The organism is Paracoccus mutanolyticus (assembly GCF_003285265.1).
GTDB lineage: Bacteria > Pseudomonadota > Alphaproteobacteria > Rhodobacterales > Rhodobacteraceae > Paracoccus > Paracoccus yeei.
Genome location: NZ_CP030239.1, coordinates 2,974,069 through 3,083,880 on the forward strand (window position 1 = coordinate 2,974,069; position 109,812 = coordinate 3,083,880).

A 109,812-nucleotide genomic window follows, 5' to 3' on the forward strand; every position below is an offset into this window, starting at 1 on the left:
GCGGCATAGACGGCGCGCTGCTGCTGAACCCGGTTCATGCCGCGAAAGCTTTCGTCGATGACCTCGGCGGCATAGTGGTTGCCGTCGCCGGCGAGGTCCGTGATCGTGATCTGGGCCTTGGGAAAAGCTGCGCGGATCAGCGCTTCGATGTCCTGGGCTTCCATCGCCATGAAGGGGTCCTTTCTGGGTTTCACCCACATGTAAGGAAACCCCCCGCGCCACGCAAGATCGCGGCAGAGGCCCATGTGCCGGGCCGGGGTCATCGCCGGCCCGCCAGCGGCGGCGGCGCCTGCATCCAGGCCCGGACGCCCGCGGCCACCGCGTCGTGGCAGGCCCGGCCAAGCGCCTCGCCCAGGGCCGTATGCAGTCCGGCATGGGGCAGGGGCGTCCCATCCAGGCGCACGGCCAGGGCGATGCAGTCGGTGCCGGTCCCGGTGGCCTGCCCGGTGGAAAGCACGGGTCCCAGCGCGATCATCGCCGCCGTGCGGGCCTGGGCCGCGATGGTCATGGCCTCGACCAGCGCGGGCAGGTCCAGCGCGGCACCGATCCTGACCGCCATGTTGATCGTCCCCCAGCCCGCCGGGTCCGGCTCGCGCCGCCGCCCCACGCGTTCGGCGTTCGACAGGCCGACGGTCGCCAGCGCCTCGACCTCGATGCCGCCGATCCGCGCCACGGCGTGATGATGCCGCCTGACATCGCGCGAGGTCAGCATCGCGACCGACCCCGACTCGTCCCGCGACGCCAGTTCGGCGGCAAGCCAGGGCGCCACGTCCAGGTCCGGCGTCAGGTCCGCGTCGCGCACCTCGCGCCACAGGATGCGCTGCGCCGAAACCAGACCGGGACGGTGGACGGCCCAGCTCAGCACCCGGTGCGGCGCGCCCAGGTCGACGCCAAGCCAAGGCCTGTCGCAGGCGATCCGCATCACGGCGCGATCATCCGCTGGCGGGCAGAGGCAAGGGCGCGCAGCGCCTCTGCCACGGCGGGGGTGCCGCACAGCCAGGCCCGGTCGGGAATCTCCAGCCTCCGTGCGCCCAGGTCGCGCAGGGCAGGGTGGACCAGCACCTCCTCGGACCGTGAGGCGCCGGGATAGCGCGGACCCAGCACCAAGAGGTCGGGCCGGCCCGCCACCAGCTGTTCAAGCGCAAGGGTGCCGCCGCTCTGCATGCCCAGCTCTCCGGCCAGGTTGCGAAAGCCCGCGGCGTCCAGGATGCGGCCCGCCAGGCTGTCCGGGCCCGTGGTATAGCCGTTCGCCTGATAGATGGCCGCCAGGGGCCTGGGCCCGCGCGGATGCAGGAAAGGCGCGATGTCCCGGTCGAAGGCGCGGACGCGCGCCTGGGCCTCGGGGGCGCGGCCCAGCAGCGTGCCCGTGCGGTAGAGCGCGTCCCGGATCCCTCCAGGTCCTCGGCCGGGTCGAACAGGGCGACGGAGACGCCCAGCCGTGCAGCAGCCGCACGGTTGCGGCGTCGCCCAGGCTGCTGGCCAGCACCAGGTCGGGCCGCAGGGCCAGCACCTCCTCGGCCCGGCCCCGGTTGGACGGGATCGCCGCCGCCCGGCTTGCCATGGCCGAGAGCGCCGGGTCGCGCGCGAGTTCCGAAACCGACACGAGCTGTCCCGGCGCAGCCACGGCCAGCGCCAGTTGGTCGGTGCAGAGGTTGATCGACACCACCCGCCGGGGCGCCGCCCCCGCGGGCATCGCCAGCGCGACCAGCATGGTGAACAGAACCCAAAGCCGCAAATCCGTCCCTCCTGCGGCCACGGCTTAGCGCGGCCCCGCCCCTTGCGCCACCGCGATCCGCAGCGGCGCAGCTCGGGCGGGCAGAGCGTGTTCCTCTCGGCTCGGGTTGTCGGGAACAGCTGAACAGGCATTCGGCCTTGTTTCACGCCCCGCGCGCGCCATCTGGGAAAGAAAGCTTCGGCGCAATGTGCATTCCGAGGTCGAAACCCGGCGCAACGAACCGTAAAAGGGCCCGTGAACCGGCACGCCTGCGCGCCCGATGCATTGAAATACAGACGATGAACAACGAACAATCCTACAGACTGTCCGTCGCGCCGATGATGGACTGGACCGACCGGAACTGCCGCGACCTGCACCGGTTGGCGGAGCTTTGCCTATAGTCTTTCAGAAATGTTCCTATCGGAACAAACTTTCATAATGAGGCAACCGCGGTTCAGCGGACCCAGCACGGAGATTTCCGCATGACTGACGAAATCAACAGCCGCCGCGCCTTTCTGGCTGCTTTCCATGCGGACCAACGGCAGGGCGATTTCTCCGCTTGCGCCCTTGCGCAGGAACATCGGCAGGGCGAGGGCGCAACGAAGTCGGTACACTTGGTCGGCGCCGATCATGGCTCGGCCAGCGTACTGCGGCCATCAAGACGCATTGTCTTGATGCCGTCCTCACCGATCAGCGCTCGCATCAAGGCCCCGAGCGTCGGGCCCAACGAGGCAGAATGTTCGAGGTAATCCCCACACGCTCCGGTGGTGCCGTATCGCCTCTTACGAAGCCTTCCCCAAGACTGAATGGCGCAGCGAGCAGCCCACCCCGGCAGCAACAGGCACTCCGCGGGCGCGACACCCAGAGCCGTCAAACATCGATCGCAGGATACCGATACGATCATCATCCAGCCGTTGAAGCGCTCGGCATTTCCGTTCGCCAGCACCTGAGCCCCGATATCGACGGTCAGGTCCTGCGCAGCCGGAGCGGCGGGGGGCGTTCCGGTAAAAGCGCCGCTTACGAACGGTTCACCGTTGACGGATAGCGCGGCTTGCGCATTCGCAAAGTCAATGACCGCTGCGATGAGATAGGGCGTATCGAGATTGGTGTTGGAACAACACCTTAGCCCTCGCCAGGTCCGACAAAAGATTTGATCGGGTCTTGATCTCATTCCCCATTCAATCCCCCTCCCTCTGTCTGTGCGGCGCGGCGGGCTGCGTCGGAAACAGCCCCCCTGCGAACCGCCCTCTTCGAGATAGGGATGAATTGATATCGCCACCCGGTCGGATGGCGGTCAAAGTAATCCGTCCTATTTGCCGCCGATAGTATCCGGTAGCCCTCCGGCATTCTCTTTCCTGTTGCCCATCCCGCTTTCGCGTATTCTCTGATCGGCTCCGTCTCTTTTGCCGACTGGAGCCCGTATGCGCGGAGGCCGAATCCTTTGGGGGCAGATCGCCGTAGTCTTCACCATCGTAGTCTTCACCATCGTTCTGGTGATCTGCAAGAAATACAACATAGTCGGACAGAGCTCATCGGATAGCAGGGCCATGATGTCCTCGGCCTTGTGATGCTTCCATTCATAGAAGGCCGCACAGGCGCCATCGACGTCGAAGCTGGGATAGTCGGTTTCCGCGATCAGTTCCTTGACGTAATCGCCTTGGTACTTGATCGCATATTTCACGTCGGGCGAGGACACCGGGAATTTCAGCCTCGATCTTTTAGCGCCTTCTGATCATGGCAATGACAACGACCTTCATTCCTCAATTCCACATAGTCAGATTTGAGCATATCCCGCTCTGCGTCGCCAGCATCGATAGGCCTCGTCGCGTTCTGTGACAAGCTCGTGCCATTCGCCGCGACTCTTGTCGAAATAGTCGGCATGATCCTTTGATCTGGTTGGCCTGACAGCGGCTGCTTGCACGCCTCTACTAGCGGGCGTTGCGCTCTTCGTCCAGGGCGGCATCCCGCTCGGGTTCGGCTTTGATGGCCGCGATCTTTCGGCACGCTTCCGCGAGTGTTCCGCAATGTTGGGCCTGGGCCTGGGCGGCGCGCTCCAGGTCGGCGCGGGCTGCGGCGAGGTCGGCATACCGGACCCAATCCCCTGATCGTCAGGCTCCATATAACCACCACCCCTTCGGACAGGTGCTTGTCGACCAAACTAAACGTTCGTCCAGCACCGGAACACCTTCGAAGGTGGCGCGGGGGCGGATACCATTCTCGGCGGGATCGTGGATCTCGGCCTATTGGGCGGTACGTTGACCTTGGCAGGTGAAAACACTGCCACTTACCGACAGTCCGATCAGGCGGTGCGTGGATCTGAATGACGATGACCGCCGGTTGCTGACTGGCGGGCGGGGGTGCGGCGTTGAGGGGGGCGGCGGTGGGAGTCAGGGTTGCTCATTCGCGCCCCAGCCCGGCTGCTGTCCCGCGTGAGTTGCTGGCCGCCTTCTCCATTCTCCGCGATCGGCCGCGCCCAAGATACCTGCGCGGCGGGCGGGGCTCAGGCTGACAAAGCCGGATAGAACCGTCTTAACCGCTTCGAGCACCATTGACCGTGATTGCATCGGATCGAACACTGCATCATTGGCGAAGCGGCCCATGCATGAAAGCCTTGGCCGCCGCCCCACCAGCGCCGTGTTCTCGTGGGCGCGGCGGGCGGGGGCGGGAGGGCGTGACCCGGTCCGGAGGATTTCGACGCCCGATCGCGCCGCAAGCGACCGACGCTGCAGGTCCAAAAGACGAATCACCGGCAGCTTGAACCGCGGTCACATCGAGCTACCACAGAAGATGACACATCGCCACTCCAGTCACAACCCCACCTGCCCCTCGGCCGCTGCCGCGATCTGTGAGAGTATAGCTGATGTGACCTTCCCCATTAAAGTCATGGTCATAACAACCGATGCGCTGTCTGATGTTGGCTTGCGTCAAATCCAGCGCGTGGCCGTGTTCGGCGTCGATGCTGCGCGTCTCGCCCGAGGCGACCATGGTGCGGCGCGGTCCAGCCGCTCGATAGGTGCCAGAGATCAGCGCACCGGCGTTTGTTCAGAAAGCGGTGTCGGCCGTTCGCGTTCCACCTCAGGTGACCACGGCCAGAACAGATCACGCGGGCTCTCCACGACCATGCATGAACAGGCGTTCGCGGCCGGCGTCCTGCAACATTTCACCCGCGGGCTTCCGCGCCTGCTGGTGACGGCGGTGATCGAGTTCTGGCGTTCCTCGCCGGTGCTCATCACGCTGTTTGTGATGTATTATTCGCTTCCCAGCTTTGGCATCAACCTGTCGGGGATCACGGTCGCCGCCAGGTGGCGCTGTGGTGCGGCGGGCAATATCGCGCAGGTCGGGCAGCATGGCGATGGCCCGCGCGGCTGCGTCTCGTTCGGATGCGGCCGAAGACGTCGAATGGGCGACACGCGGGGCGGTCGCCCGCCGACCGCAATGTGGCCACGCTCCCAACCTTCTGCCGGGTGCGCACAGTGGCGCACGCGATCAAGCGATGGTCTGCGCGGGCCTCCCATGGGCCTTTAGTAATTCTGACCCGCAGTTCTTCCAGCACATCCCACGCAGTCTCCGGCATCTGCTGCACGATGCCGCTGGGGTCGTCTGCCACGGGGTGCGGGTCGGTGGGGTCGGGCGTGGTCGGCCTCCGGGGGGCGGGGGGTGGGGGGGGTGCCAGTTCTTTCCGACGTTCATTCGATACAGTGCAGACCGATAATTTACTCCGGCCTTCTCACATGCCTCGGAAAGGGTGATGAATTCCCCATGAAACGCCACAAGCCTACCATTACGTCTGTTAGAGGGCGATGGAGCTCGGCCGCCAACGGCAATTTTCTCGGACAGTAGCGGTCATTCACGAGCAGAGACAGAAGTAAGCAATAGTTTACCCCCCATACTAGCAGAACAGCTGTCAAAGCGTTGCATCCCAAGACTGACAAACCGTGAGGCAGACCAGCCATACTGGGTCGAATCAATGTTGTTTGTCAGATGGGTTCTGCATCAGACCATGCAGTCCAAGAAGCGGTCGATTGAGCGTCTCGCTGGCGTATGCTTGGAGGAAATCGACTTGCATTCTTGGTGCGGTGAGTGAGCGGTCAGGACATAAACCCCCTGCCAGAACCATTGCGCCCAAAACGGTCGTTTTTGGTAGATGTATTAAGATACCTTCTTGGAAGGCCCTAGGCAGGCCACCCTCCTTCGCCCGGATTTTGCCGGAGGGGCTCTAGCAAACGCTAGAGTCAGAAGTGCAGACCTAATACTTTCCATCCACGTCGCTTTGACTCGTTGAAGGGGCTGAATCGTCATGTCAGATTCTCCCGCCAGCAACAGACAGACCACGGCACCACCGCCCTCGGGTGAGCAGCATCGAGACAATGGCCGCCGACGCAATCGTCAGTGGTGCGTTAGTAGCAGGTCAGACATCGCTGAAGCCTCCCGTGCTGGAGCATGGCGTCTGCACCCTCAGATGCGCACGCGCCGCTCCGGTTGCTTCCATCATCTTCTGGCAGCAGATCGCAGGACCACGCATCGTGGCCAAGGGCGGCAAACGCCCTGCGCATCACGCCGCTCGTCTCGCATCCGATGAGGACATGCAGAACCGCTCCGCCGTCGTGGGGTTTCTGCGAGGGGGTCATAGACCACCACCAGTCTGGACTTGATCCAGTTCCGAGCGCGCCACCTCATTCAGGGCGGACAGCTTTGCCCCCGGGAATACGCACAACCACGCTGTCGCGCCGTCAAGACGGGAACGCACAATGAATTCTACCTGCCTCGGCATCCCAAAGATAGCTGCGTCCCTCATTTTTGTGTCGCTGTTTACTCGACAGGCAACAGATGCCCAGTGAGCTCTTTTGCCTCACCGCCTCCATAACAGTGCTGCAGATAGCAGCGGGCATTCACCGGCGTTCCAGCACGTACCAGCATTTTCCTGCAGGCGCTCATTTCGCGCCTACAGCCATCGCTGGACGCCCACCACCCGACACGCCCGCGTGGCGTCGTCGGTGTCGGAGCCGTCCCACATGACGATGCCGTCGAGGTAGTGGTGGCAGGTGTGGAGGGAGCCGTCGGGCATCTGCACCGTGCGGTGGCGCGGCTGAGAGGGCGGGGTGGTGACGGGATGATGGGGGTTTTCTGGGGTTGTCCTTTTGGGGTATGGTTTAGATCTGGTTGCGCCGAACACGGGCCGATTTCTTGGTTGTCGTGTTTCTGCTGCCGGGCTTCCGGCCTGTCGTCGTCAACCACCGGCCCGATGCGTCACGTTCGCAGGCCCAATCGTTTGATTTAGCGTCATTAACAGGCTGCTGAAATAGTCGTGTCTCGACGCCGTGTGCAGAGGACATGATGCTCAAGTCCTGGGTGTCGGATGGGGTGATCTCCATCGCGTTGGCAGCACCGCCACGAGCCTCAACCCGGCCGTTGCGATATGCGGCCAGGTGTGGGCATCATGCTGGCCACCTCGTCATGCCAATGGCGCCGTGCCCGGTCGCCATAGGTCATGCCGTCGCCGCCAGCGCCGTGGTCTTGACCAGCTCGAACGAGCGCTCCATCAGCGGCGGGATCATGCGGCGGCATTCAATGCCCGGCTGCCAGCGTCCAGGATCCCACGTCCTGATAGCCGATCTTGGTGCCTTCGGACCAGTAGGCGCCGTGCGGGCTGGGGGCCATGCGCCATTTCGGCGTGCCGTCCGCGTTCTGATCCAGCGTTCGGGTGCCTTCCTTGACCGTGCAGGCGACGGTGGCGGGCCATGGGGTTCTGGGCCAAAGCCGTGCGATTGTGCGCGATGCTGCAGAGCTGCGCAGCCTCGCCTTGGCTACCAATTGCTGTTTCCGACCCTGACCGACACGCTTTCGGCGCTATGGCGCTCGATCGGGGACGGGACGCTGCTGGCACGGATCGCGGCCTCTCTCAAGGTGCTGCTGATCGGCTATGGCGTGGGTGTGGGGGCGGGCGTCACGATCATCGCGATCCTCCCGGCTGCAGTTGCTTTCCGAACACTCTTTGGCCGCAACGACCTCGGGATCGTCAGCAATGGCACGGTGATCTCGGAAATGCTGGCCCACTGGCCTGCATCCGCCGGCGTTTTGCACGCCACGAGAAGGCTTTCACAGCATAAGCCGTCGGCGCGTTGGACTGGACCTCGACAGATCGGAATTCCTGAGCGACCTCGGCGACGTATTAGTCGTCGTCGAATTCCCCAGGAGCACGTCAGCGTTGAAGCCAGGATGCGACGGCCTTGGTCAGCGCATCGGCCACACCTCTGGGGGCATCGCTGTCGGGCTGTTTTCCGATGATTTCAGAACAGCCTAGACGCAGGACAAACGTATTGGCGCGGTCACGGTACCAGACTGTCACGGGGATGATGATGAAGTCGGCATGTACGATCGGCGCGCCACAGTCATAGCCCCAGCCGGTCCCGACAGGCCGACAAGATCGGATCGCCCGCTGACCTGATAGGGTGCGCGAAGCTCCAAAACCGCCGCGCATGCTTGCCTTCTTGTGTGGCTGGGGTCGGTTTTCTCGACGCTGCGCAACAGTTCCATGTAGTAGACTGCGGCCACCCTGCGGTTCGTCGGTCCAGTGGCAGGCCAGAACGCCTGCGGCCATCTGCTGCAACTTCCACGCCGCTCGCCCGCCACATGCGGTCAGACGCCCGACAGGCAGCGCGCGGGCTTCGGCATAAAGCTGATCGGCAAGTACTCTGCGCGTTCATCTCGCGGTCCTCTTGCGGGTCGGTTCCCCGTGTCCGATTGCTGCAGCTTTCCGGTCGAGCTGTTGTCCTTGGGGTCTGATAAACCGCGGCACCGATCATTCCGCCGCACGATTGATGGCCGGGGGCCAACCGCGGTGCCTTGCCATGGACGAGGTCGGGTACTTTCACGAATATCTCGACCCTGGGATCCGGCTGCAGGGCGCCGCCGATGATCGGGCAGGTGTTCCAGACGTTGCCGCCGAAATCTTCGTTGGCGATGTTCCACCGCCCTTCCCGAGACATGGCCGGAACGGGACGAGCATTTCGGCGCGCGGCCAATGCATTCGGTCGACATTGCCTAGCTCGAGCCGAAGGGTGCTCAACCCCGTTCCGGTTGTCTTTGCATGTCGGCGACGTAGGGCACACCCTTGTCGTCGGCCCTACGGGCGCGGGAAAGAGCGTGTTGCTTGCCCTCATGGTTGCAGTTCGGCGCTATGCGGCCAGGACCAAACAGGCAGGGAAGGTATGATGGCGCGATTCGCCCGCCGGCGCCGCGCGGGCAGGCTGGCGCATTTTGCGGCGCATCGGCGTAATTCCTGATGCACAACAATCTTGATCTTCAGGAAACTTTGCGGCGACGGCAGTCTCAAAGTTTTCGGTAAAAGCGTGGGATGGATTTTAGCATTTTTGCTGTGAATAGTCGGCTTGACGGCCGATTTGTTTTTCAGTAGGTGTTTTAATTGCAGATGCTATTTTGTAGTTTTGGAAATGACGCGTTCGTTGTCCTTTATTTTCAGGGTTTCTTCCTCTGTCTCTTCGGAGTCTTGGTTTGGTTCTTATTTATATGATCTATTGTGGCTGGTTCGGCCATTCTCCATATTTCATGGCCCACACCACACGGTGTGCCAGGAAGCGCTTATCAAAAATAGAGCCTGACAAGTAACCGTCAGAACGATTGATTATAAGAGCGGGCTTCCCGGCGAACTGAACGTTCCAAGCCGAAGCTACAGCCTCTGAAGAAAACATGAAGTATGGTCGTTCCAGCCAAGTTAGTTCTCCGGTTTCGAAATTGCAGGACAGTATAAATTTCAGGTCTAGCGCTCTCATTGCTTGGCTTTTATTATTAAAATGCTGCGCATGCTGAACCCGTATCGCGCGGCAGGCTTCGGGGCGGTGGATGATTTGCCGCACCGCCATTCTTGGACACGGCACGTTCATAGTTCACCAGCAGCACCGGCGCAGTGGCTTGCGAACGAATCCAGAAGGCGACGCTTCGGGCCAGCAGAGACGCGGCCGGTCCAGCAGACAAGGGCGTTTCGTTCAGCACGAATTCGATCGGCGCGGTGGTGGTCAGGCGCAGTTCTTCGGGGCCGAGTTCGTAGCGGACGTGGTTCGTCATTAATCCGGTCTGACCAACCTTCCAGGCGGCGATTGTGACGCTGATGCCGGGATTTTCCTGTCCAAGGATCGCGGCGACCCGCTGAAGCAACACGGACAAAAGCGCCCTGAGATGGGCGAGGATCTTTCGGATATTGTGGCCGCAGGCGCAGAGGACAGAAAAGACCGCGTCAGCCGATACGGCCCTTCGATGGCTGCCGCGCCGTTTCAGGAGCCGTGCCAGTAATGGCCGCGTCGCCTGAGGAGCTTTGCCAGGAGCGGGGTGATGCCGCGTCTTGTGCCGCTGATCAGGACCTTGGTGGTCTCCACGCCATGGCCGCGATAGCCGCGATCGACGACGGCGAGATCCGGCACCTGCTCGGTCAGGATGGCAACCTGCTCCAGTGCAGGCGCCAATGTATGGCCGTCGTAGGGGTTGTCAGGGAAGCTGCGGGCGCCGACGACAAAGCCTCCGTCGAGGGTAGTAGCAAGGCTGACCTTGGTGCCGAACTCATAGCGGATGCGCGCCTTGCCCTTGGAGATGCAGTCGACCTCGGGCTCGTGCAGGGCGTAGATCTTGTTCTTGCTCTTCGGTGTCTGTTCGAGCAGGCGACCGACCAGCCAGAGCGCCTCCAGCACCCGTCCGCGCAGCGCGCCTTCGGGGATGTCCTGCAGGTGGCGGCGCAGGTCCCGGCGCACGCGGCCAACATAGCCCTTGAGTTGGCGCAGGGCCTTGCGCATGCGCTTGAACTGCCGGGCATGGGCATACCGCCCCACCTGGGCGGCCAGCCGCGGGGCAAGGCGCGCGTAGTTCTGGCGCAGATCGACCCCCGCTTCCTTCGCCAAGCCGACCAACAGCGCGCGGGCGCGCTCGTAAAGCCGCGCATCCGTGGGATGGGCGATGGTCTTTTCCATCACGGTCGTATCCACAGCCACCCGCTTCAGGCTCTTGTCGGTGACCGCGCCAGAAGCTCGGCCTGCCTCGATCGTCTTGGTCAGCAGCCACTCCACTCCTTCCTCCCCGATCCGCTTGCGCCAGCGCACCAGCGACGAGGGATCGATCGGGGGACGGTGCTGGAAGAACGTCTCGCCGGTGAAGTGCTGGTAATACGGGTTCTCGACCCACCGGGCGACGACTGCCTCGTCAGAGAGCTTGAAGGCGTGCTGGAGATACATGAGCCCCGCCACCAGGCGTGGAGATGTCGCTGGCCGTCCCTGGCGAGACGGAAAGAAGCTCGCCCACTCCCGTTCAAAGAAATCCCAGTCGATCAGTGCCGCAAGCTTCACCAACTCATGGCGGGCGTCGATCATGTCGACCAGTCTCGGGCGGAGCAGGTCATCCTGTTCAGGGGCGCGGGAATGGGGCTTCATCGGCGACCGGAAATTGCAGGGTTTCTGGCAAAAGCATACGAAACCCTGCAATTCAAAGCCAACAAAACCGCATCTTCAGCACACAAAATCAACGCGCTAAGGGTTGTTCAGGCCGGACCAAGTAGTCGGTTCTGAACAACTCCTCAGGCGGCCACTGCATGGCGGTGAAGGGTCCTTTCGCCCCGGATGATCGCCGTGATCAGGTGAAGCAATAGAGTCCAAAGAGCCCTGAGATGGGCGAGGATCTTGCGGATATTGTGCCCGCAGGCGCAGAGGACGGCGAAGACCGCGTCGCCGATGCGGCCTTTCAGCGGGCATCTGGCCAGGCGACCATCGCTCTTCATGTGCCCGATCTCAGGCTCGATGGCACTTCGTCGCCTGAGGAGCTTTGCCAGGAGCGGGGTGATGCCGCGTCTTGTGCCGCTGATCAGGACCTTGGTGGTCTCCACGCCATGGCCGCGATAGCCGCGATCGACGACGGCGAGATCCGGCACCTGCTCGGTCAGGATGGCAACCTGCTCCAGTGCAGGCGCCAATGTATGGCCGTCGTAGGGGTTGTCAGGGAAGCTGCGGGCGCCGACGACAAAGCCTCCGTCGAGGGTAGTAGCAAGGCTGACCTTGGTGCCGAACTCATAGCGGATGCGCGCCTTGCCCTTGGAGATGCAGTCGACCTCGGGCTCGTGCAGGGCGTAGATCTTGTTCTTGCTCTTCGGTGTCTGTTCGAGCAGGCGACCGACCAGCCAGAGCGCCTCCAGCACCCGTCCGCGCAGCGCGCCTTCGGGGATGTCCTGCAGGTGGCGGCGCAGGTCCCGGCGCACGCGGCCAACATAGCCCTTGAGTTGGCGCAGGGCCTTGCGCATGCGCTTGAACTGCCGGGCATGGGCATACCGCCCCACCTGGGCGGCCAGCCGCGGGGCAAGGCGCGCGTAGTTCTGGCGCAGATCGACCCCCGCTTCCTTCGCCAAGCCGACCAACAGCGCGCGGGCGCGCTCGTAAAGCCGCGCATCCGTGGGATGGGCGATGGTCTTTTCCATCACGGTCGTATCCACAGCCACCCGCTTCAGGCTCTTGTCGGTGACCGCGCCAGAAGCTCGGCCTGCCTCGATCGTCTTGGTCAGCAGCCACTCCACTCCTTCCTCCCCGATCCGCTTGCGCCAGCGCACCAGCGACGAGGGATCGATCGGGGGACGGTGCTGGAAGAACGTCTCGCCGGTGAAGTGCTGGTAATACGGGTTCTCGACCCACCGGGCGACGACTGCCTCGTCAGAGAGCTTGAAGGCGTGCTGGAGATACATGAGCCCCGCCACCAGGCGTGGAGATGTCGCTGGCCGTCCCTGGCGAGACGGAAAGAAGCTCGCCCACTCCCGTTCAAAGAAATCCCAGTCGATCAGTGCCGCAAGCTTCACCAACTCATGGCGGGCGTCGATCATGTCGACCAGTCTCGGGCGGAGCAGGTCATCCTGTTCAGGGGCGCGGGAATGGGGCTTCATCGGCGACCGGAAATTGCAGGGTTTCTGGCAAAAGCATACGAAACCCTGCAATTCAAAGCCAACAAAACCGTCATTCCCACCCGCGTTCGCGGCGCTTTTCAGGCCGGACGTGGCCACCCGAAACGGCTCCTCTGGTGGCGACCGGCACGGGCAGGCTATCGGCCAGCTCCTTCTGGAAATAGGCAAGGAAGCCTGCGGCGGTGCAGGATGCCGTTCCGATGTCCTCGTTCCGGCGCCGATGACGCCGATGCGTTCGATCTTCATGGTCTGTCCTCTCAGCCTCAATGGGCGGCTCAGCCGCCATCGACAGGGATCGCCGTCCCGGTGATTTCCAAGGCGACCGGGGTGCCGGTGTCGGCCTCGCTGCCCATGCCCTGCTGGCACTGATGGCGCCGGCGCGATCGTTGCCGGTCAGGCTGGAGCGGGCACGGCGATCGGATAAAGCCGCTCGAAGTCGAACGGGACCGGCAGCATGTTCCCGATGTTCCCGGGCCGCTTGGTCAGTAGCATCCAGTCGAGGTTCGGTGTCGCCTCGATCAGTCGCCACAGATCCTCCCGCCATTCCGGCTGGATCGAGGCGTGGTTGTCGAACACGTCCGCAGAGGCAGGGCTGCAAGGGCAAGGGGAAAGCGGATCATCGATGGAACTCCAGCTCATCGGGGATGGTGCAGGCTCGGCTTCGTCGCCGCAGGTGAGATGAAGATACACGCGTTTGCCTGCGATGCAATAGGAATAACGCAATAGCGTGCTTTTTCTTCCCGCCCCCGACGCCGTGCTAGGCACGTGCAGAAGGAGGAAAGCCCCATGGCGCTGCCGCGCATCGCCGCATCTTTTGCGGAGGGGATTCCAATGGCCGACTATCCCGTGGCGGAATACAGCAAGCGGGAAATCAAGGACGCTGGCGCAGCGTTGCGCGAACGGATGCCCTACACCGAAGAAGCCGTCAGAACGTTCAGGGTCGCCCACAATTGGCGCATGGCCCATGCCTTGCCGATGATTAGGGAAAAGCCTTGCCGCCAGCGGTCGTGGCGCACGGCGCAAGGCAGGCTATAGCCGGTCAGCGGGTGAAAGCGCCCCGCCCGCAGCCCGATCACGGGCAGATCCGGGTCACGGTTTGGCGGGCATAGGCGCTGTTGTTGACCTGTCGATGAAGTGCGGCGCGCCGAGGCTTAGTATCGGGCGCGTGCCGATCGGTCGCCCTTGAGCATCGACTGCTCGACCTCGTCGGGCGAGGGTTCGGAGCCACTGGCAAGGTCCACTCTGTCCCGGCTTGCCGGACCCACGAACGCGGCCAGAACGGAGAAGATCCAGTGAACCGGCGGCAACTAAGCCTGTCCCTGAGCATGCAGTTCGCGCTCGTGATGCTGAGCTTTGTGCTGATCGTGGCAACGATCAGTGGCTTCGGCTATTTCGCCGTCCGCACCCTGACATCGGCACAGGACCGCCCCAGATGCCACCTGGCATGACGCCCAATCCAGATGATCGTCCGCGCCGAACTGACGCGTTCGATGCCGTCATCCAGCAGCCAGAACTGCCAAGCAAGACGGCAGCGCATGAGCGCGGCAGAGCGCGAACAAGAATTTCTGGCAACTCTTGGTAAGCAAGACGAGGAATCGAACCGCGTGACCATCGAATCACATAGCGAGACGATCGGGGAAAGAGTGCAGCGTGACCTTGCCGCGATGCGCCCGCTCCCTGCGGCTCCCTTCGATGCCTGCGATCAGGAGACGGGCCGCGTCTCGTCGCAATCACGCGCGATAAGGCGAACGTCACAGGTATATCCAGGGCTATATCCCCAGCGCAGGGAATAGTTCGTCCTTGACCACTCCCCACCCCGCAAAAAGCCCGCCGAGCGATAACTGGCGTTCAGAGTGAGCTATTCAGATCCGCAGCGCTGGATCGTCACGGCAGTGCCGGGACCGCGCAGGCTGGCAAGACCGGGCGCGGCATAGCTGACCAGCGCCCGCCCCGCGACCTGCGTTTTCGCGATGGGGGCAAGGGCCGGAATGTTGCAGAGGTCCATCAGATGCAAGGCGGCCTCGGCAACGACACCGAGGCAAGCCGCGACAAGGAAAAGCTCGATCGCAGCCGCTGATCCGTCAGGCTGACGCAGACAGGCCGTCCATGACGCACGAAGATCTCTTCGACGAGCGGCGGGGCAAGCCCCACCGCGAGCTCGTACATGAAGAAGCCCCCGGGCCATCAGGCCGGGGGCTCCCCGTGGGGCCGTGCGCATTACCCCACGGGGGATAAGCCGATTATGCGGGTGTGAGGTTCCAATCCGAGCTCTGGCCCCGCCAAGGTTCCACCCGCACAGGCGGGGCCCTGCCGTAAGGCAGATCACAGCTATGACACGGCTACGATGAACCGTCTATGAAATGTTAAGGAGGTCCGCCCCTGCGCCGGAGACGACAACTCGAGACGCAGGGGCGATGTGCACCGAGAGAGATTGGGGTCTGGAACGGCGCACCTGGTTCAACGTGCAGGTGCACGACACGTTCCACGAAAAGCCCCCGCGCCTTGGGGAGCGCGAGAGCGAAGGCACTGATGACTCGGCTATTAACTCGTATGAACGGCGCAATTCATAGGTTGCGGATCATAAAGAAGCCCTGCCGGTCGGGCATGATGGGGTTAGGGAGCTTACGCCTGTAGGGTCCAGGCAACCCCAAGCGAACCCCAGCCTCGCTCACAGCTGCCGAGGAGGTCTTGTAGTCAAGACAAATGGATGTGCGACCAGCGAACGCCGGATCTCCCGTGCCAGCACGTTCCGCGACCTCTCGCACCGCGCCGTGGCGAGCGCGAGGGCGAAGGCCGGCTATGACTGTTCGCCGCAATCATAGGTTGCGGATAAACAAAAGTCAACCTGCCGGTCGGGCATGAAGAAGCCCCGCCGGAGCGGGGCTGGGGTTAGGGAGCTTCGCTTAGGTAGGCCCCAAGCGTATTCCCATTGCTATCTCTGACACGCCAAAGGCGTTTGCAAGTTGCTTGGTCGTGTCGAGCCCGGCGTTCCCGGCGTTCATTTGCTCGACCACTTTACTCATCCAAGACCAAGGTGACTGGCGTACACTGGGCGTACGGGGTGGGCACTGGTTGTGTGCCTTGGAAATGGGAAGCATCGGCGTGCCGTGTCTTTGGTGTTATCCGCATGAACCAGCCCACTCGTAGGATAAGCGACCTACATTTGCCGCTTCTGAGGCCGCGTGTTCAGGTCAAGACCAAAGAAGCTGTCCAGAAGCCTCAGCCACAGCTACAGCCTCACATGCCACACAATTTATCTGCCGTATTTTCCTAATTTTAAGGAGCGTTACATTTGATCAAATCCTCGAACTCATCGTTCCGACGCTGAGTGGCAAACGGCCATGGGTGGCGGCGATTCGATTTAGTAAACGACATCCCCACTGACGACGGAACGCAGCCTCAAGGTGTCGAAGTCACTTGGGCGAAGGCAGCATAATGACTGGCCGTTCTGACTCCAGCGCAACTCATCGCCGTGAGCTGCGGAACCGCAAATGTCGACATCGGCTCCGCAGGAAATTTCTGCCACCCTCGATGATCTCCGTCACGATCGCTAGGTCGTTCCAGACCTGCGTCGCGGGTACGGCCTTCACGAGCTGTTTCGGGTGTTCGTTAAGATGCTACAAGAGGTCCGATGTGATATTTGATAGTCACGCCTTGAGAAACCATGACTGGAGGCATGCAAAGCTTTTTCTGCTGCGAAACGATAACGCGTTTCTGACCAATCCCCGGCACGAGCCGTTGCGCTTCACGTTCCTGCTCGCGCCGAACTTTTCGATGATAAGCCCGAGTTCGGCAATCGAGCCGAAAGTACGATTCCCCGTTCCCTTGGCGAACAGCCCCTCCTTTGATTCGAAGTGATAGTTGACGGCGGCCAGCCGCAGCCCGGCCCGGTCGGTGATGTCGCGCACCGAGACGCCGAAATAGCCGTGGTCGGCGAACAGCGCCTCGGCCGCATCCAGCAGCAGGACGCGTCGGCCATGACCAGCGAAACAGAGGTGGTCCGGGATTTTCGACCAGCGTCTGCGCAGCTTCAGCAACGCGGGCTGCGGTTTCATTTGGTCAGACGGTTCTCAGGGTCTGGTTGGGGTATGCATCCACGGCACCTCGCTACCCTCCTCCCTTGTCGGCCGTTTGAGTTATTTGATATGCCGGCGTTGCTCATGGGCGGTCCTTGCGGGCGCTCTCCTCGAAACTCTCGCGGCGTGCATTAACCCTGACCCAGTCAACTTCGACAGACCTACGTTCGTCCATGAACTAAGCAATTCAAAACGCTAAAACTTTAAACAGAACGCGCGGGTTGCCGCGCCCAATCAGTGAGGCAACCATGAGCAAGCGACTTTACGCACGGTCGCCTTTACGAGGCACGGTCGGTTCGTCCTTTTGGGACGAGGACTATTTCACCGCGCGCCAGGTGCGTGAACAGCTTGACGGAATCAGCTGTGACCGAATGACGCGGGCGCGATTAACGACGGGGCGCATTAACTCGGGCTGAGTGTGGTGGCAGGCGCCTTTAGTCCCAGCTACTCAGGAGGCTGAGGCAGGAGAACTCTGCTTGACACTCGCGACCAACTGACCCGTCAATGCGCCCCACGATCATTGCGCCAACTCCGCTGACAGGATTTTCGTAATGCGCCCCACGATCTCTCATCCGCTGACGGAACCCCTCCACCGTGCGACCCCCACCGCGCGGCTTATGGCGAGCGCGATTGCCAGCCAAGAGATTGAAGGGTTTCGTCTCGACCCGCAGGCAGCAGCCCCGAGTATAGACGAAAATCGACGCTTCCTGTCGCAGCCGCTCCATGACGGCAGCAAGCCTGTTCTGCGTCGAGGCGGATCCGCGGCTGAACGTCTGCTCCAGGTAATTCGGTCCCAGACGCCGCAGCCAGCAGATAGGCATCGGGATTCAGGATGCTGCCGATTTGCCGTGCCATGCGGTCTTCGAGCCTGAGAAGTTCCCAGAGACCCAGCTTGGTCGCAGCGTTGGCCAAGAGGTCCCGGCTTATTCTCAGCATTCTTCCGAACTCGAAGGCAATGATGGTTGCCTCCTTGGCGCTCTTTGGTTCGGCATGGAAGGCGCCAAGCACGGCCGCATCATTGTCCGGCTCCAGCAAGGCAGGTCGTGTCTGGCCGGAGACTGAAAGCGAGATCCGCGCGGCATTTGGCGCGAAGGCCGCGACGACTGAAAGCACGAGCGCCGCAATGACGCCCTCTCCGGCACCGGGCCACACGCCCCCCCCAGGCAAACCCGACATAGACAGGGCGCATACCGGACCATCGGCAGGGTCAAGCCCATACATGACGACGACGACAATGCGGGCGTTTTCAGGCAGTCGCTTTTCGGCAGGTGGGGATGCAGAGCATTCGTGCCCAGGCGCGCGTGAATCGCGCGGCTGACACCGAGCAATGCAATGGCGATGCAGAGTGTGCCGTTTCAGTGCTTTTGCTGGCGTCAGCTATCGCTGGAATGAAGGCGGGCCTGTCTGTTGGTGAAATGGCCCTTGAGTTGATGGGCTTGGTGATCGCGGCTGAAATCCTTCCGGCGTGGATCGGAGGTAGCCATGGGACGACCCGATCATCCTAGCCGCTGGGCCCTGACAGCCGCCGCATCGTGGCCCTAGCAGGGAGCATCCTTTGACATGCCGACACCCCATGCCGCAAATGCGGCGCCTCTCTGGCCCCAACGGGTTCAACGGCTGTCGCTGAGAGCTGCGCCCCAGCCGCCAGACGACAGCAACCAGGATCGCAAGCAGCAGCCCCCCGCCCCCCGGCAGTCCGGTGTCGGGTGGCTGGGGCCCCGAACAGGAAAGTGGCTTTAGGCATGTACACGGTCGAGCAGTACCAGACGCTGCTGCGCGCTTGCCAACGCCCCGGCCTTCGACTCGCTGATCCAGGGCCGCACCGGCATCGTCGCCTCCGAGGGCCGCAACGGCAGGCCCGCCGTGACGCCACGTCATCGTCAGGCAACCGGCATCCGCGCATCGTCGGCAGCCCGCCATGCACGTCAGCCGATTCCGCGCGCCGACCGGCGCCATGGGAGCCGCAGCCAGCTTGCCGCGGCTATCCGCCGTAGTCGGCCTGGCCTGCCTCGCCTGCCAAAAAACGGCGGACCAGTTCCTCTCCCAAACGCCGCAGCGGTGCCCCGGTCAGGACGGCGCCGCCATCATCAACATCAGCGACGCCCAGAATGAGCAGCCACAAGATGAACCCGCTGACTGGGCTGGGCAGCAGTATCTCCGCATCATGTTATGAATTGGGAGGACCTCTAGATGCCGTAATGGGCCTGCGCTCCTCTGGAGTGCCAGTAATGGCTGGGTCCTCTGGGGGATGATGGTGTAAACGAGGAAAGGGGTCCGCTGGTTTCGGCCCCAGGCATCAGACGAGGATCAGCCATGGACTATTATGCAGGAATTACGCGCCTCTGGAACGGAGCAGCGTTTGCGTAGTCGACGGATCGGGAAAGATTGTTCGCGAGACCAGGTGGCGAACCAGGGATACATTTCCGAATTGTCGTAGGGGAAGAACAGCAGGTAGCTTTCGGTCCGCAGCATGTCGAGCGTGGTGAAGAAGCCACCAGAAGCTAACGATTCTGCGCGCTCGAAGACAGACCTAAGAAGCGGAATCGATGAACTATACGTCCCGCAGCTCGAAGACCAAGATGCCGTCCCCTACACCCCCCCCCGCCGGCCAAGGAGCAGCAGGTCAGGCCCGAAGTCTCGTCGGAAAATGGCGCAACGCACCACTATCGACACTAAAGTCTCGAAGTAATTACCCTTACAACCAGTAGCACAGGAGTGGTCAGAATGGCTGGTCAGAATGAAGCAGGCGATCCTGCCACTATTTGCGTTAACTTCTGGATTTAAATCGTAAAAAACTAGAAGCAGGAAAAACTGGTGGAGCCGAATATCTTTATGGCCCTGTTCCGACCCGGGGCCCTGCCTTGGCGTGGCTGCTTCCCAGCCGCCCAAGGGCCGCACCATTGTCAGCGGCGCCGGCAAAGGCTCTGCCGGCATGGCGGCAGCCTTCGAGGCGATGCGGGATGGCCTGCCTGAGGGACTCGTGGTGGCGCCCTACGGCTACCCTGGCGGACACGTCCGAAACCTGGGCGTGGCCACCGAGGCGGATCGGTCAAGGCCTGCATAGATCATCGCCAAGGACACGCGCCTCGATCCGCCGCGGCCATAGACCACTTCGTAGGGCAGGGGTCCCTGAGGAGTGCGGCGCAGTAGGACTGGGAGCTGGGCTTCTGCCCAGAAGCCCTGATCGAGTTTACCAGTTCCTCGAACCGTCCTGAGCGTCGAACCGATCCTTGACGGCGATCTGGTCCGGGTCGATCTGACGGGCAGCGCCCGCGCTGAGCTGGTCTAAGCCACGTTGAACGTCAAGCACCCCGGAAAGCTTGCGGGGCTTCTGCTCCTCGTCGATCCCCGAAGTCCAGATCAAGAGCGTCCGCGAGCTGCTTGGCTCTGGCCACGACTAACGCCTTTACACCGACATGATCGGATTGCCCCTCAGGCAGAAGTATTTCGCGCGCTACGGCAGCCATCCCGGAAATTCGCAGGCGGGGCTGGCCTACGACCGGATCTGGTTGGGCGGATAGGCCGGCCTCCCACACGCCGAGCGGAGATCACAATGCCAGGTTGAGATACTTGATCTCCATTCATGATCTCCATATATTCCTCCAACCCGTATTTCGAAGGGGGCCCATGACCACCTGGACCCACCCCTGCCCCATGACGCCACACCCAGCGATGCGGATCGCGAAGCAGCCGCCCGCGCCGGAGACGCCACGCGCGGGCGCATCTCTCCGACCGTGCGCGACGATCAGGAGCCGTTCTGCCCTTCCGCATAACGGCCGAGATGCCATCCGGCCCCAGGTCATCGAAATGCGCGCATCGGGCTGAACAGGAGGCGACGGCGGCCCGAGCTTTGGCCGAAGCTGACGCCCAGCACGATGAAGCCGACGGTCATGTAGACGGCCTCGCCCAGCTTGTCGCCCGACAAGAGAAGCGGCGCGACCAGCGCAATGCATGGCGATGGCGATGGCGCCGCGATAAGCAATGCCGAGGTTGCCAGGTGGTCGGATGGATCGGCCAGCAGTCGCCGAGATCATCCGGCAGACGAAGGGAAAGGCATGACCTGCACGTATCTCTGGAACGGGCCAGGCTATTACGGTGCGGTCCACAGTTCGGTTAGGCAACATATACACATGGGTGATGTGCTGTACAAACGCAACGCCATCTGGAGAGGAATGGCGACCTCAAAAAGCTCGGGATCGGCAGAGGGCGGGCGCCGCGCGATCTGGCGTGGCAGCGCCGCCTACAAGAGTCAAGACTGTCTCCGATGCTTCCGGGGTGTCGCAGGGTTACGTCTACCGTTTGCTGTCGAAGCACGGGCACCTTGAGCGCCTCGGAGCGGGCCGCTGGGGCGGCATAGCCGGGGTCGGCGGCTACATGGGGAAGTCGAAAAGCAAGGCCGGTCCTCTACGGCAATTCGGAGTAGCGACGGCATGACCGCCCTGGCAATCGTACTGATCTAGCTCACCGTCTTCCTCGCGCCTGTCCATGTGGTGGGGTGTGGCATGACGCAGGCTCAAGGCTTTCTGGCGATTGGCATAGGGTTCGAGATTTTGGCCATGATGGAAGATGGGAGTGGGGCGCTGATCTGGGGGATTTTAGCCATAGTTCGTTCCTTGCCGCAGTGGTGTGGTGCAGAAATGCCGACCTCCGCAGACGATGCTACGCGCGGTGCGCTTGAGATCATGGGGTTGACTGCGCTGCAGGAAGCCGTCACATCGCCAACGCGGCACTGCCTGGCAGGAAGCGCAAGCGGTCCAAGCGCCATCGAGGATGGAGGACGAGCAAAACCGGTGGTGAAATAAAAAATATAGCTGAGGCGCAAGAAGTGAGTGTTTATGCATCAGTGAAGGCTTGGCTAAAGTCTCAGGGATCCCCGCCGCGAAAACCATGGCAGCGACGAGAACCCGGTGATCGCCAAGGTCGAGGAAAAGTCCACCGACTCGGCCATCGCGGTCGCCGGCCATCCGCTGCACGCCATGGCCGTGCATTTCCCCATCGCGCTGATGATCTGCACCCTGGGGGTCGACCTGATCTATTGGTGTGGGGGGCGATCCGTTCAGGCCCGCGGCATCTCTCCCCGTGCGACGTGTTCAGCCGCTGGTGCCGGGCCGAAGCGGTCTACCGTGCGCTATGTCCGCCGCGCTGCATTTCTACTGGGCGGGCTGACGAAGGTTCCCGAGCCGATGGAAGCCGACCCCACCGACCTGGATGACCGCAGCCAGGACGAGCCGACCGTGACGCCGTGAGCGGTGCTGCGCTGGCAGGGCTCGTGGCCGTCCGATCGCAGATTTCAGAGCTGGTGCATCCCTTCAGTACCAAATCGTCATGTGGGGTGCTCGACGTGCGCTGCAGCGACCGAGGCGAGGACGTCGTTGCGACGCTGCGCGGGCTGGCCGAGACGGGGGGCGTGAGGGGGTGGACCTGCTCGGCCGGATGGTGCTTGCTGCGCCGATCGATCCAGTCGTTGAGCAGCACAGCGCCCCAGCCCGCAGCTGCAATCAGGGCGGGGAGGCCGAAGAAGATACACAATAGCAGCGCCGCCCATCATCAGGCGAGCACGGTCGGATCGGATTTGCAGTGCCGCGATACCAGACGAGAAAGCCGCCGATGATCAGGCCGGCGGTTGGCATGATGATGAGCGTCAGTTCAAGGCCGGTCATAGCTAACCTCCGCAAGATGCGTCGTGCCATCCATATGTAGGCATAGATGCCGCCGCCAGGCTATAACATCGAGCGGCCCGGCTGCTTCCAGAAGCCGGCCGGCATTGCCGATGAGGGGCAGATTCGGCCTCATGAATGGCAGGCATCAGGCGGGACTGGAAGTCGATCAGCAGAAGCAGCGAGCGGGTGGGATCGATCAGGGACATGGGTCATCCTTTCGGGAGAAGGTCGAGGCGTTTTGCCGCCGCGCTCAGCCATATCGGCAAAACAGAGTCTCTCATCAGGACCTTCACATGCGTTTCGAGACGAACATCACGCCGTCATTGACCATCGGTGGCGCCTGGTGGCCGCTGTCGAGGCCCGTCGAATAAACCCAGGCCGGCTTCAGTTGCGCAACGTTCTCGGTCGTGACCTGCTTCAGGGCGCTGTACATCCAGCCTTGGCCAGGGTACTTCATCCACCAGCGTCGCCACAATCTCGGCGTTCATGCTACGATTGTTTCGGCCGCAGCCTTCAGACGCGCCGTACATCGTGTCCGGCACCATGACCGTACGCCATACGGGGACCGGCCGCGCGCAGAATCAGCCCTGGCCTCCATTGCCTACACAGGCTGCTTGACAGGCAATCCGCAACCCACGATACCTGCTATTAGAAGAAAGGCTGGCAGTCAAACGACCCCAAGACCCCCCGTTTGGTCTGGATCGTGTCGCCCGGATCGACGACGATGGAGGTGAAGATGAAGGCCAGAATTGAGGATCGGTCGATGAACAACCTGATCATCAACCTGATCCGGCAGGCAATGGAGCGTGAAGATGCGCGAGCCTGAAACGAATGAAGCCGCCGGGACGGCCATCCCTGCGGCTTCGATGAACCCAACCATCTACGAAAGGGCTCCTCGCCATGAATATGCTCCATTCTTTGTTGTCCTCTACCCGTTTCCTTAGATACTGCGCGATGGTCTTTTGCGCCAATTCAAGATGCTGGAGCGGACGGGCCCGCGCACCCGGGGCGGCCAACGCGCTAGCGGGGTTTTTGAGATGCTCGAACGATGGCAGCAAATCCCTATCCCCTGCTTACCTCGCCGGGGGGAGCGGCAAGACTTGCCCGTGCTTCGGGGTCATCATCTCGGGGTTCACCTTCCTCAGGCTTCACTGGCATGATGGCGGTTTCGGAGGAGCGCGATCCTCGCCGCCTTCAACGCCATGAGCGCGGCGCGGAGCCGGGCCGCATCATCTTGAAGAAGCCGGCGCCCGATGACCGCCGTTCCAAACAACGCTGCGCGTCAGAGAACGCAGCCCGCGGGCAAGCGTGACCAGTGTAAGGGCGTAAAACATCCCGAAGACGACATGCGCTCGGAAGGTTCATCCAAGGCGACAGCAGCCCGCAAAGACGCCCGCAGCGTCACTAAGACCTTCAGCGTCCCGGAGCGGAAGTTTTTCCGGCTAGGCTGGTGCCATCGGGCATCCGCGCTGAATTTCCAAGACATGGCAGGGGTTAAGCCTGCTGCCAAGTCCTGTGGTATCTCTACATAGCTTCACACCTACACCGTTCCCGCTGACAGGTATAAAAGCATTTGAAGATACTAAAAGACCACGCCGAAGGGCATAGCGCAGGGTCGCCTGAGTGCGGCGCTTGAAAGAACGGGCGAAGCGCAGAGCCGCCCCGTCCACGAGAGGACCGTACAGGTGAGGAGAAGCCGCTGCATGACCGAAACCGTCGGCCGCAACTCCGCAGGCCGTGGACGCTGGGCCACGATCAAGACCCGTGGCCGCACCAACGCACGGAAGGACAGACTGTGGAGCCCGAGTTACCCGCAAGGGAATGGCGCAGGCAGGCCGGGTCGCCATAGACGTCGGGGCAGATGCCGCCGTTCGCCATAACCAAGTCGCGGGTCAGTGGACCGCGCACGGCGTGATAGGAGCCCCGGCGCGTCGTGGCGGGCGGCGTGACACAAGCCTTTGCCTATGACGCCAACGGCAACATGACGACCGGGCTGAACGGCAAGGTCATGACCTATGACGGCGAGAACCGCCCGCTTTCGGTAACAGCCAACGGCCAACGCACCTGCTATGTCTATATGCGCGCATCGCACCGGATGCCCAAGAGGATCTGATCACCTTCGCTCTGACACGGCGATAAGCCTGAACAGGGGGCAAGACAAGCGCGATTCGGGGAGGGGGTGACGCATGTTGCGGCGCGACATCCTCAAGCTGGCTCCGGCCGTCTTGGCCGCGAGCGCTGTCCCTGCAAGCGTATCAGGCAATGCTAACCTCTCGACTAGTCCCGATGATGCGACCGGCAGGCTCTGGCTCGTCGTCCGATAAGGACGTGCAAGGCTTCCTAGACTCTCTGCCGAGCTTGTCCAAAACGCCAGAGGGCAACGCCATAATCAACGAGACGTTTCAGGCGGTTCAGCGCCAAAAGATGGCAGCCGCTGAAATCGCCGGGGAAGCTCACAGGACATACGTGGCAAGATCATCGCGTGGCAGGATGGCAGACCGCAAGATTGCGACGAGGCAAGATAATGCCCGCTTCTGGGCCGCCCGGGCAAGGGGCTGCGTGGAATGATCAACGGCCACGCGCCAGCCGGACAGTTCCCCGGACCACGCAAGATACCTCCGGAGCGTGTGAAAACCGGCAACAGCGCCCGTCATCTCTGGTCTAGCCTTCACCGCGAAGCTGATGCTTTTCAGGGCGGTGCACCACCAGGTGACCGTTCTCTTCGAGCGCCTTGACGGCCCGACCGATCTGGCTCCGGAACATTCCAGTTTCGGCGTTCAGTGTGCGTTCGGAGGGCCACGCGGCCAACTCCCCTGTGGCTTCGAAATCTTTCGCGAAGCTTCGCGAAGCGGATCGCCATCGCGCCTTCACGCCCGAGCCGCCATACCTTGAGTTTCGCGGACGACAGGCGACCTCCTCGCGCAGGGTGAAGCCGCGCCCGCTCAGATGCAGGTGCGGCCGCTGGCCGACATATTGCGACCCCGCGCATGGAGTCGTCCAGATCGCGTCATTGTTCATGACGTGGACACCGTAAAACCAACTTGCCACGTGGAACAGATCATCGGCCAGATCCGGCGAGATGATCATCGACGCAGCCCGAGCAAGAACTAAAAAATAAAATAATAAAGTGCCATTTACAACTAATCACTGCCCTAAGCATGTCTGGGTGGATTTTTACGCCGCATTTTCGCTGCGCCAGTACCTGTGCCGTCGTGAAGTCGGACGCGGGCTGCCTGCCGGCCCTGTTGCGGGGATGCGCGGTCGCTTTGTTCGACAGGGCGCAGGCTGGCACATCCGGGGCCGCCAAGGCGATAAGCCCGGCGGTATGATGCGATACCGAAAAGGTTCAGGAATCGCGTCCGCCATATCCCAGACGGGCCGAGATGCCGCCGGGCTGTTTGGCTCCGCTCTTTGGCGGGTGCCTTAGGCCAGGCCCGCGATACTGGCTCCTGGCAGCAGGAGGCCCGGTGCGAGACCCCCATGGACTGGATCGAGATGGGGATGGCAACGCATGTGAATGGGGTAAGACTCTCAGGAGCAGCGTTTCCAGCTATCGGAGAGCAATCACCAGACAGGCGACAGCGCCTCGCGCAAGCCGCGCCTCCGGCGTCTGCCACGTAGGGCCGCGCGGCGGTACTTATACCATTACGGCAAGTGGCGGGAAAAATTACGACGGGTGCTGACCCTTGAATGAAGCCCTGCCCGGTCCCGGAGCAGGGCGGGGTTTCCATTAACCCTGGCCACCCAAACGAGCTAGCGATGGCAACCGTGCGGAATTCATTTGGCTGAGCGATCGGACATGACGCTAACGGACTGGTCGATTACGCGCGGCACACCGAGGAAGTGGACTGTGATACCCCACGTTGATGCCGTCGGCGTCATGCGGCTTGTTCTGCTTCACCGTGGCGGATGGCGCTCTCAGGCAGCTTCTCCGGCGTCATGTCGCCACGAGCAAAGACCTGACAGCCGCCAGGTAAATGTCGCTCACCGGTTTTCGCGCTATGGTGATGTAGCACATTGACGACGAGGACGTGGCGCCGCCTGCAAGATGGAGGTCCTGTCGCCCTCGGGCGATGTCGCCGAGCGGCAACGCGACCTGCTGGTGCAGTCCACCTGGCTGATGCTGCTGATCATCATGCCGTGCAAGGCGCAACCTGCACGTTCGAAGGCGCGGTCCGCCTGAACTATTTCGTCACAAATTTGACGGAGCGCCGGCAAAGGAAATCCGCTAGAACCGTCGCATGCCAAGGTGATGACTGACCAATCCTGATCGTCGATGACGATCCAGCGCTACGTCATCTGCAACGCGGGCGTCGGTTTCGTCGAACCGCTGTCCAGGACCACGCTGAAGGACATCGAATGGGTCTTCGGCGTCAACACCTTCGGCGTCTACAACACGATCATGGCCTTTCTGCCCACGCTCAAGCGCAGGACGCTGCGCCGATGCCTGTTCAGGGCATCGAGGACGAAGCCGGTCGCCATCGATGTCGAGACGCGCCAACCGACGATCTTTCGGGCGAAGACGTCGATGACAAAGGCGACATACACCATGCCCTGCCAGCTGGAGACATAGGTGAAATCGCTGACCCACAGCTGGTTCGGCATATCGGCGACATATCGGCATATCGGCGACCCCGGAAGGCCGATCACAGCGCCCGCCGGCGACCCTCGGCTATTCTGGGACAAGGCATTGAGGTGCGGGAGTTGGAGCCGGCGGATGACGGACTCATCCTGCACACAGACGACGGCGAAATCAGCGCGGCTTTTGTGATCTGGGCCTGCGGCCAGTTCGGAACCCCTTCGGATGGGGGGCTGATCGGTGCGGAACATGCCCGAGTGTTGCAAATGACAACGAAAATGGGTGCTATTTCCCATTGACATTTGGGTAATACACAGGAGGGGGGTGGGGCGGTAGATTTCCGGCCTGGGGGCCGGCAACCCGCGCCGGGTCTCGGCGGTGGTCCTCCACACAAAACACATTCGAGGGCGCGCCCCCGCCGCGCCTGTAACATGACCCGACGCTATCAGCGACGACGCGACAGGTTCAGGGTCAATCTGACAAAAGCAGCCGGGTTGTAAAACAGCGGAACGCTCACCCCGACTCGCGGTTTGATCAGCAAGGCTCTGACCGATCCAGATAGTTGCGGTTCCACAGCAGCCCAGAATCGCTCAGTGATGCTGCAACCTTATCGGACGCCACGCCGATCAGATTGTCGACAAGAGCCATAACTGATTTTCCGCCTCCTCGATGAACTGGCGCTGCGTCGACGCATCATAGCGAGGGCGGAGATGATCGAGGCGATCAGGACGACAACTTCGCCTTCGTTGATGGACAGATCGACCTGATCCAGCACCTTCAGATCGCCGAAATGCTTCGAGGTCCTCTGGAATTCGATGATGCTCACAGGATCCTCATGCGTTTTTCAAGAAGGCGCAGCGCCAGCGGCGGGTCTGCAGTCCTTCAACATCTCCCGCGATGGCCCCAAACTGGCGGTGAATAATAGCTGATGCCTGAATGGTCCACCGCATGCCTTGACTGGCAAGATCGTCTAAAACAGCGGCGCGGACTAGATCGACCTTTGCCGCAACCGTTCATCAAGCTGAAGCGTCAGCCCTTGCTTTGCAGCTGTTCATCTTTCGGGGCGACAACCCAGGTCGAACCGCGTCAGCGCATAGCAGGCCAGGAACCCCAGCAGCGTCGTGCACAGCACAGCATTGCCGGACGAGATGATCAGCGAGTTCAGCATATAGCCGCGCAGCGTGCTGTTGTTCAGCACATCCGCATAGTTCTTCCAGTACAGGTCTGTCAGCCAGAGCGAGGCGTGTCCGGGTTTCGGTCGTGTCGCATTTCGCCTTCGCGGTGGATGGCGACGCCTTCACCATCTTCGGCGAAAGCCCGCAGGATTACGAGATCATCCTGCTGCGCTCCAAGACGCATAGCGCACGCTCAGCACCGGTCACGCGGTCGGCGCTTCAAGGTTGTTGCGGCCGACAGCAATACCGTGTGCCATTGCAGCCAGAGGACGCATTCCTCATTCGATGACCTGTGTCTGTTCGGTCAACAGCCATTAGCAACCATGTTACCTATGGATACCGAGTCAGGCTTGTTTGCCGTCTGAAATCGCATGAATCACATGACCACGCACAGCCGTTGCGGCCGGGGCACGGAGGATCTGTGCCGAATCCGTGGAGCAATCGCTCCCCGGCATGGGGTCGATCAGCCAGCAGCCGGTGTTTTTGCCGGTGCTTCGGCGCGAGATCATGGCCGCGGTCAACCTGCACCCGGCCAACTTCTACCTCCGAGACCAGAAAGCGCGGGAAGATGATAGCACTTCCGATTCGGGCCAGGGCCAGGAGCGCGAAGGCCGCAGGCGAGGCCAGGGTGGCCGCCCCTTCGTCATCGATGTGATGGACGTGATCGGCGAATCCTGGGACGGTTACGGCATCACCGGCCGGCGTGTCGGCGCCCTCTTGCGGGCGGCGGGAGAGCGCGAGGTCGTGGTGAACATCAACAGCCCGGGCGGGGACGTGTTCGAGGGGCGTCTGCTGTGGCCCTATCTTTATCCCTACCCGCAATGGCCCGAGGGGCTGGTTGAGGAGGGCTTTGACGAATTGGCACGGCGCTGGCACGCGGCGCTGCTGCGTGATTTGAGCGGACGGTTCGCGCTGTTCGTGACGACGAGCTTGGCGCGGCTGGTCTCCAGCCGGTGCTGGATCGCCTTGGGACCAAAGGCGGTGAACAGCGGCTGATAGACCGCCCCCAGCCGCCAGGCGCCCAGGATCAACGCTTTGGCTGATGTGGAAATTACGCCAGAGAACGGGCTGGTGATCGGAGCGCCGCAGGACGGCTTCCTGTGAACGCCATCAGACTGCTGAGCGAAAGCTGGTGGCGGATCGCTCTGGCATGACGGCCTCGGCGCTGATGGCGCAGGTAGGTCCGATGCACCGCCAGCCGGGGAAGTCCATCGATCCGGGCCACCATGGCAGGCGCACGCTGAGCGCTGGGATGCCAGCAATCGGGATGAAAGCGCAGACTCTTCGGCAGGTCGGAGGTGATGCCCCGGCCCCGCAGGTAGGTTTCCACGATGGTGCCACTGACCGGTTAGGAAGAGCGTCGTGTATGTTCGGGCGTCTGGGCAGCTTGTTCGGCAGCGAGCATCGAGCGATGATGCCGGTTGACCGCATGGGCGACCCATCGAGGTCGAAAGGCAGGCATAGCTCTGCCATTTCGCCAAGAACCGATGGCGCAGTTCGGGCACGAACATTCGTTTGTCGTCGGGCATTGGACCGATGTTCGGTTCAGGGCGGCAAGCTGATCGGAAAGCTGACCGGCTACCGGCAGGCATTTCCGAGCGCCTGGACGAAATTCGGGCCGCTGTTCAGGCCGGCGTTCTGCGAGCGGTAAGCGCGGGTTCACTTCGGACCCTGAACAGCGTGGAGCGTAACAAGCACTGGGGCTGGCGGTTCAAGGCGACGGAACTTCAGGGAATGCTGCGGTGAGAGTGCCTGCCAACCCGATCGCCTTGCGAGATGGGCCAAAACCTGAACCTTTCCGAGGATGTGCGGTCGACGCATTTTCCGCGACCCGGCCGATACCGAATTCGCAGCCAAGCCCGAGCAGGCCGCTGCAATCGTTCAGCCTGCCCAGTGAGCGGCTCACAACCTCAAGGTGAATTGATTACCATAGGATTAGCCGTGAGCTCCACTGCCTTTAGTCGCGTGGTTTGCGCGATCGCTATCGCTGCACTTCTCCCAGTCACTTCGCTGCCCGTCATCGCACAGGAGGAGGCTCCTCCGTCTTCTCGGAGCGAACAGGCGGAGCCACCGCCAGCAACCGATATTCCGGCAGAGGATTCCGGCTCGACCAGGGTTGGTGTCCGAGCAGGAGGTGTCGACGGAGAAGGGCGAGATTTTCGACGCCAAGCTCAAGCCAGTTCGATGAAATGCAATCCCAGAACGAGGCTGTCGAAAAACACCTGTCGCGGCAGCGTCAGATGGGAAGATGCCGCCGCTGGCGCCAAGCCGATCGACGGGTCGTCGGCCAAGGCTGCTTCCGACGAGCCGCGATCCGACCGTTCCTGCGACCGTCAAAGCCGCTGAGATGCTGGAAAAGGACATCGGCTTCGCCAGGCTGGCGAAGGTCAAGGCTCTGGCGAAACTGGATGCGAGGCGTCCGCACCGACGCCAAGGCGCTGAAAGAAGAACAGTCGTCCATTTCGGCAGCATCAGCTGGCGCGCAGGGGCTGGACACCAACGAGGTGAAGGGCCGTGGACAAGGTCGGCGCACGCGCCACGCATCTGCTGATCGAAACCTCGGGCAGCAGCCATCCTTGGCCGCTTCTGGAAGCGATCCGCGCGCATCCCGCCCTGCGGTTGCACGGTTTCCTGTCGGTGGTGGAGCGTGACGGTGGCGAGGGCACAGGCTGGTGACCGGCGGCAAGACGCCCGACGGTGCGGGCTTCTATTTCCCGCCGACCATCCTTGACTGCTCGGACAGTCCGAAAGCGGCCAGCGTGACCGAGGAACTGTTCGCCGCTCCTGCCCGGCCGCTGAAGGCCGATGCGCGACGCCTGGCCTCGGCGATCGCGCGCGGCTGATCGGCTTCTATTCCGCCATAAACGACGGCGTCCTGCGGGATTCCCACCGGGGCGACACCATCAGCCTGAATGTGCCGACCGGCACGATGCTGGCCGATCCGCGCTGACATTCGCGCGCGACGGCGCCTTCTCGCGGCCCACAAGGAGTCTACGACATGAGTTTTGCACGCGAACTGTCCCGCCGGGCGCTGTCGATCCGCCTGGAAACCGCGCCGGCCGAGGCCGGAATTTGGCGGTAGCCCGGATGACCGGGGGCACCCGGTAGCGGCGATCGTGGCTGACTACATCCGACTCGGCGACTGTGGAGCAGGCGAAAGCCAGCGACATTACCTGGAGGACGAAGGCGCCATGCAGGTCGATAAGTCGCGCGAAGCCTCGCTGGAGATGGCCGACAACCCCGCCCACAACAGCGACACGCCCACGGGCGCGACTTCGCTGGTGTCGATGTTCCAGACCAACTCGGTTGTCGATCCGCGTGGAGCGGTTCATCAACTGGTCTCGTCGCCGCGAGTCCGCAATTGCCATCCTGACCGGCGCGACATGGGGCGCCCGATGCTCCCGATACCCCCTGATCTCATCACATCACCCCAGCACAACGACTTACGCCACACAACAATCCAAGGAGGCAGGAATGAAGAAATCTGGTTACATGGACCGCTCCATGCGGGCGGCTGAACCGCGCTTTGCCGCATGCTCGGCAAGCTCGGCGATCAGCGCAGCGACATGGAGGCGGCCGAGGGCAAGAAGCGAACCTGACGCCCTGGACGCCCTGCGCGCGAATGGCCAGGCTGTTGTCGGGAACCGTGCCTATCACGGGTGGGACGCAGCCGGCTGCGCGAGAAGATCCGCAGCTGGGCCGGTGCCGTTCAGGCGCTGCGACAGCGGAATCTCCCCCGCCGCTTGTGCGATTTTACCCGCCACCGGCTCGTGGCGGTTGGTTGAAACTGCATACTGGAAAAAAACCATTGAAGTTGCTGCGTTAACCGCAAAGAAGAACGCCGAAGTGCACAAGGAGAGCTGTCCGGGCGTTCATGCTGTCTTAGCCTGCATGACGCTGATCGCGCGCGACTATCGCCCAGTAGCGCGCCAAGTGGTGGCGCAAGACGACAAGGGCATCTGGACCGACGTCGAACCCGGCAAATCTCCGGACAATCGCAAGCCGAACACCTATCAGACTGCGATTCCAGATCATGCAAAACGCATCACTGTCGAAGCATCGGGCAGCAACGAACGGCTGCAAGGTCGAGCAATCGAGGCGTCGTCGCGCAGATGCACAGCCTGGACCCGATCGGGTTAAGCCGCTGACGCGATGATGGCTCGGCCTTTACGAGGTCCATGCCGGACAACCTTGCATCTGGCAACGACGCCATGCACGGCCCCGCCAAAGGAACCCCAGGCATGACATCCAACCGCTTTTCCACCCGCAATCTGGTTCTGGTCGCCATCGGCATCGCGCTGAACCTCGCCCTGGGCCAGGCGGCGTCCTTTCTCAACCTGCCGATCTTTCTCGATTCCGTCGGACCCTGAGCAGGCTCCAGCAGCGCCTGGCGCGATTCCGGGGTCAATGGCCGAACGGCTGAAGAGACGTGCGAAGAACGGCTATTCGGGGCGCGATGCCGGAACGATTGCCGTCTCGGGTGATGGCCAGAAATACGAGGCGCTGGCGATGAATCGACCGACGCCCACATGATCGAACAGCTCAACCGAGGACGCCGAGCGCACGAGATCGGCAGTTGTCCGATGATGCAGCGTAACAAGATAGCGGATTGGCCAGCGACAGAGGCGCTAAAACTGAACGTCGAATATTAGAGCATACCCCCAGACCCGACGAGGCTAAGCAAGAACGACGACCCCGCGATGAAGGGCAGCGCATAGGCTGAGGGACATCGGGACCGAATGCGATCTGGACGGCCTGCTGCGCATGGACTCCGTAACCCAGATGGAAGTCATGGACAAGGCCATAGGGCATCTTCTCGCCCAATGAGATGCGGCGCAGGTTTGACTGCGCCGAAATCCGGCAAACACAGTGGCCCTGCAAGAACAGAATACAGCCTGGATGGACGTCGTGATTCTGGTATTCGCCAAGTCATACCAACCCACCCGTTGAATTATGTTACGAAGATAAGGCACCACTCATCCAGCGCGGATAACGCCCAACCCGCTGCCGAGGAACGAGCCTGCTGGCTGAACGCGCTTCGATGCCGAGAGGTGGAGGCGGCATGATTGAGCCCGCAGCAGTTCGGCTCTGAGCTAGCCGATATCGTGAAGATGCGCAACCGAGCGCCACCGCACCCAGATCATGCGCGACGAAGGCGTGAACGCTTGCGATCGGCGCTTGGCCTTGCGCTGGCCGGCGCTGTTCAGCCGGTCGACCCCGATGTGCCGCGCGGCCATTGCGACATCGTGCTGGCGCTCCTGCCCGATGGCGAGCGGCGCGGCATCAGCGTCGACCTGCCGCCCGAGGTGCCCGGCTGCCGGTTGGATCCCGAGGCGCTGGAGGCCGCTGTCGCGCGTCGTCGCCGTCGTCGAAAGCCGGCTGCCAGCGTAACGCCCGAGGATGTTATCCCGCACTCGAGAAGCGCGTGGCTGCTTTAACTTTCCATCCTACCGACCAAGGTCCATTCGGTGCAGTACCGGTGTCGAAGGCCAGCGGCTGACCTTCGACAAGGGCGAACCAAGCCGAGCTCGTGTGAGGCGCGCCCGGACTTCGCTTTCTGGGATGCTGGTGAAGGGCACGAGGCTGCGATGCCCGACGCCAAGCCGGCAACGTCCATGCGGGGAATTGTCGCGACGGCCGATGGTCTCGGCCTGAACCGTGCCTGCCATCAGCGCACAGAATGCGGTGGCCGTCGCGAGTTTCTTGATCATGTGGGTCTTTCCTCCTCCTGTTACCTCGCGTCCGATCTTGTCGCGTCGAACGAAACGAGAACCGTGATGCCGCTAGAGCTATGGCGGCTGCGTCGGTATCGCTCAGGAGCCGACCGGCGGCNGCCAGNCTCGCCCNCAGGAGACGATGCAGANAGGACCNNGGNTGGCANATGCTGGCTTTANNAANTTCTGGCATTATTCAGNGATNCGTGAGCGACTTGCACAACGCACGCTCATGACAAGGACCGCCCGTTCTACCATGAGGCCGGCTGTGAACCAAGCCGCATGTCCAGTTCCAGGCGCAGACCAATACTTCAGTCCTGATGGCGAAGTGCTTGCGCAGCCGGCATCCTCGACCGTCCATGGGAAAGGCTAATTCAGCTCCTCCAGGCAGCCCAATTGGGAACCCAGATAACGACACGGAGGAGGCGGTGCCGCCGACATCGATCCTTGCCTTGCTCGCCAGGCATCGCGTGTTCTATCGCCTGCCGGTTGTTACGATCAGTGGCGTGCTTTGAGATGGATGCGGCAAAGCTCAGCAAGCGCGTCACTCTGCTCGAGCCGATCGAGGCGTTGGATCGGGATCGCCAGGTGGTGCACTCGTGGGCGGACCGTGGCACGGTCTGGTGCCATGTCCGCTGGCTCCGGGGCGGCGAGAGCGTGATGCAGGCCCGACTGGCGTCGAAAAGCCCGGCCATCGTCACGGTGCGGGCATCGACTCTGACCCGGCGCATCACGTCGGACTGGCGCGTCCGGATCGACGGCCGCGAGTTCGAGGCCAAAGAGGATCCCCGGGAAAGCGACGACCGCGCCTTCCTGGAGATGCTGGTGGAGCGGATAGGATGAAAGCGGGCCGGACCCTGCGCCAGATCGTCAGCGACCGCATCATCGATCAGGTCCCCGATCTCGGGGGCCGGCTCTATGATCGGGCGACGAAGACGGCGGTTCATCCCTATGCCACGCTCGGCCCATCGTACTGGTCCGACACGTCGGTGCAGTGCATCGAGGCGCGCGAGATCACCTTGCAGATCGACATCTGGCACAACCAGTCGAACAAGGGCGTGCTGGAGGATTTGACCGACGATGTTGCCGCCGCGCTGAGCGGCTGGGCCGACACGTCGGTGCTGACCATGCACCCGATCAGTGTGTCCCTGGTCAGGATCATGGATGATCCGGACGGCGTGTCGGTGCATGGCGTGGTGCAGGTCGAGGCGATGGTGGAGGGCTAGGCCCCGCCGCAGGAATTTCCGCGAGTTGGTCAAAGCGTTACGCCGACCGCTGTCTTTGTTGATCTCGAGGTAGAACCGCCCGGATCATGCCAGCTGGGTCTTCCAGAAGTCCTCATTCCGGGTTAGCATCGCCCAGATTTGTCGACCCTTCTTGTTGAGCCAGATCTTGTTGGCCAGTGCAATCGCTACCAGCCCATCGGCGTATCCCCCCTGCGCCCAGATCCGCAGGATCGAGCGCCAGATGCGCTCGGTCGTGCAGGTTGGTTGATATTCGTGCCCTTCGCTAGAAATGTAAGCGATGGCGGGCTGGCCGAACGCCAAAAGCGAGATGAACGAAAACCTGATCATGTAGTCCTCGTGCAGGTGGCAATGGCCCAGATTAACCCTCGGATCGTCGCCAAGCTCAAGCGTATTCCAGAGGTGGCAGTCGATGCTGCGCGCCAGGCGATGGAGGAGGGGGCCCAAGAGATCGTGGAGGCGATGCGGGCCGCGGCGCCGAAGGGAGTGACAGGCAACCTGCGCGACAGCATTGGCTGGACTTGGGGCGATCTTCCGCCGGGCACGTTCATGATCGACGAGATCCGCTCGGGCAGGAACAAGGGCAATCAGTACGCCACGCTCCGGCTCAAGTTCTATGCGGGCAGCAAGGACGCGTTCTATGCCCGCTTTCACGAATTCGGGACCAAGGACATGGCGGCGCGCCCGTTCTTCTTCCCGGTCTGGAAATCCAGAAAAGCCGAGTTTCGGAAGCTGATCCGGGACCGGGTGAAAGCCGCGATCAGGGAGGCATTGCGCAATGGCTAAGGCCGTTTTCCATCGGCGCTTCGATGCGACCGATACCAAGAAGGGTGTGTCCATCCGCGTGGAGCCGTTGGACACGCCGCAAACCTTCCCCGAGTGGGTAATTGCCAAGGCCGAGGCGGCCGGGGCAGCCACGCGGATGCCAAGGGCGAGTTGCAGCCTGAAGGCTGGGGTGGCGCCCGCAAAGAGGTAGCTGCTACCGCAAAGAAAATCAGCCGCCTGTACGGGCGAGCGTATTCTTGTGCCCGGAGAGACTCAGAGAGACTCATGCGCGATCAGACATGCTGCGTCAAAGTGCCCGCGATCAGCGAGGACGGGTTCGCTCTGGCGATCTGCGGCCGTCGGCCTGACCATCGCCCGTTGACGCAGTCCGACAGCAGCGAGGTTCCGCCGCGCGGGCGATCCGACGCAGAACGGCTCGAGCGCGGACGGTGGAAGTTCAGCGTCTACTACGGCCTCGGGGCCGTGATGGGCATGGCGCCTGATGCGGTAGGACTGGCAGTTCAGCATGGCAGTTCATGTCGTGCGGTGGTGCATGTCCAGCGCGCTTGGCGCGGCGCAGTATCGTGCAGGAACCGCACGCCGCCCCCTTCGAAATAACACCGGTATCTGATTTGGTGTCATAAGGAGGCTGGATTCCGCTCATACGCAAACTTCCTGGGTGCAGCTTGAAATGCAGCCATGCTGGAAACATACGACTGGAGCTGGTGCATCCGTTCTTCCTGAGGAAGTCCCTGATTGGGATGTTCCCGAAGATCGGCCCGGCAATCCTTTATCACCGGATCAGCGCCGGTCCCCGGCCCGTGGCCGACCTCTGCGCAGGTCCAGCCCATGTCTGTCGCGCGGATGGACGAGGCGGCTGCCTGGAAGGTCGTGATGGCAAGCGCCGTCCTGCACTCCTGACAGCAAAAGTTGCCGGAGCAGACGATGATTTTGGCATGCCCGTTGGACGCCGGATGACCCGCTGGGCGAGGACACGCAATAGGTCACGACCCCGGCGGATCTGAAAAAACGGGCGATGGAAAGCCCTACTACGGGCTTGGCGCCGTGATGGGATTTGCGCCTGATGCGGTAGGACGCATGACCCCATGGCAGTTCATGTCGTGCGTGGATGGCTACGGTCGGGCGAATGGATGGAAGCAAACTGGCGGCCGGGCCATGAGCCTGGACCGACTGCGAGAGCTTGGGATTGAGTAATGGCTGAAGAACCCGATCTTGTCGTTTCCGCCGGATTTTCCGACGCCCAGCTGGTCAGAGAGGCCGACAAGGTTGTCGCCTTCTACAAGAGGAAGGGCGAGGAGGCGCAGAAAGCCTTTGTCGACGCACAGGGCAGGGTGACGAACACCCAAGCCGCAAGAGCTCATATGCGAGAGCTGGACAACCTGTCCAAGGCCTATGATCCGGCTTACCGCGCGGCCAAGAAGTATGAGGCCGAAGTCAAGCGCCTGGACAGGGCGTTGGACTTGGGCGCTATCAACCAAAAGCAGTACACTGCAGAGGTTGAGCGTGCGGCGCGCCAGATGCGCGATGCCGGGAACGCGGCGGAGGAGTTGAGGCGAAAAGGGGTCCAAGGCGGGACCGGATGGAACAACGTGGGCCTGCAGATCGGCGACGTCGCCGTTCAGATGGGTGCTGGGACCAGCGCGGCTCAGGCCTTGGGTCAGCAGTTGCCGCAGTTGCTGAGCGGCTTCGGAACCCTCGGGATCATGATGGGCACAGCATCTGCCATCGCCATCCCGCTGGGCTCTGCCCTGCTCAAGGTGGCGATGGATACCGAGACGCTGGACGACAAGCTGGAAAGCCTCGAGAAAACCACCGGCGCTTATGTCGACGCCGTGGAGGCCGCCAGCACGCCGTTGGACGAACTGCGCAAGAAATACGGCGATCTGGCCGACGAAATCCAGCGCGTCAACGATGTGACCGCCCTGGTTTCTGGCGCGCAAGCAAAAATCGATCTGCTGGGGACGGCGAACAAGCTGGGCCAGATCCTGATCCCGAAGACCTCGGGTGATGCGTCAATTGCCGGCTTCGGGGCCGCTGCGGGGGTCGAGGTGAACCCGGCGCAGAGCGGGTTTGACCGGCTCACTGACATCATGCAGGCCTACAGGGTCACGCGTGAGGAGGCCGAGCGCTTGCAGATGGCGTTCAATCGGCTCGCATCCAGCAACAGCCAGGATGCCGTGATCAAGGACGCGCAGAACCTGCAGGCAATCCTGATCGAGGTGGCGGGCAGCGCGGAAGAAGCTGGGCAGCGTTTTCCGGTCGCGATGAACGCCGCGCGCGACTTGATCCAGTCGGCCGCCGACCAGATCGCTGCGGCGGATCGGGCGCATCGCGAGGCGCAGCAGGACCTGCTGGATACCTATGATGCCAATACCCAGAAGCTGAAGAAGCTGGCGGAGGAGCGGCGCCTTGCCGAAGAAAGCCAGACCGAGGCCGTAAACCAGGGCAAGACCGATCAGGCCGAGGCTTATGGCCGAGTTATCCGGGCCATCGACACTGAACTTGCAGGTTGCGGCGGTCAAACGGTCTATCGCTGCTTTCTGGCGGACAGTCGTCTGGTGCAGATCGACGAGGCGACGGGCAGGCAACCGGACGCAACGCATCGGGGTCGAGGCCGAATACGTCGCCAGTCTGCCGAGGGGTTCTGGCAGCGAGCATGAAGAACTCGTTCGCGCCGTCACTGCTCTGTCCGACCAGATGGGGATCGCCGCAAAGCCGATTGATCGCGGTCATGTCGTTCGAGTCCGGCCAGGCGGCGTCCGATGCCACGGGCGGGATCACGCTCCACAGCCTTGAAGCTGTAGAACGTCGATGGTGCGATCCCCAGAACCCGGCAGATCGGCCCGACACCAAAGACGCCACGGTGTCGCAGCGAGAGGGATCTGCAGGACGCAGAGATAAAAGCTGTCAGGCCGGCATTGTTATGCAGCAAATTGGTCCAGAACGAAAATTTTGCTCCCATCTCGGCCATTTCGGCGTCCACAAACTCCCTGTCTTTCCTGGCTGCAGAGAGAAAGGATTGCTTGCCGTGCAGCTTTCTTGAGAACGCGGCACCAAAGCTTAGGCCATGGCCGCGCGGCCGATAGAATGTTGTAAGACGAGATGGCGAGCGCAGAGACTGGCCAAGCGGGCGAGGGAATACGGACAGCAGCTATCGAGGAACCTGCTGTCAGAACAGAAGCAGGCGGAACTGGCCAAGCAGCAGGCCGATCAGATCGCGGCCATCAAGGCGTCCGATTTGGGTGCGAAGGAGCAGGCGACGGCCATTGCGGCGGTCAATGCCGAGATCGAGAAGCAGCGCCTGGTCTACACGCTCCTGGAGGAGGCGAAGCGCCGCCAAGTCGATCTCGACGCCATGTTGACCGATGGAACGATGACCTATCGGCAGGCCATCGAAGCCTTGGGTGAGCAGAAGCGCCAGCAGATCATCGTGGATGAGCAGCGGGCGCAGGCGGAGCAAAAGGCCGCAGAACGGGCGGAGTTCGCGGCGCAGACCCAGGAAACGCTCAAAGACGGTCTGCTGGATGCCATCGTGGCAGGCGAGAGCTTTGCGGATGTACTGGCGAACGTGTCTCAAATGCTGGCCCGCGCCGCCTTTCAGGCAGCGTTGTTCAACGAAGGGCCGTTCGCGGCTGGCGGCTCGGGCGGCGGTGTGCTGGGCGGGATCTTTGCGGCCTCGGATTCGGCGGACTGGATGTCGGGCGGCGACGCGCTGTCAGGCCCTGCGACTGGCATTACAGGGCGCCGCGCTTCGGGCGGAGGGGTTCAAGCTGGATCGGCCTATCTGGTCAATGAGAACACGCCCAACAGCGAGATCTTCGTGCCTTCGGTCAGTGGGGCAATCCTGAACGTGGCTCAGGCCCAGGCGGCGCTGCGCGGCGGGCAGGGGGATGGCCGCAGCGTGACCTTCGCGCCGCAGATCACCATCGGCGGCAGCGTGAGATGAGCGCATGATCGACCGCGTGATGAGCGGCTGCGCCGTGAATTGCCGTCGATCATGAAGCGCACAACTTGACGGACGGCTGATGCAAGCGACATTCACCTTCCTCGCGCGTCGCAGACCGCGCAGTTCTACCTGACCGGCCAATCCATGGAGCCGCAGGAAAGCATCAGCGGCGTGGACACGGTGGTTCCGACCATGCGCGGGCGCTGGACCGCGACGGCGACCTTTGCCCTCAAGGACGAGGCGGCGACGCTGCAATGGCAGGCTTTCCTGGCGCAAATGCAGGGCCGGATCGGGACGACGCTGGTGCCGTGCCGCTCGCGTTGGCGCCCGCGTGACCGCGATGGGCAAGGCATGACGTTCTGCAGGGGCGGGCTGGCGGGTGCCCAGACGTGGGATACAGTTTGGTTTCCCCAACACTGATGACGAGGATTTCCGTTGCTGCCGCCGCGCCGCTGCGGGCCACGCAGATCGACCTGACGCTGGTGGATTCGACCGGCCTGCGACCGGGCCAGTATTTCAGCGTCGGCGAGCGCCTGCATCGCGTTCAGCAAGCGTGGCGCGTCGGCGCGGTCAACCGGATCATGTTCGAGCCGCCTCTGCGCGCTGCTGTTTCCGCTGGCGCCCGGATCGAGATCGAGCGGCCCGTCTGCAAGATGCGAATGGTCACCGAGACCGAGGGGATCTTCGATCATTCGCTGGATGTGTTCCGCCGTGCCGTCCAATTTGGATGGAGAGCGCTGATGGGCGCCCGCGAGGACCTGCTGGCGATCCCGGACGAGGTGCTGCGGTCGGGGCAGATCGCCCAGGCGGTGCTGGTGCACATGGATTTTCAGGGCGCGCCGAAACGCTGGTGGACGGGGTTCGGCGATCTGGAGGTTGCCGGGCAGACCTGGCAGGGCCTGGGCGATCTGATCAGCATCAGCCCGATCAGCAGCACCTATCAGGTCTCGGCCGAGCAGGTGACGTTCGACCATTCCGCGGCTCCGGGTCATAAAGCGTGCCTGCAAAGCGGCCTTCTGGGCATCGGCCTCCTCACCCTCGGGCCATTGCCGGTCGCGCGTCCTCTGTGGTTGGGGCACACCCTGAACGCTATCTGTAAGCTTTTTATTCCTTCGCCCCCAATTACGCCCATGGCGGACTCTATAAAACCCCCACGACCGAGCGCCGGATTGCCATTGAGGCGTGGGGCATCTGGATGAAGCGTAACGCTGCGCCCCGTGGCCGCTGGACGCACTCAGATCAGCAGGCACGTTATCCCGGTGACCGAGGATTTGAGCGCCTGCAGCATCGTACGTAAACCGTATGAAGCAGGTGGCGAAAATGATCGGCCCGCCGTTCTGGCCGACATTACTGGCGAGTCGTGGACTGGGTCGAGGATCTGCGGGTCGCGGTGGCCGGTCCTGTCCCCGTGGATCGGTCGTGGACCGCCCGAACGGTCGCCGGTCTGATCGCCGACGATGCTGGTATCGTGCTGGTGAGCGACGGCGGCTTTATCGCTGGCGCGTTGCGCCCCACCATCATCAGCCCGCAGCTGATCGCCCAGGAAATGGGCTGGTATGCGCGCGATGGCTCGGGTTTGCGCCTGCTGCGCGCGTTCGAGGCCTGGGCGCGACAGCGTGGGGCTGATCGCTGACCCCGGGCCCGAGGGATTGGACCTGACGCGGCTGGGCTACCGGCGCGCTGAACTGGCATGGGTGAAGTGAATGGCGATATTCTCGGCAATCGTGCTCCGCGTGGTGGGGCGGGGTGGTGATCGTCAGCACGCTGCGGCTGGCGCAGATCCACCTGATCCTGGACGGCACCCAGGTCGTCTGCCACGCCGGCGCGACGCTTTACGGGCTGGAGCAGGCGCTTGCACCCCTGGGGCGCGATCCGCATTCGGTGATCGGGCCTCAAGCTGCTGGGTGGCGTGCGGGCGTTGTACGCGGCCAAGGACTGGCGAACTTTAGCGGATCTGTCGAGTCAGAGAAGTTCGTCGGTCGCCTCGACCAGTTCTGGCGCGACGGCGATCTGGTTACGCTTGACGCGAACGACAGCCCGCCGCTACAATACTCTGCAATTTCGCGATGCAGCCGTGGGCGGTGATTATGCCGATGTCCTATCGGTGATCCCCGCGGCTTTGGGCATCGGCAGCACCGGCTAAGTATCAGGCAGAAGATTACAGCACGTTCGGCGAGCACTTCGGAAGAAGGAGTTTCAGAACCTCCACGCCAACGCGGCGGAAACAAGATCCCATTGAAGTGCAGGATGCATCAGCAACCTGATTGGCAACTCTGGGGAGCCACACCGCGGCACTGTCGCTGTCCGACCAGCGGGATGGGGCTTTCCGCTGGTCGACGACATCGGGCTGTTCGAGAAGCTCTGCCCCGAGAGCTTCCAGTCGGGCCTGAACTGGCGGACCATCCTTGCCAAGCGCGAAAACTTCCGGGCGGCCTTCGCAGGTTTCGAGCACCTCAAGGAAACGATCGCCATCTGCAATAGTCACTGCCGCGCATGCCAGACCATTTGAAAGCGCCACCGATGGGTTTTGCATTACCGGCGGCGCATGGTCGCGAACGGCGCGCTTTGCTTCAGAGCAGAGGGGGGAACGGGTGTCCGCTGGCGAATGGGGTGGCCATCCGTGGGCGTTGTCGGCCTGCGCATGCTTAAGCAAATCGAGTCTAAGAGATAGAAAATACCGCCGCGCTGGCAATCGCGGAAGCGCGCACGGAGCAACTTGATCCGGACATGTGCCCCAGCGGGACGCAGCTGGAGGCATGATGAAGATCAAGATGGTTGGGGAGGTGTTCGAAGCAATTCCTGAAACCGCCGCTGAGCTAGAGTATCTCCTGACCTCGGCCCGACGTGACAGGCACTGCTTCGGTCAAGGTGACATGCCTTCGGTCAAGTCCTACTTCGGCTCACGCCTGCGTTCGACGTGCCTTCTGGTTTCTGCGATATCGGCATTGCCAGTATCGACAACGGCACGAGTGGAACGCTGACGACCGAGGAAACCGACATCCACTGACCTATTCCAGCATCCCGACGTCGATCAACCCGACCGGAAACCCATCAGCGCGGTGCTTTGCCAACAGCATGTCCGGTTAGCAGCCGCGTCATGGGGCCCGATCGCCTGTGTGGCCGATCCTGGGCGGCAGGATGTGCGCCTGAGCGCACAGGTTGACAAGGCAGTATCGCCGACGTGAGCGATGACGGTCCGGGTGAGTGGGTGATATGCCGGCAACTATCGCGCCGAGACAGGCGTGTTGGACGATGGCCAGCAGTATACGGTCCGGGTCAAATGGAAAAACAGGCGCGACTGGATGGATAAGGCGGGGACGATCACCGCCATCGCGAATCCTGACCCGCCCGACCCGCCGACCGGCCTGACCGCAACCGCCACGGGTGGCACAGTGGCGCTGGACTGGATCAATGCGCCCGCGCGGTTCTACCGCACGCAGCTTTATCGCGGCACGACAACGACTTTGCGGCGGCGACGCTGATCGCGACTGTCGCAGGAGTCGCGGGCAAGGCGTCCGATTACGTCGACACTCCCGGCGGCACCGGGGTGCGGCGCTACTGGGCCGTCACAATCAACGGCAGCGGCGTCCCGTCCACCCCGATGGGGCCTGTCGGCGTCACGCTCTGATCCAACGACACCCTGAAAGACAGCCCGCCTCGCGCGGGCTTTTTGCATTGCCGAGGTAGTCCATGCCCAAATCCGTCAACGGGTTTTGCGCGACTTTGAGCGGTATACGGGGACGGAAAGCCCAATGCGCCGTCCGGAAAGCCCCTCCCGATTGGCGTGACGGTCTGGCATTTCGGGGATGGCGAGATCCGCAACTGGCTGCTGCCTTTGATTCTGGATGCGACTGTCCGCAGAAGCTGCAAGTGATGTTCGGCGTTCCTTGATGCGGAAAGCCGGGACCGAGAACTGGAGTTTGAGCCCATTGGCTGTGGATCAGACCGGACGCTTACCGCAGGGCGAGCGGTCAACCCGGCCCGGCTTCAGCGTGGTGCAGGTCACGACCGAGGCCGACACCCTTGCCGTTCGGTCGGCCTCCGCAACGGCGGATGACCCCTGATTGAGAGCTGCCCGCAATGGGGCGTTGTGTTCCGCGCGGCGTATCAGGCGCTGCTCGACGACAACGCCAGCCGATCAGCCTCACTCTCAGCGCTTCGCGAGATTGTCGGCGGGAAGGCTGATATCTCCGATCTCAACCGCATCGGGAAGGTATATGCCTCCCGCGACGATGCCATCAACTTCCAAAGACGAACGAGCACAATCCGCCCGCACTAATATTAGCTATCGACAGCCCTCGGCACTACAAGACAGGAGTCTGATAGCAACAACTGCTCCGAACCGCGATTCGCAGAGTCATCCAGCTTTTGATCGGCGACCAGAGAGTGTTTAATGCGCCTCGAAAGCATTCAGAACGAATGGATCGCAAACCAAGTCGATAACGTAGCCGATCTCCAGTGTGCCGGCTCGGAAACTGCCCTGTACAGAAACACCAGGGTGCTCATCTTCCCGCGTTGCGGTGACAGCGAAACGCCACTGCACCACGGCCCGGCTGCCGTGTAAGAGTCATCACCATCGAAGATACGGCATGTAGCCAGGCGCACGAAACGCCTGCCGAAGGCCGCAGGATCCTCTGTCCGATGGTAGAGCCTTGTACTACGATGGAGGATTTGACGTGTCTGTGGAACAGAGGTGTGTGTGCGTGGTGGAGAGTTCGGGAAAGATCACCCGGGAGACGCGGTTTCAAATCTTCCGGCCGTGCCTGTTAATAGTAGTATTGTGGAGTTGTGTATTGAGCTGGCTGAGCGTCCTAACCGTCCGCTGCCCGCGAGTTAGCGACAGATCCGACCCTCTGCGTTCAAGCCCGAGGTGGGAGGTGCAGCGCTCGACATAGCCTCGCTGCCGGCCAGCACACAGCCGAAGCGGAGGCCCGCAGCCTTTACCCGGTCGATCTCGAGGAGGGTCACGCCGGTTTGCTCAAGGCGATTTGCAAGTCTTCCGGCACACGGGCGCGGGCCATGCGGGTCGGGATCGCCCGTCCAGGTCTCGGGCAGTTTCGGCATCCTGGTGATGAGTATGTTGCATCCTCCATTCAAATAGGAAAGGCGCGCTACAGATCAAGCACCTGCAAAATGGCGTTTGGCGTTCGATTAAGGACTGGCTACCCGTTCACCCGCAACCTAGCAGACACGGTAACTGTATCGCTTTGACAACGCGCGCGCCATTGATCTTCGCCCGCTGCCTTTCGCAACGCGCGCGAGCAGTGGGTGCGAGCATTCCGTGCCAAGGCCAGCCAGATGTCGACAGAAGGTCAGGACATCGTGGACACATGAGGGCATGGCCTGCAAACACAGGATGCCGCCGGTGGCTCCCTGGGGAACGCCGACGACCGCACATTTCGCGCTGTTCAGCGGCAATTGTTGGTCGTCGCCCGAGGAGGAGAGCTCGTAGTCCGCGCTGGACCGCATCGCCGCGCTTAGTCTACACGCCTCGGGGCGGGTGGCCGGCGGCGATGTCGAGATCGCCGGCACCGACAAACGGACCGAGTTCAGAGTGTTGATATCGGGGGTCGCCGGATGAACGGAGCCACGCATGCCCTGGACTGAAACCGCCCGCCGGGAGTATCGGCGGGAACTGCCGCGATATGCAAGCGATCTGACTGATCGGGAATGGGCGTTGGTCATGCCCTTCATGCCGTCGCCACGCCGGCTTGGACGCCCACGCCGGACCGATTTGCGGGAGGTGATGAACGCGATCCTCTACATCGCGACGACCGGCTGCCAATGGAGGCAACTGCCGAAGGACTTCCCACCCTGTTCCACCGTGCAGAGGTATTTCTACGACTGGCGCGACAGCGGCCTGCTCGCGTCGATGCGCTTCGAGCTTGCGATGGAGACGCGAGTGCTGGAAGGCCGCGAGGCCAGCCCGAGCGCGGGGGTGATCGACAGCCAGAGCGTGAAAACCACCGAAAGCGGCGGCGTTTGCGGCTTCGACGCGGGCAAGAAGGTCAAGGGACGCAAGCGCCACATCGTCGTTGACACCATCGGCCTGCTGTTCGGGCTGGTGGTTCATGCCGCCGACATTCAGGATCGCGATGGCGCGCCGGCGGTTCTGAAATCCATCCGTCATCTCTGCCCCTGGCTTCGGCATGTCTTCGCAGACGGAGGATATGCCGGGCCGAAGTTGCGCGGCGCGCTCGACAGAATGGGCACCTGGACGTTGCAGATCGTCAAACGGTCCGACACCGCGAATGGCTTTGAGGTCCTGCCCCGCAGATGGGTCGTCGAGCGCACCTTTGCCTGGCTCGGTCGCTGCCGTCGCCTCGGCAAGGATTGGGAGAAATCCACCGCCTCCGCCGAGGCATGGATCAATGTCGCCCATGTCCGCCTTACAACAAGACGCCTCGCAAGGAACTGGGATCGTTAGCGGAATTTTGAGTCGGGCTCTTAGGGGTGTGAGTGAGGAGTCGTGCCTCATGATTACCCCTGATGACGGGAAGCCTGTCCCGCCGGCTGACCACCCGCCTGTACGGCGCACAAGTACCGTCAACATACAAAGCGAGCGCGGCCCTGAATCCAGAACGGCCATGCAGGAATTGCAATCGATCGCGAGCCAATCACGACGAAGATTCAAGAATTTACGGATCCGTCGGCTGTTGAGCTGCGATGAACACCATGACGATGACCTTCTCCGTCTTGAATGAAGAATGATCGAGTTGAACTTGCCAGGACATTTCTTTCGGGCCGACACCCATATCTATCATCTCAAGCTCGAGACTATAAACCCGCTAAAATCGGCGGTTACCTCGCACGGTGCATATCTACCCCACAATAAAGCCGCCACCACCATTGAGGGCCGTTAGCAAACGATACAGAGGACAGCGATGGGGTCCGAATTCGCGGCCGGCACGAGCTTTACGAGACGAACTATGCCGGCAACTACGAAAACATCCGCGTAGAGACGATGCTGACCGCCCAGGCCACCGGCGAGATGGAGGCGCTGCACCAGATCGTGCGCGACTACATGTCGGAATACGACCTGGGTGGACGAGAAGCGCTGTATCAGCAGCAAATGCACCCTGCGCTGATAGCTGTGAAGAGTGCCGATGCGCCATCAAGGTCAATGAAGTAACAGCCCCGGGTCCTGCAGTCACACATCATCGCCAAAGTGTACCTGTCTTCGCGTGGGGCAGACAAAACGCAGTCGTTATCAGTCAGAAACCGCTTGCAGGCCTATACCGCAAGGCATCGAGTCGCCGCCTGCCAGTAAAGCGCTCGCTCGTCTCTGATGGCCTTTGGGCCATGATCGAACCCTTGCTGCCACCCATATCTCTGTCCTCGAAAGGCGGGCGGCCTCGGATATCGGACCGTGCTGCCCTGGCCGGGATCCTCTTTGTCCTGATGAGCGGTATCCCTTGGCGGATGTTGCCCGCCGAGATGGGCTGTGGCTCAGGTGTGACATGCTGGCGAAGGCTCAGAGATTGGCAGTTGGCCGGGATCTGGGACCAGTTGCATCGGACCTTGCTGCACCAGTTGCACCGCGCCGGTCACCTGGACTGGAGCCGGGCCTGCATGGACAGTGCGTCCATCGCGGCAAAAAAGGGGGCGACGTCATCGGGCCGAACCCGACGGATCGCGGCCGCCCCGGCACGAAGCGCCACATCATCACTGACAGGCGGGGCATTCCCCTGACGGTGCGTCTCAGCGGCGCCAACCTCCACGATAGTAGAATGCTTGAGCCTTTGCTTGATGCCATTCCTCCTGTCCAAGGTAAGCGGGGACGGCCACGCAAGCGGCCCGGCAAGCTCCATGCGGACAAGGGCTACGACTATGCCCGCTGCCGCCGGGCTTGCAGCAAACGTAGTATCAAGCATCGCATCGCCCGAAAGGGTGTCGAAAGCAGCGCCCATCTCGGAAAGCATCGCTGGGTCGTCGAACGCAGCTTCGCCTGGCTTTCCCAATTTCGCCGCCTCGCCGTCAGATACGAACGCAAGGCGGAAATTCACCTCGCCCTCACCCGCGCTGGCCTGCGCCATCACCTACTTCAGGGCCCTGACCAAAGGCTGAACACGCTCTAAGCCTCCGCCCAGTGTTGACCAGCTCAATTCGCAAGCCATAACACGAAGAGGCGTGAGGAGGCTAAATGCGTGAAGTATACGTGGTCGGCGGATCAGTAAAAAAAAAAGGGGGGGGGGGCCCAATTTCGGACTTTATGTGGCCCGCAAGAGCAATCCGGACGATATCCGGCGCGGCGACTTCATCGGCGGGGCAGTCGTCGATATCGCGAAAGCGCCCGGCGCCCCGCAATGCGCCCTGAGGAAGACTACGACACGACAATGAAGCGATGAGGCTGGACAATCGTGGTGCTGGTCCTGTCGGTCGACTGGTTCATGGGCATCGCCCGGGCGGTCGGCAACTATATCGGCAACTGCGTGGCGACCGGAACTGCAACGGGAGGTGCGGGAGCTTCGCACCGCCAATGAGATCCTGAAGAAGGCCAGCGCATATTTCGCTGCGGCGGAGCTCGACCGCCCGTTCCGCAAATGATCGAAGGTTGATGTCGCATCGCTTTATCTCGACGACATGCATTATGCGGTGGATACGGGCTTTATGGAGAGGCTGGTGCGCTGTTGCTGATCGTCTTGATGAGGCTCGATGCAGCCCAACCTTGCCCGGACGACAAGGTGAACCGAGTCTTCGTCGCCGATATGCCGAACCAGCTGTGGGTCAGCGATTTCACCTATGTCTCCAGCTGGCAGGGCATGGTGTATGTCGCCTTTGTCATCGCCGTCATCGCCCGAACCGAAGGGTGCGCGAAGGGTATGGGGATGGGGAACGGACGGCCCTTTATCGGGAGGTGTGCAAGCTGCCGGATTATGGGGTCTGACGGGGGACGTTGGGGGGAGGATAAGGCATTGGTTATCCAGGGGGCAAACAGGCGCGTCCCCGACAAGAAGAGCGTGACCCGAGCCGTAAGCGCGGCCCTCGTCAGTATAAGATTAGTGGAACATGGCCATCGGGGTCTCGGCCACGGGCGCCCTGATATATCGCGGCGCGGACGGCCGCCCTGGCATGCCACGGCGTCACGGCCTGACCGCCGGCAACCCGACACACCGCCCGCCTCGCGCGGGCTTTTTCATGGAGATCGCCATGCCGCCCTATCCATACCCATCGTCGATACCGGCACTCTCGGCTTCCGCTCTTTCGTCGTGGCGCCAAGCGACAGCGCTGACCTGGAGCCGCCTGGTCGGCCGTCCTCTGCCCATCGGCGATCCTGCTCGGCACCGGGAGAGCGGCCTCGACATCGGTGCGGACCGGTGATCCACGCGCCACGCGAGCAATGCCGTCACGCTCGAGAGCCTGCCGCTCGTGCCGCCCTCTTCGTGCGGGCTCCAGATCGCGACGGTTCGGCCTGGCGCACCATCGACACCCATCTGATCGACGTCCGGAGACCCGAGCACGCCGCCCTGTCGGGCGTCGCCGGTCGGCTGGGCAGCGACTTCGACATCTCGGACCATGCCAACATCGAGACGGCCGATTACGACGCGATGCAGCCGTTCCTGTGGCCGCAATCCCCGCGCAAGACGGGCGGGCGGCTTAGCGATGCCGACGCGCAAGCGACCAGGCGGCAGGCGCAGGCGGTTCAGACTTCGGTAAGATGCCGCGGCCAACCTCGTAGTGATCTCATGAGTCGTTTCCCTGTTGATCGTCGTTCTTGACCTTGCGGCCTTGTCACTGGGCTGCGGTCGCAGCTTCCCTGGCTGGCACGGTTGAAAATCCGTCGCTCATGCCGGGCCGCCGTTGCCGACGGCGAGAGCTTTGCCGTGCGCGCCGGCGGCGCCGACGGGCTGGCCCGCCCGCGATCACCGCCGCGAGCACCGCCAGCATCGCCAGAAGCCGTGCGCCCCGGCCAGCGCGGCGGACCTCGAGAAAGCTGATGAGAAAGCCGATCACCACGCAGGCCGCGCCGCTGAGCACCGCAAGGACGAAGGTATTGAGGGTGGCCGAGCGCACATCGGGCAGGTGCCAGATCGTCCGGTAGTGATCCAGGGTCAGCAGATCCAGGCTGATCGTGGCCGAGCTGAAGCGCAACCAGGTCTGGGGGCCGATCACCCTGACGGTCGCTGCCGGTATCAACGACATCACACTCCCGACGCCTATCGAGGCCGTGCCCGGTGCCTATCTGGCGATCCGGGCCAATGGACGCCTGAGCATCAGGGCTCCGAGCCGGAGGCCGTGGACAGCTTTGCAATCTCCACGATCAGCAGCACCATCGCCTGGTCTATTCAGACGTGCGCCTTGACCTGCAATACGACATCGAGCCGGATTTTCCGGCAGCGTCCTCCATGGCAGCGACCGTCAAACGCAATGACGCCGCTCTGACGACATTGACCCCCGCCGTCGCGGTCGCCACCGAGCGCGCCAGCGCAGCATCAGCGCGCATGGAGAGCCGTGGGGGCAGTCGCAGATATTGGGGGCCCCCAGCCCGACGCAGGGCAACCACCACCCCCGCATCGCGCAGATCACCAAAGCCTGGGCACAGCCGACGACGCGCCGCCGATGAAGAGGTCCAACACGACGGCGAGGTAGCATAGCCAGCCCCAATGCCGTCACAGATCTAGGACGATGTACGCGACACACCGCTTCTTCTCGGCCGAGTGAACAACACATCACCGTGACGCCCCAAGCATGGTGTGGCCTTGACGTGGCAGCGATCCGCGCTGCTGTCGGGGCGGATATTGTCGCAGAGCCAGGGCAGCTGGTCGGAGTCGTACTGCCCACCTATTGGACGCCGGTCGGAGCTGGTATCCCGGCCACGCCCTATTACGCCCTGTCCGGCGCGTCGGGCACTCTGCCGTCTCTGGTCACGTCTCTGCGCGTCGAGGTGCGACCGGACGGAAAGCCTGGTCAGCGACACCGCTCCCGCGGTGCAGCGCGCCGTGGCGCTGGCTACGCAGTGACGCCCGGCTGTCAGCCGAACTGTGGGATACATCCTTGTCTGGGGCGTCGGACAGTCCAATCTGGCCGGTCGCGCGACGGGGGCATCGCATTTCTCGACGATCACCGTGGCGGTCCTTGGGATCGCACCATCGACGTTCTACAGCTTCAAGGCTGTGGAGCGTGATCCCGCCCTGTGGATCGGGCTCACCGCAGCCTGGCATCGGATCGGGCCAGGCAGGATCAGACGGACATGACGCCATCAAGCAGATATTCGACGGCAGCAGAGGCCGATATGGCGCGCGTAAGGTTTGGCACCAGTTGCGCCGCGAAGGGTCGACGTCGCCCGTTGCACAGTGGAGCGCTCGAGCAGATTACCGGCCAAGCGGCTCAATATCGTCGAGTGGCAGTTGCTATTTGTCCAGGGCGAGAGCAATGGCGACGTGGGCACCAACGCGCGGATTGCAAGGCCGATTTGCGAACTGCGAAGTCGCATCCTTGCCAAGAGGGCCGGCGTGCATGCCCAGCAGAGTTCCGATGCTGTCCTGTGCAGTCTTGACGCTGCCCTACGGAATATCATCCGGCAGGCGCGTGGCGACACCGTTTGTTCGCTTGACATCGAGCTCCTCCGCCAAAGCCAGGACCGAGTCGATGATGGACCATTCCGGTAACCGCGCCGGGCTACGACGAGGTTTTTGAATACCGGGACAGGACGTCAGGATCAGCAACTGGCTGGTCACGCCGCCCTGACGGCAAAGCCGGGCAGCCCCACCACAGGCCACGGGCGGGGTCGGGTGGTTCCGCAAAGCGGTGGCGCGGGCTGGGCCGGTCAGCGAAATAGTCCTCCACCCGCTGCAGCCACAATTCCTGCGTGGCCGAGCTCTTCAGATGGGCGGCGGCCTCCTGCGATGTGCCTGGCCGCTTAGCTTTTCAGCGTCTTGGCATAGCTTTCCAGGACGGCGGTTCATGCGCGTCTGGTAACCTTTGCCAGTGGCTTTGTAGGTATCGAGTACCGATTTCTTGACGCGCAAGGTAATCAGCGCCATCGCCTGGAATACCAGCGCCATCTTCCTCATGAGGATGCCACGGTCATGCGGAGGGTGGCCGCATGAACTGGGATGATTTCAGGATCGTTTCCGCCGTCTGCAAGACTGGCTCGTTCACCCGGGCCGGGCGGCTTTTGCAGATCAACGAAACCACGGTGGGCCGCCGCATCGGCCGGCTGGAAACGGACATGGGACATGGGGCTGATCGCAGACTTTCTCGCTGTCGTGCCCGGTCAGCACGGCCGATCCTTATGTCGCTGATCATCTGGTCGCGGCCATCATCAACACCCTGGGCTTCTCGCCGTGGTCTGGGCCTTCCGCGCGCCCCGCGGGGGGGGGGGCCCCGGGGCGCCGGCCACCACGATCCCCGCGGGTGCTTTCATCGCCCGCGGCCCCTGCGGGGGCGGCACTGCCGCTCATGCGGCTGTGGTTCCCGGAGTTCGCTGTTTCGATCCGGGCGCCCCCGGCCGGCTGACACACGCATTCGCCCGAGAAGCTGGTGGCCTTTTCTGTGCGCTGAAATGCCGCGAGAAGCTGACCCCGGAGGGAGAGCGGAAGCGGTGGCCATGGTGGAAGGCCTGGCCACATCATCAAGGATCGGCAGCACGGATCGGTAGGCCGGCGGTCTGACCCGTCCATGATCCCCTCGAGCGCCGTCACCGCCGCATCGTAGTAGGGCGCGCCATTCGGGTGGGCATCGCGCATCCGCCGGTAAAACGCCAGCCACTTCGGCAGTTCCTCGAGGGGGTAGACCCCGGACCAGTCCCGCCCCGTCAGGGTGAATGTCTGTTCGTCACGCGTCGCTTTCATGGGCGCGTTCTGCCCTCCCAGCTCCCCCGCATCAACCCCGCATTCGCCCGCCTCGCAGCGGGCTTTTTCTTGGAGGCACAGGCCCAACCGGAATTCAGCACCTGGGGCCCGGGCAGCCGGCGCGCAGCAAATCGTCGGGCATCGGCGGCGGCATCGACGGCACCACCAAGGTGGCGAGGCTGCACCGGCCCCACCGATGGGGACATCTCCGCATCGAGGGCGCGCAGGCTGCGTTCATCCGGCTGGACCGCTGGAACCAAGGCGCAGCGACGGCCGGCGAGCCCGGCCACATCGTCAATGTCGAGCGCGTATTCGGCACGACCGGCAACGACACGGTCGCGCCGGAAATGTTTCGGTCGGCGGCCCGACTTCACGGACCGCTCCTCCGGGGTAATGCGCAGGTAGGGGATACCGTCCAGCGTATTCAGGTCCTCTTTGCGGAGCTGGGAATATGCCGCTGGGGCTGGGGCGACCGCGTCTGGACCTGGCACGAGGCCGCCGACACCCGCCTGTTCCACCCGCCCGCGCAGGAAACAGCGCGCGAAGGGCTGGTCTGGATCGGCAACTGGGGCGACGGCGAGCGGACCGAGGAGCTTGAAACCTTCTCCGCCCGGCGCGGGAGGCGGACGCCATCGGCATCTGGGACAAGAAGCGAGATCGAGGGATACCGCGCCCATTGGGCGCAGGGAACGCCTGAGCGAATCGCATTCGAGGTGATCTACTGGACCGGGGCGCGATGCGTCGACGCTGTGAGACTAGGATGGCAGATGGTCGACCAGGACGGATGGCTTAGCTTTGTACAGTCGCGGCCACCTGCCCAGTTCATGACCTACCGGTATGGGCGCGCGCCAATGCCCGGTGGGGCGAACGATCTACTGGCGCTGCATGGGCTGCGGCAAGCTGCAGGGCGGCGGCGCCGATGACGGCGGTGCCGGCGACGAGCTGATCAGCGCGGCCATGATTACACAGCATGAGCGCTGCCGGCGACGGCGATGCGCGACACGCTGATCTTCGGCCCGGCCTGGGCACGACACGGTGCTGGCCTTCGACGTGGGCCTGCCGTGTGGACCTGGCGGGCGGGACTACATCGCCACCGGCACCGCAGCGGGCACGCTGCTGACCGCCGGGCAGGTCGACCTGTCGCCTGATCCGGTGCTGACGCAGTACGAGACCGATTATCGCTGGCTGGCGCAGGTCTACGAATCCCTGAAGCCCTCCAGCGGCACAGGGCGGCTGCTTTGGCATCGGCTGGGTGCCAAGACCATCGAGCTGATTCACGAGAACGTCCATGTGCTAACAAGCCTCTACCTGATCAGTCATCGGATCACCTCCGTAAGACAATACAGGACATCTGTTCTACAAAGAGCAGTGGGCGTTGATGAATTTAGACATCTGACTATAGCGAACGAAGACCCGAAATCCTTCAGTGGAACGGCGGATGGTGCGGAAAGCCAGAAGCACCGCCACCAAGCAGCGGCGTGGGAAATTGATGGAAATCTTCGGCGATCAGTCTTTCTGGCCCATAGGATCATTTGGAAAATGGCCTACGGCGATGAGCCTGAACTCATTGACCTCGACACAAACGCCACGGACAAGACCCACAATAATGACCAAGAGGCAGAATCACACCAACCCCATAAGTCCCGCTCGGACATAGACCCCCTCGTGCCCAACAGAATGACACAGCACGCACGAAGTGGGTGGTGCACGTCGTTGCCCCAGATAGTGTCTCTTATCGTGGTTCGTTCGACTGCTTAGGCCAAGCTATCGCCATCCGGGACGCAGCGAGAACAGCTTTGATGGAAGCCGAGCAGAAGCGGTCCGTTAGAGCGGTCTAAAAACAGACGCCGACCTTCTTAAAGGCAACTGCCCGGAGCATGCGCCGGCGTCAGCGTGGCCGCTCAAGGATCACCTTGCGGATCAGGCGTGAAGGATCCGTGAGCACCAGGGCATGAAGCAGTCCCGAAGGCAGCGCCGACAGATGCCGGAGCGCGATGCGAGGTAATCGCCGGGCTCTCAGCCGTCAGCTTGCAGGCTGGCTACCGAGTGGCGAGCATGGCCCGGTCTCGGCGCCGAGCTCCCGGGAAGCAGAACGGTCTTACGGTGTCGCGCGATCGGCGAGAGCTGGCTTTCGACCGGGTTGGAGGTGCGCAGATGCTCCCAGTGCTCGGCGGGGAAGTCGTAAAAGGCCAGCAAGGCGCAAGGCTTCGTTGTCCCTGGTCAGACAGGGACTTCTGCGGGATGCGGGAGAGCTGGACTTCCAGCCAAGGTTTGAGGGCGGCGATGATCGGCGTGGCCTGCTCCCGCCGGGCTGCGAGGCGGTCGGCAGGAAACTTGCCGCGCACAGCCTTTTCGATCTGATACAGCAGTGCGATCTGGCGCAGCATCTCCTCGACAATGGGCGAGCCCTCGTTCTCGAAGCGCTTCACGAAGCGGCGGCGCACATGGGTCCAGCAGTAAACCAGCTGCCACGGGCCGATGTCGCGCGCGACCTCGGTCAGCGCATTGTAGGACTGGTAGGCGTCGCATTGCGAGGCAACCGGCCGCGGTATCCAGAAAGGAACTTCAGCGGATGCTGCTTCCCCCGACCGGGGGCATAATGGAACAGCACGATGGGCGGGCCGGCACCGCCATGGCCGCGATCGTCGGACACGATGGCCCAGAAGAAGCCGCTCTTGGTGGCCTTCCGGCCCGGATCCAGCACCGGCGCGCGGGTCTCGTCGACGAATATGCGGTCGGGATCCCGCAGATGGGCGCGCATGTGATCGATGACGGGCGTCAGGTGGGAGCAGGCGCGGCCGACCCAACGACCGAGCGTGCCGCGATCGAGATGCAACCCCTGCCGCTCTAAGATCCCGGCCTGGCGGTAAAATGGAAGGTGGTCGCCAAACTTCGAGACGATGATCCGCGCGATCAGCCGCACCGTCGGCAGCCCGCCCGGCACGATGTGCTCGGGGGCATGCGCCTGCACCACGGCCTGTGAGCAGCGGCGACAGGCATATCTAGGGCGCCGCGTTACCAGCACCTGGAACTGCGCGGGGATCACGTCGAGCCGCTCGGAGATCTCCTCCCCGATCCGGGCCATCTCGCCGCAGCCGCAGGGGCAGAGCGTGCTGGCGGGCTCAATCACGCGTTCGACCCGGGGCAGATGCACCGGCAGATGACCACGGTTGCGCGCGGGCTTTCGAGGTTCTTCCCCGCGCGCCCGTTGTAGCGCGGCCTCTGCCTTGTCCTGTGCAGCCTCAAGCACGCCCTGGGCCAGTTCGGCGTCCTCGAGCGGCAGATTGAACTGGTCGGGCGACAGCTTCTCGGAGCATTTGCCGAACCGCTCGCACTGCGAGGAGCGCAGAATATCTTCTAGCCGACGGTTGGCCTCCTGCACCTCTGCCAGCGCCACCTCGAATTCGGCCAGGCGGGCCTTCAGATGGGCATTCTCGCGGCTGAGGGCGTCGGCATCCATGCCACGGAGTGAATCACGCTGCCCCAGACCTGACCAGTAAAAGCATGGCCTCCAGTGCGACGGATCGCTTTTCCTGAAGGCATCGGTCAGACTCACCAGAGGGGATATTCTTGTATACCCTCGAACAGCGCCGCCAGTTGCGCCGAGGACATGCGCATCACCCCATCCCGCACCCGAGGCCAGACGAACTTGCCGCCTCGAGCCGCTTGTGAACGAGCACCATCCCGGTCTGGTCCCAGACCAGCAACTTGATGCGGTCCGTCCGTTTCGCCCGGAAGACGAAGACCGCCCCGCAGAACGGGTCGAGGCCGAGCATCTCCTGCACCGCCAGCGCGAGCCCGTCGATGCCCTTGCGGAGCCACCGGCCGCGTCGCCACGAAGATCTTCACCGGCCCGCTTGGCCGAACATCACGATGCCGCCGCCCGCGCTGCCCGGATCGACCGCGTCAGCAGGACTTCATCGGCGTCGGCCGAGGCCCGGATCACGACATCGCCGACAACCATCTCCACCCTGGGCGTGGCGTCCATCGCTGGGGGCGCCTCCGCCGAAGCGTCCTCGACCACCAGTTCCACAAACATCGGCAACGCCGCCACGGACTCAGGCACCACAAGCTGCCCGGTCCGCAGCCTCCTTCGCCAGTCGTAGACCTGCCAGCGCGTCGTTCCGTGCCAACGCGCGACATCCGCCACTGAGGCCCCGGGCACCAGGCTTTCTGCCGCGATCCGCGCCCGCTCCGCCTTCGTGCGTCGCTGACGCCCCGCGGCCCCTCGATCACCTCCGCCGCGAAGCCCCACCACCCGCGAGCCGTCCAAATGGGCGCCCACTTCGCCGTCTCGTTCCAAGCCAACACCCCCACCCTCATGCGCGTGCAGAATGGCCCGGACAGATCACAAGAGGCAGGAGGGGATCGGCGTCGCGCTTACTTTCATGTGCCGAGCCTGAAGATCTCCGACAAGGGCGAGGCGTCTTCACATCCACCGGCGGCGGGCCGGACGCATCGATAGTATCGGCCTAACGGCGATTTACGTAGGTCACACTGCAGCCGCTCGCGTTCCCATCCCCGCCGACATGCCCGAGGCGTGCCTGCGGACTAGGACGCTGCCCTGCGCGAGGCGTTCCCGGTACAAGCGCGACTTGGCCAAGCATCCGCCCGATGTGCTGCGCGTAATGGGCAATTCACCCATGGTACTGCACGAGTTCGATGCGGCGTGTTCGTTTCGACTTAATTCCGGAGCCATTGCCGCGCGGCCTGGGTCGCCTGTGGAAGCGCGGACAGAAGGCCGATGCCGCCCGCTCGATGCTGGCCACCTGGCGCAAGCCGGCCGAGGTCAAAGGCCGCCGCACGGCCGAGCGTGACCGATGCCGAGCGGCGACCTACGGCGTCCACGAGGCCCGTCTGGCTAGGTCACCATGGCCGGCAAGATCGTCTGGAATGCGAGGCGCGCCGGCTGGCAGGGCAAGCGCACCAGCGCCTGATGGCCAGGATTGGCCGCAGTTCTGGGTATCCCCGCTGAAGCGCGGCGAAAAGGGCGTCAGACCCGGTGCCTTGCTGGCTGGCTATCTGGCGCAGTCGCCGCTTGGCGGAAGCACGCAGATTCCATCCGAGTCGATCTTTCGGCTGAAGGGCCTGGTGGCCGACATGATCACCAGGCCCGCGACTGGACCATCGTGGGCGATATCATCATGCGCGTCACCGATGTCATCATGTCCTTCCCGGCGCTGCTGACCGCGCTGATCGTGCTGGGCAGAGCGGCCGTAGCGCAAGACCGGCATCGATGTCGAGGAGAAACACCGACTGGCCTGCACAGTGCCATCATGACCGGCGTTCGGCTGGCGCTGGCCAATGGTATGAGCAAAGAGGCTTTGTGACGGCAGCGCTGGATCATGCCCGGCTAAGCGTGCCCGACGCCATCAACGCCCGGGAGCCAACAAGACCGTGCTCATCGGCATCGCGGAGAGCCAAGATGCAGGAAGCCGTCAGCGATGTGACGCGTAACCGGGCGCGTAAAGCTAAGGGCCGAGTTCAGGCCGGTCGGGTGATAACCCGACCCCTCTGGATCGATCACGTCTGCCATTTCCACGCCGCCCACCTGTAGCCGACTCCACGCAGGTGGCTGTATCGCTGCAAGCTGCTGCCAGCTTCGGTGGCCGAAACGCTGGCGGCCTGGGGGATCGTCCATGCCCATCTCGAACAATCGCGACACGCCCTCGTGGCGAAGGTCGTGGAAATGCAGATCCTCGATCTCCTGGAACTTGCATGCGCGACGTGAAGGCATTCGGCATGGCCGCTTCCTCGTCATCGAAATAGATGCGGGTCTGCAGTCCCACGTTGATGCCGCGCGCCACCAGCCAGATGTTGATGTGCGGCGCCATCAGCCGGCCGTCCGGAAAGGGCACGCGGCCCGGCTTGATCGTCTCCAGCCGATAGATGCCGGTGTCGCCGAGTCTTACATGCGCGAAGGCACAGATTGTGATGGGTAGCGATTTGCACTTCCGAGATTGCATCATCGAATAACCATCAGGCTGTTCTTTCTTCGATAGATGGCCGGCGATCACGCTTCTTGCTCTTGGCCACCAAGCCCAGCGACTTGCACACCTTCAAGGCTGACTGCATCTGCGCAGGGTCCAGAGGCATTATCCACGCCGGCCCCGCCAAGGCGAAGATCAGGACAGGTGCAGAGATAGATCAGCGCCTTGGCGGAACACTCCGGCATCGCGTCTCAGCGGACAGAAATCCGCGGCTGCATCAAGCGGGCAGGGCAGGGCGGCAACGCACCCCATCCGACGGCAGGCATTGACGATTCGATGCGTTGTACCCTATGCCAGACGTGATGTACCGCCTAAGCAACCGCAAGCATAGCCAGCACAGCGCTTACGGTGATCGAGTTATCGTAGCAATTGCAGCTATCTTCGGCTTCCTTGCGGTGACGAATGAGGCTAGGCGTGCCGCAGACGGTTGTGGAACGACAGGATGTGAATGACTATCTAGGGTCAGCAGAGTCTCACCAGCGGGTATGGACGTCTTGACCGTCCATGAGCCGGCGTTTGATCGCCAAAAGGGTGGCGGAAAAGACCCTTCGCATTCTCGCTAACGCTAAGCAAAGCAGAAACGCGATTCAGCATAGGAACCAGCAAAAACAGCATCAATCTGCGCGCCCGATGCATTGAAATGCAGAAAACCGAGATGAACAACAAGAACAATCCTACAGACTGTCCGTCGCGCCGATGATGGACTGGACCGACCGGAACTGCCGCGACCTGCACCGGCTGCTGTCGCGCCGGGTGCTGCTTTACACCGAGATGGTGACGGCGCAGGCCGTGATCCACGGCGACCGGGCGCGGCTTCTGGATTTCGACGCGGACCAGCATCCCGTCGCCCTGCAACTGGGCGGGTCCGAGCCGGCCCTGCTGGCCGAGGCGACCCGGATCGCGGCGGATTGGGGCTATGACGAGATCAACCTGAACGTCGGCTGCCCCAGCGACCGGGTGCAGTCGGGGTGCTTCGGCGCGGTGCTGATGACCCGGCCGGAGCTGGTGGCCGAATGCGTCCAGGCGATGATGCGGGGCAGCCCGGTCGAGGTCACGGTGAAATGCCGCATCGGTGTCGACGACCAGGTCCCGGATCAGGTCCTGCCCGCCTTCATCGCCCGGATGCGGGACGCGGGCGTGCGCCGCCTGTCCATCCACGCCCGCAAGGCCTGGCTCCAGGGTCTGTCCCCCAAGGAAAACCGCGAGATCCCGCCCCTGGACTATCCGCTGGTCCACCGGATGAAGGTCGAGTTTCCCGACCTGCACCTGTCCGTGAACGGCGGCATCGGCTCGCTCGACCAGGTCCGCGACCAGCTTGGCACGATGGACGGGGTGATGGTCGGGCGCGCAGCCTATCACCAGCCCTGGGACATTCTGGGCCGGGCCGATCTGCTGTGGGATCAGGAGCCGCCCTTCGCCACGCCGCTTGACGCCGCACAGGCCATGCGGCCGCGGATCGAGGCGCATCTGGCCCGCGGCGGGCGGCTTCACCAGATCGACGGCACATGCTGGGCCTGTTCCGCGGCCGCCCCGGCGCGCGCGGCTGGCGGCGGATCCTGTCCGAAGGCGCGGCGCGGGCCGAAGCCCCGGCCGAGGCGCTTGCCGTCTATGACGCCGCGCTGGCCGAAGTCGCCTGAGCCCAGTCCCGCATCGCCCCGGCCAGCGCCGACCGGCGGACCGGCTGGCGCGCGGAATCGAGGTAATAGGCCAGCATGATCTCTCCGATCATGAAGCGCAGGAGGGCGCGCTGGTCGGGCGCGATCAGCCCCGGCACCGCCGTCAGGGCCTGGTGGTCGGGCGCGGCGATGCCGTCGATCCGGGGCAGGGGGATAGCGCGCCGGCTTTCCAGCCAGACCAGCAGCCGGGCTGCGTCCCGGACCACGGCCACGGCCCCCCAGTCCTGCAGGTCGATGCCCGTCATCCGGTCGGTGACGGCGTCGTAGAACAGGTTGTCGCCGGTCAGGTCGCCATGCAGGCGCGCGCGCTCGACCCGGGTTCCGGCCAGGGCGCGGCCGTCCTGCGCCATGCGCTGCAGGACGCCCGAGACCAGGGCGCGGTCCGCCCAGTCGCCGGTCGTGGCGGCCAGCCGCTCCTCGATCCCGCGCAGCCAGAAGCGCGGGCCGAACCGCCCCTTCTCGCGCGCAGGCCCGCCAGATGCGCCAGCCATGCCCCGGCCCGCGCCACCAGCCGCGCGCGTTCGGCAGCGGGCGCCGAATCCAGCGCCTGGACCAGCGGCACGCCGGGGGCGGCACGCAGCACCACCGCGCCTGCCTCGGGCAGGACCGTCAGCGCCGGCGCGACGCAGTCAGGGCTGCTCCCGAATGCCGCCGCCGCCTCGTCCAGCCGCCGCGCGGCGCCCAGGGCCGCCGCAGCGGGATCGGCGGTGCGGAACTGCTTGAGGAAGGCGCGTTCGCCCTGCAGCCGGATTTCCCAGACCCGGCGCTGGGGCAGGTCGCGGATCAGCCGCAGGACCCTTGCCCCGGCAAGCGGGGGCAGGGCCGCCAGCTCGGCGGGCAGGTCCAAATCCTTCAGCCCCGCTCGTCCGCCTTGGCCTGGTTCCACAGGGCGTCCATCTCGGCCAGGTCGCTGTCCTCGGGGCGGCGCCCCTGGGCGGCCAGCGCGGCCTCGATCCGGCGGAAGCGGCGGGTGAACTTGGCATTGGCCAGGCGCAGCGCCTCCTCGGGGTCGATCTTCAGGTGCCGGGCGAGGTTCGCCATGACGAACAGCAGATCGCCGAATTCCTCGGTGACATGGCCCTGATCGGCGCCCTCCCGCGCTTCGGCCAGTTCGGCCGCCTCCTCGCGGATCTTGTCCAGGACCTCGGCCGGGCCCGGCCAGTCGAAACCCACGCGCGCGGCCCGGTTCTGCAGCTTGACCGCGCGGGTCAGGGCGGGAAGTCCCAGGGCGACGCCGTCCAGCACGCCCTTCTCGGCCTTGGCGGCGCGTTCGCGGGCCTTGATCTCCTCCCAGTCGCGGACCTGCTGTTCGGCCGACTTGTCGCGGGATTCGTCGCCGAAGATATGCGGGTGGCGGTCGATCATCTTGTCCGAAATGCTGGCGACGACGTCGGAGAATTCGAAAAGCCCCGCTTCGGCCGCCATCTGGGCGTGAAACACCACCTGCAGCAGCAGATCGCCCAACTCGCCCGGCAATTCGTCCCAGGCCTCGCGGGCGATGGCATCGGCGACCTCATGCGCCTCCTCGATCGTGTAGGGCGCGATCGAGGCAAAGCTCTGTTCGATATCCCAGGGGCAGCCCGTCTTCGGATCGCGCAAGGCGGCCATGATGGCAAGCAGGCGGGGAATCCCCGTCTCGTCGGGCTCGGCGATGCGCTCGGCCAGGGCCGGATGGATTGCGTCTTGCGCCATGGCGTTCCCCCTGCGGTTCGGATCCCTTCTGCTGCCACAGGGCGCGGCCGGTGTCCACGCCGTCCGTGGCGGTCGCGGCTTGGGGGCTCTGCCCCCGTCCTTCGGACTCCCCCGGGATATTGGGGCACGAAAGAAACCGATCGGCGCCCTGCAGCTTCTTTCGTGCCTAAATATCCTGGGGGGAGCGCGGGACGCGCGGGGGGCGAAGCCCCCATTCGGGACAAGGTCGGGGCTGTTGCCGATCTCGTCATCCCGGCTTTTCTTGCCATCCCCCGGTCGCGCGGCTAGGGTGCGCGCCAATTCCGCCGGGGGACCGCCCGGAACCTGTCAACCGAAGGGATCAAACCATGTTCGTGACCCCCGCCTATGCCCAGGCCGCGGGCGCCCCGTCTGCCGGCGCCAGCATCGCATCCTTCCTGCCGCTGATCCTGATCTTCGTCATCATGTATTTCCTGATGATCCGCCCCCAGCAGAAGCGCATGAAGGAACACCGTGCCCTGATCGAGGCGCTGAAAAAGGGCGACGAGGTCATCACCCAGGGCGGGCTGATCGGCAAGGTTACCGCCGTACGCGACAACGAGCTTGAGGTCGAGATCGCGCCGGGCGTCAGGACGCGCGTCGTGCGCTCGACCATCACCGGCGTCGTCAACCGCACCGCGCCCGTCGCCGCCAACAGCTGAGGCTAACGGCCAAGATGCTTCATATCCCGACCTGGAAACGCCTGCTGATCCTTGGCCTGATCGCCATCGGTCTGCTTTATGCGATGCCGAACCTGTTCTATTCGCGGGTCGAGCAGCATAACGATGCCATCAAGACCATCGAGCGGAGCGGCGTGGAGACGCCCGAGGATGTCGCCGCCCGCGCCGGCTGGCCGGATTGGCTGCCCTCGGGGCTGGTGAACCTCGGGCTCGACCTGCGGGGCGGCGCCCATCTGCTGGGCGAGGTCCATGTCGCGGATGTCTACAAGGCGCGGATGGACGCGCTTTGGCCGGAACTGCGCGATGCGCTGGTGGCGCAGCGCGATACCGTGGGCGCCGTGCGCCGCATCGCCTCGCCCGACGGCGGCCAGCTGATCGTCGAGATCGGCAACCCCGACCAGATGGCCCGCGCGGTCGAGATCGCGCGCGGCCTGGCCACGCCCGTCATTCGCTGACCGGGGCGGGGCAGTCGGACATCGTGGCCACAGGGTCGGGCAACCGGCTGACCGTGCAGCTGTCGGATGCCGAGAAGGCCGCGACCGACGACCGCACCGTGCAGCAGTCGCTTGAGATCATCCGCCGCCGGATCGACGAGGTCGGCACCCGCGAGCCCACCATCATGCGCCAGGGCAAGGACCGCATCCTGATCCAGGTGCCCGGCATCGGCTCGGCCGAGGAGCTGAAGCAGCTGATCGGCACCACCGCCAAGCTGACCTTCAACCCGGTCGTCGGCCGCGGCACCGATCCGAATGCCCGGCCCGGGCCCGGACATGTCCTGCTGCCTTCGATGGACGAGCCGGGCGTGTTCTATACGCTTGAGGAAAACCCCGTCGTCACCGGCGAGGACCTGACCGACGCGCGGCCGAGCTTCGACCAGAACGGCCAGCCGGCGGTCGATTTCCGCTTCGGTCCGGCCGGGGCCAAACGGTTCGGGGCCTATACCTCGGCCAACATCGGCCAGCCCTTTGCCATCGTGCTGGACAACCAGGTGATCTCCGCCCCGGTGATCCGGCAGGCCATCACCACCGGCTCGGGCCAGATTTCGGGCGCGATGGACGTGGACGAATCCACCCGGCTTGCGGTCCTGTTGCGCGCGGGCGCCCTGCCGGCCGAGATGACCTTCCTGGAGGAGCGGACCATCGGTCCGGAACTTGGCCAGGATTCGATCGACGCGGGGCGGCTGTCGTCCATCATCGCGACGGCGGCGGTCGTGGCCTACATGATCGCAAGCTATGGGCTGTTCGGGGTCTTTGCCTCGATTGCCGTAACCGTCAACGTCATCCTGATCCTGTCGATCATGTCGATGATGGGGGCCACGCTGACGCTGCCCGGCATCGCCGGGATCGTTCTGACGGTCGGGACCGCGGTGGACGCCAACGTCATCATCTATGAACGCATCCGCGAGGAACTGCGCGCCGGAAAGCGCGTGGTCAAGGCCATCGACGACGGCTTCAACGAGGCGATGTCGGCGATCATCGACGCGAACGTGACCTCGTTCATCTCGGCCGCGGTGATGTTCTTCCTGGGCTCCGGCCCGGTCAAGGGCTTTGCCGTGACGCTGACCATCGGCCTGGTCACCTCGGTCTTTACCGCGATCTATCTGACGCGTCTGATGATCGTGTTCTGGCTGGAGTGGCGCAAACCCAAAGAGCTGATTCTGTAAGGGAGCAGGACCATGGCATTTCGTCTGAAACTCGTTCCCGATCATACGGACATCGACTTTTTCCGCTGGCAGTGGCTGACCTTCGGTCTGTCCGCCGTGGCGATGCTGGCCTCGGTCATCATCGTCGCGGTGATGGGGCTGAACTTCGGCATCGACTTCAAGGGCGGGACGACGATCCGCACCGAAAGCACGACCGCCTTCGAGGTGGGCGACTATCGGCAGGCGCTGGCGCCGCTGGACCTGGGCGACGTCTCGATCACCGAGGTGTTCGACCCGAGCTTCGGCCAGACGCAGCATGTGGCGATGATCCGCATCGGCACCACGGACGAGACCGGATCGGTCACGCCCGAGCAGTTGAACCAGGTCGAGGCGGCGCTGAAGACCGTCGATCCCGAGGTACGGTTCGCCGCCGTGGAATCGGTCGGGCCCAAGGTCTCGGGCGAACTCGTCAAGACCGCCTTCTATGCGGTCGGCGCCGCCTGCCTGGGGATCATGGCCTATATCTGGCTGCGCTTCGAATGGCAGTTCGCCATCGGCTGCGTCGTTTCGCTGATCCATGACGTGCTGCTGACAGTCGGGCTGTTTTCGCTGTTCCAGCTGCGCTTCGACCTGACGACCATCGCGGCGCTGCTGACCACTTTGGGCTTTTCCTGCAACGATACGGTCGTCGTTTTCGACCGGCTGCGCGAGAACCTGATCAAGTACAAGACGCGGCCGCTGATCGACCTGATGAACCTGACCTGCAACGAAACCCTGTCGCGCACGATCATGACGGCCGTCACCACGGCCATCGCATTGACCGCGATGCTGATCTTTGGCGGCGACGTGATCCGGGAATTCGTCGTGGCGATGCTGTTCGGCGTGTTCGTCGGCTGCTATTCGACCATCTATGTCGCCAAGAACATCGTCCTGTGGCTGGGCGTCAAGCGCGACTGGGCCAAGCCCGGCGAGAAGAAGGACAAGCCCGCGACCGAGGAAATCCCGGCCGCCTTCCGGGACGCGCCCTGATGGCCAACATGGTTCCGACCGAGTTCTCGGGGGCCGTGCCGGTGGACGGCTACGGCCCCGGCTTTTTCCGGGTGGGCGGTGTCGTGCATCGCGGCGCGGTCATCGTGACCGAGGCCGGGGTAACGCCCTGGGGCGGGCTTGAGGACCGCGCGGCCCTGCTGGCGCTCGCGGGCTCGGTGGACGTGCTGTTCCTGGGCATGGGGGCGGACATCGCCTTTCCGCCGCGCGACCTGGTCCTGGCGCTCGAGGCGGCGGGCCTGATGCCCGAGCCGATGAATTCGCCCTCGGCCGCGCGCAGCTACAACGTCACCCTGTCAGAAGGGCGGCGGGTCGCCTGCGCGCTGCTGCCGCTGTGAGCCTGCTTGAGGTTCGCGGCCTGGCGGTGGCCAGGGGCGGGCTGCGCGTGCTCGAGGGGCTGGATCTTTCCTTGCAGGCCGGGCGCGTCCTGGTCCTGCGCGGGCCGAACGGCCTGGGCAAGACGACATTGCTGCGCACGCTGGCCGGGCTGCAGCCCGCCGTGGCGGGCGAGGTCGTGGCGGCGCAGGACGGCGTCGCCTATGCCGGCCACGCGGATGGGCTGAAGCCCGCGCTGACGGTGGCCGAGAACCTGCAGTTCTGGGCGTCCGTGTTTGGCGGGCGGGGCATTGCCGAGGCGCTTGGTGCCATGGACCTTGCACCCTTGGAAAGGCGCCCCGCGCATATGCTGTCGGCGGGACAGAAGCGGCGGCTGGGACTGGCGCGACTGATGGTCACGGGCCGTCCCGTCTGGCTGCTGGACGAACCCACGGTGTCGCTGGACGCGGGGTCTGTGGCGCTGTTCGCCGCCATGCTGCGCGGCCATCTGGGGCAGGGGGGCGCCGCGATCGTCGCGACCCATATCGAGCTGGGCCTGCCCGAGGCGGAGGTGCTGGACCTGAGCCGGTGGCGCGCCCGGCCCGGTCGGCGCGAGGCACGCACGACGGGCCACGAGTGCGTCGAGAAATGCGATCATTTGCGGAACGGGCGGTCGAGCTCCGCCGCAGCGAAATATGCGCTGGCCTTCTTCAGGATCTCTGCACGCTGGTCCCCTTCGGCATCGGCCCCGAGGGCGGCACCTTGGCCCGCGTCGCGCCCGGCATCCTGTGGATCGGGGCGCTGCTGTCCTGCCTGCTGTCGCGGACCGCATCTCGCGCTCGACCACGGGACGGCTCGCTGGACCTGCTGGCACCGCGCCGCTGCCGCTGGAAGGCATCGTTGCGGTCAAGGCCCTGGCGCATTGGCTGACGACCGGCCTGCCGCTGGTGGTCTTTGCCCCGGTGCTGGGGCTTTTGCTGCATCTGCCAGGGCCGGCCTATGGCTGGCTGGTCGTCTCACTGGCGCTGGGGACGCCCGCGCTGTCGGTGCTGGGCGCCTTTGGCGCGGCGGTGACGGTCGGGCTGCGCCGGGGCGGGCTGCTGTTGTCGCTGCTGGTCCTGCCGCTGTATGTGCCCACCCTGATCTTCGGCGCCGAGGCGGTGCGGCGCGGCGCACAGGGCGCGGACGGGGGGACACCGCTGGTGTTTCTGGCGGGCATCTCGCTGGCCTCGCTGGCGCTGATGCCCTTTGCCGGGGCGGCGGCCCTGCGCGTCAACCTGCGGTGAATGCGACATGAGTCCAGTTGAGGGGGCGGCCCTGCCGGGTTAGGAAGGATCATGTCGCTTTGGGAATACGCCAACCCCGTCAAGTTCATGCGCGCCTCGGGCGCGGTCCTGCCCTGGGTGGCGGGCGGCGCCGCGCTGTGCACCGCCCTGGGCCTGGGCTGGGGATTCCTGACCCCCCAGGACTATCGCCAGGGCGCGACGGTCAAGATCATCTTCCTGCATGTGCCGGCGGCGCTGATGGCCATCAACGCCTGGCTGATGATGCTGTCGCGTCCCTGATCTGGTGGTCCGGCGCCACCATGTCAGCGCGCTGGCGGCCAAGGCGGCGGCGCCGGTCGGCGCGGTGATGACGCTGATCGCCCTGGTCACGGGCGCGATCTGGGGCCAGCCGATGTGGGGAACCTGGTGGGAATGGGACCCGCGGCTGACCTCGTTCCTGATCCTGTTCCTGTTCTATCTGGGCTATATGGCACTGTGGGCCGCCATCGAGGACCCGGACAGCGCCGCCGACCTGACGGGCGTCCTGTGCCTGGTGGGGTCGGTCTTTGCGCTCCTGTCGCGCTATGCGGTGAATTTCTGGAACCAGGGCCTGCACCAGGGCGCCTCGTTGTCGCTGGCCCCAGGCGAGCGGATGTCGCCGGTCTACAAGTATCCGCTTTACGTCTCGATGCTGGGGTTCTTCCTGCTGTTCCTGGCCTTGATGCTGGTGCGCACCCGGACCGAGATCCGCCGCCGCCGCCTGGCCGCCCTGCTGGCCCGGGAGAACCGCGCATGATCGAGCTTGGAAAATACGCGGGCACGGTGCTGGCAGCCTATGGCATCAGCCTGGCCCTTCTGGTCGGCGTTGTGGTCCAGACGCTGCGCGCCAACGTCCGCGCCCGCCGCGCGCTGGAGGAGCATGAACGCCATGGCTAGGGTTTCGCCGATGATGCTGCTGCCGGTGGCGATCTTTGCGGGCTTTGCCGCGATGGCCGGCTGGGCGCTGCTGCGCGACGACCCCGACAGCCTGCCGTCGGCCATCGCCGGCCGCGAGGCGCCGGCGGTGTCGGCCACGACGCTGCCGGGGGCGACGCAGCTGACCGACGCGATGCTGCGCGAACCCGGCGTCAAGCTGGTGAACTTCTGGGCCAGCTGGTGCCCGCCCTGCCGGGCCGAGCATCCGACGCTGACCGCGCTGTCGGCCGAACTGCCGGTCTATGGCATTGACCTGAAGGACCCCGAGGCCAATGCCGCGGCCTTTCTGGCCGAGCATGGCGACCCGTTCCGGGCGCTCGCGACCGACCCGCGCGGGCGGGTGGCGATCGACTGGGGCGTGACCGCCCCACCCGAAACCTTCATCATCAACGGGCAGGGCAAGATCCTTTACCGTTTCGCCGGGCCCCTGGTCGGCGACGATTACCGCCAGCGCTTCCTGCCCGAGCTGGAAAAGGCCCGCGCCGTCGAGTGACGGCAAGGCCGGCATGGGTATTTGGAAAACGGTGAAAGCCTGGGCCTGGCGCCTGGTGGGCGAGGGCCTTTCCAAGCCGGTCGCGCGGGGCTAAGACGGCCGGGCTTGCAAGAGGCCCCACATGTCGCAGAACCAACCGACCATCGCCCCGCAACCCGGGATCATGGAGATCGCGCTTTACCAGGGGGGCGCCGCCAAGGTCGCGGGCGTCGAGAACGTGGTGAAGCTGTCGTCGAACGAAAACCCCTTTGGCCCCTCGGACAAGGCGCGCGAGGCCGTGGTCCGCGCCGCGCACAGTTTGCACCGCTATCCCAACACCGACCACGCCGGCCTGCGGGCGGCGATCGGCGCGGTCCACGGGCTGGATCCCGAGCGCATCATCTGCGGCGTGGGTTCGGACGAGATCATCCATTTCCTGTGCCAGGCCTATGCGGGGCCGGGGACCGAGGTCCTGTTCACCGAACATGGTTTCCTGATGTATCGCATCAGCGCCCATGCGGCGGGCGCCACCCCGGTTCAGGTGGCCGAGCGCGACCGGGTGACGGACATCGACGCCCTGATCGCCGGCGCAACCGAGCGGACGCGGCTGATCTTTGTCGCCAATCCGAACAACCCCACCGGCACCATGGTCGGTCTGCCCGAGCTTGAGCGGCTGGCCCGTGCCGTGCCGCAGGCGATCCTGGTGGTGGATGCCGCCTATGCCGAATATGTCGAGGGCTATGACGGCGGCGCGGAGCTTGCGACGCGGCTGCCGAACGTGGTGATGACGCGGACATTCTCGAAGATCTATGGCCTCGGGGGGTTGCGCATCGGTTGGGGCTATGGTCCGCGGCCGATCATCGACGTGCTGAACCGCATCCGCGGCCCCTTCAACCTGTCTCAGGCGGCGATGGATGCGGCCGAGGCCGCCGTGCGCGACCGCGACCATGTGGCCCGCTGCCAGGCCGAGAACGCTCGCATGCGCGCCTGGCTGGCCGAGGCGCTGGCGGAAAAGGGCGTGCCCTCGGACACCTCCTGCGCCAATTTCATCCTGGCGCGCTTTGCCGATGAGGCGACGGCCACGGCCTGCGACGAGGCGCTGAAGGCCGAGGGGCTGATCGTGCGCCAGGTGGCCGGATATGGCCTGCCGCATTGCCTGCGCATCACCGTGGGCGACGAGGCATCCTGCCGGCGCGTCGCCCATGTCATCGGCCAGTTCATGGCCGCGCGCGCCGGGGTTGGGGCATGAGCGCGATCTATGACCGGGTGGCGCTGATCGGGCTGGGGCTGATCGCCGGCTCGATGGCGCGGGCCATGCGCGAGAAGGGGCTGGCGCGCGAGATCGTGGGTCATGCCCGTTCGGCCGAGACACGCGCCACAGCCGCCGAGATCGGGCTGGTCGACCGCGTCTTCGAGACAGCGGCCCAGGCGGTCGCGGGGGCCGACCTGGTGGTCCTGGCGGTGCCCGTGGGTGCCATGGGGGATGTCGCGGCCGAGATCGCGCCGCATCTTGCGCCCGGCGCCACGGTGACGGACGTGGGTTCGGTCAAGCAGGCGGTGGTGCAGGCCGTGGCGCCGCATCTGCCGGATGGCGTGCATTTCATCCCCGGCCATCCCCTGGCCGGGACCGAACACTCCGGGCCGCGCTCGGGCTTTGCCAGCCTGTTCCAGAACCGCTGGTGGCTGTTCACGCCCACCGAGGGCTGCGATCCCCTGGCGCTGGAGCGGCTGCAGGACCTTGTGCGTCGCTTTGGCGCCAAGACCGAGCGGATGGACGCCGCGCATCACGACCTGGTGCTGGCCGTCACCAGCCACACGCCGCATCTGATCGCCTATACCATGGTGGGCGTGGCCGACCACCTGAAGCGCGTCACCGAATCCGAGGTGGTGGAGTATTCCGCCGCGGGTTTCCGCGACTTTACCCGCATCGCCGCCTCCGACCCGACGATGTGGCGCGACGTGTTCCTGCAGAACAAGGACGCCGTGCTGGACATCCTGGGCCGTTTCACCGAGGAGCTGTTCGTCCTGCAGCGCGCGATCCGCATGGGCGACGGCCAGCACCTGTTCGATTACTTCACCCGCACCCGCGCCATCCGCCGCGGCATCATCGAGGCCGGGCAGGACACCGCCGCCCCCGACTTCGGCCGCAGCCAGCCCGGGACGGGCGAGGGCTGAGGCATGAAAAAACCCCCGGCAGCCTTGGTGCCGGGGGTCGTGGATGATCCGCGGATCACTCTTCGTCGCTGTCGGGCACGTCCGCGATGTCGTCCAGCGACACGTCGCCGTCATCGTCGTCGTCGTCCAGCAGATCGTCGTCCAGATCGCCGTTGTCGGCATCCGCATCCAGATCCTCGTCATCGACCAGATCGGTCTGATCCTCGTCCCGCGCCGCGGTCTTTTCCGAGATCAGCGACCGAGAGCGACCGTTCGTCAGGCTTTCGACCGTGAAGACGTTGCCGCATTCCGGGCAGGTCATCGGATCGTTCATCAGGTCGTAGAAGCGGGTCGCACAATGGGGGCACTGACGCTTGGTGCCCCATTCCTCTTTGGGCATGGTATTCTCTTTCCGCCGCAGTTGGGTAAATCCGCTGTCCCCTGCCACAGGTGGAACAGGCTGTCAAAGCCTTTTCCCCCTTGCAGGCGGGGCGCGGTCAGGCTTCCTAGCTAGGCAAGCGGGGCCACGGGGTCAAGGGAATGACGGCACGGAACATCATGGTCGGGGGGGATATTCCGGTGACGCTGCGCCGCTCGGCGCGGGCGCGGCGCATGACGCTGCGGGTAACCCGGGCCGAGGGGCAGGTGGTGCTGACCCTGCCACTTTGCGCCACCCTGACCGAGGGGCGGGCCTTCGCCGAATCCCGCGCCGAATGGCTGCGCCGGGTCCGGGCCGAGATGCCGGCGGTTCAGCTGGTGGCTCCGGGCGCCTGCCTGCCGGTCGAGGGGCAGGGGCTTTGCATCACCCCGGCGCCGGTGCGCGCGGCCCGCATCGCGGGCGATGCGCTGCTGGTTCCGCAGGGCCGGCCGGCGGCGGTCGTGGTGGCGGCGTTCCTCAGGCACCTGGCCCAGGCCCGCTGGACGTGGCCTGCGATCGCCACGCTGGCGCGGCTGGGCCGGCCGTTCCGGGTCATCGCGCTGGCGAACCTGGCTCGCGCTGGGGCTGCTGCAGCCATGACGGCCGGCTCATGTTTTCCTGGCGCCTGGCCATGGCTCCGCCCGCCGTCCTCGACTATGTCGCGGCGCATGAGGTGGCGCACCTGGCCCATATGGATCATTCCGCCGCCTTCTGGGCGACCACCGCCGCCCTTTGCCCCGACTGGCGGGCACAGCGCGGCTGGCTCCGCACGAACGGCCATGACCTGCTGGCCTGGCGGTTCCGCGCCGATTGACGGATTGACGCGCCGCACGTTTGTGATCACAAGGCGGGCATGAGCATCGCACCCACCCGCCCCTCGGAGACATCGGCCCATGAACGCGTCTATCGCAGCCTGCGCGGGCGGATCATGCTGGGCGAACTGCCGCCCGGCCTGCCTCTGACGCTGCGCGGTCTTGCCGCGGAACACCGCGTGTCGATGACCCCCGCGCGCGAGGCGGTGCGCCGCCTGGTCGCCGAGGGCGCCCTGACGCTGTCCAGTTCGGGCCGCATCACCACGCCGGAGCTGTCGGTCGAGCGGATCGAGGAACTGGCCGCCCTGCGCGCCCTGATCGAGCCCGAGCTTGCGACCCGGGCCCTGCCGCGTGCACATCAGGCGCTGATCGACCGGCTGGCGCTGATCAACGCGGCCATCGGCGAGGCGGTCGATGCCCATGACGCCGTGGGCTATATCCGCACCAACCTGGAATTCCACCGCACGCTTTACCTGCGGGCCCAGGCGCCGGCCATGCTGGCGATCCTGGAAACCGTCTGGCTGCAACTGGGGCCGACGATGCGCGCGCTCTATGGTCGGGTCAAGCGGCACGAACCCCCGCGCCACCACCGCATGATCCTTGCGTCGCTGCGCGCGGGGGATGAGCCGGGGCTGCGGCTGGCCGTGCGCGCCGACGTGACCCATGGGCTGCGCCACCTCGCGCAGGGCTAGGGCGCTGCATGCGCTTTCACCGTTTCACAAATCCCCGTGCGACCGTGGCGGCAGGCGCTGCGTCAGACCTCCTCGATGCGCAGTTCCACCGGGTCGCCCGCGATGACGCCAGTGCCGGGCAGGGCCTCGATCGCGTGGTCGATGGCCTCGGGCGTGGTCTTGTGGGTGACGATCAGGACCGGCGCGACCCCCGCCGTCTGCTGGTGGCCGTATTGCCGCATCCGGTCGATCGAGATGCCCGCATCGCCCAGGACGCTTGCGACCTTGGCCAGCGCGCCCGGCTTGTCGGTCAGGGCCAGGCGGATGTAATAGGCGGCTGGCACGGCGGTGCGCGCGGGCTGGGGCAGGGCCAAGCCGCTGGCCGGCAGGCCAAAGGCCGGCATGCGCACGCCGCGCGCGATCTCCACGATGTCGGACAGGACGGCGCTGGCGGTCGGGCCTTCGCCGGCGCCCGCGCCCCGCAGGACGATCTGCCCGACGGAGTCGCCCTCGATCACCACCATGTTCGTGCCGCCCTGCAACTGCCCCAGCGGGCTGTCGGCGGGGACAAGGCAGGGTGACATGCGCTGTTCCAGGCCCCGGCCCGTCATCTGCGCCACGCCCAGCAGCTTGATGCGATAGCCCATGTCGGCGGCGCGGCGGATGTCGTCGATGCTGACCCGCTCGATCCCCTCGATCTCGACCGCGTCGAAGGTGGGCCGGGTGCCGAAGGCGATGGCGGCCAGGATCGCCAGCTTGTGGCTGGCGTCGATGCCGCCCACGTCCAGCGTCGGGTCCGCCTCCAGATAGCCCAGCTGGCGCGCCTCCTCGAAGACGGTCTCATAGGGCAGGCCGGCGTTTTCCATCCGGGTCAGGATATAGTTGCAGGTGCCGTTCATCACGCCCATGACGCGGCGGATCTCGTTCCCGGCCAGGGACTCGGTCATGGTCTTGATGACCGGGATGCCGCCGGCGACGGCCGCCTCAAAGCGCAGGACGCAGCCGTTCGCCTCGGCCAGTTCCGCCAGTTCCTGGCCATGGATCGCCAGCAGCGCCTTGTTGGCGGTCACCACATCCTTGCCGGCCTTCAGCGCGGCGGTCACCGCCTCGCGCGCGACGCCCTCGTCGCCGCCGACCAGTTCGACGAACACGTCCACGTCATCGCGCAGGGCAAGGGCGCGCGGGTCGTCCTCCCAGGCATAGGCCGACAGGTCCACCGCGCGGTTCTTCATCCGGTCGCGGGCGCTGACGGCGCTGATGGCGACGGGGCGGACCGTACCGGGTGGCCAGCAGCGCGGCATGGTTCTGGATGATCCTGACGGTGCCGGTGCCGACCGTCCCCAGGCCTGCGATGCCGAGACGAAGCGGAGAGGCGTCTTGCCCCTTGTTCTGGGCGGTCATGTGAAACTCGTATCTATGGACAGGGGCGGTGTTAGCGGATGGCGCAGCACGTTGCAACGCACGCCTTACGGGCCGTCGTCGCCCGGCCAGCGGCCCATGCGCCGGTCGCGCGCATGACGGCCGGGACGCGCCCGCCCAGGTCCAGGGTGGCCGCCTGGATCGACGCCAGGTCGGCCAGGCTCAGCGGCGCGTCCTGGACCTCGCCCCGGCTGCCGACAAAGGCGGGGTGCCAGCGTTCGGCATCGCCCGTCGGCCGCCACGAGGCATGGCACAACAGGTTGCGCTGCAGTTTCGCGCGGCCCAGGGCTTCGGTGATCTGGTCGCGGTCGCGCAGGCCGGGGTGGCGCCGCATGGCGGCGTCCAGTTGCTCGATCAGCGGCCCATCGAATCGTCGGCCAGCTGGCCCATGCGTTCGACCCAGTTTTGCATCTCGGCGGGCGTCAGGTCGTCGGCCAGCCGCGCCCGGTCCAGCGCATAGATCGTGCGCTTCAGAACCTCCTCCAGCCAGCCGAAGCTTGCCACGCATTGCCCCAGCGCGGCGGCGAAATCTTGGGGCAGGGTGTGATGGGCCTCGGGGCCTAGTCGCGCCACAGCTGATCCACCCAGCCCACCGGGCGCAGGTAATGGCGCAGGTGCTTGGACAGGCTTTCGCGCCGCCGCCCGTCGAAGGTCGCGCGCAGGTGATCCAGGGCCGAGCGGTGCTGGTCCTTCTCGCTCCACCGTCCGACGATGGCGTCGGGCGGGTTCAGGTCGCCCGGAAAGATCACGATCCGCGTGCCGCGCGGGATCCGCGCCTGCCGCCAGTAGTTCAGCGGAAAGTTCGGCACGCAATGCATGCGGAAATGCGCCAGCCAGCCCTTGGGCCAGAACTTGACCCCGCCCGGCGCATTGCGGGTGACGAAGCGCTGCTCATAGCGGAACTTGTCGGCGGCGGCCTGCGGATCGGCGCGGAAGATCTCCTGCAGGGGCTTCAGCTTGCCGACGCGCATGCGATAGACCGAGGTCTGGCCCATCTTCTCGAAGGGCGTGTTCGGGTTCAGGCCAAGCACGGTGTCGTCCGGGTCGCCAAAGGAAAAGAAATCGTCCAGACTGCCGGTGACGATCACGTCGAGGTCCAGAAACAGCACCACCCCCGTCACGTCGCCCAGATCGCCCCATAGCCGCGATTTCGGCCACTTGCCGCGGGTGTTGACCGGGGCCTGGTATTCGAACTCGGGCAGGGGCCGCACGGCGATGTCGGGATGCAGCCCTGCGCCGTCATCGGTAAAGCAATACAGCCGGAACGGCGGCGTGATGTTGCGCGCAACCATGCCGTGCAGGCGGTTGACGAACTCGGGCCCGAACTTGGTGCCCCATTTGATGCAGATGATCTGCTTGACCGTGCCGTTGCGCCCGTCGTTCATGCCCGCCTCGCTTTCAGAGCGCGACTCTGGCACGCGGCCCCGGGGCAGGCAAGGCTCACAGGATCTTCTGCAACAGCAGCAGGTCCATCCAGCGCCCGAACTTGCGCCCGGCATCCGGGAGACGGCCGACCAGGGCATAGCCCAGCGCGCGATGGAAGGCCTCGCCGGCCCGGTTCTCGGCCGAAACGGCGGCGATCACGGAATGGGCGCCGGCCCGGCGGGCATGATCCTCGATCGCCGCCATCAGCGCACGGCCCAGCCCCCGGCCCTGGGCGTCCGGGGACAGGATGATGGTATGCTCCATGGTATGGGCATAGCCGTTGCTGGCGCGAAACCGGTCGTAGGTCGCAAGGCCCACCGGCCGGCCCGCCGCCTCGGCCACCAGGAAGGCGCGGCCCGCAGCCTGCCGCTCGGCGATCATTCGCTGCAACGAAGGCACCGTCTTTTCCTCTGATGAAAAGGTGACGGCGGTGTCCCGGATCAGCGGGTTCCAGAAGGCCATGATCGCGGGCAGGTCGGCATCGGTGACGGAGCGGATCGTCACGGCGCGCCTCGGAACGGACCGGCCGCCGGGCCCCGCGCACGGCGCCCGGTCTTCACCGTTTTCCAAATGCCCATGCGACGGATGCGAGGGGCACCGCGGTTCATGCCGCGCGCGCCGCCCGGATCAGGCCCAGGATGTCGCGCGCGGCCGAGGGGATGTTGGTCCCCGGTCCGAAGATCGCCTTGACCCCGGCCTTCTTCAGGAAATCGTAATCCTGCTGCGGGATGACGCCACCGCAGATCACGATGATGTCCTCGGCCCCCTGGTCCTTCAGCGCGGCGATCAGCTTCGGCGCCAGGGTCTTGTGGCCCGCCGCCTGGCTGGAGATGCCGACCACATGCACGTCGTTGTCGATGGCGTCCTGCGCCGCCTCCTCGGGGGTCTGGAACAGGGGGCCCACGTCCACGTCGAACCCGATGTCGGCGAATGCGGTGGCGATGACCTTGGCGCCCCGGTCGTGGCCGTCCTGACCCATCTTCACGACCAGCATGCGCGGGCGGCGGCCCTCGTCCTCGGCGAACTGCTCGACGTCGCGCTGGATCCGGGCGAACTCGTCATCGCCTTCATAGGCGGCGCCATAGACCCCGGCCAGCGTCTTGACCTCGGCCCGGTGGCGGCCGAATTCCTTTTCCATCGCCATGCTGATCTCTCCCACGCTGGCCCGGGCGCGCGCGGCCTCGACCGCCGCCTCGAGCAGGTTGCCGCCTTCCTTCGCGCGCCGGCTCAACTCGGCCAGGGCGGCCTGGCAGGCCGCCTCGTCGCGGCTGGCGCGGATGCGTTCCAGGCGCGCGATCTGGGCCTCGCGCACCTTCATGTTGTCGATGTCCAGGATGTCGATCGGGTCCTCTTTCGTCAGACGATACTTGTTCACGCCGACGATCACCTCCTCGCCGCGGTCGATCTGGGCCTGGCGGCGCGCGGCGGTTTCCTCGATGCGCAGCTTGGGCATGCCGCTGGCGACGGCCTTGGTCATGCCGCCCATGGCCTCGACCTCCTCGATCAGGGCCCAGGCCTTTTCGGCCAGTTCGTGGGTCAGGCTTTCGACGTAATAGCTGCCGGCCAATGGGTCGACGACATGGGTGATGCCGGTTTCCTCTTGCAGGATCAGCTGGGTGTTACGCGCGATGCGGGCGCTGAACTCGGTCGGCAGGGCGATGGCCTCGTCCAGCGCGTTGGTGTGCAGCGATTGCGTGCCCCCCAGCGCCGCCGCCATCGCCTCATAGGCGGTGCGCACCACGTTGTTGTAGGGGTCCTGTTCCTGCAGGCTGACGCCCGAGGTCTGGCAATGGGTGCGCAGCATCAGGCTGCCGGGCTTTTTCGGATCGAACTCCTTCATGATCCGCGTCCACAGCAGGCGCGCCGCGCGCAGCTTGGCGGCCTCCATGAAGAAGTTCATGCCGATGGCGAAAAAGAACGACAGCCGCCCGGCGAACTGGTCCACGTCCATGCCGGCCTTCAGCGCGGCGCGGACGTATTCGCGCCCGTCGGCCAGCGTATAGGCCAGTTCCTGCACCAGGTTCGCGCCCGCTTCCTGCATGTGATAGCCGGAAATCGAGATCGAGTTGAACTTGGGCATCTCGTTCGAGGTGTATTCGATGATGTCGGCGATGATCCGCATCGAGGGTTCGGGCGGATAGATATAGGTGTTCCGCACCATGAATTCCTTCAGGATGTCGTTCTGGATCGTGCCCGACAGCACGGAACGCGGATGGCCCTGTTCCTCGCCGGTGACGATGAAGTTCGCCAGGATCGGGATCACCGCGCCGTTCATCGTCATCGAGACCGAGACCTTGTCCAGCGGGATGCCGTCGAACAGGATCTTCATGTCCTCGACCGAATCGATGGCGACGCCGGCCTTGCCCACATCGCCCTCGACGCGCGGGTGGTCGCTGTCATAGCCGCGGTGTGTCGCCAGGTCGAAGGCCACGGATACGCCCTGCTGCCCGGCGGCCAGCGCCTTGCGATAGAAGGCGTTCGATTCCTCGGCGGTGGAAAAGCCGGCGTATTGCCGGATCGTCCAGGGCCGGCCGGCATACATGGTCGCGCGCGGGCCGCGGGTGAAGGGCTCGATCCCCGGCAGGCTGCCCAGATGCGGCAGGTCCTGGATGTCGGCCTCGGTATAAAGCGGCTTGACCTCGATCCCTTCCAGCGTGTGCCAGGTCAGGCTGTCGGGATCGGCGCCCCGCAGCTCCTTGCTGGCGAGCTGGCGCCAGGTCTGAAGATCGGCTTTGGTGCTTTCGCTCATCTTGCATCCTTTCCCGTGGCCCGCTTCGCCCTATATGAAGATAAGGACGGGGGCGCGATGAAACTGAAACGGTTGATCTTTCTGATGACGGTGCCGCTGCTGGCGGCGATGGGCCCACGGCCGGACGGGGAGGGGGACGGCCATCGTCCCTTCGTGCGCGGCGAAGTTCCGGCCGCGACCAGCGAGGCCAAGCCCATGTCGCGCGTCCTGCCCGAGGGCGAGCTGTCGGTCATTCCCGCCGACCAGGCCGAGCCGCAGGAATTCCTGTGGCAGGCCCGGCCGCTGGTGGTCTTTGCCGACACCGCCGCCGACCCCGACTTCGCCGCGCAGCTTGCGCAGCTGCGCCGCGACCCGGCGGCACTTTTGCTGCGCGACGTGGTGGTCATCACCGACACCGACCCGGCGGCGAACAGCGCCTGGCGGCGGCAGTTCCGTCCAGAGGGGTTTTCCGTGGTGCTGCTGGACAAGGACGGCCAGGCCAAGCAGCGCCTGTCCAGCCCCCGGTCCGTGCGCGAGATTCCCGCGCCATCGACAAGTTTCCGCTGCGCCGGCGCGAGATCGGCCGTGTGGCACTGCCGTAGGATCGTGCGAAAATCGAAACGACTTCATTGCGGGACGGGCCTTCGCGCATTATCTTGAGCACAGGGCAGCCCCGCTGCCCGCTGCCAAGGAGGCTTGCCATGTCCAAATCGTCCCAGCCGCGTGCGACGGAACAACCCGCCCCGCCCAAGCGGCGCAGGCTGGACCCGGCGACCGAAGTGCTGGTCGAACGCCTGCGCAGTGCCCGCACTGCGAATGAAATGGCGGTGATTGTCGGCCTGAAACCCATCAAAGGCCGCTCCGGTCCGAAGATCGCCTACTAAGACGCTGGCGCAACGCGGCCAGTTCGCCCGGCAGGCTTGACGACAGCAGCGCCAGTTCCGCCTGCCTTGCAGCCAGTTCGGCCTCGCGCTCCTCCTCGATGACGCGGCGCAGGGCATCCTCTCCCAGAAAGACGCTGGTCATCAGCAGGCGCAGGGCTTCCTGCCCGCTTTCCCGCGCCGCCTCGGTCAATTCCAGATAATCCCCGAACATTTCGACCGCGCGGCCGTGATCCTGGTCGGCCTGCTTCTGCATGGCCCGGGCAAAGGACGCCATGATGGACAGCTGCCTGTAATAGGTCACGACCGGGTCGATGACCTCGGCCGGCAGGATGTGCACGTCCTCGATGATCGCGGAAAAGATGCGGTCGTTGGCCTGCTCCGGGATAAAGGGGATCCGGCCGCTGTCGCGCAGCCGCGCCAGCAGCGCGGCGGTGCCGCCCGCATCCAGCCGCTGGCTTTCCAGGGCGACGACATGGGCGCGGATTTCGGCCAGCAGCGCGCGCTGCACGTCGCTGACCCGCTCGGCCCGCAGGGTGCGGGCACGGCGGCGGTTCAGCCAGTCGTTGACGGGCCAGGCCAGCATCGCCACGGCGGCGGCGACCAGCGCCGCCAGCACCGTGGGATTGAAAAGGCTGCCCTGGGTCCCGCCCATGGATCACTCGAATTCCATGATGACGTCATCGACCTTGAGGCTTTCGCCCGGCGCGGCGTTGACCGACTTGACCACGGCACGGCGTTCGGCGCGCAGGATGTTTTCCATCTTCATCGCCTCGACGGTGGCCAGCGCCTGGCCCTCCTGCACCTCGTCGCCGGCGGCGACGTTCACCTTGACCACCAGGCCGGGCATCGGGCACAGCAGGAACTTCGAGGTGTCGGGCGGCAGCTTTTCGGGCATCAGCCGCGCCAGTTCGGCGGCGCGCGGACGGCGGACATAGGTCTTGAGATCCGCTCCCCGCACCCTCAGCCGATAGCCCGAGGGCAGGGGTTCGACCTTCATCACCAGGGGCGTGCCGTCGACCGACAGCCGCGCCAGTGTCTGCCCGGGCAGCCAGTCGCTTTCCACGCGCAGCTTGCGGCCCTGCAACTCGACCGTCGAGCCCTGCTTGTCGGCGGTGATGCGCACGGGAATGTCCTGACCGGCAAGGCTGACGACCCAATGTTCGCCGACATGGCGTTCGTGGTTGTCCAGCCGCCCCGAGATGCGGCAGCGTCGGATTTCCGCCACGCGGTGCATGGCCGCGGCCGAGGCGGCGACGCGCAAGACCTCGCCCTCGGGCAGGGTCGCGCCCAGGAAGCCCTCGGGATATTCCTCGGCAATGAAGGCGGTGGAAATGTCACCCGAGACGAATTTCGGATGGTCCATCACGGCCGACAGGAAGGGCAGGTTGTGGCCGATGCCCTCGACCTCGAATTCGTCCAGCGCCAGCCGCATGCGTCGACGGCGGCCTCGCGCGTCGGCGCGCATGGGTGGTCAGCTTGGCGATCATCGGGTCGTAATGCGGGCTGATGTCGCCGCCCTCGTAGACGCCGGTATCGTTGCGCACGCCGGCGGGGCCCGCGGGGGGCGTGGCACCCGGCTGGGCCGGAACCCAGCGGCTGGCCGCAAGCATCGGGCCGGCCGCGACCTCGGACGGCGGGCGATAGCGCGTCAGCCGGCCGATCGAGGGCAGGAAGTTGCGATAGGGGTCCTCGGCGTAAAGCCGGCTCTCGATGGCCCAGCCGTTGATCGTCAGATCGTCCTGGGCAAAGGGCAGCGGCTCGCCCCCGGCGACGCGGATCATCTGCTCGACCAGATCGACGCCGGTGATCAGTTCGGTCACCGGATGTTCGACCTGCAACCGGGTGTTCATTTCCAGGAAATAGAAATTGCGCTGGCCGTCGACGATGAATTCGACCGTGCCGGCGCTGGTATAGCCCACGGCACGGGCCAGGGCGCAGGCCTGCTCGCCCATGGCCTTGCGGGTCGCGGCGTCCAGGAAGGGGCTGGGCGCCTCCTCGATGACTTTCTGGTTGCGGCGCTGGATCGAACATTCGCGTTCGTGCAGATAGACGCAGTTGCCGTGCTTGTCGGCCAGCACCTGGATTTCGATGTGCCGGGGCTGGGTCACGAATTTCTCGATGAAGATGCGGTCGTCGCCAAAGCTGTTTGCCGCCTCGTTCTTCGAGGATTCGAAGCCTTCCCGCGCCTCCTGGTCGTTCCAGGCGATGCGCATGCCCTTGCCGCCGCCACCGGCGCTGGCCTTGATCATCACCGGATAGCCGATCTGACCCGAGATCCTCACCGCCTCCTCGGCATCGGCGATCAGGCCCATATAGCCCGGCACCGTGCTGACGCCGGCTTCCTGCGCCAGCTTCTTCGAGGTGATCTTGTCGCCCATCGCCTCGATCGCGGGGCTGGGCGGGCCGATGAACACCACCCCCTCGGCCTCGAGCGCCTGGGCGAACTTCATGTTCTCGGACAGAAAGCCATAGCCCGGATGCACGGCCTGCGCGCCGGTCTGGCGGATCGCATCCATGATCTTGTCGATGACGATATAGGACTGGTTCGCGGGGGCGGGACCGATGTGAACGGCCTCGTCGGCCATCTTGACGTGCAGCGCATTGCGGTCGGCGTCGGAATAGACGGCGACGGTCTTGATGCCCATGCGCCGGGCGGTCTCGATGACGCGGCAGGCGATTTCGCCCCGGTTGGCGATCAGGATTTTCGTGAACATGACGGCTTATCTTTCCCCCGCAGTCCCTGTCTGGACATGAAAAAGCCGCCCCGGCGCACGGCCGGGACGGCATGAATGGCAAACGCCTTGGCGTTCTTGATCAGTAGCGGCGCTGAGTCGGCTGGCACAGCCGCACGTCGTCGCACAGCGCGCCTGCGGCCGCGCCGATGGCTGCGCCCTTGACCACGTTATGGCCGCCGACATGGGCGACGGTCGCACCGACGCCCGCGCCGATAAGGCCGCGGTCCATGTCGGTCGGGTTGATGTTCTGGGTGCAGCCGGCCACGGCCAGAAGGCCGAACCCAAGCGCGAAGACGATTTTCTTCGACATGTCGAAAGCTCCGAAAAGGGGGCGCGGCGCGTGGCGCCGTCAGCCCCGGTGAAATCAGTAGCCGCGCGACTGGCAGACGCCGGCGTCGTCGCACAGCGCGCCGCCCGCAGCACCGATAAGCGCGCCGGTGCCCACGTCGCCGTCGATGATCTTGGCGACAGCCGCACCGGCCAGCGCGCCGCCGGCCGCGCGCTGCGCGTCGGGGGACAGGCCCATGCCGCCACCATAGCCCTGGTCGCAAGCAGCCAGTCCGGCGACCAGAAGGGCAACGCCAGAGAGACGGAGGATGACGGATTTTTGCATGGTTCTTTGCCTGTATTGTGGGACCCCAAGGGGGCCGACCGTGTTAGCGATGCAGGCAATATTGCACGCCAGTATGGCGGAAGAAACTGACAACGATGTGAAAACTTGCGCGCCTGCATATTTCCGCCCATCAGTCGTTCCCGTCGTCCTCGTCGTCCTCGTCCTCGTCCCAATCCAGGTCGTCCCAGTCGAACTCGGGCGCCTCGGCGGCGAAAAGCTGCGGAAAGCTCGCCTCGGCCTTTTTCATGTCGATGCGCAGCATCTGGTCATAGTCGGTCGGGTCCAGCTTGCCGATGGCGACGACCTCGCGGCCGATCAGCCAGGACAGGCGGCCGGCGTCCAGATTGCCGCGGGGAAAGGGTTCCTCGCCAAACTGCCGGATCAGCGCGGCCATGAAGCCTTCGTCCGCGCGACGATCGGCGGCCTTGCGGTCGCGAAAACGCTCGCGCCGGACCAGGGGCGTCGCCCCCTTCTTGTTGGCGCGCCGGATGGTGAATTGAAAGTCGGTGCCGGGAAGGCGGCCGGGAAAGCCGCGGTGCTTCAGCATGAAATGCCCCTTTTCTGCAGCGGAGTGGCGCGCAGGCGGCGGGGCGGACGCAAAGGGCGCGGGCCGCCAGGCAGCCCGCGCCTTGGGTCGGGCTTAGTTGGCGCCGTATTTGCCTTGGAAGACAGGCTCGGGCTGGACCGGGGCAGGGGTGATGACCTCGGGTTCCTTCTTGGCGCAGGCAGCGGCCAGGCCGACCAGGACAAGGGCGATTGCAAGCTTTTTCGACATGATGTCGTGCTCCTGTGTTGCGGGGCGGGGCCCCGACTGCTCGGGTTGGATTCGGCTGCCGTCGGCGGCCGAGACCACAGCATAGTCAGAGCCTTGGGCGCATCACAGGCGGCGAGATCGCGTTTCGTCCGGCGGGCAGGCCCCTGTGGCAGGCTTGCATCATAGCGGAGATTCGCCATCACCAGGGTTCCCATTCGCAGCTGTCGCGGTCGGCGGGCAGCTTGAACGCCTCGAACAGCTGCAAGGCGTCGGGGTCGTAGCTGCCGAAGGGCGTGTTCTTGTCGGACAGGCTGATGACGATCTGGCGCGGCCGCGGCCCGGGGTTCGCGATGCGGGGCAGGACCCATTCCTGGCACAGCCAGACGATATCGTCATGCACCGGGTCCTGCGCCAGCACGTCGGGCGCGGTGGGCAGGGCCTCCTCGACCATCGCGTCGGCTTCGGCCTCGGCCTGGTCGTCGACCTCGGCGGGGGCCGGGTCCAGCGTGGCCGGGTCGATCATGCCGTCCTCCGCCGTATCGCCCGTGACCTCGGCGGTTTCGGTGTCGATGTCGATCGGCCCGCGGTCCGCCCCCTCGATCGCGTCCGAGGCGGGGCCGCTGGTCGAGGGCACCCGCGAGGCCAGGTCCGGCACAAGGAAGCGAAAGCGATAGGTCAGGCCGGTGCCGCCCGAGGTGTCCCGGATCGTCTCGATCCATTGCGCCTGCGCGCCGGACGGCAGGGCGATGGGCGCCTTGTCCTGTGCCGCCGCAGGGCCGCCAAGCGCCGCAAGCGTCATGCCGACCGCCGCAAGGAAATGGGCCATGGTCCGGTCCGTCGCGGTCACAAGGGAATGTTGTCGTGCTTTTTCCATGGATTGGACAGCTTCTTGCCACGCAGGGAAGCCAGCGCGCGCGCCACCCGCCGGCGGGTCGAACGCGGCTGGATCACTTCGTCGATAAAGCCTTTTTCGGCGGCGACAAAGGGGTTGGCAAAGCGGTCCTCGTAATCCTTGGTCCGGGCGGCGATCTTGTCGGGCTCGCCCAGCTCGCTGCGATACAGGATCTCGACCGCGCCCTTGGCGCCCATCACCGCGATTTCCGCCGTGGGCCAGGCATAGTTGAAATCGCCGCGCAGGTGCTTGCTGGCCATGACGTCATAGGCGCCGCCATAGGCTTTGCGGGTGATGACCGTGACCTTGGGCACCGTCGCCTCGCCATAGGCGAACAGCAGCTTCGCGCCGTGCTTGATGACGCCGCCATATTCCTGGGCCGTGCCCGGCAGGAAGCCCGGCACGTCGACGAAGGTCAGGATCGGGATCTCGAAGGCGTCGCAAAAGCGCACGAAACGCGCCGCCTTGCGCGAGCTGTCGATGTCCAGGCAGCCCGCCAGCACCATCGGCTGGTTGGCGACCACGCCGACGGTCTGGCCCTCGATGCGGATGAAGCCGGTGATGATGTTGGCCGCGAAATCCTGCTGGATCTCGTAGAAATCGCCCTCGTCCGCGACCTTCAGGATCAGCTCCTTCATGTCGTAGGGCTGGTTCGGGTTGTCGGGGACCAGCGTATCCAGGCTGGGCTCGATCCGGTTCGGGTCGTCGAAGAAGGGCCGGGTCGGCGCCTTTTCGCGGTTGTTCAGGGGCAGCAGATCGACCAGCCGGCGGATCTCGGTCATCGCCTCGACGTCGTTCTCGAAGGCGCCGTCGGCGACCGAGGATTTCTTGGTATGGGTCGAGGCGCCGCCCAGCTGTTCCGCCGTCACGACCTCGTTCGTCACCGTCTTGACCACGTCCGGGCCGGTCACGAACATATAGGACGTGTCCTTGACCATGAAGATGAAGTCGGTCATCGCCGGCGAATAGACCGCGCCGCCGGCGCAGGGGCCCATGATGACGCTGATCTGCGGCACCACGCCCGAGGCCATGATGTTGCGCTGGAACACGTCCGCGTAACCGGCAAGGCTGGCGACGCCCTCTTGAATGCGCGCGCCGCCCGAGTCGTTCAGCCCGATCACCGGGGCGCCGTTCTGCACCGCCATGTCCATGATCTTGCAGATCTTCTGCGCATGGGTTTCCGACAGGGAGCCGCCGAAGACGGTGAAGTCCTGCGAGAACACATAGACCATGCGGCCGTTGATCGTGCCCCAGCCGGTGACGACGCCGTCGCCATAGGGCCGATCCGCCTCCATCCCGAAATCGGTCGAGCGGTGGCGCACGAACATGTCGAATTCCTCGAAGGAACCCTCGTCCAGCAGCAGCTCCAGCCGCTCGCGCGCGGTCAGCTTGCCGCGGGCGTGCTGGGCGTCGATGCGGCGCTGGCCACCGCCAAGGCGGGCATCGCGCCGACGGGTCTCCAACTGGTCCAGGATGTCTTTCATGCCCGTCTCCTCCGCTTTTGGGCAGGTTAGGGCCTTCGCTGCGCCGCGGAAAGAAAAAAGACGAAAATTTGCAAAATGTGCTAGCAAGTTCGTGAGCAAATGGCAAATCCGCAAAATCGGACGCAGTTGACAATCGGCGCCGGGCGAATAGGAAAGGGCCAAACCACAGGGGGCCCGCATGTCTGCCGCTTCGGGACTGACGATCGACCTTTCGGCCATCCGGGCCAACTGGAAATCCCTGGCCGACATGGCCCCCGGCGCGCGGGCGGGCGCGGTGGTTAAGGCCGATGCCTATGGTCTGGGCGCGGTGCGCGTGGCACCTGCGCTCTACGATGCAGGCGCGCGGGACTTTTTCGTGGCGCTCGCCTCGGAAGGGCGGGCGATCCGGCCGCTGCTGGCGCAGGACGCCGACATCTATGTGCTTTCGGGCCATATGGAGGGCGAGGACCTGACCGGGCTGATCCCAGTCCTGAACAGCCCCGAGCAATTCTTTCGCGACCGCGCCCTGCGGCCCAAGAGGGCCTTTGCGATCCAGCTGGACAGCGGCATGAACCGGCTGGGCCTCGAGCCCGGCGAATGGGCCGCGATCCGGGCCGAGGCGCTGGCCGCCGGTCCCCGGCTGGTCATGTCGCACCTGGCCTGCGCCGATGAGCCGGAGCATCCGGCCAATGCCCAGCAGTTGCAGGCGTTTCGCGCCATGACGGACGGCATCGGCGTGCCGCGCGCGCTGGCCGCGACCGGCGGCACGCTGCTGGGGCCCGACTATCACTTCGACCTGGTGCGGCTGGGCATCGGCATGTATGGCGGCCTGCCTTATGCCGAGGCGAAGCCGGTGGTCGGCCTGGCCCTGCCCGTCATCCAGACGCGCGAGGTCCGGCCGGGCGAGTCGGTCGGCTATGGCTATGCCTGGACCGCGCAGCGCCCCGCGCGCATCGCGACCGTGGCGGCGGGCTATGCCGACGGGCTGTTCCGCGCGCTGGCCAGGCAGGGTGAACTGAAGCTTTGGGCGGGCGAGCGAGCCTGTCCGGTGGTGGGCCGCATCTCGATGGACCTGATCACGGTGGACGTGACGCAGCTGCCCTTCGTCCCCGACACGCTGGACATCCTGAACGAGCGGCAGGGGGTCGATGCGCTGGCCGATCTTGCGGGCACCATCGGCTATGAAATCCTGACCTCGCTTGGCAGCCGCTATCCCCGGACCTATCGGTGAATCCAGTCCGGCTGATCGGGCGCGGGGCGATTGCCGCGCTGCGCGGCATCGGGCGCGTCGCGATCTTTGCCGCGCTGGGGCTGGTCCGCGTGGGCCAGCACCCTTCGGAACTGGCGCGGCAGGTGCTGCATATCGGCTGGCTGTCGCTGCCCGTGGTCGGGCTGACGGCGCTGTTCACGGGCGCGGCGCTGGCCTTGCAGATCCATTCGGGGGGCGAGCGGTTCCAGGCGGGCGACGTCGTGCCCGCGATCGTCGCCATCGGCATGGCCCGAGAGCTGGGCCCCGTGCTGGGCGGTCTGATGGTCGCGGCCCGCGTGGCATCGGCCATCGCGGCCGAGCTTGGCACCATGCGCGTGACCGAACAGATCGACGCACTGGTGACACTGTCCACGGACCCGGTGGGCTGGCTGGTGTCGCCGCGCCTTTGGGCCGCGATCCTGTGCCTGCCGGTGCTGGTGGGCGTGGGCGACCTGATCGGGATCATGGGCGGCTGGCTGGTGGGGGTGAACGCGCTGGGGTTCAATTCGGCCAGCTACCTGTCGAACTCCTGGGCCTATCTCGAGCGATGGGATGTCGTCTCGGGTCTGGTCAAGGGCGGCTTCTTCGGCCTGGTCGTGGCACTGTCGGGCTGCTGGTTCGGGATGACCGCCGGGAACGGCGCCGCAGGGGTGGGGCGGGCGGCGACCAATGCGGTCGTCGCGGCCTCGGTCGGCATCCTTGCGGTCAACTTCGCGCTGACGGGGCTTTTCTTCTGATGCTGGTGGTGCGGGGCCTGTCCAAGCGGTTCGGCGGCAAGACGGTGCTGGACGGCATCGACCTGGACCTGGGGCAGGGCGAAAGCCTGGTGGTCATCGGCGGCTCGGGGACCGGGAAATCGGTGCTGCTGCGCTGCATCCTGGGGCTCGAGCGGCCGGACTCGGGCGACATCCTGTGGAACGGCGCGCCCATCGGCGCCGGCTTCATGGACCAGTTCGGGATGCTGTTCCAGAACGCGGCGCTGTTCGACAGCCTGCCGGTCTGGCGCAACGTGGCCTTTCGCCTGCTGCGCACCATGCCCAAGGCCCGCGCCCGCGCCATTGCCCTCGACAAGCTGGCCCGCGTCGGCCTGGGGCCCGAGGTCGCGGACCTTTATCCCGCCGCCCTGTCGGGCGGAATGCGCAAGCGCGCGGGCCTGGCCCGCGCCATCGCCGCCGGCCCCCGCGTGATCTTTTTCGACGAGCCGACGACCGGGCTGGACCCGATCCGCGCCGCCGCGATCAACACCCTGATCCGGGGCATCGTGGACGAGACGGGGGCAAGCGCCATCACCATCACCCATGACATGGGCTCGGCCCGCGTCATCGGCGACCGGGTGGCGCTGCTGGACGGGGGCCGGGTCCGCTGGCAGGGGCCGGTCGCGGCGATGCAGGACGCGCCCGACGCCTATCTGCAGGACTTTATCGCGGGGCGGGCGCGGGCCGATGGCTCGCAACCGGGGGATTAGATGCCTATATCGGCACCAGACGCTGCGCAAATTCTCGCCAGAGGCTTGGGGCCCCTTGTGCGAATCCCGCGCAGTTGCAACCATGAACCTGTCCTTTCGTCCTGACCGGAGACAAATTTGGGTCTTTCCCCGACGCCCCCCGCGACCGTGAACGCTGGCGAAACCCTGCTGGAATTCCATGACAACAGGCTGCTGATCGACCTGTGCGGCCCCCATGACCGCCATCTGGCCCGGATCGAGGAGGCGCTGAAGGTCCATATCCTGCGACGCGGCAACCTGTTGTCCGTGGTCGGCCCCGCTGACGCGCAATCCGAGGCGGCGCAGGTCCTGCGCGGGCTTTACGCGCGGCTGGAACAGGGCCGCCCGGTCGAGATGGCCGAGGTCGAGGCCGCGCTGCGCATGGGCGTCGAGACCGCCCCCGAAGGCCCGAGCCCGGCCGAGCAGCTCGAGATGTTCCAGTCCGGCCCGATCGAACTGCGCACCCGCAAGAAGACCATCGAGCCGCGCACGGATGCGCAAAAGGACTATGTGCGGGCGCTGTTCGGCAACGAGCTGGCCTTCGGCATCGGGCCGGCCGGCACCGGCAAGACCTATCTGGCGGTCGCGGTCGGCGTCACCATGCTGATCGGCGGCCATGTCGACCGCATCATCCTGTCGCGCCCCGCCGTCGAGGCGGGCGAGCGGCTGGGCTTTCTGCCGGGCGACATGAAGGAAAAGGTCGACCCCTACATGCAGCCGCTCTACGACGCGCTGAACGATTTCCTGCCGTCGAAGCAGATGCAGAAGCTGATGGAAGAAAAGCGCATCGAGATCGCGCCCCTGGCCTTCATGCGCGGCCGGACGCTGTCGAACGCCTTTGTCGTTCTGGACGAGGCGCAGAACGCCACCACCATGCAGATGAAGATGTTCCTGACCCGCCTGGGCGAAGGCTCGCGCATGGTCATCACCGGCGACCGCACCCAGATCGACCTGCCGCGCGGCGTCCATTCCGGCCTGACGGATGCAGAAAAGATCCTCAAGGATATCAAGGGCATCAGCTTCAGCTATTTCACCGCAAAGGACGTGGTGCGCCACCATCTGGTCGCCCGCATCATCGGGCCTACGACACCGAGGCCGAGGCGGCGCTGGCCCGGGGCGAGCCCTGGACGACCGTGGCCAGCGCGTCCCGCGCCGCGAGCCGCGCTTCCTGACCAACGCCGGGGGGCAGGCCGATGCCTGACGGGATGCCGGAGCACGAGCAGGGCGAGATCGTCGACATCGTGATCGAGGACGAACGCTGGGAGGACGTGGACCTGCTGGGCATGTCCCGGCGGGCCGCCCATGCGACCGGCGAATGGCTGGGGCTGGAAGGCTTCCAGATCGTCGTCATGGGCTGCGACGACGACCGCATCGCCGGGCTGAATGCCGAGTTTCGGGGCAAGCCCAAGCCCACTAACGTGCTGAGCTGGCCGGCCCTGGCCTTCGACCAGCGCGAACCGGGCGTCCGGCCGGACTTGCCCGATGTCGAGGAGCTTGGCGACATCGCCATATCGTTCGATACCTGCCAGCGCGAGGCCGAGGCCCAGGGCAAGCCCTTTGCCGACCATGCCACGCACCTGCTTGTCCATGCCATGCTGCATCTTGCAGGATACGACCATATCGACGATCTGGATGCCGAGACGATGGAAGATGCCGAACGCTCGATCCTGGGCAAGCTGGGCATCCCCGATCCCTATCTGGAAATGGAAACATGACGAACGACCGAAGTCCCGACACTCCCGAACCCGCCACACGGGACGAGGGTGGCGGAGAGGGACGCGAGCATCCGCAGACACGGGGCCTTTTCGGCCGCCTTCTGGATGCGTTTTCGGGCAACGACCCCGAGGCGGACGCCCGGCAGGGGGACGAGGCCGGGGGCCAGGGCGTCCTGGGCCTGGGCAACCTGCGCCGGATGCGGGTCGATGACGTGGCCATCCCCAAGGCCGAGATCGTCGCCGTGCCCGTCACCACGACCCTGCCGGAACTGGTCGAGATCTTTCGCGAACACGGATTTTCGCGCATCCCCGTCTATCGCGACACGCTGGACGCGCCGTTGGGCCAGATCCACCTGAAGGACCTGGCGCTGAAATACGGCTTCGGCGCCGAGGCGCCGGCCTTTGGCCTGCAGCCCATGCTTCGGCCGCTGCTTTATGTTCCGCCATCGATGTCCATCGGCGTGCTTTTGCAGCAGATGCAGCAGAAGCGCATCCATATGGCGCTGGTCATCGACGAATATGGCGGGGTGGACGGCCTTGTCACCATCGAGGACCTGATCGAGCAGGTCATCGGCCAGATCGAGGACGAGCATGACGAGATCGACGGCGGCCTGATCCTGCCCGAAAGGCCGGGGCAATGGCTGATCCAGGCCCGCGCGCCGCTGGAGCTGGTCGAGGCTGAAACCGGGCGCAAGCTGGACACGGACCCCGACGACGACATCGACACGCTGGGTGGGCTGATCTTTGCGCTGACCGGCCGCGTTCCGCTGCGGGGCGAGGTCATCCCCCATGGCTCGGGCGTCGAGTTCGAGATCATCGAATCCGACCCGCGCCGGGTCAAGCGGCTGCGGATGCGGCTGGCCGGTGCGCCGGCCCAGACCGGGCCGGACGCCCAGGCGTCCTAAAGGGCGGCGAAGGCCGGGGCGTGCGCGATGGCGCTGCCCCGGGGCAGCGCGGGGCCGGCGGCCAGCAGGTGCGGGCCGGCATAGGGGGACTGCACCTCGACCGGCTGAAGGCCGGGCGCGCGTAATAGGCCGATCGCCCAGAACCACGACCGTGTGATCCGCCATCCCGCCAGCGCCGCGCGCACCAGGGCCGTGCCGATGCCTCGGGCCTGAACGGCCGGATGGACCGCTAGGGGCGCCAGCGCCAGTGCCGGGCCTTCGGCTGCCAGGGGCGACAGGGCGACGTGGCCCACGATGCTGCCCTGGACATCGGCCACCAGGGACAGCGCCAGATCACCCGCCGCGCGCAGCTCGGACACCAGCCGCGATTCAGCCCCGCCGTCGAAGGCCAGCTCAAGCAAGGCGGCAATCGCCGTCCTGTCCTGCGGGTGTTCGGGGCGGATACGGGGCATAACCTCGGTCCGGGTGAAGTCGCGCAGGATCGCGCAGCTTTCCGTGCCCCAAGGGCTGGCGGCGGTGCGGGCCTGATGCGCGGCGAAAGCCTCGGCATCGGCGAAAAGCTCATCCAGGCGCCAGACCATCGGATCGTCCTGCTGGCTCAGGTCGAAGCGCAGGTTGCCCGGCTCGGCCCGGCTCAGGCTGACGTGTTGGGGCAGCAGGTCCAGCGCCAGCATCATCTGTGCCGCATCCTGGCAGGTCAGCGTGCCCGACAGCGCGACCAGCGGGCGGTCAAGGGCGATGCCTTCCCCGCCCTCGATCCGGGCGGGGGCGTGGTGGTGGTGCCCGCAGGCGCAGCCGGTCATCGGGTTCCCCTTTCAGGCAAGGCCAAGGTTCAGGGTCTGGACGAAGGCGGTGCGGTAAAGCTGCGAGAGTTCGGCCAAGGGAGCACTGTCGCTGCCCAGCGTGACGGCATTGCCGCCAAAGCGCCCGACACGCGCCAGGGGCACGCCCGCTTCCTGTGCGGCCCGGGCCAGCGCCTCGGCATTGGCGGGGGTGCAGGCGACCAGATAGCGGGCCTGATCCTCGCCATAAAGCTGGGCGATATCTGCGCTGTCCAGCGTGACGCCCAGCCCGGCCGCCTCGGCCAGCTCAAAGGCCGCCAGCGCCAGCCCGCCGTCCGACAGGTCGGCTGCGGCGCTGAACAGTTTGCCTTGTGCCCGGACGAATTCGCCATGCTTGCGCTCGGCCGCCAGATCGACCGGCGGGGCGTCGCCCGCCTCGATGCCGAAGGCCCGGCCGCCAGCGCCGACTGGCCCAGATGGCCCGCCGTGTCGCCGATGACCAGGACCAGGTCGCCCTCGGCCGGCAGACCGGCGATCAGGTCGTCCAGATCGGCGATCAGCCCGACGCTGCCGATGGTCGGGGTCGGCAGGATGCCCTTGCCGTCGGTTTCGTTGTAAAGCGAGACGTTGCCCGAGACGATGGGGAAATCCAGCGCCGCGCAGGCCTCGCCGATGCCCTTGATGGCGCCGACGAACTGGCCCATGATCTCGGGCTTTTCCGGGTTGCCGAAGTTCAGGTTGTCGGTCGTGGCCAAGGGCACCGCGCCGACGAGCGCAGAGGATGCGATAGGCCTCGGCCCGGCCTCTGGCCGCCCTCATAGGGTTGGCCCGACATAGCGCGGCGTCACGTCGCTGGTGAAGGCCAGCGCCTTGCCCGAGCCATGCACCCGCACCACGCCGGCGCCAAGCCCCGGACGGCGCACGGTGTCGGCGCCGACCTGGGTGTCGTATTGTTCCCAGACCCAGGCCTTGTGCGCATAGCTGGGCGAGCCGATCAGCGCCCGCAGCGCCGCGATGGGGGCAATGGCGGGCAGGGCCGGCATCGCGGCGGCGGCGGGGGTTTCCACCCAAGGCCGGTCGTATTCCGGCGCGCTGGACGACAGCTTCGACAGCGGCAGGTCGGCCACCACCTCGTTGCCATGCACGATCAGGAACCGATCCTCGGCGATGGTCTCGCCGACGATGGCGAAGTCCAGGTCCCATTTCTCGAAGATCGCGCGGGCCTCGGCCTCCTTCTCGGGCTTCAGCACCATGAGCATCGCTCCTGGCCCTCGGAAGCATCGCGTCGTAACCGTCATGGCGGCTTCGCGCTGCGGGACATGATCCAGCACCGGCTTGATGCCCAGGCCGCCCTTGTCACCCATCTCGACGGCCGAGCAGGTCAGCCCCGCCGCGCCCATGTCCTGGATCGAGATCACGCTGTCGGTCTGCATCAGCTCAAGGCAGGCCTCCAGCAGGCATTTCTCGGTAAAGGGGTCGCCGACCTGAACGGTGGGACGCTTTTCCTCGATCGTGTCGTCGAATTCGGCGCTGGCCATCGTGGCGCCGCCGACGCCGTCGCGGCCGGTCTTGGCGCCCAGATAGACCACCGGCATCCCCACGCCCGAGGCCGCCGAATAAAAGATCTTGTCGGCATCGGCGAGGCCCGCCGCAAAGGCATTCACCAGGCAGTTGCCGTCATACGAGGCATGGAAGCGCACCTCGCCCCCCACGTTCGGCACACCGAAGGCATTGCCATAGGCGCCGATCCCCTCGACCACGCCCTTGACCAGATGCGCGGTCTTGGGGTGTTCGGGCCGGCCGAAGCTGAGCGAATCCATGGCGGCGATGGGGCGCGCGCCCATGGTGAAGACATCGCGCAGGATGCCGCCCACGCCGGTCGCAGCGCCCTGGTGCGGCTCGATATAGCTCGGGTGGTTGTGGCTCTCCATCTTGAAGACAACGGCCTGGCCGTCGCCGATGTCCACCACGCCCGCGTTCTCGCCCGGGCCGCAGATCACCTGCGGGCCGGTGGTGGGCAGGGTGCGCAGCCATTTCTTCGAGGATTTATAGGAGCAATGCTCGTTCCACATGGCCGAGAAGATGCCAAGCTCGGTAAACGTCGGCTCGCGGCCGATGATCTCCAGGATGCGCTGGTATTCGTCGGGCTTGAGGCCGTGCGCGGCAATCAGCTCCTCGGTGATCTGCGGTTCGTTCATGCTTGGCGCCCCTTTCCCCGGTTCTGTGGCCTTTTAAGCGCCGCCGGGGGTTTAGGAAAGGGGCCGCAGGCCGCCATGCCGCGCGTCCCGGCAGGCAGGGCCCGGGAACGGGCAAAAAAAAAGCCGGGCACGAGGCCCGGCCTAAGTCCAACAGGGAGGTTGAAGGTGATGAGAGTTTCCTCAGACCATCTCCTTCGCAGCCCGAGATATGTGCAGTTTGCGAACGGTTCAAGGATGAAAACCGGATCGCGGGGCATGACAGATATGCGCCACGCGAATGGCTGGCCTATTCCGTCGGCGCGGGGGCCATCCCCCCGACCAGATTGGGGTTTTCTGCCTGGTGCTTGCGGATCGACTGGATCTCCTCCAGCACGAAGTCGCGAAAGGCGCTGACCCGGCGCGAGGTGCGCAGTTCCTCGGGGAAGGCCAGGAACACGGGGACCTCGTGCGACTCGATGTCGGGAAAGACCCGGGTCAGGTTCGGGAAGTCCGCCGTCAGGTAATCGGGCAGCACGCCGATGCCCACATGGTTCAGCACGCCCTGCAGCACGCCGAAATAGTTGTTCACCATCAGCATCGAGTTCAGGTTCTTGGTCAGCAGCATCTGGACCAATACCGCCCCCGAGCTGACCTGCGGCGTTTCCGGGCTTTGGCAGATCAGTCGGTGCGTCGACAGATCGTCGAGCGTCTGCGGCGTTCCGGCCGAGGCGAGGTATTCGGGCGTCGCGTAAAGCCGCATGCGGATGTTCAGCAGCCTGCGGCGGATCAGGTCCTGCTGGCTCGGCTCTTTCATGCGGATGGCCACGTCCGCCTCGCGCATGGGCAGGTCCAGGACGCGTTCCTCAAGCATCAGGTTGATCTTGAGGTCGGGATAGCGTTCGTAAAGCTTGGCCAGGCGTGGCACCAGCCACAGCGTGCCGAAGCCGGTGGTGGTCGTCACCTTCAATTCGCCATAGACATGTTCTTCGCTGTCCCTGATTCGCGCGGCGGTGGTGTCGAGCTTCTTCACCATCGAGGATGTGGCCTCGAACAGCAATTCGCCTTGCTCCGTCAGGATCAGGCCACGGGCGTGGCGGTGGAACAGCGTGGTGCCCAGCGAATCCTCGAGGGCACGGATCTGGCGGCTGACGGCGGACTGGGACAGATGCAGGACGTCGCCCGCGTGGGTCAGCGACCCCGCGTCCGCGACAGCGTGAAATATTCTTAGTTTGTCCCAGTCCATAACAGTGCTTTCATGCGGTATCAGCCATGCGTTTTTTGCAACCCTTGTGCGGCGAAAGCAATGCAAGAATCGGTGTTTTTCCCGAGAAATGACTTTATCGGTCAATATTTCTGACCTACACTGCCTCCATACCAGTCATCCAGCTTGGGAGGGCCAGATGAGTGTGCAGGAATTTTCCTTGTCCGACCGTTTGGATCTGTCGCACCGGCATGTGTTGCTGAACGGCACGCAGGCGCTGGTGCGGCTGATGCTGATGCAGGCGGCCCGCGATCATGCGGCGGGGCTGAACACGGCGGGGCTGGTCACGGGCTATCGCGGCTCGCCCCTTGGTGGCGTTGATCTGCAGATGATGAAGTCGCGGGACGCGCTGACGGCGGCGAAGGTGCTGTTCCAGCCGGGCCTGAACGAGGATCTGGCCGCCACCGCCATCTGGGGCAGCCAGCAGGCCGAACTGCGGGGCGAGGGGAAATACGACGGCGTCTTTGCGCTTTGGTATGGCAAGGGCCCGGGGGTGGACCGCTCGGGCGACGTGATGCGCCATGCCAACATGGCGGGTTCGTCGCGCCTGGGCGGCGTGGTCATGGCGATGGGCGACGACCATACCGGCGAATCCTCGACCGTGCTGCACCAGTCGGACTGGGCGCTGGTCGATGCCTATATCCCGGTGCTGTCCCCGGCGGGCGTGCAGGAGATCCTGGATTTCGGGCTGTACGGCTTTGCCCTGTCGCGTTTCGCGGGGGTGTGGACCGGGCTCAAGACCATGAAGGACACGGTCGAGGCGACCAGCGTGGTCGATGGCGATGCGTTCCGGCTGCGCTTCGTGACGCCCGATTTCGCGATGCCGCCGGGCGGGCTGAACATCCGTCTGGGCGACACGCCGGTGGCGCAGGAAGCGCGATGATCGACCACAAGCGCTTTGCGGCCGAGGCGTTTTCACGCGCGAACCGGCTGGACCGTCCGGTGTGGAACCATCGCGGCGCGCGCATCGGCTTTGTCGCCGCCGGCAAGAACTGGCTGGACCTGGTCCATGCCCTGTCTCTGCTCGGCATCGACGAGCCCGAGGCCGAGCGGCTGGGCATTTCCACCTACAAGGTTGGCCAGACCTGGCCCATGGACATGAAGTCTTTCCAGGAATGGTCTGAAAAGCTTGAGATCATCGTGGTTGTCGAGGAAAAGCGCAAACTGATCGAGGTGCAGGTCAAGGAGGCGATCTTCGACAACCGCCACGGTCGCCGGGTGCTGGGCTGGAAGCACGACCGCACGGGCGAGGAACTGTTTCCGACCCGCTACGCGCTGGATCCGGTGATGATCGCCGAGAAACTGGGCGCCATCCTGATCGAGGAGGGGCGCGGGACCGAAGGCGTCCGAGCCGGGCTGCGCCGGCTGGCCGAGGTGCGCCGCAACGACAACGCCCCTGAACTGGCGGTGCGGACGCCGTGGTTCTGCTCGGGGTGCCCGCATAACACCTCGACCCGCCTGCCCGAAGGCGCGCGCGCCTATGCCGGGATCGGCTGCCACTACATGGTGCAGTGGATGGGGCGCGAGACCGTCGGCTTCACCCATATGGGCGGCGAGGGCGCGAACTGGATCGGCGAGGGTCCGTTCAGCAAAAGAAGACATGTTTTCCAGAACCTTGGGGATGGAACCTATAACCATTCCGGGTCCCTTGCCATCCGCGCGGCCAAGGCTGCGGGGGCAAACATGACCTACAAGATCCTGTTCAACGACGCCGTCGCCATGACCGGCGGCCAGCCGAACGAAGGCGGGCTGACCGCGCAGCAGATCGTGCGCGAATTGCAGGCGATGGGCGTTTCCCCGGTGATCGTCGTGCATGACGAAAAGGAGCAGATCGACCGCGCGGCCTTTCCCAAGGGCCTGCGGTTCGAGGAACGCGCCGCGATGCAGGCCGTGCAGAAAGAGCTTGAGGACGTGCCCGGCGTCAGCGCCATCGTCTATGTCCAGACCTGCGCGGCCGAAAAGCGCCGCCGGCGCAAGCGGGGGGCGTTCCCCGACCCGGACCGGCGCATCTGGATCAACCCCGAGGTCTGCGAGGGCTGCGGCGACTGCGGGGTGCAGTCGAACTGCGTCTCGATCGTGCCCAGAGACACGGAGCTTGGCCGCAAGCGCGCCATCGACCAGTCCAGCTGCAACAAGGATTATTCCTGCGTGCGGGGGTTCTGCCCCAGCTTCGTCTCGGTCCGCGGCGCGGTGCCGCGGCGGCCCCGGGCGCAGGCACTGGACCTGCCCGACTTGCCCGCGCCCGCGTTGCCCGCGATCCGGGGCACGCATAACCTCGTCATCACCGGCGTCGGCGGCACCGGTGTCGTGACCGTGGGCGCCGTGCTGGCCCAGGCCGCGCATATCGACGGCAAGGGCGCCGGCATGATGGAGATGGCGGGTCTGGCCCAGAAGGGTGGCGCCGTCCACATCCACCTGCGCCTGGCCGACCGTCCCGAGGACATCAGCGCCATCCGCGTCGCCGTGGGCGAGGCTGACTGCATCATCGGCGGCGACCTCGTGGTGACGGCGGGGGCCAAGACCATCGGACTGATGGCGCCGGGCCGCACCGGCGCGGTGGTGAACGAGCACGAGATCGTGACCGGAGAGTTCACCCGCAACCGCGATTTCCAGATCCCCGGCGACCGCCTGAAGCTGTCGCTGCAAGCGCGGCTTGGGGGCAAGGTGGCGTTTCTGGACGCCTCGACCCTGGCGCTGCGGCTGCTGGGGGATTCCATATACTCCAACATGCTGGTGCTGGGCGCGGCCTGGCAACAGGGGCTGATCCCGCTGACCGAGGCCGCGATCCTGAAGGCCATCGACCTGAACGGCGCCAAGGTGGCGGAAAACCGGCGCGCCTTCCAGATCGGCCGCTGGGCGGTGGTCCATCCGCAAGAGGCCGCGCGGCTGGCTGAGGGGCCGAACGTCTCGGCCCTGCCGGTCGATCCGGTCGAATACCGGGCGCGGCGCCTGGTCGATTACCAGGACCGCGCCTTGGCCGAGCGGTTCCGCGCCCTGGTCGCCCTGGCCCCGCCGGATCTGCGCGACAGCGTGGCCTTGGGCTACTACAAGCTGCTGGCCTACAAGGACGAATACGAGGTCGCGCGGCTGCATCTGGCCTCGGCCGCGGCGGTGGCGGCCGAGTTCGAAGGGGATGCGCGGATCAGCTTTCACCTGGCCCCGCCCGTCCTGCCCGGGCGCGACCCCGACGGGCGGCCCCGCAAGCGCGAGTTCGGCGCCTGGATGGTGCCGGTGTTTCGCGTCCTGGCCGGCATGAAGCGGCTTCGGGGCAGCGTGCTTGACCCATTCGGCTGGCTGCCCGAGCGGCGGGCCGAACGCGCCGCCATTGCCGAGTACGAGGCGGACATGCGCAGATGGCTGCCGACGGTCACGCCCGCGAACCTGGCGCTTGTGCGGGAACTGGCCGAACTGCCGCTGTCCTTGCGGGGCTACGGCCCTGTCAAGGAGGATGCCGCAAAGGCCGCCCGGGCGCGGCGCGCCGAACTGCTCGACGCCCTGCACCGGGGCGGCGCGCCCATGGCGCAGGCGGCGGAATGACATAAATCATGGCATTTGCCGCCGCCCGGCCCTAAAAGAACCCGTCGCGAGCAGGAGGCTAGTCATGGCAGTAGGCGTATTCGATTCGGGTCTGGGTGGGCTGACGGTCCTGGACGCCATCGCCGCCCATAGCCCTGACCTGCCTTTGGTCTATCTGGGCGACAACAAGCACACCCCCTATGGCGTGCGCGATGCCGATGACATCTTCAACCTGACCTGCGCCGGGGTGGAACGGCTGTGGGAGGAAGGCTGCGACCTGGTGATCCTGGCCTGCAACACCGCCTCGGCCGCCGCGCTGAAGCGCATGCAGGAGAAATGGCTGCCCAGGGACAAGCGGGTCCTGGGCGTGTTCGTGCCGATGATCGAGGCGCTGACCGAGCGGCGGTGGGGCGACAACTCGCCCCCGCGCGAGGTCGCGGTCAAGCATGTGGCATTGTTCGCCACCCCCGCCACCGTGGCCAGCCGGGCGTTCCAGCGCGAACTGGCGTTCCGCGCCATCGGCGTCGATGTCGAGGCCCAGCCCTGCGGCGGCGTCGTCGATGCCATCGAGATGGGGGACGAGATTCTGGCCGAGGCGCTGGTGACATCCCATGTCGAGGCGCTTTTGCGCCGGATGCCGCACCCCGAGGCGGCCATCCTGGGCTGCACCCATTATCCGCTGGTCCAGGCCGCGTTCCAGAAGGCGCTGGGACCGGGGGTCAAGGTCTATTCCCAGCCGCAGCTGGTGGCCGAAAGCCTGGACGATTATCTGAAGCGCCGGCCCGAGTTCCTGGGCGCCGGTACGCGGTCGCGGTTCCTGACCACGGGCAATCCCGAACGCGTCTCGGGCAAGGCCACGCAATTCCTGCGCCATCCGATCAGGTTCGACAGTGCCTGAACAAGGAAAGCTTGAGACATGAAATCGCTGAAGAAACGGCGTAGAATACAGGTTCTAGTCGCGGCAGCCGCGGCGCTGGTCCTGGCGGTGGCGCTGATCGGCTACGGTTTTCGCGACGGGATCAACCTGTATCGCGCGCCCAGCCAGATGGCCGACAATCCGCCTCAGGTGGGCGAGGTGTTCCGCCTGGGCGGCCTGGTCGAGACCGGCACCCTGCTGCGTGGCGCGGGCGAGACGATCAGCTTTCGCGTGACAGACGGCGGCGCCTCGGTCCCGGTGCGCTTTACCGGGGTCCTGCCGGATCTGTTCGCCGAGGGGCAGGGCATGATCGGCACCGGCCGGATGGAGGGCGACACTTTCGTCGCGACCGAAATCCTGGCCAAGCACGACGAAAGCTACATGCCGCGCGAGGTCATCGATTCGCTCAAGGAGCAGGGCGTCTACGAGGACCCGAATTCCTGACGCAACGCGCGCAGGGTTAAGAAAGGGTTAACCGCGCCGTTCCAGCCTGACGCCTCTTCTTGCTGGGGGCTGGAATGAAGACGGTTGAACAGATCGCGGCCGAGATCGTCGCGCGTGAAGGGGGCTACGTCAACGACCCCGACGACCCGGGCGGGGCGACGAAATTCGGCGTCACGCTGGCCACGCTGCAACGGCTGGGGCTGGACCTGACCCGTGACGGCCGCGTGGACGCGACCGATGTCAAGGCGCTGACCCAGGCCGACGCGGTGCGCATCTATGTCGAGCATTATTTCCGCAGGCCCGGCCTGGCGCAGTTGCCGGCGTCGATCCAGCCGGCGGTCTTTGACATGTATGTGAACGCCGGCAGCAATGCGATCCGCATCCTGCAACGGCTGGTGCGCGCATGGGCTTTCAGGCGACCGATGCGGTATCCTGGGACCGCGCACCATCTGGCCGCAACGCAGGCCGACGCGGCCGCGCCCCGCTATTTCGCGGATGCCTACGGCATCGCGCGGCGCAACTATTACTATGCGCTTGGCGATGCCCGGCCCGCCAGCCGCAAATATGCCCGCACCCGCGCGGGTGGAAAGGGCGGCTGGATCACCCGCGCCGAGGCGTTCATTTCACCGAAATATCACCTGTCGCTGGCCGACCATCGGGCGAGGATCGCGGCATGGGGGTGATGGACCGCTTCCTGGGCGATAGGCCGCTCACCATCGAGGAGCTGGCCGAAATGAAGGACGAGGATATCGATTACAGCGATATTCCAGAACTGGACGAGGAATTCTGGCGGAAAGCCAGGATGTCAGTCGAGCCTGAAACAACGCAGCAGATTCGACGGGTTGAAGAACGGCATGAACCGCCTGCCGCGCCCGATCCTGACGCTGGGGACGGTCGGGCTGTTCGTCTATGCGATGGTCGAGCCCGTGGGCTTTGGCCTGCGGATGGAAAACCTGAACCTGGTGCCGGAACCCCTGTGGTGGCTGCTGGGCGCGATCATCAGCTTCTATTTCGGCGCGCGCGAGGCGCATTATTTTCGCACCCAGCCGCGTTTTCCCCGCGCCGCCACGGCTGCTTCGCCCAAGGCGGTGGCCGGAGCGCCGGACGCCAATCCGGCGCTGGACGACTGGGCCGAGGCGCGGGCCGCCCGCCACTAGCGCGTGATGCGACAAAATAGGCGGTTCGAGGGGCTGGTTTGCCCTTCGTGCCGCCGCTATCCTGCGGCCAGCCACCCGGAGGAGAGCCATGATCGCGGAAATCGGCCATTTCGCCCTGATCCTTGCCTTTGCCGTGGCGATTTTCCAGATGATCGTGCCCTGATCGGCGCCGCCCGGGGCTGGAGCGGCTGGATCGACAGCGCGCGGCCCGCTGCCGTTGCGCAGTTCGGTCTGATCGGCATTGCCTTTGCGGCGCTGACCGTAGCCTTCGTGACCTCGGATTTCTCGGTCCTGCTGGTCTATGAAAACTCGCACACCGCAAAGCCGATGCTGTACAAGATCAGCGGCGTCTGGGGCAACCACGAGGGCTCGATGCTGCTGTGGGTGCTGATCCTGGCGCTGTTCGGAGCGGCGGCGGCGGTCTTTGATGCGAACCTGCCGCCGCGGCTGCGGGCACGGGTGCTGGCGGTGCAGGCCTCGATCGGGGTGGCGTTCCTGGGGTTCATCCTGTTCACCTCGAACCCGTTCCTGCGGCTGGACAATCCACCCTTCGACGGGCGCGACCTGAACCCGCTGCTGCAGGACCCTGGCCTGGCGTTTCACCCGCCCTTTCTTTACCTGGGCTATGTCGGCCTTTCGATGGCCTTCAGCTTTGCCGTCGCCGCCCTGATCGAGGGGCGGGTCGACGCCGCCTGGGCGCGCTGGGTCCGGCCCTGGACGCTGGCAGCCTGGGTGTTTCTGACCATCGGCATCGCGTTGGGGTCCTGGTGGGCCTATTACGAGCTTGGCTGGGGCGGGTTCTGGTTCTGGGATCCGGTCGAAAACGCCAGCTTCATGCCCTGGCTGATCGCCGCCGCCCTGCTGCATTCCGCCATCGTCGTCGAAAAGCGCGAGGTGCTGAAAAGCTGGACGATCCTGCTGGCGATCATGGCCTTCGGTTTTTCGCTGATCGGCACGTTCATCGTGCGGTCGGGCGTCATCACCTCGGTCCACAGCTTTGCCAACGACCCCGAACGCGGCGTCTTCATCCTGGCGATCCTGGGCGTCTTCGTCGGCGGGGCGCTTGTCCTTTACGCGATGCGCGCCGGCGCGATGCAGGCGCGCGGGGCCTTTTCGCCGATCTCGCGCGAGGGGGCGCTGGTCCTGAACAACATCCTGCTGGCGGTCTCGGCCTTCGTGGTCTTCATCGGCACGATGTGGCCTCTGATCGCCGAGATGCTGTGGGACCGCAAGCTCTCGGTTGGCGCCCCGTTCTTCGAAAAGGCGTTCACGCCCTTCATGGTGGTGCTGGCGCTGGTCCTGCCGCTGGGCGCGATCATCCCGTGGAAGCGGGGAAAGCTGTCCCGCGTCCTGGCGCCGCTGCGGGGCGCGCTGGCCTGCGCCTGCGCCGTCATGGCGCTGGTCTTTGCCGTGTCGACCGGCCACTCCGCCTTGGCGGTGATCGGTGCGGGGCTGGGGTCATGGCTGATCGCGGGCTCGGCCACCGACCTGTGGCTGCGCACGGGCAACTCGGGCCTGTCGCGCCTGGCCCGTCTGCCGCGCGCCGACTGGGGCAAGGCGGTCGCCCATGCCGGTCTGGGCGTGACCTTCATCGGAGTGGGCCTGCTGATGGCCTGGCAGGTCGAGGATATCCGCGTGGCCCGGATCGGCGAGCCTTTCGAGGTCGCCGGCTACCGCATCACGCTGGAGAAGGTCGAGGAGCGGCCCGGCCCGAACTATGACGCGACCGTCGCCACCATGCGCGTCAGCCGCGACGGGCGCGAGGTCGCGCTGCTGCACCCTGAAAAGCGGGTCTATCCGGTCCAGGCCATGCCCACGACCGAGGCGGCGATCCAGAACGGGCTGTTCCGCGACCTGTATCTGGTGATCGGCGATCCGCAGCAGGGCGGCGGCTGGGCCGTGCGCAGCTATATCAAGCCCTTCGCCAGTTGGATCTGGCTGGGCTGCGGGCTGATGGCGCTGGGGGGGCTGATCAGCCTGTCCGACCGGCGCTATCGCGTGGCGGCCGGTGCGCGCAAGGCGCCCGCGCTGGCCCAACCGGCCGAGTGATCCGATGCGGCTGATCCTGCTTTGCCTGATGCTGGTCCTGGGCGGCCCCGCCCTTGCGGTCCAGCCCGACGAGGTGCTGTCCGACCCTGCACTCGAGGCGCGGGCCCGCGACATCTCGCGCGTGCTGCGCTGTCCGGTCTGCCAGGGCGAGACGATCGACGAATCCAATGCGCCGATCAGCCGCGACCTGCGGCTTTACCTGCGCGAGCGGCTGGTTGCGGGCGACAGCGATGCGCAGGCGATCCAGGCCGTCACCGACCGTTTTGGCGAATACGTCCTGTTCCAGCCGCCGGCCCGGGGGTGGAACTGGCTGCTGTATCTGGCCGGGCCGGTGATGGCGCTGCTGGCCCTGCTGATCGGCTGGCGCTTCGTCGCGGCGCGCGGCCGCGCCGAGCCCGAGGGCGAGGGCCTGACTCCCGAGGAAAAGGCCCGGCTGGACCGGATCATGCGCGACTGACGCGAGGTCCGGCTTTTCCGGCCCCGCGCCGCGCGGCAGGATGGCGCCAAACGGGGAGAAACCATGGATCATCAAAGCATTCTTGTCAGCCATCAGGCCGGCTTGACCCAGATCGCACTGAACCGGCCGCAAGTGATGAACGCGCTGAACCGGACCATGCGGGCCGAGATCACGGCCGCGCTGACCGATCTGCGGGCCGGCACGCGCTGCGTGGTCCTGACCGGGACGGGGCGCGCCTTCTGTTCGGGGCAGGACCTGACCGATGCCTCGGCCGGGCTGGATGTCGAACGCGTCCTGCGCGAGGAGTTCAGCCGATGCTGGCCGCGATCACCGGCGCGCCGGTGCCGTTCATCGCCCGGCCACGGGTCGCTGCTGGGCGGGGGCGAACCTTCGCTGGCCGACGACCTGGTCATCGGCGAAAGCGCCAGGTTCGTGCAGGCCTTGAGCCGGATCGGCCTGATCCCCGATGCCGGCGGCACCTTTTTCGTCCCCCGCGCGGCAGGGCTGGCGCGGGCCATGGGCATGATGCTGCTGGCCGAGCCCGTCACCGCCCGGCAGGCCGCCGACTGGGGCATGATCTGGGAAGCCGTGCCAGACGACGCGTTCCAGGACCGCGTGCAGTCCCGGGCGCAGGCGCTGGCGCAGGGTCCGACCCGGGCCTATCTGGCGATCCGGCAGGCTTTGCTGGCCTCGGGCGGGAACGGACTGGCGGATCAGCTTGCGCTGGAGGCAGGATTGCAGGGGCAGATGGGCCAGACGTCGGATTTCGCCGAAGGGGTGGCCGCCTTTCTGGAAAAGCGGCCCGCGCAGTTTTCGGGGAACTAGCGCCTAGGCGATTCGCGCGAAGCGGGGCTGGGGGGTGCGGTTGTCAAAGAACGGCACCGTCTCGGGCATCGTGAGGGGGCCGTCCTGGACAGCCAACGCAGCGATTTCGGCCAGCACCACCTCGGTGCCAAGGGTGCCGGCAATGGCGTAGGTCAACAGGATCATCCACCACCGGGCACCGAGAGCCAAGGCAACAAGAGCGCAAATGGCCCCGGTGAGAAAGCCAAGAAGCAGGAAGCGCATCAGTCTGTCCGGGTGCGGCCCGGGGGCGTGATCGCGCGGAACAGATAGATCAACGCGGCGGGATCGGGGGCCAGCCACGCCCGGGCGTAATGGTCCCAGCCTTGCGGGGCGGGGCCCGGCGTGCCGGTCATCAGGCCGGTTTCCTCGGCCAGTTCGCGCAGGGCGGCGGCGGCCAATGCCTCGGGGGTGATGGGCGCGCCGTCGCGCGGCTCGGCCGCAAGCAGGCGGCGGGTGCGCGCGTCAAGCGGCATCGCAAAGCGAACCCTGGCGTCTTCGGGATCGACCGCGCCGCCGGGAAAGACGTATTTCGACGGCATGAAGGCCGCCTGCGCCCCGCGCTGGCCCATCAGCACGCTGGGCCCGCCGGCCGCGTTCCGGTCCAGCACGATCACGGTGGCCGCGTCGCGGATGGGCATGGGGTCGGTCATGCGGCGCCGGCCTGCTTCGTCCGGGCGGCCGCTTGCGCATCCGCACCGAAGCCGTGCATGCGCCGCGCCCACTGAAGGCCCACGAACCCGCCCTTGATCAGCGGCAACAGCAGCAGCGACAGCACCACGGCCCCGATTCCGAAGCCCAGCAGCAGCGCCGCAGCCGAGGGGCGCCAAGCGACAAAGATCGCCAGCATCAGCGGCGCGCCCAGGTGCGACACCAGCAGGATCGACACATAGGCCGGGCCGTCGTCGGCGCGCTGCGGCGTCAGGTCCAGCCCGCAATCGTCGCAATGATCGCGGATCTTCAGGTAGCCGTCGAACAGGGGGCCTTCGCCGCAGGCCGGGCAACGCCGCATCGCACCGCGCAGCATCGCCTGTTTCAAGGGCCGCTCGGGCAGGGCGGCGTTGTCCTGGGACCGGGACATGAGCAGTTTCCTTTTGCCTGGTGCCGCAAGGATAGGGAACGGCGCGGCAAATGGAAAGCCGGCCCAAGGTCTCGGTTTTCAGGCGGCTATGGCGGGCGTCGCCAGCACGATGCGGTTGCGCCCCGAGGATTTGGCCGTCAGCAGCGCCCGGTCGGCCCGGGCCAGCAGCAGCTCCGGGTCCAGCCTGCGCATCCCGCCCTGCGCGCCATCGGCCAGCGCGATCCCGGCCGAAATCGTCACCGACAGTTCGGGCGCGGCACATTCGGGGGGCAGGGGAACGGGGCGATCCATCACGCTGCGGCGCAGGCTTTCGGCGATCAGCCGGGCGTCGCGCGCCTGGCAGCCGGGCAGGACGACCAGGAACTCCTCTCCGCCCAGGCGGGCCAGAAGGGCGCTGTCGGGCAGGCTGGCCGCAAGGCGGCGCGAGATGGTGGCGAGCACCGCATCTCCGGCGGCATGGCCGTGCACGTCGTTGACCTGCTTGAAGCGGTCCAGATCCAGCACCATGACAGCAAGACGCCCGCCCTCGCGCTCGGCCTCGTCGAAAACTTCGGCCAGCCGGGGCAGGGCGAAGCGGCGGTTGTGCAGCCCGGTCAGCGGGTCGGTCATGGCAAGCTGGACGTTGCGCTGGGTTTCCTCGCGCCGGCGGTCGGCTTCCTGCTTGCGCGCGAGCTGGGATTCAAGGCGAAAGGCGGCTTCGGTCGCGCCGGTCTGGGTGGTCAGGTCGGCGGGCAGCACGTCGCCCGCCCCCAGGTCCAGCGCCACGGCCGTCATCTCGGCGCGTTCCGGACGCAGCACGATCACGAAGCCCGCATCGCGCGACAGGGGACGCGAGCGCAGTTCCGACAGCAGCCGCAGCCCGTCGCCCGGCTGGTGGATGTCGGCGGCAATGACGTAAAGCGCGGGGACGCGGCCGCGCGCCGCCTCGGCCAGCGCGCGTTCGGGGTCGGACACCCCGATGGCGAAGTTGACGCGGCCTTGCAGCGCGTGCCGCCAGCCCAGGGCGGTGGCGGGCTGGTCGGCGACGAACAGGGCGCGCGGGCGGGGATCGTGCAGGAAGCCGCGCGAGTCCTCGGCCAGGCCGGTCTGGTGGATGTGATCGAGCATTCCGTCGTGGCGCATCAGCCCACGGATGCGCGCCAGCAGCGTCAGGTCGTCGCTGAAGGCGTCGATCAGCGCCGAGGCACCGGCCCTGAGCGCCGCGATCCGGTCCGCGCCATGCGCCTGGACCAGCACCGGCAGGTCGGCCCCGCCCGGCGCCGCCCGCAGCGCGGCGCAAAGCTCGGCCCCCGTCATGTCGGGCAGGCTGGCGCCGATCAGCACGATCTGGGGATGGGCCAGTGCCGCGGTCCGCAGCGCCTCGGCCCCCGAGCCTGCGGCCGACACCTCGTAGCAGGCCGAGGTCAGCCGCACCTTCATGGTGATGCGGTTGGTCGGCACGCCGTCCACGACAAGAATGCGCCCCGCCATATTCATCCGCCTGCTTTACACCTGCTGCCCTTGCGGCCATCCTGCGCCGCAAATGGTTAAAAAAGCGTTTCCGGGATCGCGTCCCTGGTCACGAGATTGCGAGATGAGATGACTTTGGCCGAAGCCCGCGACATCGCGGATGCCGCATTCCAGCACATCGCCGCCGAACCCGAGCTGGTATCCGAACTGCTGACGCAGTCGGGCACGGACGTGGCCGGCTTGCGTGTCATGGCCGGCAGGCCCGAATTCGCCCAGTTCGTGCTGGATTTCCTGCTGGAGCAGGACCAGCGCGTGCTGGATTTCGCGGCGGGCGCGGGCATCGCCCCCCAGCGCGTCGTGATGGCGCGCGCGACGCTGGGCGGGGGCGATCCCTGGTGAAAGGCGCTCAGGCCACTTCGGCAAAGACCTTGTCGAGCGCCTGATCCAGCTTCTCGAACATCTCGTCCATCTGCGCCTCGGTCAGGATGAAGGGCGGGCACAGCACCACGGACTGACCCAGCGGCCGGCAGATCAACCCGATGTCGGTGCAGGTGTTGGCGATGCGTTCGCTGACCGAAAGGGTGCCGTCGAAGGGCGTCTTGGTCGCCTTGTCCTTGACCGCCTCCAGCGCCCACATGAAGCCCACGCCGCGATATTCGCCGATGTTGGGCTTTTCGGCCAGGCGCTTCAGCCCTTCCTCGAAGCGGGGGGCAAGGCGGCGGACGTTGTCGGCCAGCCCTTCGTTCATCACCACGTCGATGGCCTTCAGCGCGATGGCGCAGCCGACCGGATGGCCCGAGGCCGTGAAGCCGTGCGGGAACTCCTCGATCGCCTCGACGGCGGCGCCGACCCGCGCGGCCAGGTTCGGTCCCAGGATCACCGCGCCCATGGGGAACAGGCCCGCCGTCAGGTTCTTGGACGAAATGATCGCATCGGGCGTGAAGTCATAGGTTTCGCAGCCCCAGGTATTGCCGGTGCGGCCAAAGCCCGTGATGACCTCGTCCGAGATCACCGGGATGTCGTATTTCCGCAGGATCGGCAGCATCGCCTGGAAATAGCCCTGCGCCGGGGGGATGACGCCGCCCGCGCCCTGCACCGGCTCGGCGAAGAAGCCGGCGATGGTGTCGGCGCCCTCGCGCTGGATCGTGTCCTCAAGCTCGCGCGCGAGGCGCTGGACGAACTGCTCCTCGGTTTCGCCCTCCTCGCCAAAGCGCCAGTAATGCGGGCAGGTCAGGTGGATGAAGCCGGGCAGCGGCAGGCCGAACACGCTGTTGTAGGGCTTGCCGGTCATGCTGGCTGAGACGGCGGTGACGCCATGATAGGCGTTCCAGCGGGTCAGGATCTTGCGCCGCTCGGGCTTGCCTTCGGCGGCGTGCAGGAACCACAGCATCTTGACCATGGTGTCGTTCGCCTCGGAGCCGGAGTTGGTGTAGAACACCTTGCCCGAGGCGAAGGGCGAGACCTGGACCAGCTTTTCCGACAGCATCACCGTCTGGTCGGACATGCGCCCGAAGAAGGCGTGATAGCCCGGAAAGCGGTCGTACTGGGCTTTGGCGGCCTCGATCAGGCCCTTGTGGTCGAAGCCCGCGACCATGTTCCACAGGCCCGAGTTCGCATCCAGATAGCGCTTTCCGTCGGTGTCGACGACATAGGGTCCCTCGCCATGCGTCAGCACGACCGTGCCGCGCTGGTGGACCGAGGGCATGTCGGTGAAGCCGTAAAGCGAATACTCCTTGGCGCGGGCGTCCCAGCTTTGGGGTGTGTTCATGACAGGCTCCTTAAGCGGTTGTTGCGACAAGGCTAGCCGGGCGCAACAAGGCGTTCAATGGGGCGCGGGGCGCGCGCCGGCGATCTGCCCGGCGGCACGGGCAGGCTGGCGCGCGGGCAGGGCGCGAAACGGCAGTTCGCCGGACCTCAGCGCTTGCGCACGAATTCGGTGCGCAGCACCAGCCCCTTGATCGTGTCGTGGCGGCAGTCGATTTCCTCGGGGTTGTCGGTCAGCCGGATCGAGCGGATCACCGTGCCCTGTTTCAGCGTCTGGCCCGCGCCCTTGACCTTCAGGTCCTTGACCAGGACGACCTGGTCACCATCGGCCAGTTCGTTGCCGGCGGCGTCGCGCACCACCGTCGTCTTGCGCGCCGCGATCTCGCTGGCGGGCAGCCATTCGCCGCTTTCCTCGTCATAGACGTATTCGTCGCTCATCGGGCATCCTTGTCGTGGCTTTGCAAATCCTGGGCTTTCCTGTATCAGCAGCGCAACCTCAAGGACAGCGCGGCATGACGGACCAAGCCAAGACCACGGCAGCGAAGAAGCTTTTCATCAAGACCTACGGCTGCCAGATGAACGTCTATGACAGCCAGCGCATGGCCGAGGCCATGGGCGCCGAAGGCTATGTGCTGACCGAGAACCAGGCCGAGGCGGACATGGTGCTGCTGAACACCTGCCATATTCGCGAAAAGGCGGCCGAGAAGCTGTATTCCGACCTTGGCCGGCTGAAGCCCCTGAAGGCCGAGCGTCCCGACCTGAAGATCGGCGTCGCCGGCTGCGTGGCCCAGGCCGAGGGCGCCGAGATCCAGCGCCGGATGCCGATCGTCGACCTGGTCGTCGGCCCGCAGGCCTATCACCGCCTGCCCGCCATGGCGCGCGCCGGCGGCGGCGTCGATACCGAGTTTCCGGCCGAGGACAAGTTCGAGCACCTGCCGAAACCCGCCGCAACCCGCCGCGCGCCCGCCGCCTTCCTGACCGTGCAGGAGGGCTGCGACAAGTTCTGCGCCTTTTGCGTGGTGCCCTATACGCGCGGCGCCGAGGTCTCGCGCCCCGTCAGCCGCATCATGGCCGAGGCCCGCGACCTGGTGTCGCGCGGCGTGCGCGAGATCACGCTTCTGGGCCAGAACGTCAACGGTTGGCATGGCGAGGGGGACGGCGGCGAATGGGGTTTCGGTCGCCTGATCCGGGCGCTGG

Annotated in this window: 113 protein-coding genes, 20 pseudogenes and 1 other annotated feature (2 of these 134 cut by a window edge); of the genes and pseudogenes, 73 read left to right on the forward strand and 60 right to left on the reverse strand. The window is 65.2% G+C overall.

Translation table 11 applies throughout. The annotated features are described in order from the left end of the window. The 7 genes and pseudogenes from DPM13_RS16180 to DPM13_RS21370 all read right to left on the reverse strand — a co-directional run. Nucleotides 1–170 carry the 5' portion of a BolA/IbaG family iron-sulfur metabolism protein gene (locus DPM13_RS16180; RefSeq protein WP_080622308.1) on the reverse strand. Its footprint begins 73 nt before the window's first position, so 170 of the gene's 243 nt are visible here — the first part of the coding sequence; the start codon lies at nt 168–170; the stop codon falls past the left edge of the window. Nucleotides 171–259: 89 nt separating this feature from the next. Beyond that, nucleotides 260–925, reverse strand: a complete 666-nt coding sequence (locus tag DPM13_RS16185; RefSeq protein WP_112888395.1) for an adenosylcobinamide amidohydrolase — start codon at nt 923–925, stop codon at nt 260–262. Beyond that, nucleotides 922–1,164, reverse strand: a complete 243-nt coding sequence (locus DPM13_RS26250) for a substrate-binding domain-containing protein (RefSeq protein ID WP_317616334.1) — start codon at nt 1,162–1,164, stop codon at nt 922–924. The genes DPM13_RS16185 and DPM13_RS26250 overlap by 4 nt, the downstream gene beginning before the upstream one ends. Continuing rightward, nucleotides 1,136–1,735 (reverse strand): substrate-binding domain-containing protein, encoded by a 600-nt coding sequence (locus tag DPM13_RS16190; RefSeq protein ID WP_317616335.1) that lies wholly within the window; start codon nt 1,733–1,735, stop codon nt 1,136–1,138. The genes DPM13_RS26250 and DPM13_RS16190 overlap by 29 nt, the downstream gene beginning before the upstream one ends. Before the next feature lie 374 nt (nt 1,736–2,109). After that, the gene (locus DPM13_RS16195; RefSeq protein ID WP_112888396.1) at nt 2,110–2,346 is read right to left on the reverse strand and encodes a pyocin activator PrtN family protein; all 237 of its coding nucleotides are present in this window, start codon (nt 2,344–2,346) and stop codon (nt 2,110–2,112) included. Continuing rightward, nucleotides 2,343–2,885: a hypothetical protein gene (locus DPM13_RS20065; protein ID WP_145963439.1), complete on the reverse strand. Its 543-nt coding sequence runs from the start codon at nt 2,883–2,885 to the stop codon at nt 2,343–2,345. The genes DPM13_RS16195 and DPM13_RS20065 overlap by 4 nt, the downstream gene beginning before the upstream one ends. Nucleotides 2,886–3,257: 372 nt before the next feature. Beyond that, a pseudogene (locus tag DPM13_RS21370) lies at nt 3,258–3,398 on the reverse strand (NAD(P)/FAD-dependent oxidoreductase); the annotation flags it as partial. Between the two features lie 1,103 nt (nt 3,399–4,501). Here DPM13_RS21370 and DPM13_RS24050 point away from each other — a divergent pair. Further along, nucleotides 4,502–5,239: an ABC transporter permease gene (locus DPM13_RS24050; protein ID WP_223252106.1), complete on the forward strand. Its 738-nt coding sequence runs from the start codon at nt 4,502–4,504 to the stop codon at nt 5,237–5,239. Nucleotides 5,240–7,913: 2,674 nt separating this feature from the next. On the opposite strand, the gene DPM13_RS20070 is transcribed toward DPM13_RS24050, so the two are convergent. Then, nucleotides 7,914–8,192: a hypothetical protein gene (locus DPM13_RS20070; RefSeq protein WP_145963440.1), complete on the reverse strand. Its 279-nt coding sequence runs from the start codon at nt 8,190–8,192 to the stop codon at nt 7,914–7,916. Nucleotides 8,193–8,702: 510 nt separating this feature from the next. On the opposite strand from DPM13_RS20070, the pseudogene DPM13_RS27415 reads away from it, so the two are divergent. Then, nucleotides 8,703–8,893 (forward strand): annotated as a pseudogene (locus DPM13_RS27415) (hypothetical protein); the annotation flags it as partial. Nucleotides 8,894–9,820: 927 nt separating this feature from the next. Here DPM13_RS27415 and DPM13_RS16235 read toward each other — a convergent pair. The 3 genes and pseudogenes from DPM13_RS16235 to DPM13_RS16245 form a co-directional block, all read right to left on the reverse strand. After that, a pseudogene (locus DPM13_RS16235) lies at nt 9,821–11,145 on the reverse strand (IS5 family transposase); the annotation flags it as partial. Between the two features lie 143 nt (nt 11,146–11,288). Next, nucleotides 11,289–12,635 carry an IS5 family transposase gene (locus DPM13_RS16240; protein WP_080620799.1) on the reverse strand — a complete coding sequence of 449 codons (1,347 nt, stop codon included), beginning with the start codon at nt 12,633–12,635 and terminating at the stop codon, nt 11,289–11,291. 411 nt (nt 12,636–13,046) lie between these two features. Then, on the reverse strand, nt 13,047–13,376 hold the full coding sequence (locus DPM13_RS16245; RefSeq protein WP_223252107.1) for a DUF5131 family protein: 330 nt from the start codon (nt 13,374–13,376) through the stop codon (nt 13,047–13,049). Between the two features lie 63 nt (nt 13,377–13,439). On the opposite strand from DPM13_RS16245, the gene DPM13_RS16250 reads away from it, so the two are divergent. After that, complete coding sequence (locus DPM13_RS16250) at nt 13,440–13,688, forward strand: hypothetical protein (RefSeq protein WP_145963441.1); 249 nt, start codon at nt 13,440–13,442, stop codon at nt 13,686–13,688. A gap of 257 nt (nt 13,689–13,945) precedes the next feature. Further along, a complete protein-coding gene (locus DPM13_RS21375; RefSeq protein WP_189654742.1) occupies nt 13,946–14,101 on the forward strand; it encodes a hypothetical protein in 156 nt (51 codons plus the stop codon). Between the two features lie 410 nt (nt 14,102–14,511). On the opposite strand, the gene DPM13_RS21380 is transcribed toward DPM13_RS21375, so the two are convergent. From DPM13_RS21380 to DPM13_RS25355, 5 genes are all read right to left on the reverse strand, one after another. Continuing rightward, entirely contained in the window at nt 14,512–14,667 is a 156-nt protein-coding gene (locus DPM13_RS21380) for a hypothetical protein (protein ID WP_189654743.1), read from the reverse strand. A gap of 1,633 nt (nt 14,668–16,300) precedes the next feature. After that, nucleotides 16,301–16,708: a TetR/AcrR family transcriptional regulator gene (locus DPM13_RS26255; RefSeq protein WP_317616336.1), complete on the reverse strand. Its 408-nt coding sequence runs from the start codon at nt 16,706–16,708 to the stop codon at nt 16,301–16,303. A 636-nt stretch (nt 16,709–17,344) separates the two neighbouring features. Continuing rightward, entirely contained in the window at nt 17,345–17,842 is a 498-nt protein-coding gene (locus DPM13_RS16265) for a hypothetical protein (RefSeq protein WP_145963442.1), read from the reverse strand. A 2,077-nt stretch (nt 17,843–19,919) separates the two neighbouring features. Beyond that, a complete protein-coding gene (locus DPM13_RS21385) occupies nt 19,920–20,093 on the reverse strand; it encodes a hypothetical protein (protein ID WP_189654744.1) in 174 nt (57 codons plus the stop codon). A gap of 435 nt (nt 20,094–20,528) precedes the next feature. After that, nucleotides 20,529–20,654, reverse strand: coding sequence for a hypothetical protein (locus DPM13_RS25355; protein ID WP_262983165.1), 126 nt, complete (start codon nt 20,652–20,654; stop codon nt 20,529–20,531). A 577-nt stretch (nt 20,655–21,231) separates the two neighbouring features. Here DPM13_RS25355 and DPM13_RS20075 point away from each other — a divergent pair. After that, nucleotides 21,232–21,531 carry a hypothetical protein gene (locus tag DPM13_RS20075; RefSeq protein ID WP_145963443.1) on the forward strand — a complete coding sequence of 100 codons (300 nt, stop codon included), beginning with the start codon at nt 21,232–21,234 and terminating at the stop codon, nt 21,529–21,531. 105 nt (nt 21,532–21,636) lie between these two features. Next, nucleotides 21,637–21,975, forward strand: coding sequence for a DUF2231 domain-containing protein (locus DPM13_RS16290; protein WP_112888409.1), 339 nt, complete (start codon nt 21,637–21,639; stop codon nt 21,973–21,975). A 252-nt stretch (nt 21,976–22,227) separates the two neighbouring features. Here DPM13_RS16290 and DPM13_RS21390 read toward each other — a convergent pair whose 3' ends face one another. Beyond that, nucleotides 22,228–22,389 carry a hypothetical protein gene (locus DPM13_RS21390; protein ID WP_189654745.1) on the reverse strand — a complete coding sequence of 54 codons (162 nt, stop codon included), beginning with the start codon at nt 22,387–22,389 and terminating at the stop codon, nt 22,228–22,230. Nucleotides 22,390–22,678: 289 nt separating this feature from the next. Beyond that, a complete protein-coding gene (locus DPM13_RS21395) occupies nt 22,679–22,822 on the reverse strand; it encodes a hypothetical protein (RefSeq protein WP_189654746.1) in 144 nt (47 codons plus the stop codon). Between the two features lie 258 nt (nt 22,823–23,080). Here DPM13_RS21395 and DPM13_RS25360 point away from each other — a divergent pair, with 258 nt between their 5' ends. Next, entirely contained in the window at nt 23,081–23,215 is a 135-nt protein-coding gene (locus DPM13_RS25360; RefSeq protein ID WP_262983166.1) for a hypothetical protein, read from the forward strand. Nucleotides 23,216–24,334: 1,119 nt separating this feature from the next. Further along, on the forward strand, nt 24,335–24,502 hold the full coding sequence (locus DPM13_RS21400) for a hypothetical protein (RefSeq protein ID WP_189654747.1): 168 nt from the start codon (nt 24,335–24,337) through the stop codon (nt 24,500–24,502). Nucleotides 24,503–25,050: 548 nt separating this feature from the next. Here the strand turns inward: DPM13_RS21400 and DPM13_RS16310 are convergent. Then, nucleotides 25,051–25,476: a helix-turn-helix domain-containing protein gene (locus tag DPM13_RS16310; RefSeq protein WP_112888411.1), complete on the reverse strand. Its 426-nt coding sequence runs from the start codon at nt 25,474–25,476 to the stop codon at nt 25,051–25,053. Between the two features lie 961 nt (nt 25,477–26,437). Here DPM13_RS16310 and DPM13_RS25365 point away from each other — a divergent pair. Continuing rightward, nucleotides 26,438–26,572, forward strand: coding sequence for a hypothetical protein (locus tag DPM13_RS25365; RefSeq protein ID WP_262983167.1), 135 nt, complete (start codon nt 26,438–26,440; stop codon nt 26,570–26,572). 263 nt (nt 26,573–26,835) lie between these two features. On the opposite strand, the pseudogene DPM13_RS16320 reads toward DPM13_RS25365, so the two are convergent. After that, nucleotides 26,836–27,009 (reverse strand): annotated as a pseudogene (locus tag DPM13_RS16320) (DDE-type integrase/transposase/recombinase); the annotation flags it as partial. A gap of 75 nt (nt 27,010–27,084) precedes the next feature. On the opposite strand from DPM13_RS16320, the gene DPM13_RS16325 reads away from it, so the two are divergent. Then, the gene (locus tag DPM13_RS16325; RefSeq protein WP_112888412.1) at nt 27,085–27,267 is read left to right on the forward strand and encodes a hypothetical protein; all 183 of its coding nucleotides are present in this window, start codon (nt 27,085–27,087) and stop codon (nt 27,265–27,267) included. Nucleotides 27,268–27,575: 308 nt separating this feature from the next. Here the strand turns inward: DPM13_RS16325 and DPM13_RS24060 are convergent, their stop codons facing one another. Together DPM13_RS24060 and DPM13_RS16340 are read right to left on the reverse strand one after the other, a co-directional pair. Continuing rightward, a complete protein-coding gene (locus DPM13_RS24060; RefSeq protein WP_223252108.1) occupies nt 27,576–27,794 on the reverse strand; it encodes a hypothetical protein in 219 nt (72 codons plus the stop codon). A 225-nt stretch (nt 27,795–28,019) separates the two neighbouring features. Continuing rightward, on the reverse strand, nt 28,020–28,166 hold the full coding sequence (locus DPM13_RS16340; protein ID WP_223252109.1) for a hypothetical protein: 147 nt from the start codon (nt 28,164–28,166) through the stop codon (nt 28,020–28,022). A 62-nt stretch (nt 28,167–28,228) separates the two neighbouring features. On the opposite strand from DPM13_RS16340, the gene DPM13_RS16345 reads away from it, so the two are divergent. After that, the gene (locus DPM13_RS16345) at nt 28,229–28,432 is read left to right on the forward strand and encodes a hypothetical protein (protein ID WP_112888414.1); all 204 of its coding nucleotides are present in this window, start codon (nt 28,229–28,231) and stop codon (nt 28,430–28,432) included. A gap of 523 nt (nt 28,433–28,955) precedes the next feature. Here the strand turns inward: DPM13_RS16345 and DPM13_RS27750 are convergent. Together DPM13_RS27750 and DPM13_RS27755 are read right to left on the reverse strand one after the other, a co-directional pair. Further along, on the reverse strand, nt 28,956–29,174 hold the full coding sequence (locus tag DPM13_RS27750; protein ID WP_449579230.1) for an AMP-binding protein: 219 nt from the start codon (nt 29,172–29,174) through the stop codon (nt 28,956–28,958). Between the two features lie 20 nt (nt 29,175–29,194). Beyond that, the gene (locus DPM13_RS27755; protein ID WP_449579231.1) at nt 29,195–29,473 is read right to left on the reverse strand and encodes a DUF7146 domain-containing protein; all 279 of its coding nucleotides are present in this window, start codon (nt 29,471–29,473) and stop codon (nt 29,195–29,197) included. Between the two features lie 1,184 nt (nt 29,474–30,657). On the opposite strand from DPM13_RS27755, the gene DPM13_RS21410 reads away from it, so the two are divergent. From DPM13_RS21410 to DPM13_RS16360, 7 genes are all read left to right on the forward strand, one after another. Continuing rightward, nucleotides 30,658–30,819: a hypothetical protein gene (locus DPM13_RS21410; RefSeq protein WP_189654748.1), complete on the forward strand. Its 162-nt coding sequence runs from the start codon at nt 30,658–30,660 to the stop codon at nt 30,817–30,819. Next, nucleotides 30,816–30,986: a hypothetical protein gene (locus DPM13_RS21415; RefSeq protein ID WP_189654749.1), complete on the forward strand. Its 171-nt coding sequence runs from the start codon at nt 30,816–30,818 to the stop codon at nt 30,984–30,986. The genes DPM13_RS21410 and DPM13_RS21415 overlap by 4 nt, the downstream gene beginning before the upstream one ends. A 273-nt stretch (nt 30,987–31,259) precedes the next feature. Beyond that, complete coding sequence (locus DPM13_RS24065) at nt 31,260–31,661, forward strand: hypothetical protein (RefSeq protein WP_223252110.1); 402 nt, start codon at nt 31,260–31,262, stop codon at nt 31,659–31,661. After that, nucleotides 31,618–32,283, forward strand: a complete 666-nt coding sequence (locus tag DPM13_RS21425; RefSeq protein ID WP_189654960.1) for a hypothetical protein — start codon at nt 31,618–31,620, stop codon at nt 32,281–32,283. The genes DPM13_RS24065 and DPM13_RS21425 overlap by 44 nt, the downstream gene beginning before the upstream one ends. Before the next feature lie 101 nt (nt 32,284–32,384). Next, the gene (locus DPM13_RS25370) at nt 32,385–32,513 is read left to right on the forward strand and encodes a hypothetical protein (protein WP_262983168.1); all 129 of its coding nucleotides are present in this window, start codon (nt 32,385–32,387) and stop codon (nt 32,511–32,513) included. Between the two features lie 37 nt (nt 32,514–32,550). Continuing rightward, the gene (locus tag DPM13_RS25375) at nt 32,551–32,676 is read left to right on the forward strand and encodes a hypothetical protein (RefSeq protein ID WP_262983169.1); all 126 of its coding nucleotides are present in this window, start codon (nt 32,551–32,553) and stop codon (nt 32,674–32,676) included. Between the two features lie 578 nt (nt 32,677–33,254). Further along, nucleotides 33,255–33,581 carry a DUF2478 domain-containing protein gene (locus DPM13_RS16360; RefSeq protein WP_112888794.1) on the forward strand — a complete coding sequence of 109 codons (327 nt, stop codon included), beginning with the start codon at nt 33,255–33,257 and terminating at the stop codon, nt 33,579–33,581. A 9-nt stretch (nt 33,582–33,590) separates the two neighbouring features. Here DPM13_RS16360 and DPM13_RS16365 read toward each other — a convergent pair whose 3' ends face one another. Continuing rightward, nucleotides 33,591–33,854: a hypothetical protein gene (locus tag DPM13_RS16365; protein WP_112888416.1), complete on the reverse strand. Its 264-nt coding sequence runs from the start codon at nt 33,852–33,854 to the stop codon at nt 33,591–33,593. A gap of 519 nt (nt 33,855–34,373) precedes the next feature. Here DPM13_RS16365 and DPM13_RS16370 point away from each other — a divergent pair. Further along, nucleotides 34,374–34,700 (forward strand): phage head closure protein, encoded by a 327-nt coding sequence (locus tag DPM13_RS16370; RefSeq protein WP_112888795.1) that lies wholly within the window; start codon nt 34,374–34,376, stop codon nt 34,698–34,700. Continuing rightward, nucleotides 34,697–35,083, forward strand: a complete 387-nt coding sequence (locus tag DPM13_RS16375; protein ID WP_112888417.1) for a DUF3168 domain-containing protein — start codon at nt 34,697–34,699, stop codon at nt 35,081–35,083. The genes DPM13_RS16370 and DPM13_RS16375 overlap by 4 nt, the downstream gene beginning before the upstream one ends. 84 nt (nt 35,084–35,167) lie before the next feature. Here the strand turns inward: DPM13_RS16375 and DPM13_RS16380 are convergent, their stop codons facing one another. After that, nucleotides 35,168–35,431, reverse strand: coding sequence for a hypothetical protein (locus tag DPM13_RS16380; protein WP_112888418.1), 264 nt, complete (start codon nt 35,429–35,431; stop codon nt 35,168–35,170). Between the two features lie 21 nt (nt 35,432–35,452). Here DPM13_RS16380 and DPM13_RS16385 point away from each other — a divergent pair, with 21 nt between their 5' ends. The 15 genes and pseudogenes from DPM13_RS16385 to DPM13_RS27430 all read left to right on the forward strand — a co-directional run. Continuing rightward, the gene (locus DPM13_RS16385) at nt 35,453–35,887 is read left to right on the forward strand and encodes an HK97-gp10 family putative phage morphogenesis protein (protein WP_112888419.1); all 435 of its coding nucleotides are present in this window, start codon (nt 35,453–35,455) and stop codon (nt 35,885–35,887) included. Between the two features lie 1,193 nt (nt 35,888–37,080). Then, nucleotides 37,081–38,547: a hypothetical protein gene (locus DPM13_RS16395; protein ID WP_112888421.1), complete on the forward strand. Its 1,467-nt coding sequence runs from the start codon at nt 37,081–37,083 to the stop codon at nt 38,545–38,547. Beyond that, entirely contained in the window at nt 38,544–38,930 is a 387-nt protein-coding gene (locus tag DPM13_RS20080) for a hypothetical protein (RefSeq protein ID WP_145963444.1), read from the forward strand. Before DPM13_RS16395 ends, DPM13_RS20080 begins: the two co-directional genes overlap by 4 nt. A gap of 24 nt (nt 38,931–38,954) precedes the next feature. Further along, nucleotides 38,955–39,833 (forward strand): hypothetical protein, encoded by an 879-nt coding sequence (locus DPM13_RS16400; protein ID WP_112888422.1) that lies wholly within the window; start codon nt 38,955–38,957, stop codon nt 39,831–39,833. Between the two features lie 144 nt (nt 39,834–39,977). After that, complete coding sequence (locus tag DPM13_RS16405) at nt 39,978–40,253, forward strand: hypothetical protein (RefSeq protein WP_112888423.1); 276 nt, start codon at nt 39,978–39,980, stop codon at nt 40,251–40,253. Next, nucleotides 40,253–41,032: a hypothetical protein gene (locus DPM13_RS21430; RefSeq protein WP_189654750.1), complete on the forward strand. Its 780-nt coding sequence runs from the start codon at nt 40,253–40,255 to the stop codon at nt 41,030–41,032. The genes DPM13_RS16405 and DPM13_RS21430 overlap by 1 nt, the downstream gene beginning before the upstream one ends. A gap of 161 nt (nt 41,033–41,193) precedes the next feature. Continuing rightward, a complete protein-coding gene (locus tag DPM13_RS16415; RefSeq protein WP_112888425.1) occupies nt 41,194–41,466 on the forward strand; it encodes a hypothetical protein in 273 nt (90 codons plus the stop codon). Nucleotides 41,467–41,579: 113 nt separating this feature from the next. Next, nucleotides 41,580–41,918: a hypothetical protein gene (locus DPM13_RS16420; protein WP_112888426.1), complete on the forward strand. Its 339-nt coding sequence runs from the start codon at nt 41,580–41,582 to the stop codon at nt 41,916–41,918. 175 nt (nt 41,919–42,093) lie between these two features. After that, nucleotides 42,094–42,282: pseudogene (locus tag DPM13_RS16425) on the forward strand (DNA-3-methyladenine glycosylase I); the annotation flags it as partial. A 307-nt stretch (nt 42,283–42,589) separates the two neighbouring features. Continuing rightward, a complete protein-coding gene (locus DPM13_RS20085) occupies nt 42,590–42,814 on the forward strand; it encodes a hypothetical protein (protein WP_145963446.1) in 225 nt (74 codons plus the stop codon). A 321-nt stretch (nt 42,815–43,135) separates the two neighbouring features. After that, nucleotides 43,136–43,315 carry a hypothetical protein gene (locus DPM13_RS16430; RefSeq protein WP_189654751.1) on the forward strand — a complete coding sequence of 60 codons (180 nt, stop codon included), beginning with the start codon at nt 43,136–43,138 and terminating at the stop codon, nt 43,313–43,315. A 2,111-nt stretch (nt 43,316–45,426) separates the two neighbouring features. After that, the gene (locus tag DPM13_RS16445) at nt 45,427–46,260 is read left to right on the forward strand and encodes an IS5 family transposase (protein ID WP_080620377.1); all 834 of its coding nucleotides are present in this window, start codon (nt 45,427–45,429) and stop codon (nt 46,258–46,260) included. 537 nt (nt 46,261–46,797) lie between these two features. Beyond that, entirely contained in the window at nt 46,798–46,965 is a 168-nt protein-coding gene (locus tag DPM13_RS21435; RefSeq protein ID WP_189654752.1) for a hypothetical protein, read from the forward strand. A gap of 170 nt (nt 46,966–47,135) precedes the next feature. Then, nucleotides 47,136–47,911, forward strand: a protein-coding gene (locus DPM13_RS16455; RefSeq protein WP_397244894.1) for an IS5 family transposase whose coding sequence is annotated in 2 segments (ribosomal slippage) — nt 47,136–47,427 and nt 47,427–47,911 — 777 coding nt in all. Because the reading frame shifts where the segments join, the coding sequence is not laid out codon by codon here. A 367-nt stretch (nt 47,912–48,278) separates the two neighbouring features. Beyond that, nucleotides 48,279–48,634: pseudogene (locus tag DPM13_RS27430) on the forward strand (IS3 family transposase); the annotation flags it as partial. 931 nt (nt 48,635–49,565) lie between these two features. On the opposite strand, the gene DPM13_RS16465 reads toward DPM13_RS27430, so the two are convergent. Then, nucleotides 49,566–49,976 carry a hypothetical protein gene (locus tag DPM13_RS16465; protein ID WP_145963448.1) on the reverse strand — a complete coding sequence of 137 codons (411 nt, stop codon included), beginning with the start codon at nt 49,974–49,976 and terminating at the stop codon, nt 49,566–49,568. A gap of 1,050 nt (nt 49,977–51,026) precedes the next feature. Here DPM13_RS16465 and DPM13_RS27435 point away from each other — a divergent pair. Continuing rightward, nucleotides 51,027–51,145, forward strand: a pseudogene (locus tag DPM13_RS27435) (IS3 family transposase); the annotation flags it as partial. A gap of 510 nt (nt 51,146–51,655) precedes the next feature. Here the strand turns inward: DPM13_RS27435 and DPM13_RS16475 are convergent. Continuing rightward, nucleotides 51,656–51,838, reverse strand: a complete 183-nt coding sequence (locus DPM13_RS16475; protein ID WP_223252111.1) for a BrnA antitoxin family protein — start codon at nt 51,836–51,838, stop codon at nt 51,656–51,658. Between the two features lie 41 nt (nt 51,839–51,879). On the opposite strand from DPM13_RS16475, the gene DPM13_RS16480 reads away from it, so the two are divergent. The 3 genes from DPM13_RS16480 (at nt 51,880) to DPM13_RS16490 (ending at nt 54,385) form a co-directional block, all read left to right on the forward strand. Continuing rightward, entirely contained in the window at nt 51,880–52,434 is a 555-nt protein-coding gene (locus DPM13_RS16480) for a helix-turn-helix domain-containing protein (RefSeq protein WP_112888796.1), read from the forward strand. 363 nt (nt 52,435–52,797) lie between these two features. Next, a complete protein-coding gene (locus DPM13_RS24070; RefSeq protein WP_223252112.1) occupies nt 52,798–53,550 on the forward strand; it encodes a hypothetical protein in 753 nt (250 codons plus the stop codon). A gap of 112 nt (nt 53,551–53,662) precedes the next feature. After that, nucleotides 53,663–54,385, forward strand: a complete 723-nt coding sequence (locus tag DPM13_RS16490) for a hypothetical protein (RefSeq protein WP_112888432.1) — start codon at nt 53,663–53,665, stop codon at nt 54,383–54,385. A gap of 506 nt (nt 54,386–54,891) precedes the next feature. On the opposite strand, the pseudogene DPM13_RS25380 reads toward DPM13_RS16490, so the two are convergent. The 4 genes and pseudogenes from DPM13_RS25380 to DPM13_RS16510 form a co-directional block, all read right to left on the reverse strand. Continuing rightward, a pseudogene (locus DPM13_RS25380) lies at nt 54,892–55,179 on the reverse strand (IS66 family transposase); the annotation flags it as partial. Next, entirely contained in the window at nt 55,125–56,087 is a 963-nt protein-coding gene (tnpC, locus tag DPM13_RS24075) for an IS66 family transposase (protein ID WP_112888433.1), read from the reverse strand. The pseudogene DPM13_RS25380 and the gene tnpC, both read right to left, overlap by 55 nt. 157 nt (nt 56,088–56,244) lie before the next feature. Then, complete coding sequence (gene tnpB / locus DPM13_RS24080) at nt 56,245–56,403, reverse strand: IS66 family insertion sequence element accessory protein TnpB (protein ID WP_262983170.1); 159 nt, start codon at nt 56,401–56,403, stop codon at nt 56,245–56,247. Between the two features lie 92 nt (nt 56,404–56,495). Beyond that, entirely contained in the window at nt 56,496–56,912 is a 417-nt protein-coding gene (locus DPM13_RS16510; RefSeq protein WP_223252113.1) for a transposase, read from the reverse strand. Nucleotides 56,913–57,756: 844 nt separating this feature from the next. Here DPM13_RS16510 and DPM13_RS16515 point away from each other — a divergent pair. Beyond that, nucleotides 57,757–57,957 (forward strand): hypothetical protein, encoded by a 201-nt coding sequence (locus DPM13_RS16515; RefSeq protein ID WP_112888434.1) that lies wholly within the window; start codon nt 57,757–57,759, stop codon nt 57,955–57,957. A gap of 275 nt (nt 57,958–58,232) precedes the next feature. After that, entirely contained in the window at nt 58,233–58,358 is a 126-nt protein-coding gene (locus DPM13_RS25385) for a hypothetical protein (RefSeq protein ID WP_262983377.1), read from the forward strand. Nucleotides 58,359–58,373: 15 nt separating this feature from the next. On the opposite strand, the pseudogene DPM13_RS16525 reads toward DPM13_RS25385, so the two are convergent. Then, nucleotides 58,374–58,506 (reverse strand): annotated as a pseudogene (locus DPM13_RS16525) (protocatechuate 3,4-dioxygenase subunit alpha); the annotation flags it as partial. Nucleotides 58,507–59,313: 807 nt separating this feature from the next. Between DPM13_RS16525 and dusA the strand changes: the two are divergent. After that, nucleotides 59,314–60,254: pseudogene (gene dusA, locus DPM13_RS16530) on the forward strand (tRNA dihydrouridine(20/20a) synthase DusA). Here dusA and DPM13_RS24085 read toward each other — a convergent pair. The 3 genes from DPM13_RS24085 to mazG are packed head-to-tail and all read right to left on the reverse strand — an operon-like array spanning nt 60,224 to nt 61,985. Further along, nucleotides 60,224–60,643 (reverse strand): hypothetical protein, encoded by a 420-nt coding sequence (locus DPM13_RS24085; RefSeq protein WP_223252114.1) that lies wholly within the window; start codon nt 60,641–60,643, stop codon nt 60,224–60,226. The pseudogene dusA and the gene DPM13_RS24085 sit on opposite strands and share 31 nt — an antisense overlap. Continuing rightward, nucleotides 60,577–61,179 carry a hypothetical protein gene (locus tag DPM13_RS24090; RefSeq protein ID WP_223252115.1) on the reverse strand — a complete coding sequence of 201 codons (603 nt, stop codon included), beginning with the start codon at nt 61,177–61,179 and terminating at the stop codon, nt 60,577–60,579. The genes DPM13_RS24085 and DPM13_RS24090 overlap by 67 nt, the downstream gene beginning before the upstream one ends. Then, nucleotides 61,146–61,985 carry a nucleoside triphosphate pyrophosphohydrolase gene (gene mazG, locus DPM13_RS16540; RefSeq protein WP_099649793.1) on the reverse strand — a complete coding sequence of 280 codons (840 nt, stop codon included), beginning with the start codon at nt 61,983–61,985 and terminating at the stop codon, nt 61,146–61,148. The genes DPM13_RS24090 and mazG overlap by 34 nt, the downstream gene beginning before the upstream one ends. Nucleotides 61,986–62,332: 347 nt before the next feature. Between mazG and yajC the strand changes: the two genes are divergently transcribed. From yajC to DPM13_RS16595, 11 genes and pseudogenes are all read left to right on the forward strand, one after another. Next, on the forward strand, nt 62,333–62,665 hold the full coding sequence (gene yajC, locus DPM13_RS16545) for a preprotein translocase subunit YajC (protein ID WP_028720983.1): 333 nt from the start codon (nt 62,333–62,335) through the stop codon (nt 62,663–62,665). A gap of 14 nt (nt 62,666–62,679) precedes the next feature. After that, nucleotides 62,680–64,346 (forward strand): annotated as a pseudogene (gene secD / locus DPM13_RS16550) (protein translocase subunit SecD). 12 nt (nt 64,347–64,358) lie between these two features. Continuing rightward, nucleotides 64,359–65,354, forward strand: coding sequence for a protein translocase subunit SecF (secF, locus tag DPM13_RS16555; RefSeq protein ID WP_112888435.1), 996 nt, complete (start codon nt 64,359–64,361; stop codon nt 65,352–65,354). After that, nucleotides 65,354–65,710, forward strand: a complete 357-nt coding sequence (locus DPM13_RS16560; protein ID WP_112888436.1) for an Mth938-like domain-containing protein — start codon at nt 65,354–65,356, stop codon at nt 65,708–65,710. Before secF ends, DPM13_RS16560 begins: the two co-directional genes overlap by 1 nt. Next, nucleotides 65,707–66,291, forward strand: a pseudogene (ccmA, locus tag DPM13_RS16565) (heme ABC exporter ATP-binding protein CcmA); the annotation flags it as partial. The gene DPM13_RS16560 and the pseudogene ccmA, both read left to right, overlap by 4 nt. After that, nucleotides 66,277–66,387 (reverse strand) — a sequence feature (AL1L pseudoknot). (Overlaps the previous pseudogene by 15 nt.) A gap of 26 nt (nt 66,388–66,413) precedes the next feature. Next, nucleotides 66,414–66,973 (forward strand): annotated as a pseudogene (gene ccmB, locus DPM13_RS16570) (heme exporter protein CcmB); the annotation flags it as partial. Between the two features lie 51 nt (nt 66,974–67,024). Then, a pseudogene (locus DPM13_RS16575) lies at nt 67,025–67,748 on the forward strand (heme ABC transporter permease). Next, on the forward strand, nt 67,745–67,888 hold the full coding sequence (gene ccmD, locus DPM13_RS16580) for a heme exporter protein CcmD (RefSeq protein ID WP_112888437.1): 144 nt from the start codon (nt 67,745–67,747) through the stop codon (nt 67,886–67,888). The pseudogene DPM13_RS16575 and the gene ccmD overlap by 4 nt, the downstream one beginning before the upstream one ends. Beyond that, a complete protein-coding gene (locus tag DPM13_RS16585) occupies nt 67,881–68,420 on the forward strand; it encodes a DsbE family thiol:disulfide interchange protein (RefSeq protein WP_223252116.1) in 540 nt (179 codons plus the stop codon). Before ccmD ends, DPM13_RS16585 begins: the two co-directional genes overlap by 8 nt. 121 nt (nt 68,421–68,541) lie before the next feature. Beyond that, nucleotides 68,542–69,648 carry a histidinol-phosphate transaminase gene (gene hisC / locus DPM13_RS16590; protein WP_028720992.1) on the forward strand — a complete coding sequence of 369 codons (1,107 nt, stop codon included), beginning with the start codon at nt 68,542–68,544 and terminating at the stop codon, nt 69,646–69,648. After that, the gene (locus DPM13_RS16595) at nt 69,645–70,574 is read left to right on the forward strand and encodes a prephenate/arogenate dehydrogenase family protein (protein WP_112888438.1); all 930 of its coding nucleotides are present in this window, start codon (nt 69,645–69,647) and stop codon (nt 70,572–70,574) included. The genes hisC and DPM13_RS16595 overlap by 4 nt, the downstream gene beginning before the upstream one ends. Before the next feature lie 55 nt (nt 70,575–70,629). Here the strand turns inward: DPM13_RS16595 and DPM13_RS16600 are convergent, their stop codons facing one another. Next, a complete protein-coding gene (locus DPM13_RS16600; RefSeq protein ID WP_028720994.1) occupies nt 70,630–70,953 on the reverse strand; it encodes an FYDLN acid domain-containing protein in 324 nt (107 codons plus the stop codon). A 313-nt stretch (nt 70,954–71,266) separates the two neighbouring features. Here DPM13_RS16600 and DPM13_RS16605 point away from each other — a divergent pair, with 313 nt between their 5' ends. Then, the gene (locus DPM13_RS16605; protein ID WP_223252117.1) at nt 71,267–71,785 is read left to right on the forward strand and encodes a M48 family metallopeptidase; all 519 of its coding nucleotides are present in this window, start codon (nt 71,267–71,269) and stop codon (nt 71,783–71,785) included. A 39-nt stretch (nt 71,786–71,824) separates the two neighbouring features. Then, nucleotides 71,825–72,475, forward strand: a complete 651-nt coding sequence (locus DPM13_RS16610; protein ID WP_099649784.1) for a GntR family transcriptional regulator — start codon at nt 71,825–71,827, stop codon at nt 72,473–72,475. Between the two features lie 62 nt (nt 72,476–72,537). On the opposite strand, the pseudogene DPM13_RS16615 reads toward DPM13_RS16610, so the two are convergent. The 6 genes and pseudogenes from DPM13_RS16615 to scpA all read right to left on the reverse strand — a co-directional run bounded on the left by DPM13_RS16615 (nt 72,538) and on the right by scpA (nt 78,047). Further along, a pseudogene (locus tag DPM13_RS16615) lies at nt 72,538–73,855 on the reverse strand (homoserine dehydrogenase). 31 nt (nt 73,856–73,886) lie between these two features. Then, nucleotides 73,887–74,207, reverse strand: coding sequence for a hypothetical protein (locus tag DPM13_RS21445; protein ID WP_189654754.1), 321 nt, complete (start codon nt 74,205–74,207; stop codon nt 73,887–73,889). 20 nt (nt 74,208–74,227) lie between these two features. Next, entirely contained in the window at nt 74,228–74,446 is a 219-nt protein-coding gene (locus DPM13_RS21450; RefSeq protein WP_189654755.1) for a hypothetical protein, read from the reverse strand. Continuing rightward, nucleotides 74,434–75,258: a glycosyl transferase gene (locus tag DPM13_RS16625; RefSeq protein ID WP_080622396.1), complete on the reverse strand. Its 825-nt coding sequence runs from the start codon at nt 75,256–75,258 to the stop codon at nt 74,434–74,436. Before DPM13_RS16625 ends, DPM13_RS21450 begins: the two co-directional genes overlap by 13 nt. 55 nt (nt 75,259–75,313) lie before the next feature. Then, complete coding sequence (locus DPM13_RS16630; protein WP_262983362.1) at nt 75,314–75,760, reverse strand: GNAT family N-acetyltransferase; 447 nt, start codon at nt 75,758–75,760, stop codon at nt 75,314–75,316. 142 nt (nt 75,761–75,902) lie between these two features. Then, the gene (gene scpA / locus DPM13_RS16635) at nt 75,903–78,047 is read right to left on the reverse strand and encodes a methylmalonyl-CoA mutase (RefSeq protein WP_099649780.1); all 2,145 of its coding nucleotides are present in this window, start codon (nt 78,045–78,047) and stop codon (nt 75,903–75,905) included. A 57-nt stretch (nt 78,048–78,104) separates the two neighbouring features. On the opposite strand from scpA, the gene DPM13_RS16640 reads away from it, so the two are divergent. Both DPM13_RS16640 and DPM13_RS20090 read left to right on the forward strand, forming a co-directional pair. Next, a complete protein-coding gene (locus DPM13_RS16640) occupies nt 78,105–78,686 on the forward strand; it encodes a DUF4174 domain-containing protein (protein ID WP_223252118.1) in 582 nt (193 codons plus the stop codon). A 41-nt stretch (nt 78,687–78,727) separates the two neighbouring features. Then, complete coding sequence (locus DPM13_RS20090; RefSeq protein ID WP_028721003.1) at nt 78,728–78,910, forward strand: hypothetical protein; 183 nt, start codon at nt 78,728–78,730, stop codon at nt 78,908–78,910. Here the strand turns inward: DPM13_RS20090 and DPM13_RS16645 are convergent. The 8 genes and pseudogenes from DPM13_RS16645 to DPM13_RS16680 all read right to left on the reverse strand — a co-directional run bounded on the left by DPM13_RS16645 (nt 78,876) and on the right by DPM13_RS16680 (nt 85,388). Next, on the reverse strand, nt 78,876–79,562 hold the full coding sequence (locus DPM13_RS16645) for a hypothetical protein (protein WP_028721004.1): 687 nt from the start codon (nt 79,560–79,562) through the stop codon (nt 78,876–78,878). The two genes, DPM13_RS20090 and DPM13_RS16645, sit on opposite strands and share 35 nt — an antisense overlap. 3 nt (nt 79,563–79,565) lie before the next feature. After that, nucleotides 79,566–81,624, reverse strand: a pseudogene (locus DPM13_RS16650) (ATP-binding protein). 100 nt (nt 81,625–81,724) lie between these two features. After that, nucleotides 81,725–81,955, reverse strand: coding sequence for a hypothetical protein (locus DPM13_RS16655; RefSeq protein ID WP_036763811.1), 231 nt, complete (start codon nt 81,953–81,955; stop codon nt 81,725–81,727). A 54-nt stretch (nt 81,956–82,009) separates the two neighbouring features. Further along, complete coding sequence (locus DPM13_RS16660; protein ID WP_028721007.1) at nt 82,010–82,258, reverse strand: hypothetical protein; 249 nt, start codon at nt 82,256–82,258, stop codon at nt 82,010–82,012. 130 nt (nt 82,259–82,388) lie between these two features. After that, on the reverse strand, nt 82,389–82,805 hold the full coding sequence (locus DPM13_RS16665; protein ID WP_112888440.1) for a hypothetical protein: 417 nt from the start codon (nt 82,803–82,805) through the stop codon (nt 82,389–82,391). A gap of 93 nt (nt 82,806–82,898) precedes the next feature. Further along, entirely contained in the window at nt 82,899–83,033 is a 135-nt protein-coding gene (locus DPM13_RS25390) for a hypothetical protein (RefSeq protein WP_260502589.1), read from the reverse strand. A 178-nt stretch (nt 83,034–83,211) separates the two neighbouring features. Next, nucleotides 83,212–83,838, reverse strand: coding sequence for a DUF6497 family protein (locus DPM13_RS16675; protein ID WP_112888800.1), 627 nt, complete (start codon nt 83,836–83,838; stop codon nt 83,212–83,214). Between the two features lie 17 nt (nt 83,839–83,855). Further along, nucleotides 83,856–85,388, reverse strand: coding sequence for an acyl-CoA carboxylase subunit beta (locus DPM13_RS16680; protein ID WP_028721010.1), 1,533 nt, complete (start codon nt 85,386–85,388; stop codon nt 83,856–83,858). A gap of 178 nt (nt 85,389–85,566) precedes the next feature. On the opposite strand from DPM13_RS16680, the gene alr reads away from it, so the two are divergent. The 6 genes from alr (at nt 85,567) to DPM13_RS16710 (ending at nt 90,719) form a co-directional block, all read left to right on the forward strand. Further along, the gene (gene alr, locus DPM13_RS16685) at nt 85,567–86,598 is read left to right on the forward strand and encodes an alanine racemase (protein WP_112888442.1); all 1,032 of its coding nucleotides are present in this window, start codon (nt 85,567–85,569) and stop codon (nt 86,596–86,598) included. Continuing rightward, the gene (locus tag DPM13_RS16690) at nt 86,595–87,353 is read left to right on the forward strand and encodes an MlaE family ABC transporter permease (RefSeq protein WP_112888443.1); all 759 of its coding nucleotides are present in this window, start codon (nt 86,595–86,597) and stop codon (nt 87,351–87,353) included. Before alr ends, DPM13_RS16690 begins: the two co-directional genes overlap by 4 nt. Further along, the gene (locus tag DPM13_RS16695; RefSeq protein WP_112888444.1) at nt 87,353–88,081 is read left to right on the forward strand and encodes an ABC transporter ATP-binding protein; all 729 of its coding nucleotides are present in this window, start codon (nt 87,353–87,355) and stop codon (nt 88,079–88,081) included. The genes DPM13_RS16690 and DPM13_RS16695 overlap by 1 nt, the downstream gene beginning before the upstream one ends. A 117-nt stretch (nt 88,082–88,198) precedes the next feature. Further along, entirely contained in the window at nt 88,199–89,344 is a 1,146-nt protein-coding gene (locus DPM13_RS16700) for a PhoH family protein (protein ID WP_223252119.1), read from the forward strand. Continuing rightward, the gene (gene ybeY, locus DPM13_RS16705; RefSeq protein ID WP_028721014.1) at nt 89,305–89,814 is read left to right on the forward strand and encodes an rRNA maturation RNase YbeY; all 510 of its coding nucleotides are present in this window, start codon (nt 89,305–89,307) and stop codon (nt 89,812–89,814) included. The genes DPM13_RS16700 and ybeY overlap by 40 nt, the downstream gene beginning before the upstream one ends. Then, nucleotides 89,811–90,719: a CBS domain-containing protein gene (locus tag DPM13_RS16710; RefSeq protein ID WP_099649773.1), complete on the forward strand. Its 909-nt coding sequence runs from the start codon at nt 89,811–89,813 to the stop codon at nt 90,717–90,719. Before ybeY ends, DPM13_RS16710 begins: the two co-directional genes overlap by 4 nt. On the opposite strand, the gene DPM13_RS16715 is transcribed toward DPM13_RS16710, so the two are convergent. The 3 genes and pseudogenes from DPM13_RS16715 to DPM13_RS16725 all read right to left on the reverse strand — a co-directional run bounded on the left by DPM13_RS16715 (nt 90,716) and on the right by DPM13_RS16725 (nt 94,921). Then, nucleotides 90,716–91,522 (reverse strand): GNAT family N-acetyltransferase, encoded by an 807-nt coding sequence (locus tag DPM13_RS16715; RefSeq protein ID WP_112888446.1) that lies wholly within the window; start codon nt 91,520–91,522, stop codon nt 90,716–90,718. The two genes, DPM13_RS16710 and DPM13_RS16715, sit on opposite strands and share 4 nt — an antisense overlap. Before the next feature lie 12 nt (nt 91,523–91,534). Further along, nucleotides 91,535–93,699, reverse strand: a pseudogene (gene purL / locus DPM13_RS16720) (phosphoribosylformylglycinamidine synthase subunit PurL). 286 nt (nt 93,700–93,985) lie between these two features. After that, nucleotides 93,986–94,921 carry a LysR family transcriptional regulator gene (locus DPM13_RS16725; protein WP_080622409.1) on the reverse strand — a complete coding sequence of 312 codons (936 nt, stop codon included), beginning with the start codon at nt 94,919–94,921 and terminating at the stop codon, nt 93,986–93,988. Nucleotides 94,922–95,078: 157 nt separating this feature from the next. On the opposite strand from DPM13_RS16725, the pseudogene DPM13_RS16730 reads away from it, so the two are divergent. The 8 genes and pseudogenes from DPM13_RS16730 (at nt 95,079) to DPM13_RS16770 (ending at nt 104,303) form a co-directional block, all read left to right on the forward strand. Further along, a pseudogene (locus DPM13_RS16730) lies at nt 95,079–98,476 on the forward strand (indolepyruvate ferredoxin oxidoreductase family protein). Nucleotides 98,477–98,540: 64 nt separating this feature from the next. Continuing rightward, a complete protein-coding gene (locus DPM13_RS16735) occupies nt 98,541–99,353 on the forward strand; it encodes a glutamate racemase (protein ID WP_112888447.1) in 813 nt (270 codons plus the stop codon). Between the two features lie 18 nt (nt 99,354–99,371). Next, nucleotides 99,372–99,815, forward strand: a complete 444-nt coding sequence (ccmE, locus tag DPM13_RS16740) for a cytochrome c maturation protein CcmE (RefSeq protein ID WP_112888448.1) — start codon at nt 99,372–99,374, stop codon at nt 99,813–99,815. Nucleotides 99,816–99,889: 74 nt separating this feature from the next. Next, nucleotides 99,890–100,498 carry a holin-associated N-acetylmuramidase gene (locus tag DPM13_RS16745; protein WP_112888449.1) on the forward strand — a complete coding sequence of 203 codons (609 nt, stop codon included), beginning with the start codon at nt 99,890–99,892 and terminating at the stop codon, nt 100,496–100,498. A 150-nt stretch (nt 100,499–100,648) separates the two neighbouring features. Then, a pseudogene (locus DPM13_RS16755) lies at nt 100,649–100,972 on the forward strand (holin family protein); the annotation flags it as partial. 88 nt (nt 100,973–101,060) lie between these two features. Then, nucleotides 101,061–103,021 (forward strand): annotated as a pseudogene (locus DPM13_RS16760) (heme lyase CcmF/NrfE family subunit). 4 nt (nt 103,022–103,025) lie between these two features. Continuing rightward, on the forward strand, nt 103,026–103,478 hold the full coding sequence (locus DPM13_RS16765; RefSeq protein ID WP_028721025.1) for a cytochrome c-type biogenesis protein: 453 nt from the start codon (nt 103,026–103,028) through the stop codon (nt 103,476–103,478). A 102-nt stretch (nt 103,479–103,580) separates the two neighbouring features. Continuing rightward, complete coding sequence (locus DPM13_RS16770) at nt 103,581–104,303, forward strand: enoyl-CoA hydratase-related protein (protein WP_262983171.1); 723 nt, start codon at nt 103,581–103,583, stop codon at nt 104,301–104,303. Between the two features lie 3 nt (nt 104,304–104,306). Here DPM13_RS16770 and DPM13_RS16775 read toward each other — a convergent pair whose 3' ends face one another. The 4 genes from DPM13_RS16775 to DPM13_RS16790 all read right to left on the reverse strand — a co-directional run bounded on the left by DPM13_RS16775 (nt 104,307) and on the right by DPM13_RS16790 (nt 106,872). Beyond that, on the reverse strand, nt 104,307–104,546 hold the full coding sequence (locus DPM13_RS16775) for a hypothetical protein (RefSeq protein WP_112888451.1): 240 nt from the start codon (nt 104,544–104,546) through the stop codon (nt 104,307–104,309). Continuing rightward, on the reverse strand, nt 104,546–104,974 hold the full coding sequence (locus DPM13_RS16780; protein WP_189654756.1) for an NUDIX hydrolase: 429 nt from the start codon (nt 104,972–104,974) through the stop codon (nt 104,546–104,548). Before DPM13_RS16780 ends, DPM13_RS16775 begins: the two co-directional genes overlap by 1 nt. After that, nucleotides 104,971–105,402, reverse strand: coding sequence for a DUF983 domain-containing protein (locus tag DPM13_RS16785; RefSeq protein WP_112888452.1), 432 nt, complete (start codon nt 105,400–105,402; stop codon nt 104,971–104,973). The genes DPM13_RS16780 and DPM13_RS16785 overlap by 4 nt, the downstream gene beginning before the upstream one ends. Before the next feature lie 78 nt (nt 105,403–105,480). Further along, nucleotides 105,481–106,872: a diguanylate cyclase domain-containing protein gene (locus DPM13_RS16790; protein WP_112888802.1), complete on the reverse strand. Its 1,392-nt coding sequence runs from the start codon at nt 106,870–106,872 to the stop codon at nt 105,481–105,483. A gap of 108 nt (nt 106,873–106,980) precedes the next feature. On the opposite strand from DPM13_RS16790, the gene DPM13_RS16795 reads away from it, so the two are divergent. Continuing rightward, the gene (locus DPM13_RS16795; RefSeq protein WP_112888453.1) at nt 106,981–107,250 is read left to right on the forward strand and encodes a DUF3572 domain-containing protein; all 270 of its coding nucleotides are present in this window, start codon (nt 106,981–106,983) and stop codon (nt 107,248–107,250) included. 7 nt (nt 107,251–107,257) lie between these two features. Here the strand turns inward: DPM13_RS16795 and DPM13_RS16800 are convergent, their stop codons facing one another. Then, complete coding sequence (locus DPM13_RS16800) at nt 107,258–108,619, reverse strand: aminotransferase (protein WP_112888454.1); 1,362 nt, start codon at nt 108,617–108,619, stop codon at nt 107,258–107,260. Nucleotides 108,620–108,765: 146 nt separating this feature from the next. After that, on the reverse strand, nt 108,766–109,053 hold the full coding sequence (locus DPM13_RS16805) for an alkylphosphonate utilization protein (protein ID WP_028721032.1): 288 nt from the start codon (nt 109,051–109,053) through the stop codon (nt 108,766–108,768). Between the two features lie 74 nt (nt 109,054–109,127). Between DPM13_RS16805 and miaB the strand changes: the two genes are divergently transcribed. Continuing rightward, nucleotides 109,128–109,812, forward strand: partial view of a tRNA (N6-isopentenyl adenosine(37)-C2)-methylthiotransferase MiaB gene (miaB, locus tag DPM13_RS16810; RefSeq protein WP_112888455.1) — the 5' portion only. The gene runs 644 nt beyond the window's last position; the window shows 685 of its 1,329 coding nt (coding positions 1–685); its start codon is at nt 109,128–109,130; its stop codon lies off the right edge, out of view.

Bases quoted from the DNA above. Each gene is read 5' to 3' on its own strand.
- DPM13_RS26250 (WP_317616334.1), bottom strand. From the start codon at position 1,164: ATGCAGAGCGGCGGCACCCTTGCGCTTGAACAGCTGGTGGCGGGCCGG.
- DPM13_RS16195 (WP_112888396.1), bottom strand. From the start codon at position 2,346: ATGATCGGCGCCGACCAAGTGTACCGACTTCGTTGCGCCCTCGCCCTG.
- DPM13_RS20065 (WP_145963439.1), bottom strand. From the start codon at position 2,885: ATGAGATCAAGACCCGATCAAATCTTTTGTCGGACCTGGCGAGGGCTA.
- DPM13_RS24050 (WP_223252106.1), top strand. From the start codon at position 4,502: ATGACACATCGCCACTCCAGTCACAACCCCACCTGCCCCTCGGCCGCT.
- DPM13_RS20070 (WP_145963440.1), bottom strand. From the start codon at position 8,192: ATGCGCGGCGGTTTTGGAGCTTCGCGCACCCTATCAGGTCAGCGGGCG.
- DPM13_RS16240 (WP_080620799.1), bottom strand. From the start codon at position 12,635: ATGAAGCCCCATTCCCGCGCCCCTGAACAGGATGACCTGCTCCGCCCG.
- DPM13_RS16250 (WP_145963441.1), top strand. From the start codon at position 13,440: ATGGCGCTGCCGCGCATCGCCGCATCTTTTGCGGAGGGGATTCCAATG.
- DPM13_RS26255 (WP_317616336.1), bottom strand. From the start codon at position 16,708: ATGAAACCGCAGCCCGCGTTGCTGAAGCTGCGCAGACGCTGGTCGAAA.
- DPM13_RS20075 (WP_145963443.1), top strand. From the start codon at position 21,232: ATGACGCAGGCTCAAGGCTTTCTGGCGATTGGCATAGGGTTCGAGATT.
- DPM13_RS21390 (WP_189654745.1), bottom strand. From the start codon at position 22,389: ATGACCGGCCTTGAACTGACGCTCATCATCATGCCAACCGCCGGCCTG.
- DPM13_RS21395 (WP_189654746.1), bottom strand. From the start codon at position 22,822: ATGTACAGCGCCCTGAAGCAGGTCACGACCGAGAACGTTGCGCAACTG.
- DPM13_RS16310 (WP_112888411.1), bottom strand. From the start codon at position 25,476: ATGATCATCTCGCCGGATCTGGCCGATGATCTGTTCCACGTGGCAAGT.
- DPM13_RS25365 (WP_262983167.1), top strand. From the start codon at position 26,438: ATGGAGGTCCTGTCGCCCTCGGGCGATGTCGCCGAGCGGCAACGCGAC.
- DPM13_RS21425 (WP_189654960.1), top strand. From the start codon at position 31,618: ATGAAGAAATCTGGTTACATGGACCGCTCCATGCGGGCGGCTGAACCG.
- DPM13_RS25370 (WP_262983168.1), top strand. From the start codon at position 32,385: ATGACATCCAACCGCTTTTCCACCCGCAATCTGGTTCTGGTCGCCATC.
- DPM13_RS25375 (WP_262983169.1), top strand. From the start codon at position 32,551: ATGGCCGAACGGCTGAAGAGACGTGCGAAGAACGGCTATTCGGGGCGC.
- DPM13_RS16360 (WP_112888794.1), top strand. From the start codon at position 33,255: ATGCGCAACCGAGCGCCACCGCACCCAGATCATGCGCGACGAAGGCGT.
- DPM13_RS16365 (WP_112888416.1), bottom strand. From the start codon at position 33,854: ATGATCAAGAAACTCGCGACGGCCACCGCATTCTGTGCGCTGATGGCA.
- DPM13_RS16370 (WP_112888795.1), top strand. From the start codon at position 34,374: ATGGATGCGGCAAAGCTCAGCAAGCGCGTCACTCTGCTCGAGCCGATC.
- DPM13_RS16375 (WP_112888417.1), top strand. From the start codon at position 34,697: ATGAAAGCGGGCCGGACCCTGCGCCAGATCGTCAGCGACCGCATCATC.
- DPM13_RS16380 (WP_112888418.1), bottom strand. From the start codon at position 35,431: ATGATCAGGTTTTCGTTCATCTCGCTTTTGGCGTTCGGCCAGCCCGCC.
- DPM13_RS16385 (WP_112888419.1), top strand. From the start codon at position 35,453: ATGGCCCAGATTAACCCTCGGATCGTCGCCAAGCTCAAGCGTATTCCA.
- DPM13_RS16395 (WP_112888421.1), top strand. From the start codon at position 37,081: ATGGCTGAAGAACCCGATCTTGTCGTTTCCGCCGGATTTTCCGACGCC.
- DPM13_RS20080 (WP_145963444.1), top strand. From the start codon at position 38,544: ATGAAGAACTCGTTCGCGCCGTCACTGCTCTGTCCGACCAGATGGGGA.
- DPM13_RS16400 (WP_112888422.1), top strand. From the start codon at position 38,955: ATGGCCGCGCGGCCGATAGAATGTTGTAAGACGAGATGGCGAGCGCAG.
- DPM13_RS16405 (WP_112888423.1), top strand. From the start codon at position 39,978: ATGGAGCCGCAGGAAAGCATCAGCGGCGTGGACACGGTGGTTCCGACC.
- DPM13_RS21430 (WP_189654750.1), top strand. From the start codon at position 40,253: ATGACGAGGATTTCCGTTGCTGCCGCCGCGCCGCTGCGGGCCACGCAG.
- DPM13_RS20085 (WP_145963446.1), top strand. From the start codon at position 42,590: ATGATGAAGATCAAGATGGTTGGGGAGGTGTTCGAAGCAATTCCTGAA.
- DPM13_RS16430 (WP_189654751.1), top strand. From the start codon at position 43,136: ATGGATAAGGCGGGGACGATCACCGCCATCGCGAATCCTGACCCGCCC.
- DPM13_RS16445 (WP_080620377.1), top strand. From the start codon at position 45,427: ATGCCCTGGACTGAAACCGCCCGCCGGGAGTATCGGCGGGAACTGCCG.
- DPM13_RS21435 (WP_189654752.1), top strand. From the start codon at position 46,798: ATGCTGACCGCCCAGGCCACCGGCGAGATGGAGGCGCTGCACCAGATC.
- DPM13_RS16465 (WP_145963448.1), bottom strand. From the start codon at position 49,976: ATGTCGTTGATACCGGCAGCGACCGTCAGGGTGATCGGCCCCCAGACC.
- DPM13_RS16475 (WP_223252111.1), bottom strand. From the start codon at position 51,838: ATGGCGCTGGTATTCCAGGCGATGGCGCTGATTACCTTGCGCGTCAAG.
- DPM13_RS16480 (WP_112888796.1), top strand. From the start codon at position 51,880: ATGAACTGGGATGATTTCAGGATCGTTTCCGCCGTCTGCAAGACTGGC.
- tnpC (WP_112888433.1), bottom strand. From the start codon at position 56,087: ATGGATGCCGACGCCCTCAGCCGCGAGAATGCCCATCTGAAGGCCCGC.
- tnpB (WP_262983170.1), bottom strand. From the start codon at position 56,403: ATGCTCGGCCTCGACCCGTTCTGCGGGGCGGTCTTCGTCTTCCGGGCG.
- DPM13_RS24085 (WP_223252114.1), bottom strand. From the start codon at position 60,643: ATGGCGCAGGACGGCCGCGCCCTGGCCGGAACCCGGGTCGAGCGCGCG.
- mazG (WP_099649793.1), bottom strand. From the start codon at position 61,985: ATGGCGCAAGACGCAATCCATCCGGCCCTGGCCGAGCGCATCGCCGAG.
- yajC (WP_028720983.1), top strand. From the start codon at position 62,333: ATGTTCGTGACCCCCGCCTATGCCCAGGCCGCGGGCGCCCCGTCTGCC.
- secF (WP_112888435.1), top strand. From the start codon at position 64,359: ATGGCATTTCGTCTGAAACTCGTTCCCGATCATACGGACATCGACTTT.
- DPM13_RS16560 (WP_112888436.1), top strand. From the start codon at position 65,354: ATGGCCAACATGGTTCCGACCGAGTTCTCGGGGGCCGTGCCGGTGGAC.
- ccmD (WP_112888437.1), top strand. From the start codon at position 67,745: ATGATCGAGCTTGGAAAATACGCGGGCACGGTGCTGGCAGCCTATGGC.
- DPM13_RS16585 (WP_223252116.1), top strand. From the start codon at position 67,881: ATGGCTAGGGTTTCGCCGATGATGCTGCTGCCGGTGGCGATCTTTGCG.
- hisC (WP_028720992.1), top strand. From the start codon at position 68,542: ATGTCGCAGAACCAACCGACCATCGCCCCGCAACCCGGGATCATGGAG.
- DPM13_RS16595 (WP_112888438.1), top strand. From the start codon at position 69,645: ATGAGCGCGATCTATGACCGGGTGGCGCTGATCGGGCTGGGGCTGATC.
- DPM13_RS16600 (WP_028720994.1), bottom strand. From the start codon at position 70,953: ATGCCCAAAGAGGAATGGGGCACCAAGCGTCAGTGCCCCCATTGTGCG.
- DPM13_RS16605 (WP_223252117.1), top strand. From the start codon at position 71,267: ATGGCTGCGCCGGGTCCGGGCCGAGATGCCGGCGGTTCAGCTGGTGGC.
- DPM13_RS16610 (WP_099649784.1), top strand. From the start codon at position 71,825: ATGAGCATCGCACCCACCCGCCCCTCGGAGACATCGGCCCATGAACGC.
- DPM13_RS21445 (WP_189654754.1), bottom strand. From the start codon at position 74,207: ATGCGGCGCCACCCCGGCCTGCGCGACCGCGACCAGATCACCGAAGCC.
- DPM13_RS16625 (WP_080622396.1), bottom strand. From the start codon at position 75,258: ATGAACGACGGGCGCAACGGCACGGTCAAGCAGATCATCTGCATCAAA.
- DPM13_RS16630 (WP_262983362.1), bottom strand. From the start codon at position 75,760: ATGGCCTTCTGGAACCCGCTGATCCGGGACACCGCCGTCACCTTTTCA.
- scpA (WP_099649780.1), bottom strand. From the start codon at position 78,047: ATGAGCGAAAGCACCAAAGCCGATCTTCAGACCTGGCGCCAGCTCGCC.
- DPM13_RS16640 (WP_223252118.1), top strand. From the start codon at position 78,105: ATGAAACTGAAACGGTTGATCTTTCTGATGACGGTGCCGCTGCTGGCG.
- DPM13_RS20090 (WP_028721003.1), top strand. From the start codon at position 78,728: ATGTCCAAATCGTCCCAGCCGCGTGCGACGGAACAACCCGCCCCGCCC.
- DPM13_RS16645 (WP_028721004.1), bottom strand. From the start codon at position 79,562: ATGGGCGGGACCCAGGGCAGCCTTTTCAATCCCACGGTGCTGGCGGCG.
- DPM13_RS16655 (WP_036763811.1), bottom strand. From the start codon at position 81,955: ATGTCGAAGAAAATCGTCTTCGCGCTTGGGTTCGGCCTTCTGGCCGTG.
- DPM13_RS16660 (WP_028721007.1), bottom strand. From the start codon at position 82,258: ATGCAAAAATCCGTCATCCTCCGTCTCTCTGGCGTTGCCCTTCTGGTC.
- DPM13_RS16665 (WP_112888440.1), bottom strand. From the start codon at position 82,805: ATGCTGAAGCACCGCGGCTTTCCCGGCCGCCTTCCCGGCACCGACTTT.
- DPM13_RS25390 (WP_260502589.1), bottom strand. From the start codon at position 83,033: ATGTCGAAAAAGCTTGCAATCGCCCTTGTCCTGGTCGGCCTGGCCGCT.
- DPM13_RS16675 (WP_112888800.1), bottom strand. From the start codon at position 83,838: ATGGCCCATTTCCTTGCGGCGGTCGGCATGACGCTTGCGGCGCTTGGC.
- DPM13_RS16680 (WP_028721010.1), bottom strand. From the start codon at position 85,388: ATGAAAGACATCCTGGACCAGTTGGAGACCCGTCGGCGCGATGCCCGC.
- alr (WP_112888442.1), top strand. From the start codon at position 85,567: ATGTCTGCCGCTTCGGGACTGACGATCGACCTTTCGGCCATCCGGGCC.
- DPM13_RS16695 (WP_112888444.1), top strand. From the start codon at position 87,353: ATGCTGGTGGTGCGGGGCCTGTCCAAGCGGTTCGGCGGCAAGACGGTG.
- ybeY (WP_028721014.1), top strand. From the start codon at position 89,305: ATGCCGGAGCACGAGCAGGGCGAGATCGTCGACATCGTGATCGAGGAC.
- DPM13_RS16710 (WP_099649773.1), top strand. From the start codon at position 89,811: ATGACGAACGACCGAAGTCCCGACACTCCCGAACCCGCCACACGGGAC.
- DPM13_RS16715 (WP_112888446.1), bottom strand. From the start codon at position 91,522: ATGACCGGCTGCGCCTGCGGGCACCACCACCACGCCCCCGCCCGGATC.
- DPM13_RS16725 (WP_080622409.1), bottom strand. From the start codon at position 94,921: ATGGACTGGGACAAACTAAGAATATTTCACGCTGTCGCGGACGCGGGG.
- DPM13_RS16735 (WP_112888447.1), top strand. From the start codon at position 98,541: ATGGCAGTAGGCGTATTCGATTCGGGTCTGGGTGGGCTGACGGTCCTG.
- ccmE (WP_112888448.1), top strand. From the start codon at position 99,372: ATGAAATCGCTGAAGAAACGGCGTAGAATACAGGTTCTAGTCGCGGCA.
- DPM13_RS16745 (WP_112888449.1), top strand. From the start codon at position 99,890: ATGAAGACGGTTGAACAGATCGCGGCCGAGATCGTCGCGCGTGAAGGG.
- DPM13_RS16765 (WP_028721025.1), top strand. From the start codon at position 103,026: ATGCGGCTGATCCTGCTTTGCCTGATGCTGGTCCTGGGCGGCCCCGCC.
- DPM13_RS16775 (WP_112888451.1), bottom strand. From the start codon at position 104,546: ATGCGCTTCCTGCTTCTTGGCTTTCTCACCGGGGCCATTTGCGCTCTT.
- DPM13_RS16780 (WP_189654756.1), bottom strand. From the start codon at position 104,974: ATGACCGACCCCATGCCCATCCGCGACGCGGCCACCGTGATCGTGCTG.
- DPM13_RS16785 (WP_112888452.1), bottom strand. From the start codon at position 105,402: ATGTCCCGGTCCCAGGACAACGCCGCCCTGCCCGAGCGGCCCTTGAAA.
- DPM13_RS16790 (WP_112888802.1), bottom strand. From the start codon at position 106,872: ATGGCGGGGCGCATTCTTGTCGTGGACGGCGTGCCGACCAACCGCATC.
- DPM13_RS16795 (WP_112888453.1), top strand. From the start codon at position 106,981: ATGACTTTGGCCGAAGCCCGCGACATCGCGGATGCCGCATTCCAGCAC.
- DPM13_RS16800 (WP_112888454.1), bottom strand. From the start codon at position 108,619: ATGAACACACCCCAAAGCTGGGACGCCCGCGCCAAGGAGTATTCGCTT.
- DPM13_RS16805 (WP_028721032.1), bottom strand. From the start codon at position 109,053: ATGAGCGACGAATACGTCTATGACGAGGAAAGCGGCGAATGGCTGCCC.